The sequence below is a fragment of the Mesorhizobium sp. 131-2-1 genome (genome assembly GCF_016756535.1).
GTDB lineage: Bacteria > Pseudomonadota > Alphaproteobacteria > Rhizobiales > Rhizobiaceae > Mesorhizobium.
On record NZ_AP023247.1, the window covers coordinates 4,930,618 to 5,043,882 of the forward strand.

104 protein-coding genes (2 of these 104 cut by a window edge) are annotated in these 113,265 nt (G+C 63.7%); 49 read left to right on the forward strand and 55 right to left on the reverse strand.

Features of this window, described 5'->3' with window-relative positions:
• From JG743_RS24195 to JG743_RS24205, 3 genes are all read left to right on the forward strand, one after another.
• Positions 1-2,154 carry the 3' portion of a type I restriction endonuclease subunit R gene (locus JG743_RS24195; RefSeq protein WP_202293250.1) on the forward strand. It extends 954 nt beyond the left edge of the window, so only the last 2,154 of its 3,108 coding nucleotides appear in the window; its start codon lies off the left edge, out of view; the stop codon is at positions 2,152-2,154.
• Positions 2,155-2,422: 268 nt separating this feature from the next.
• Positions 2,423-2,896, forward strand: coding sequence for a hypothetical protein (locus tag JG743_RS24200; protein WP_202293252.1), 474 nt, complete (start codon positions 2,423-2,425; stop codon positions 2,894-2,896).
• Between the two features lie 262 nt (positions 2,897-3,158).
• Positions 3,159-3,524 carry a hypothetical protein gene (locus JG743_RS24205; protein WP_202293254.1) on the forward strand — a complete coding sequence of 122 codons (366 nt, stop codon included), beginning with the start codon at positions 3,159-3,161 and terminating at the stop codon, positions 3,522-3,524.
• 318 nt (positions 3,525-3,842) lie between these two features.
• Here the strand turns inward: JG743_RS24205 and JG743_RS24210 are convergent, their stop codons facing one another.
• Genes JG743_RS24210 through JG743_RS24220 form a run of 3 tightly spaced genes read right to left on the reverse strand, consistent with a single transcriptional unit; the run spans position 3,843 to position 9,324 of the window.
• Complete coding sequence (locus JG743_RS24210; RefSeq protein WP_202293256.1) at positions 3,843-6,383, reverse strand: Hsp70 family protein; 2,541 nt, start codon at positions 6,381-6,383, stop codon at positions 3,843-3,845.
• An 11-nt stretch (positions 6,384-6,394) separates the two neighbouring features.
• A complete protein-coding gene (locus tag JG743_RS24215; protein ID WP_202293258.1) occupies positions 6,395-6,748 on the reverse strand; it encodes a hypothetical protein in 354 nt (117 codons plus the stop codon).
• 2 nt (positions 6,749-6,750) lie between these two features.
• Positions 6,751-9,324 carry a peptidoglycan-binding domain-containing protein gene (locus JG743_RS24220; RefSeq protein WP_210388512.1) on the reverse strand — a complete coding sequence of 858 codons (2,574 nt, stop codon included), beginning with the start codon at positions 9,322-9,324 and terminating at the stop codon, positions 6,751-6,753.
• Between the two features lie 888 nt (positions 9,325-10,212).
• Here JG743_RS24220 and JG743_RS24225 point away from each other — a divergent pair.
• The 4 genes from JG743_RS24225 (at position 10,213) to JG743_RS24240 (ending at position 13,382) form a co-directional block, all read left to right on the forward strand.
• Positions 10,213-10,365, forward strand: coding sequence for a hypothetical protein (locus JG743_RS24225; protein WP_202293262.1), 153 nt, complete (start codon positions 10,213-10,215; stop codon positions 10,363-10,365).
• A gap of 32 nt (positions 10,366-10,397) precedes the next feature.
• Entirely contained in the window at positions 10,398-10,592 is a 195-nt protein-coding gene (locus JG743_RS24230) for a hypothetical protein (RefSeq protein WP_202293264.1), read from the forward strand.
• Positions 10,593-10,771: 179 nt separating this feature from the next.
• Positions 10,772-12,232 carry an AMP nucleosidase gene (locus tag JG743_RS24235; RefSeq protein ID WP_244672897.1) on the forward strand — a complete coding sequence of 487 codons (1,461 nt, stop codon included), beginning with the start codon at positions 10,772-10,774 and terminating at the stop codon, positions 12,230-12,232.
• A gap of 139 nt (positions 12,233-12,371) precedes the next feature.
• Positions 12,372-13,382, forward strand: coding sequence for an endonuclease/exonuclease/phosphatase family protein (locus JG743_RS24240; protein WP_202302923.1), 1,011 nt, complete (start codon positions 12,372-12,374; stop codon positions 13,380-13,382).
• Positions 13,383-13,401: 19 nt separating this feature from the next.
• Here JG743_RS24240 and JG743_RS24245 read toward each other — a convergent pair whose 3' ends face one another.
• A complete protein-coding gene (locus tag JG743_RS24245) occupies positions 13,402-14,001 on the reverse strand; it encodes a DUF922 domain-containing protein (protein ID WP_202293268.1) in 600 nt (199 codons plus the stop codon).
• Positions 14,002-14,143: 142 nt separating this feature from the next.
• Positions 14,144-15,823, reverse strand: coding sequence for an electron transfer flavoprotein-ubiquinone oxidoreductase (locus tag JG743_RS24250; RefSeq protein WP_202293270.1), 1,680 nt, complete (start codon positions 15,821-15,823; stop codon positions 14,144-14,146).
• A 197-nt stretch (positions 15,824-16,020) separates the two neighbouring features.
• Between JG743_RS24250 and JG743_RS24255 the strand changes: the two genes are divergently transcribed.
• The 3 genes from JG743_RS24255 (at position 16,021) to JG743_RS24265 (ending at position 18,538) form a co-directional block, all read left to right on the forward strand.
• Complete coding sequence (locus tag JG743_RS24255; protein WP_202293272.1) at positions 16,021-16,662, forward strand: hypothetical protein; 642 nt, start codon at positions 16,021-16,023, stop codon at positions 16,660-16,662.
• Between the two features lie 51 nt (positions 16,663-16,713).
• Positions 16,714-17,631 carry a uracil-DNA glycosylase gene (locus tag JG743_RS24260; RefSeq protein ID WP_202293274.1) on the forward strand — a complete coding sequence of 306 codons (918 nt, stop codon included), beginning with the start codon at positions 16,714-16,716 and terminating at the stop codon, positions 17,629-17,631.
• A 94-nt stretch (positions 17,632-17,725) separates the two neighbouring features.
• Positions 17,726-18,538, forward strand: a complete 813-nt coding sequence (locus JG743_RS24265) for a helix-turn-helix domain-containing protein (RefSeq protein WP_202293276.1) — start codon at positions 17,726-17,728, stop codon at positions 18,536-18,538.
• On the opposite strand, the gene JG743_RS24270 is transcribed toward JG743_RS24265, so the two are convergent.
• Complete coding sequence (locus JG743_RS24270; protein ID WP_446720916.1) at positions 18,539-19,504, reverse strand: DMT family transporter; 966 nt, start codon at positions 19,502-19,504, stop codon at positions 18,539-18,541. It abuts the gene before it with no gap.
• Between the two features lie 240 nt (positions 19,505-19,744).
• On the opposite strand from JG743_RS24270, the gene pepN reads away from it, so the two are divergent.
• Positions 19,745-22,390, forward strand: coding sequence for an aminopeptidase N (gene pepN, locus JG743_RS24275; RefSeq protein WP_202293280.1), 2,646 nt, complete (start codon positions 19,745-19,747; stop codon positions 22,388-22,390).
• 159 nt (positions 22,391-22,549) lie between these two features.
• Here the strand turns inward: pepN and JG743_RS24280 are convergent, their stop codons facing one another.
• Positions 22,550-23,506 (reverse strand): IS5 family transposase, encoded by a 957-nt coding sequence (locus JG743_RS24280; protein WP_202293282.1) that lies wholly within the window; start codon positions 23,504-23,506, stop codon positions 22,550-22,552.
• Between the two features lie 348 nt (positions 23,507-23,854).
• Here JG743_RS24280 and JG743_RS24285 point away from each other — a divergent pair, with 348 nt between their 5' ends.
• Entirely contained in the window at positions 23,855-26,176 is a 2,322-nt protein-coding gene (locus JG743_RS24285; RefSeq protein WP_202293284.1) for a PAS domain-containing sensor histidine kinase, read from the forward strand.
• Positions 26,177-26,230: 54 nt separating this feature from the next.
• Here JG743_RS24285 and JG743_RS24290 read toward each other — a convergent pair whose 3' ends face one another.
• The 13 genes from JG743_RS24290 to JG743_RS24350 form a co-directional block, all read right to left on the reverse strand.
• Complete coding sequence (locus JG743_RS24290) at positions 26,231-26,710, reverse strand: hypothetical protein (RefSeq protein ID WP_202293286.1); 480 nt, start codon at positions 26,708-26,710, stop codon at positions 26,231-26,233.
• A 142-nt stretch (positions 26,711-26,852) separates the two neighbouring features.
• Positions 26,853-29,813 (reverse strand): bifunctional [glutamine synthetase] adenylyltransferase/[glutamine synthetase]-adenylyl-L-tyrosine phosphorylase, encoded by a 2,961-nt coding sequence (locus tag JG743_RS24295; RefSeq protein WP_446720917.1) that lies wholly within the window; start codon positions 29,811-29,813, stop codon positions 26,853-26,855.
• Positions 29,814-29,818: 5 nt separating this feature from the next.
• A complete protein-coding gene (locus JG743_RS24300; protein ID WP_202293290.1) occupies positions 29,819-31,294 on the reverse strand; it encodes a sensor histidine kinase in 1,476 nt (491 codons plus the stop codon).
• 8 nt (positions 31,295-31,302) lie between these two features.
• On the reverse strand, positions 31,303-31,977 hold the full coding sequence (locus tag JG743_RS24305; protein ID WP_126055758.1) for a response regulator transcription factor: 675 nt from the start codon (positions 31,975-31,977) through the stop codon (positions 31,303-31,305).
• 206 nt (positions 31,978-32,183) lie between these two features.
• Positions 32,184-33,734 carry a Do family serine endopeptidase gene (locus JG743_RS24310; RefSeq protein ID WP_202293292.1) on the reverse strand — a complete coding sequence of 517 codons (1,551 nt, stop codon included), beginning with the start codon at positions 33,732-33,734 and terminating at the stop codon, positions 32,184-32,186.
• A 120-nt stretch (positions 33,735-33,854) separates the two neighbouring features.
• Positions 33,855-34,316 (reverse strand): cytochrome c-type biogenesis protein, encoded by a 462-nt coding sequence (locus JG743_RS24315; protein ID WP_202293294.1) that lies wholly within the window; start codon positions 34,314-34,316, stop codon positions 33,855-33,857.
• Positions 34,313-36,304 carry a heme lyase CcmF/NrfE family subunit gene (locus tag JG743_RS24320; protein WP_202293296.1) on the reverse strand — a complete coding sequence of 664 codons (1,992 nt, stop codon included), beginning with the start codon at positions 36,302-36,304 and terminating at the stop codon, positions 34,313-34,315. Before JG743_RS24320 ends, JG743_RS24315 begins: the two co-directional genes overlap by 4 nt.
• The gene (gene ccmE, locus JG743_RS24325) at positions 36,304-36,747 is read right to left on the reverse strand and encodes a cytochrome c maturation protein CcmE (RefSeq protein ID WP_202293298.1); all 444 of its coding nucleotides are present in this window, start codon (positions 36,745-36,747) and stop codon (positions 36,304-36,306) included. Before ccmE ends, JG743_RS24320 begins: the two co-directional genes overlap by 1 nt.
• 3 nt (positions 36,748-36,750) lie before the next feature.
• On the reverse strand, positions 36,751-37,884 hold the full coding sequence (gene ccmI / locus JG743_RS24330) for a c-type cytochrome biogenesis protein CcmI (RefSeq protein ID WP_202293300.1): 1,134 nt from the start codon (positions 37,882-37,884) through the stop codon (positions 36,751-36,753).
• Positions 37,885-38,051: 167 nt separating this feature from the next.
• Positions 38,052-38,489, reverse strand: coding sequence for an RT0821/Lpp0805 family surface protein (locus JG743_RS24335; protein WP_202293302.1), 438 nt, complete (start codon positions 38,487-38,489; stop codon positions 38,052-38,054).
• 175 nt (positions 38,490-38,664) lie between these two features.
• A complete protein-coding gene (locus JG743_RS24340; RefSeq protein ID WP_202293304.1) occupies positions 38,665-40,101 on the reverse strand; it encodes an ATP-binding protein in 1,437 nt (478 codons plus the stop codon).
• Positions 40,085-40,750 (reverse strand): response regulator transcription factor, encoded by a 666-nt coding sequence (locus JG743_RS24345; RefSeq protein ID WP_126055766.1) that lies wholly within the window; start codon positions 40,748-40,750, stop codon positions 40,085-40,087. The genes JG743_RS24340 and JG743_RS24345 overlap by 17 nt, the downstream gene beginning before the upstream one ends.
• Positions 40,751-40,820: 70 nt before the next feature.
• Positions 40,821-41,120, reverse strand: a complete 300-nt coding sequence (locus JG743_RS24350) for a hypothetical protein (protein WP_202293306.1) — start codon at positions 41,118-41,120, stop codon at positions 40,821-40,823.
• Between the two features lie 241 nt (positions 41,121-41,361).
• Here JG743_RS24350 and JG743_RS24355 point away from each other — a divergent pair, with 241 nt between their 5' ends.
• Positions 41,362-41,748 carry an ester cyclase gene (locus JG743_RS24355; RefSeq protein WP_202293308.1) on the forward strand — a complete coding sequence of 129 codons (387 nt, stop codon included), beginning with the start codon at positions 41,362-41,364 and terminating at the stop codon, positions 41,746-41,748.
• 2 nt (positions 41,749-41,750) lie between these two features.
• On the opposite strand, the gene JG743_RS24360 is transcribed toward JG743_RS24355, so the two are convergent.
• Positions 41,751-42,158 (reverse strand): DUF3168 domain-containing protein, encoded by a 408-nt coding sequence (locus tag JG743_RS24360; RefSeq protein WP_202293310.1) that lies wholly within the window; start codon positions 42,156-42,158, stop codon positions 41,751-41,753.
• Positions 42,159-42,399: 241 nt separating this feature from the next.
• On the opposite strand from JG743_RS24360, the gene JG743_RS24365 reads away from it, so the two are divergent.
• Positions 42,400-42,615, forward strand: a complete 216-nt coding sequence (locus JG743_RS24365) for a hypothetical protein (RefSeq protein ID WP_202293312.1) — start codon at positions 42,400-42,402, stop codon at positions 42,613-42,615.
• Positions 42,616-42,740: 125 nt separating this feature from the next.
• On the opposite strand, the gene JG743_RS24370 is transcribed toward JG743_RS24365, so the two are convergent.
• The gene (locus JG743_RS24370) at positions 42,741-43,007 is read right to left on the reverse strand and encodes a DUF1488 family protein (protein WP_202293314.1); all 267 of its coding nucleotides are present in this window, start codon (positions 43,005-43,007) and stop codon (positions 42,741-42,743) included.
• A complete protein-coding gene (locus tag JG743_RS24375; protein WP_202293316.1) occupies positions 43,004-43,267 on the reverse strand; it encodes a hypothetical protein in 264 nt (87 codons plus the stop codon). The genes JG743_RS24370 and JG743_RS24375 overlap by 4 nt, the downstream gene beginning before the upstream one ends.
• 248 nt (positions 43,268-43,515) lie before the next feature.
• Here JG743_RS24375 and JG743_RS24380 point away from each other — a divergent pair, with 248 nt between their 5' ends.
• From JG743_RS24380 to JG743_RS24395, 4 genes are all read left to right on the forward strand, one after another.
• Positions 43,516-43,878 (forward strand): co-chaperone GroES, encoded by a 363-nt coding sequence (locus JG743_RS24380; protein ID WP_202293318.1) that lies wholly within the window; start codon positions 43,516-43,518, stop codon positions 43,876-43,878.
• Positions 43,879-43,920: 42 nt separating this feature from the next.
• A complete protein-coding gene (groL, locus tag JG743_RS24385) occupies positions 43,921-45,546 on the forward strand; it encodes a chaperonin GroEL (protein ID WP_202293320.1) in 1,626 nt (541 codons plus the stop codon).
• An 89-nt stretch (positions 45,547-45,635) separates the two neighbouring features.
• Positions 45,636-46,025, forward strand: coding sequence for a hypothetical protein (locus JG743_RS24390; RefSeq protein ID WP_202293322.1), 390 nt, complete (start codon positions 45,636-45,638; stop codon positions 46,023-46,025).
• A 103-nt stretch (positions 46,026-46,128) separates the two neighbouring features.
• Positions 46,129-46,293 (forward strand): hypothetical protein, encoded by a 165-nt coding sequence (locus JG743_RS24395; RefSeq protein ID WP_202293324.1) that lies wholly within the window; start codon positions 46,129-46,131, stop codon positions 46,291-46,293.
• 48 nt (positions 46,294-46,341) lie between these two features.
• Here JG743_RS24395 and JG743_RS24400 read toward each other — a convergent pair whose 3' ends face one another.
• Positions 46,342-47,235 (reverse strand): LysR family transcriptional regulator, encoded by an 894-nt coding sequence (locus JG743_RS24400; protein WP_202293326.1) that lies wholly within the window; start codon positions 47,233-47,235, stop codon positions 46,342-46,344.
• Positions 47,236-47,360: 125 nt separating this feature from the next.
• On the opposite strand from JG743_RS24400, the gene JG743_RS24405 reads away from it, so the two are divergent.
• Both JG743_RS24405 and JG743_RS24410 read left to right on the forward strand, forming a co-directional pair.
• Positions 47,361-48,254: an SAM-dependent methyltransferase gene (locus JG743_RS24405; RefSeq protein ID WP_202293328.1), complete on the forward strand. Its 894-nt coding sequence runs from the start codon at positions 47,361-47,363 to the stop codon at positions 48,252-48,254.
• Positions 48,255-48,285: 31 nt separating this feature from the next.
• Positions 48,286-48,918 carry an NAD(P)-dependent oxidoreductase gene (locus JG743_RS24410; protein ID WP_202293330.1) on the forward strand — a complete coding sequence of 211 codons (633 nt, stop codon included), beginning with the start codon at positions 48,286-48,288 and terminating at the stop codon, positions 48,916-48,918.
• 3 nt (positions 48,919-48,921) lie between these two features.
• Here the strand turns inward: JG743_RS24410 and JG743_RS24415 are convergent, their stop codons facing one another.
• Entirely contained in the window at positions 48,922-50,472 is a 1,551-nt protein-coding gene (locus tag JG743_RS24415) for a trimethylamine methyltransferase family protein (RefSeq protein WP_202293332.1), read from the reverse strand.
• A 12-nt stretch (positions 50,473-50,484) separates the two neighbouring features.
• Positions 50,485-52,896 (reverse strand): GcvT family protein, encoded by a 2,412-nt coding sequence (locus JG743_RS24420; RefSeq protein WP_202293334.1) that lies wholly within the window; start codon positions 52,894-52,896, stop codon positions 50,485-50,487.
• A 111-nt stretch (positions 52,897-53,007) separates the two neighbouring features.
• On the opposite strand from JG743_RS24420, the gene JG743_RS24425 reads away from it, so the two are divergent.
• Both JG743_RS24425 and JG743_RS24430 read left to right on the forward strand, forming a co-directional pair.
• Complete coding sequence (locus tag JG743_RS24425) at positions 53,008-53,646, forward strand: TetR/AcrR family transcriptional regulator (RefSeq protein ID WP_202293336.1); 639 nt, start codon at positions 53,008-53,010, stop codon at positions 53,644-53,646.
• Positions 53,647-53,808: 162 nt separating this feature from the next.
• Positions 53,809-55,965, forward strand: coding sequence for a transglycosylase domain-containing protein (locus tag JG743_RS24430; protein ID WP_202293338.1), 2,157 nt, complete (start codon positions 53,809-53,811; stop codon positions 55,963-55,965).
• Positions 55,966-56,023: 58 nt separating this feature from the next.
• On the opposite strand, the gene JG743_RS24435 is transcribed toward JG743_RS24430, so the two are convergent.
• The gene (locus JG743_RS24435; protein WP_202302925.1) at positions 56,024-57,220 is read right to left on the reverse strand and encodes a DUF930 domain-containing protein; all 1,197 of its coding nucleotides are present in this window, start codon (positions 57,218-57,220) and stop codon (positions 56,024-56,026) included.
• A gap of 178 nt (positions 57,221-57,398) precedes the next feature.
• On the opposite strand from JG743_RS24435, the gene JG743_RS24440 reads away from it, so the two are divergent.
• Together JG743_RS24440 and JG743_RS24445 are read left to right on the forward strand one after the other, a co-directional pair.
• On the forward strand, positions 57,399-57,983 hold the full coding sequence (locus tag JG743_RS24440; RefSeq protein WP_202293340.1) for a DUF1214 domain-containing protein: 585 nt from the start codon (positions 57,399-57,401) through the stop codon (positions 57,981-57,983).
• Entirely contained in the window at positions 57,976-58,524 is a 549-nt protein-coding gene (locus tag JG743_RS24445; protein ID WP_202293342.1) for a DUF1254 domain-containing protein, read from the forward strand. Before JG743_RS24440 ends, JG743_RS24445 begins: the two co-directional genes overlap by 8 nt.
• Before the next feature lie 52 nt (positions 58,525-58,576).
• On the opposite strand, the gene JG743_RS24450 is transcribed toward JG743_RS24445, so the two are convergent.
• Complete coding sequence (locus JG743_RS24450; RefSeq protein WP_244672898.1) at positions 58,577-58,759, reverse strand: hypothetical protein; 183 nt, start codon at positions 58,757-58,759, stop codon at positions 58,577-58,579.
• Positions 58,760-59,124: 365 nt separating this feature from the next.
• Between JG743_RS24450 and JG743_RS24455 the strand changes: the two genes are divergently transcribed.
• The gene (locus JG743_RS24455) at positions 59,125-60,180 is read left to right on the forward strand and encodes a DUF2336 domain-containing protein (RefSeq protein ID WP_202293344.1); all 1,056 of its coding nucleotides are present in this window, start codon (positions 59,125-59,127) and stop codon (positions 60,178-60,180) included.
• Here JG743_RS24455 and JG743_RS24460 read toward each other — a convergent pair.
• The 3 genes from JG743_RS24460 to JG743_RS24470 all read right to left on the reverse strand — a co-directional run bounded on the left by JG743_RS24460 (position 60,175) and on the right by JG743_RS24470 (position 63,102).
• Positions 60,175-60,525: a DUF1491 family protein gene (locus tag JG743_RS24460; RefSeq protein WP_202293346.1), complete on the reverse strand. Its 351-nt coding sequence runs from the start codon at positions 60,523-60,525 to the stop codon at positions 60,175-60,177. The two genes, JG743_RS24455 and JG743_RS24460, sit on opposite strands and share 6 nt — an antisense overlap.
• A gap of 83 nt (positions 60,526-60,608) precedes the next feature.
• Complete coding sequence (locus JG743_RS24465) at positions 60,609-61,388, reverse strand: peptidoglycan-binding domain-containing protein (protein WP_202293348.1); 780 nt, start codon at positions 61,386-61,388, stop codon at positions 60,609-60,611.
• Complete coding sequence (locus JG743_RS24470) at positions 61,363-63,102, reverse strand: ATP-binding protein (protein WP_202293350.1); 1,740 nt, start codon at positions 63,100-63,102, stop codon at positions 61,363-61,365. The genes JG743_RS24465 and JG743_RS24470 overlap by 26 nt, the downstream gene beginning before the upstream one ends.
• A 532-nt stretch (positions 63,103-63,634) precedes the next feature.
• Between JG743_RS24470 and JG743_RS24475 the strand changes: the two genes are divergently transcribed.
• Both JG743_RS24475 and JG743_RS24480 read left to right on the forward strand, forming a co-directional pair.
• Complete coding sequence (locus JG743_RS24475) at positions 63,635-64,021, forward strand: DUF5330 domain-containing protein (RefSeq protein WP_202293352.1); 387 nt, start codon at positions 63,635-63,637, stop codon at positions 64,019-64,021.
• Positions 64,022-64,131: 110 nt separating this feature from the next.
• Positions 64,132-64,560: a SufE family protein gene (locus tag JG743_RS24480; protein WP_202302929.1), complete on the forward strand. Its 429-nt coding sequence runs from the start codon at positions 64,132-64,134 to the stop codon at positions 64,558-64,560.
• Between the two features lie 120 nt (positions 64,561-64,680).
• On the opposite strand, the gene JG743_RS24485 is transcribed toward JG743_RS24480, so the two are convergent.
• Both JG743_RS24485 and JG743_RS24490 read right to left on the reverse strand, forming a co-directional pair.
• Positions 64,681-65,106 carry a MucR family transcriptional regulator gene (locus tag JG743_RS24485; protein WP_126055781.1) on the reverse strand — a complete coding sequence of 142 codons (426 nt, stop codon included), beginning with the start codon at positions 65,104-65,106 and terminating at the stop codon, positions 64,681-64,683.
• A gap of 415 nt (positions 65,107-65,521) precedes the next feature.
• A complete protein-coding gene (locus JG743_RS24490; protein WP_342215670.1) occupies positions 65,522-65,797 on the reverse strand; it encodes a hypothetical protein in 276 nt (91 codons plus the stop codon).
• A gap of 209 nt (positions 65,798-66,006) precedes the next feature.
• On the opposite strand from JG743_RS24490, the gene JG743_RS24495 reads away from it, so the two are divergent.
• From JG743_RS24495 to JG743_RS24505, 3 genes are all read left to right on the forward strand, one after another.
• Positions 66,007-68,133 carry a S9 family peptidase gene (locus JG743_RS24495; RefSeq protein WP_202293354.1) on the forward strand — a complete coding sequence of 709 codons (2,127 nt, stop codon included), beginning with the start codon at positions 66,007-66,009 and terminating at the stop codon, positions 68,131-68,133.
• A gap of 64 nt (positions 68,134-68,197) precedes the next feature.
• The gene (locus tag JG743_RS24500) at positions 68,198-68,824 is read left to right on the forward strand and encodes a LysE family translocator (RefSeq protein WP_202293356.1); all 627 of its coding nucleotides are present in this window, start codon (positions 68,198-68,200) and stop codon (positions 68,822-68,824) included.
• A gap of 233 nt (positions 68,825-69,057) precedes the next feature.
• Complete coding sequence (locus tag JG743_RS24505; RefSeq protein ID WP_202302931.1) at positions 69,058-69,447, forward strand: SET domain-containing protein; 390 nt, start codon at positions 69,058-69,060, stop codon at positions 69,445-69,447.
• An 18-nt stretch (positions 69,448-69,465) separates the two neighbouring features.
• Here the strand turns inward: JG743_RS24505 and JG743_RS24510 are convergent, their stop codons facing one another.
• The 4 genes from JG743_RS24510 to JG743_RS24525 all read right to left on the reverse strand — a co-directional run bounded on the left by JG743_RS24510 (position 69,466) and on the right by JG743_RS24525 (position 72,678).
• Complete coding sequence (locus JG743_RS24510; RefSeq protein ID WP_202293358.1) at positions 69,466-70,416, reverse strand: cytochrome c; 951 nt, start codon at positions 70,414-70,416, stop codon at positions 69,466-69,468.
• Between the two features lie 9 nt (positions 70,417-70,425).
• Entirely contained in the window at positions 70,426-70,863 is a 438-nt protein-coding gene (locus JG743_RS24515; protein WP_202293360.1) for a c-type cytochrome, read from the reverse strand.
• A 159-nt stretch (positions 70,864-71,022) separates the two neighbouring features.
• On the reverse strand, positions 71,023-71,625 hold the full coding sequence (locus JG743_RS24520) for a superoxide dismutase (protein WP_202293362.1): 603 nt from the start codon (positions 71,623-71,625) through the stop codon (positions 71,023-71,025).
• Between the two features lie 174 nt (positions 71,626-71,799).
• Positions 71,800-72,678, reverse strand: coding sequence for a branched-chain amino acid aminotransferase (locus JG743_RS24525; protein WP_202293364.1), 879 nt, complete (start codon positions 72,676-72,678; stop codon positions 71,800-71,802).
• 208 nt (positions 72,679-72,886) lie between these two features.
• Here JG743_RS24525 and JG743_RS24530 point away from each other — a divergent pair, with 208 nt between their 5' ends.
• Both JG743_RS24530 and JG743_RS24535 read left to right on the forward strand, forming a co-directional pair.
• A complete protein-coding gene (locus JG743_RS24530; RefSeq protein ID WP_202293366.1) occupies positions 72,887-73,549 on the forward strand; it encodes a haloacid dehalogenase type II in 663 nt (220 codons plus the stop codon).
• A 171-nt stretch (positions 73,550-73,720) separates the two neighbouring features.
• Positions 73,721-74,542 carry a L,D-transpeptidase gene (locus tag JG743_RS24535; protein ID WP_202293368.1) on the forward strand — a complete coding sequence of 274 codons (822 nt, stop codon included), beginning with the start codon at positions 73,721-73,723 and terminating at the stop codon, positions 74,540-74,542.
• A gap of 12 nt (positions 74,543-74,554) precedes the next feature.
• Here JG743_RS24535 and pdxR read toward each other — a convergent pair whose 3' ends face one another.
• Positions 74,555-76,060 (reverse strand): MocR-like pyridoxine biosynthesis transcription factor PdxR, encoded by a 1,506-nt coding sequence (pdxR, locus tag JG743_RS24540; protein WP_244672899.1) that lies wholly within the window; start codon positions 76,058-76,060, stop codon positions 74,555-74,557.
• Here pdxR and JG743_RS24545 point away from each other — a divergent pair.
• The gene (locus JG743_RS24545) at positions 76,059-76,682 is read left to right on the forward strand and encodes an FMN-binding negative transcriptional regulator (RefSeq protein WP_202293369.1); all 624 of its coding nucleotides are present in this window, start codon (positions 76,059-76,061) and stop codon (positions 76,680-76,682) included. The genes pdxR and JG743_RS24545 overlap by 2 nt on opposite strands.
• Before the next feature lie 146 nt (positions 76,683-76,828).
• Here JG743_RS24545 and JG743_RS24550 read toward each other — a convergent pair whose 3' ends face one another.
• The 8 genes from JG743_RS24550 to JG743_RS24585 all read right to left on the reverse strand — a co-directional run bounded on the left by JG743_RS24550 (position 76,829) and on the right by JG743_RS24585 (position 85,122).
• Complete coding sequence (locus JG743_RS24550) at positions 76,829-78,577, reverse strand: adenylate/guanylate cyclase domain-containing protein (protein ID WP_202293371.1); 1,749 nt, start codon at positions 78,575-78,577, stop codon at positions 76,829-76,831.
• A gap of 359 nt (positions 78,578-78,936) precedes the next feature.
• Positions 78,937-79,749 (reverse strand): 3-methyl-2-oxobutanoate hydroxymethyltransferase, encoded by an 813-nt coding sequence (locus JG743_RS24555; protein WP_202293373.1) that lies wholly within the window; start codon positions 79,747-79,749, stop codon positions 78,937-78,939.
• 10 nt (positions 79,750-79,759) lie between these two features.
• Positions 79,760-80,542 carry a hydroxypyruvate isomerase family protein gene (locus tag JG743_RS24560; protein ID WP_202293375.1) on the reverse strand — a complete coding sequence of 261 codons (783 nt, stop codon included), beginning with the start codon at positions 80,540-80,542 and terminating at the stop codon, positions 79,760-79,762.
• Position 80,543: 1 nt separating this feature from the next.
• Complete coding sequence (locus JG743_RS24565; protein ID WP_202293377.1) at positions 80,544-80,855, reverse strand: MocE family 2Fe-2S type ferredoxin; 312 nt, start codon at positions 80,853-80,855, stop codon at positions 80,544-80,546.
• A gap of 111 nt (positions 80,856-80,966) precedes the next feature.
• On the reverse strand, positions 80,967-81,770 hold the full coding sequence (locus JG743_RS24570; RefSeq protein ID WP_202293379.1) for an ATP-binding cassette domain-containing protein: 804 nt from the start codon (positions 81,768-81,770) through the stop codon (positions 80,967-80,969).
• Positions 81,770-82,771, reverse strand: coding sequence for an ABC transporter permease (locus tag JG743_RS24575; protein ID WP_202302935.1), 1,002 nt, complete (start codon positions 82,769-82,771; stop codon positions 81,770-81,772). The genes JG743_RS24570 and JG743_RS24575 overlap by 1 nt, the downstream gene beginning before the upstream one ends.
• Before the next feature lie 250 nt (positions 82,772-83,021).
• A complete protein-coding gene (locus tag JG743_RS24580; RefSeq protein ID WP_202293381.1) occupies positions 83,022-84,008 on the reverse strand; it encodes a sugar ABC transporter substrate-binding protein in 987 nt (328 codons plus the stop codon).
• 106 nt (positions 84,009-84,114) lie between these two features.
• Entirely contained in the window at positions 84,115-85,122 is a 1,008-nt protein-coding gene (locus JG743_RS24585; protein ID WP_202293383.1) for a sterol desaturase family protein, read from the reverse strand.
• Positions 85,123-85,386: 264 nt separating this feature from the next.
• Between JG743_RS24585 and JG743_RS24590 the strand changes: the two genes are divergently transcribed.
• A complete protein-coding gene (locus JG743_RS24590; RefSeq protein WP_202293384.1) occupies positions 85,387-86,424 on the forward strand; it encodes a LacI family DNA-binding transcriptional regulator in 1,038 nt (345 codons plus the stop codon).
• A 40-nt stretch (positions 86,425-86,464) separates the two neighbouring features.
• Here JG743_RS24590 and JG743_RS24595 read toward each other — a convergent pair whose 3' ends face one another.
• A complete protein-coding gene (locus tag JG743_RS24595) occupies positions 86,465-88,009 on the reverse strand; it encodes a helicase HerA-like C-terminal domain-containing protein (RefSeq protein WP_202293386.1) in 1,545 nt (514 codons plus the stop codon).
• A gap of 372 nt (positions 88,010-88,381) precedes the next feature.
• Here JG743_RS24595 and JG743_RS24600 point away from each other — a divergent pair, with 372 nt between their 5' ends.
• From JG743_RS24600 to JG743_RS24615, 4 genes are all read left to right on the forward strand, one after another.
• The gene (locus tag JG743_RS24600; RefSeq protein ID WP_202293388.1) at positions 88,382-89,824 is read left to right on the forward strand and encodes a methylmalonyl-CoA mutase subunit beta; all 1,443 of its coding nucleotides are present in this window, start codon (positions 88,382-88,384) and stop codon (positions 89,822-89,824) included.
• Positions 89,821-91,944, forward strand: coding sequence for a methylmalonyl-CoA mutase (scpA, locus tag JG743_RS24605; protein WP_202293390.1), 2,124 nt, complete (start codon positions 89,821-89,823; stop codon positions 91,942-91,944). Before JG743_RS24600 ends, scpA begins: the two co-directional genes overlap by 4 nt.
• 72 nt (positions 91,945-92,016) lie before the next feature.
• On the forward strand, positions 92,017-92,238 hold the full coding sequence (locus JG743_RS24610; protein ID WP_202293392.1) for an AbrB/MazE/SpoVT family DNA-binding domain-containing protein: 222 nt from the start codon (positions 92,017-92,019) through the stop codon (positions 92,236-92,238).
• On the forward strand, positions 92,235-92,624 hold the full coding sequence (locus JG743_RS24615) for a type II toxin-antitoxin system death-on-curing family toxin (RefSeq protein ID WP_202293394.1): 390 nt from the start codon (positions 92,235-92,237) through the stop codon (positions 92,622-92,624). Before JG743_RS24610 ends, JG743_RS24615 begins: the two co-directional genes overlap by 4 nt.
• Here JG743_RS24615 and greA read toward each other — a convergent pair.
• Positions 92,621-93,094: a transcription elongation factor GreA gene (greA, locus tag JG743_RS24620; RefSeq protein ID WP_202293396.1), complete on the reverse strand. Its 474-nt coding sequence runs from the start codon at positions 93,092-93,094 to the stop codon at positions 92,621-92,623. The genes JG743_RS24615 and greA overlap by 4 nt on opposite strands.
• Positions 93,095-93,197: 103 nt before the next feature.
• Here greA and JG743_RS24625 point away from each other — a divergent pair, with 103 nt between their 5' ends.
• Entirely contained in the window at positions 93,198-94,574 is a 1,377-nt protein-coding gene (locus JG743_RS24625; RefSeq protein ID WP_202293398.1) for a TIGR03808 family TAT-translocated repetitive protein, read from the forward strand.
• A gap of 145 nt (positions 94,575-94,719) precedes the next feature.
• Here JG743_RS24625 and choX read toward each other — a convergent pair whose 3' ends face one another.
• Entirely contained in the window at positions 94,720-95,652 is a 933-nt protein-coding gene (choX, locus tag JG743_RS24630) for a choline ABC transporter substrate-binding protein (protein WP_202293401.1), read from the reverse strand.
• Between the two features lie 175 nt (positions 95,653-95,827).
• The gene (locus JG743_RS24635) at positions 95,828-96,859 is read right to left on the reverse strand and encodes an alcohol dehydrogenase catalytic domain-containing protein (RefSeq protein WP_202293403.1); all 1,032 of its coding nucleotides are present in this window, start codon (positions 96,857-96,859) and stop codon (positions 95,828-95,830) included.
• A 117-nt stretch (positions 96,860-96,976) separates the two neighbouring features.
• Here JG743_RS24635 and betI (JG743_RS24640) point away from each other — a divergent pair, with 117 nt between their 5' ends.
• Together betI (JG743_RS24640) and JG743_RS24645 are read left to right on the forward strand one after the other, a co-directional pair.
• On the forward strand, positions 96,977-97,672 hold the full coding sequence (gene betI, locus JG743_RS24640; protein WP_202293405.1) for a transcriptional regulator BetI: 696 nt from the start codon (positions 96,977-96,979) through the stop codon (positions 97,670-97,672).
• Between the two features lie 88 nt (positions 97,673-97,760).
• Positions 97,761-98,813, forward strand: coding sequence for a flavin reductase family protein (locus JG743_RS24645; protein ID WP_202293407.1), 1,053 nt, complete (start codon positions 97,761-97,763; stop codon positions 98,811-98,813).
• Positions 98,814-98,834: 21 nt separating this feature from the next.
• Here the strand turns inward: JG743_RS24645 and JG743_RS24650 are convergent, their stop codons facing one another.
• Complete coding sequence (locus tag JG743_RS24650; RefSeq protein ID WP_202293409.1) at positions 98,835-99,680, reverse strand: LysR family transcriptional regulator; 846 nt, start codon at positions 99,678-99,680, stop codon at positions 98,835-98,837.
• Positions 99,681-99,849: 169 nt separating this feature from the next.
• Here JG743_RS24650 and JG743_RS24655 point away from each other — a divergent pair, with 169 nt between their 5' ends.
• Genes JG743_RS24655 through JG743_RS24665 form a run of 3 tightly spaced genes read left to right on the forward strand, consistent with a single transcriptional unit; the run spans position 99,850 to position 101,963 of the window.
• Positions 99,850-100,935 (forward strand): amidohydrolase family protein, encoded by a 1,086-nt coding sequence (locus JG743_RS24655; RefSeq protein ID WP_202293411.1) that lies wholly within the window; start codon positions 99,850-99,852, stop codon positions 100,933-100,935.
• Entirely contained in the window at positions 100,935-101,312 is a 378-nt protein-coding gene (locus tag JG743_RS24660) for a Rieske (2Fe-2S) protein (RefSeq protein ID WP_202293413.1), read from the forward strand. The genes JG743_RS24655 and JG743_RS24660 overlap by 1 nt, the downstream gene beginning before the upstream one ends.
• A 27-nt stretch (positions 101,313-101,339) precedes the next feature.
• Complete coding sequence (locus JG743_RS24665) at positions 101,340-101,963, forward strand: HD domain-containing protein (protein WP_202293415.1); 624 nt, start codon at positions 101,340-101,342, stop codon at positions 101,961-101,963.
• 6 nt (positions 101,964-101,969) lie between these two features.
• On the opposite strand, the gene JG743_RS24670 is transcribed toward JG743_RS24665, so the two are convergent.
• Complete coding sequence (locus JG743_RS24670; RefSeq protein WP_202293417.1) at positions 101,970-102,974, reverse strand: asparaginase; 1,005 nt, start codon at positions 102,972-102,974, stop codon at positions 101,970-101,972.
• Positions 102,975-103,028: 54 nt separating this feature from the next.
• Positions 103,029-104,195 (reverse strand): acetyl-CoA acetyltransferase, encoded by a 1,167-nt coding sequence (locus JG743_RS24675; RefSeq protein ID WP_202293419.1) that lies wholly within the window; start codon positions 104,193-104,195, stop codon positions 103,029-103,031.
• A gap of 330 nt (positions 104,196-104,525) precedes the next feature.
• Between JG743_RS24675 and betI (JG743_RS24680) the strand changes: the two genes are divergently transcribed.
• Genes betI (JG743_RS24680) through betB form a run of 5 tightly spaced genes read left to right on the forward strand, consistent with a single transcriptional unit; the run spans position 104,526 to position 110,802 of the window.
• On the forward strand, positions 104,526-105,116 hold the full coding sequence (gene betI, locus JG743_RS24680; RefSeq protein ID WP_202293421.1) for a transcriptional regulator BetI: 591 nt from the start codon (positions 104,526-104,528) through the stop codon (positions 105,114-105,116).
• On the forward strand, positions 105,113-106,642 hold the full coding sequence (gene betC, locus JG743_RS24685; RefSeq protein ID WP_202293423.1) for a choline-sulfatase: 1,530 nt from the start codon (positions 105,113-105,115) through the stop codon (positions 106,640-106,642). The genes betI (JG743_RS24680) and betC overlap by 4 nt, the downstream gene beginning before the upstream one ends.
• Positions 106,639-107,640 carry a threonine/serine dehydratase gene (locus JG743_RS24690; RefSeq protein ID WP_202293425.1) on the forward strand — a complete coding sequence of 334 codons (1,002 nt, stop codon included), beginning with the start codon at positions 106,639-106,641 and terminating at the stop codon, positions 107,638-107,640. Before betC ends, JG743_RS24690 begins: the two co-directional genes overlap by 4 nt.
• Entirely contained in the window at positions 107,633-109,285 is a 1,653-nt protein-coding gene (gene betA, locus JG743_RS24695) for a choline dehydrogenase (RefSeq protein WP_202293427.1), read from the forward strand. The genes JG743_RS24690 and betA overlap by 8 nt, the downstream gene beginning before the upstream one ends.
• A gap of 53 nt (positions 109,286-109,338) precedes the next feature.
• Positions 109,339-110,802 carry a betaine-aldehyde dehydrogenase gene (gene betB, locus JG743_RS24700; RefSeq protein WP_202293429.1) on the forward strand — a complete coding sequence of 488 codons (1,464 nt, stop codon included), beginning with the start codon at positions 109,339-109,341 and terminating at the stop codon, positions 110,800-110,802.
• Between the two features lie 9 nt (positions 110,803-110,811).
• Here betB and JG743_RS24705 read toward each other — a convergent pair whose 3' ends face one another.
• Both JG743_RS24705 and JG743_RS24710 read right to left on the reverse strand, forming a co-directional pair.
• Positions 110,812-113,052, reverse strand: a complete 2,241-nt coding sequence (locus JG743_RS24705) for an AGE family epimerase/isomerase (RefSeq protein WP_202293431.1) — start codon at positions 113,050-113,052, stop codon at positions 110,812-110,814.
• 45 nt (positions 113,053-113,097) lie between these two features.
• Positions 113,098-113,265 carry the end of a LysR family transcriptional regulator gene (locus JG743_RS24710; RefSeq protein WP_202293433.1) on the reverse strand. Its footprint extends 732 nt past the window's final position, so the window shows 168 of its 900 coding nt (coding positions 733-900); its start codon lies beyond the right edge, outside the window — the gene reads right to left on this strand; it ends in the stop codon at positions 113,098-113,100.

A 113,265-nucleotide genomic window follows, 5' to 3' on the forward strand; every position in this document is an offset into this window, starting at 1 on the left:
GCGCACTTCCTCGCCGACCTTCACGACGACCAGCACAAGAAGGTTTTCGACACAGTTCTGGTTGTGTCCGACCGCAACGTCATCGACACCCAGCTGCAGGAAGCGATCTTCAATTTCGAGCGCACCACCGGCGTGGTCGCGACCATCAAGAGCGAGGGCGGGGCCAAGAGCGGCCAGCTCGCGGAGGCGCTGGCGGGCGGCAAGAAGATCGTCGTCTGCACCATCCAGACCTTCCCCTTCGCCCTTCAGGCCGTGCGGGAGCTTGCGGCATCGCAGGGCAAACGCTTCGCGGTGATCGCCGACGAGGCGCATTCGAGCCAGACCGGCGAGGCCGCTGCCAAGCTCAAGGCCGTTCTTTCGCCCGAGGAGCTTGCCGATCTCGGCGACGGCGGCGAGGTCAGCTCCGAGGACATCCTAGCGGCCCAGATGGCGGCACGCGCCAGCGACAAGGGCATCACCTACGTTGCCTTCACCGCGACACCCAAGGGCAAGACGCTGGAGCTGTTCGGTCGTCGCCCGCATCCCGATCAGCCAGCCAGCGAAACGAACCTGCCAGCCGCCTTCCATGTCTATTCGATGCGGCAGGCCATCGAGGAGGGTTTCATCCTCGACGTGCTGCAAAACTACACGCCCTACAGCCTCGCCTTCAAACTCGCCCATGAGGGCAAGGAGATGGACGACACCGAGGTCGAGCGCAGCGCGGCGGTCAAGTCCCTCATGCGCTGGGTGCGCCTGCACGACTACAACATCAGCCAGAAGGTGCAGATCGTCGTCGAGCATTACCGCTCGCTGGTGCAGCCGCTGCTCGACGGCAAGGCCAAGGCGATGGTGGTGGTGGGCAGCCGCGTCGAGGCCGTGCGCTGGCAACTCGCCATCAACAAGTACATCAGGGACAAGGGCTACCAGCTCGGGACGCTTGTCGCCTTCTCAGGCGAGGTCAACGACCCGGCGAGCGGACCCGACCCCTTCAGCGAGACCAGCCGGGAACTGAACCCCGGCCTGAACGGACGCGACATCCGCGAGGCCTTCAAGTTGCCCGAGTACCACATCCTGCTGGTGGCCAACAAATTCCAGACCGGCTTCGACCAGCCGCTGCTATGCGGCATGTATGTCGACCGGCGGCTGGCTGGCATACAGGCCGTGCAGACGCTGTCGCGGCTCAACCGCGCCCATCCCGGCAAGGACACCACCTACGTCCTCGACTTCGTCAACTCCGGCGACGACATCCTCAAGGCCTTCCAGACCTACTACCAGACCGCCTCGCTTGAGAACGTCACCGACCCGAACCTCGTGTTCGACCTCAGGGCCAAGCTGGACGCCTTGGGGCACTACGACGACTTCGAGGTCGAGCGCGTGGTGAAGGTCGAGCTGGACCCGGCGTCGAAACAAGGCGACCTCGTCGCCGCCATCACGCCCGTCGCCGACCGGCTCCTGAGAGCCTACAGAGACGCTCAGGAGCGACTGCGCATCGCCCGGTCCAGGGATGACGCCAAGGTAGCAAAAGACGCGCAGGAGACGATGGACGCGCTCGTGCTGTTCCGGGCCGACATGGGCGCTTTCGTGCGCCTCTACGCCTTCTTGTCGCAGATTTTCGACTACGGCAACACCGCCATCGAAGGCCGCCACATATTCTACCGCCGCCTCATCCCGCTGCTGGAGTTCGGGCGCGAGCGGCAGGAGATCGACGTGTCGGGGCTGGTGCTGACCCACCACAAGCTGGCCGACAAGGGCAAGCGGACCTTGGCTCTTGGCGGCTTCAGCGAGCCGTTGCAGCCGATCTATGACGCAGGCTCCGGATCGGTTCAGGAGAAGCAGAAGGCTCTGCTGGCCGAGATCGTCGCCAAGCTGAACGACCTGTTTCAGGGCGTGGATGATGAAGACCAGGTTCGCTACGTCATGGGCGATCTCAAGGGCCAGATGCTGAAGTCGGATACCTTAATCGAGCAGGCTGCCAACAACACCAAGGAGCAGTTCGCCAACTCTACCGACATCCTCAAATGCATCGTGAACGCGATCATGGATGCCGATGAAACCCATTCAAACCTGGGCAAACAGGCGCTGGGCTCGGCGAAGATACGAGAGGGCCTCAAAGAGATCCTATTGGGACCTGGGCGGCTCTGGGAGGACTTAAGAAGCAAGGAACCGACAACCTGAACAAAGGGGAGGATGCGTGGCTAAAGGTGGGTACATCGGGGGAAGCTCAATCGTCGGACCGTCCGGCTGGTTCTCGCGAGACCGCCCGTCACTAACAACGCGCCTATTGCCAAACGGAAAGGGCTCGGTTCAGCGCTCGAAGAAGCTGTGGAATTAGTCCGCAACACCCGCGCGAAGATCAAGAAACTGGACCTGGAAATCGCCGACATGCACTCCGTTAAGAATTGGGCCGTTGTAGTTTTTTAATAGCAGAACCTGGGGGATTTTGATGATCAGCGACTACTACGGCGCAATTGCAACCTTGGCCGTTGGTATTTTGGCAGGCGTCCAATGGTACTTTTCGAATAGAGCTGCGGCACGGCAGCGGGACAGTGATCTAACACGTTGGGGGGGCGACGTGATCGATCTCATGGCAGAACTCGAGACAGCCTGCTCTCCACTGGTTACCGAAGGTCGCCCTACCCGCGCCGAGATCGAGCGAATCGGCCATAGGGCCAGTGCGCTTGTCGACAAAGGGCGCCTGTTCTTCCCTAATGTGAAAAATCGGCGGCGCTCTGCAAAGGATGATGAAGGCACGCGCATCAAATTATTAGATGAGGTCCTCCGAGCCTGTTATGTGGCGAGGCACCTCGCATCTGTTGGTGCGGCTGACGAGGAATCGCTAAGACAGCAGATTTGGCAATCGCGAGGTAACTTCATACGATTGCTGCAGAAGGAAATGACCGCACCCTCAGAGCTGTGAAGGATGATGACAAAGGCGATTCAATCCCAATTGACCCAAGTCTGTGGCCCGATGCGCACCGAACCCTGAAGTTACCACCGAGAACGCCTGCAACGAAAAGATAGCGACAGCTAAGGCGTCCCCGCTCGAATGCCGACTCCTCAGATGATGAGAATGACGAATGGCTGCCAGCTTCGAAAGCGGGACCTAAAGGAAGAGCGTTGGCAAGCCCCACTCGCTGATCCACTCCCTGCTTGCGGTCGGTGAATAGCCGAGCGATACTGTGGATGTTGGTTATGTCGAACCAATGCGCGACGACCGTCATCGGTTCGAAGTCGCGACGTTCCTCCCCGACGGCGGCGGGTTGGCCTCCAGTTCGCGGATGCGTTCAGCAGGGAACAGCCCCATGACACCATCTATGTCTAAGATGAATGATGCCCTTTCCGATCTCCGCGTTGCCTTGGCTGCTGGCCAGGAGCGGGGGACGGCCATAGCTGAGATCGCCGAAGAATACGGCTTGAAGCCCGCCCTGCTCGCTCACTTCGCCGAGACGATGGCCGCCAAGCCGCTCCCGACAGCGAAGGAAGCAGATTTAGAACGAGACAAGCGCGATGTGCAGGACTTGAAACGCCTATTTATGGAGGATTAAGTGCCAATCCTAACTCCATATCGGGCACGTCGCCCCTAACAAAGAGCGTAGTCGGCTCGCGGTATTTGCGAAGTGCCGGTTGGCTTCACGCAACCATGCAATGACACCGGCATGTCCCCCGCCAAGCCTTTCGCGGTCCTTATCGCTCGCTGTTCGGCTGGCCCATAGGATTAGCTCGAGATCCCCCGCTCTCATCCAGGTTGCAATGGCCTAATCAGCAGCAGGCTCCCAGTGGTGTGGGGATCGACTTGCTTTGGCTTCGCAAAACATCGCCTCTACCCGCCGCTATGGACAAGCATCTTTTTGTTGCGTTGAGCATCAAAACTTCATCAACCCGGAGAGAGCGCTAGTCCTTCCGCTATCAGCTTCCAAAATCAGGTTGTCACGCATCTGATGGATCGTCTCTCTCAGGCGGTCGATGTCGCCATCGTTGATCGCCACTTCCCCCTGTTTGACTAGTCGGTCGTGCTGGCTCTTATCGATCGACAAATGCCGCTCCTCCGCGCAATCTTCAAAAACCGAAACCCAGAACTGTGGCAAAGCAGCCAACTTTTCCATAACTAGGGCGCGGGCCTCCTTCAAGGATTTCCGCCCATCATCTATGCCACTAGAAAGCCCTTGCGAAACCCTGTCGCGCGCCATTTCCGCCTGGCGCTTCACCTTCGCCCTCGTATCCTCGTCCATAATGTCAGACAGAGAGTCTGAAAAACTGCTGAGAAACCCATCAATCTCCGCCCGAAGTATCTTACCTTCAAACTCGGGCTTCATCCGAAGCTTTGCTATCTCCTGCCGCAGCAGTCGCGCCTTCTCTGCTATTGATCGGTTCGTATCAGCGTCAAACGACAACCTTACGTCATCATCCAACTGATCCAATCGTCTCCTGAAATCCATCACCTGCTTTGTAATGTTTACACCAAGAGCTTTCTCGATTTCGAAGACATCATTTCGCGCTTTACCTATCACCGCGGCCGCATTCGCCTTACCGATCTCACCATCATACATTCTATGGCTCGCCTCGGGCACGTACATCTTACCAGTTTTATAACTTACTCCCTGTTCCTCAAAAGATATTTCACAGTCTAATAGGCCGTTCGAATCTACCTCCCATTTGATATGAACCGCGTCCCCACGCCTAACGACTTCACCAGCGTTCAGGCTGCTAGAGTGATATTGAAAAAGCCCTATCGGCAAATTGAGATCCGGGTCGCTCAAATCCTCAACCATCTCAAAGATTTCAAAATCCAAGGACGACCCGTCGTTCGCCCTCATATCTCTAGCGGCGCTCAGCCGGGTTGCGCCAATCGTAGGCGTGGGGGTGCCCTTGAAGATCAGCGGCATAAGTGTGTTTCTTTCCTCACCCACCGCTCCAGTCACCACCTTTATGGCAACCGTATGCATCAGGGGCATCCCTCCAGATGACGCCCCAATCCTCGTGATTGTTAACTCTCGCTCATCCTCGGTTCTAACGTTCCCAGCTGAGCTGATGATCTTAACGTGAATCTTATTTGCACCCATCTTTTCCAAAGGGATATCTTTGATATCTACTTTGTCGGTCAGAGGGACTTGCCCGGTACTCCAACCCCCCTGGGTGTCAACGATTACCCGAAGCCCTTCGATTCCGGCACTATCTACAACCTCGAGCCGGACACTCGCCTTATTGTTGGGGGTGCGCTCAGGATAATTGTATCGTACGTTCACCTTTCCGCTGGACGTAGCTGAAGCACGCGTCCGTTTTGGTTTAGCAGATTTTAGGTCGCCCCAGTCCGTTCCTTCAGCGTAGATGGCGGCACCCATTGCGACCGCCGTCATAGGATCAGTATCAATATCAATGGGAATCCCAAGAACGCTTGCTACCTGTTGTCGAATGTAAGGAGTTCTGCTCGGACCGCCTATCATGACGACCCTATCCATATCGCTGGGCGAATAGCCGCTCTGGGAAAGTAAGCTCTCGCAAAGCTCCAATGTGCCGCCGACATTTTTCTCTATCAGGCCGTTCAGGTGCTCTCGCGTGATCTCAACATCAAGATATATTTCCTTCCCACTCCGATCTTTGGCTGCAATTTGGTTTTCGTCGGCGAAAATATGGTCGCTGACCTGTGTCGACAGCGCGATTTTTGATAACTCGGCCTTGTAGAGCGCAACCCTCAAAAGCCGATCATAGGTTTTGTCTGCCTGGAAATCTTCCGGAAGATCGAAGTTTGAAAGGAGCCATTCCCTGACCAACGTGTTTAGGATGGTCAGATCGAAATCGCGACCTCCAAGCATGTTGATCCCTGCATGTGCGATCACTGTGGCGGATCCAGACACGCTCTGGACTATCGCCGCATCGAAAGTTCCACCACCAAGATCGTAGACCAGGAAATTCGCCGTTCGTTTTTCGCTATTTCCGATTGAAGCCATGGCCGCCGCAATTGGCTCTTGGAGGAGTACCACTCTCTCAAGGCCAGCCACTCCCGCAGCACGCATGGTCGCTTCAGATTGCATCTGATTGAACGCGGCAGGCACCGTCACCGCTGCGCCCGCAATTTCGAAGTCCCCTACGGCCATGCGCGCCTGAGCGACTAAGGTTTTCAGAACCTCGCTGCTCGCTTCTTCTGGCGTCATCTGTCGCTTAGTCGATTCAAACTTGATAACGCTACCGGTGCCTAGAAGGCGCTTGAACCCCTGCGCCACATCTCCTGGGGAAAATGCAGCTTGATCATAAGCTCGCTTACCGATCAGATAGTTTCCACGCCGGTCGATCATAACCGCACTCGGCAAGACATCCGTTCCTTCGGTCGTCTTGAATAGCCGTGCCTGACCTGACGTTATTCCCACAACAGCAGAGTTTGACGTTCCTAAGTCGATTCCAAGATACACGGCTTTCTCTCCTACCCCTTAGTCAGGTACACTTTTCCGGTGCGAATGACCCTACGTCCCAACATTATCGTCGGCTCTATCGTGTCCTGAATTATCAAATTAGCATCACCAACAAACTCATCAGCATTAATGGCAACCACAGGCAAATAGCTGTCAAACATTTCACCGCGATAAACTATCAAATTCATATCAACTTGAGAAAGAATCGCATTAAGCCTATTAGTCGAATACCTAACCTGAGCCTCAACTCTGCTGCGAGACTCTGGTCCAAGGGTTTCGACTATCTTTGAAAACGACCTTATCAATTTCCAATATTCAGATGCGATTTCTGCCGTTGTCGCTTCCGTTTGTGCCGATTGATCCATGTTCACCCCCCGAACAGCGCCTGCTCGTGAGCGGCGGTCCATATCCCCCTATCATCCAACCCCCTCAATCTGGAAAACTTGACCAGGGCCTCTCGCGACTTTCCGCTCCATAACCTCTCGTTCTTCCCGTCATAGAAGCCTAATTCTCGCAATTTGCGATTAATAATCGCCGCGTCCTCTGTATTGAGAGGATTCAATTTTCCTCCGTCTATAGCCGGATATCTCGACGCTGATTTATAAGGAGATGATAGGGATCGACTGGGGTCGTTACGACTCCCTGTTCCGCCAAACAAAACCTTGATAGTGGCATTGTCGAGGACATCATCGGAAGCAAGCCCGTTGCTGACCTTGAAACGGTATAGGGCGCTACGAGAGCTGGGACCCCAAGTTCCGTCACCTGGGCCTGGGAGATATCCCAGATCGATCAAAATGTCTTGCACGACTTGGGCGGCTTGCGGGTCGAGCAGGTCTAACTGAGTTTCCTTTTGGGTGTTTTCGTCTGTCGGCACATCTTTGTCGGCCGACACATCAGGTTTTGGGCTCTGAACCGGGGCCGCAGTTGGAGCTGACGGCGCAGCCTCAGGGTACGAGGTGACCGGTGGCGGAGTAACCTGCCGTTCCCAGACCTTGATCCGCGCCTGAGCTTCCACTTGCAGGAAAGTGCGCCTACCTTCCAATTGAGAGTTCACAATGATCATATCATAGTCCCGATACCTGTAAGAACCACATCGAGAATTATAATCGTTTACTTCCGTGTTGAATCTATCAACCAGCTCATCGGATATCCTCGTGCGGATATAGGAGAGCCTTTCGCTTTCAAACTTGCAATATCGGATACCTTCCACACTTAACACCAGGTTTGAACCCTTGTCTGGCGCCTGTTCAGCCCACTCGTTTACGGCGACAGGATTCACCGTGATTGGGGGCGGAGATGGGTATGTGGAGGGAGATGGGGACGGGCGAAAGACTTCACGACTGGATGTCCTCGGCTGGTTATTTGACACAGCAATCCATATGAAAAAGGCAGCGCCAGCGGCTAACCAAACCCAGTTTAGTTTCCGTTTCGCTACCTTTTTTTCAAGAACAGATCGCGTTCCTGCAAATGTCATCCGCTCTTCAGGCGTATCTGCTAATTCTTCAAGATTCCGCAAAGCAGTAATTGCGGCAGCGTTGTCATTTTCTTTCGCGCCCTTAAGAATCTGCTCTTGTAGCGAATTCCTTTGCGCAAGGCGCTTGTCCTCAGTTAATTGTCGCTGCATCTCTTGACTAGCCGCCGGGAAGTGAGGCGACGAAATAAGCCCGTCGATTAACACGAATGCGATTTTCGGATTGTCAAATTCGTTGTTTATATCGATTGCGATACTACGTATAATCGCAAAGGGCATGTCTGAAGAAGGTTTGCCTTTCGTTGCGGCTACGGCGGTCAAAAAAGCTTGGTATAGTGTCTTGGCTGAACCCACACTGCCACTTCCAAATTTGCCTCTGGACAATGACTCCGATAGCTCTTGGTAATGATCCCTCCACTTATCACCGAACTCTATAAGGGTTGACGCATGAAAAATTACCAAATTTTCTTCTAAAGTGACTCTGTCTTCAGTCAATCTCTCGCTGGCGCGGGGCAATTCTTGGAAAACGGAAATAGCAGTTTCATTTATTTCAAAAGCGATATCGAATCTTTTCGATTCGTTTGCGATGGTTATTAAGGATGAGCGAACCTTTTCAAATACCTCGCGTGATCCGGGCTCATCTCGGCCCTTGTAATTCTCCATCAACTGAAGAGGCTGACTCAGCTCATCCCATGATAACAATTTCGACTTAAATTCTGAAACATTGGTGCTATTGGACGGATTCTTGATAAGCATTTCCAGCGTATCAAATAGGGTGCTTTTTCTGTATTGGATACTCTTACTTATTTGGCTACTATACCCTGACAACAAGGTGTCCGCGGCTTCGATGCGATTTGAATCCGGGCTCATCAGAATGACGGAGACAACTTTCTTCATTGTCGCCGCTGCTTGATCAGGTTGTTCAACGAAACTCATCGTCGCGCGGTCGGCTTGGCTTCTCCTCAGTTCGTGAACAAGGTCTGCTACCATTTTTTCGGTAGGCGCAGGAAACGCGGCCGCTTTGTGTACCCGCGTCAGCGACTTGAGTATCTCGCGCGTGTCAAAGGCGGCCCAGGCATCGATCAAAGCTACAAGGAGGGCATCGTTGAACTGTGCAGATGTCTCGGCGACATGGGTTAGTAGGTTTGATCTTGAAATCGGGGCAAGAGGGAGTGCCGTACGAATGAGCGCGTCTGCAGACGAGTCGGCGCTCCTAACTTGGCGCATGATAGCTCGCGCCGCGCTTTTTGGTGTATCGAGAAGCGAATTCAACTCAGCGACAAGCCGGGACTTTGGTCTTACCAGTGCATCTTTCGCGGCGATCAACTGGTGCTCGTTGGCCGGGTCGCGTCCTAGCCCGTCTTCAAGCGCGTCAGAAATAGATTCCACTGTGGCATCCGGAGAAAGGCCCAGAATCTCAAACGCATTAAACAGGAACGGTGAGTTTTTGCTGTCCATGACGTTTTTCATCCGCCGTGGTATCCCCTAAGCTCGTTTGGGAACTCAAGATTCAATCGAACGGTTGTCAAGGGGAACGACCAAACTGGCAAGAACTTAAACCTCTAGGGTCATCGGCCAGCGACGCACGCCCTTGACTTAGCCTAGTTTCGTTTCGCGAAGCTAATAGGGCCGACATTCGGAGCTTTTTGGCGAATAATCTGTCTTGGCATTTCATATAAACGTCGCGTGATATCCTCCCCTCGGGGGCTTAACAGTAAGGCATGAACAGCAGGAACCCTTAATGCCGATGCCCGTTCATTCGACCCTATCAGATAGAGACCCTGCGTTTCGGCCATGCGTTTTCGGCATTCGTAGAATAGATGCATTGATCTGTCATATTCACTTGAAAACGGTGCAACCTCTTGTAGCGGCGCTTGTTCGCGAGGACTGGTGTCCCATTCGGACATTTTCTGCAAAAAATTTGCATCGATATTTACATACAGACAACTAGCCACCGTCCCCCTGGGGGTACCTTAACGGTACTAGGAATAGCACGAACGGTACAAGGCGACCTGCACAAAACCCCAACATTTATTCGACGCCGATGCCCTTCAACCGCACCCTAAATCTCCCCACGACGCCGCCACGGGTACAAAGCGAGCGGGGACCAACGCCGCAAGAGAGCTATGCGTCCTTCGCATTCCGTAAAATAAAAGCCAAGTCTGGCACAAGCTCTGATCGGCGCCTTCGCCGCACTCACCTGAAACGGGGCCTTCGCGGCCCCGTTTCCTTTTTCGGCGACAGGCGCGCCGCCAAAATCCCATCAACGAACTTGAACCGCAGATGAATGCCGGCATCAGAGCCGGTTCAGCGGCGCTCGGGCATTCTCCTTGGCATTGAAGGAGAGGACCAACACCAATGCTCGCCCGCCGCTTCGCCATCGTCTGCCTGCTGATGAGCCTGTTCGGCATGTTCTTCGCCATCCTGGTGGCCGAGGCCGGCCGCCCGGCCCGCGCCTGGGATAGCGCCAATGCCTGCCGGCTGGGCTGCATGAACCATTTGAACCGCTGAACCGACCAACCCTCAACCGAGAAGCAACGACCATGAACCGCATCGCCACCAGCGCCCTGAAGACCCTCCGGCTCCTGCCGCGGGCGGCGCTCATCCTGATGCTGCTCGCCGCCCCGGTGCTGGCTGTGCCGATGATGCGCGCCGACAACGGCTCGACGATCGAGGCCCCGTCGCCGCGGAAGTCGGGCGTCGGCTTCGTGCTGCTGGTCTCCCTGCAGCGCGGCTGAGGCGCTTCGATAATCAGGTGAGGCCGGGGCTGACCTGATCTCACCCCATCGCAAGACGCGGACAAAAATCGGCACTTTGGCAGCCTTCACGCCCGCCTCCCCCTCCCAACCGCTCTTCCAACTCTCTATATTGAGCCATGGAAAAGCGAATCTACCCCCAAGCCATCGAATCAGTCGTCATGCCTGAGCCTTTCGGCAGGCAGAGTTTCAGCGACGCCAAGAAGGCGGTCGCGGCCTTGCAGGTGCTTTACGACCGCAACACCAAGTTCCTGCGCGATTCCTTCGCGGCACTGGCAGCCGGCGGCGACAACAACAAGCGCTACCGGGCCTTCTATCCCGAGATCGGCGTCACCACGACCTCCTTCAGCCAGGTCGACTCGCGCCAGGCCTATGGCCACATGCCGACGCCCGGACATTTCTCGACCACCATCACCCAGCCGGCGCTGTTCGAAAACTACCTCGTCGAGCAGCTTCGGCTGATCATGCGCAACCATGGCGTCCAGGTCACGGTGTCGGAATCGACCACGCCTATTCCGCTGCATTTCGCCTTCCTGGAGGGCACCTATGTCGACGGCAGCGCCGCCGAGCGCATCAAGCGGCCGATCCGCGACCTGTTCGACGTGCCGGACCTCGACGGCACCGACGACCAGATCGCCAACGGCACGTTCGAGGTAGCCTTCGGGGAACCGCGGCCGCTGGCACCGTTCACCGCGCAGCGCATCGACTATTCGCTGCACCGCATGACACACTACACCGCGACCAGCCCGCAGCATTTCCAGAACTTCGTGCTGTTCACCAACTACCAGTTCTACATCGACGAATTCGTCGCCCGCGCGCGCGATCTGATGGAAAGCGGCGGCGGCGGATATGCCGAATTCGTCGAGCCCGGCAACGTCATCACCCATGCCGGGTCGAGTGTGCCCGCCGAAGGCACGCCGCCACAACGCCTGCCGCAGATGCCGGCCTATCATCTCAAGAAGCCCGGCCATGGCGGCATCACCATGGTCAATATCGGCGTCGGCCCCTCCAACGCCAAGACGATCACCGACCATATCGCGGTGCTGAGGCCGCATGCCTGGGTGATGCTCGGCCACTGCGCCGGCCTGCGCAACACGCAGGCGCTTGGCGACTATGTGCTGGCGCATGCCTATGTGCGCGAGGACCATGTACTGGACGACGACCTGCCGGTCTGGGTGCCGATCCCGCCGCTGGCCGAGATCCAGGTGGCGCTGCAGGAGGCGGTCGCCGAGGTCACCGGGCTTTCCGGCTACGACCTCAAACGCATCATGCGCACCGGCACCGTCGCCACCATCGACAACCGCAACTGGGAGCTGCGCGACCAGCGCGGACCGGTGCAGCGGCTGTCGCAGTCGCGCGCCATCGCGCTCGACATGGAATCGGCGACCATCGCCGCCAACGGCTTCCGCTTCCGCGTTCCCTACGGCACGCTGCTGTGCGTTTCCGACAAGCCGCTGCATGGCGAGCTCAAGCTTCCCGGCATGGCGACCGAGTTCTACAAAAGGCAGGTGGCGCAGCATCTCACCATCGGCATCAAGGCGATGGAAAAGCTGGCCGGAATGCCGATGGAGCGGCTGCACTCGCGCAAGCTCAGGAGCTTTTCCGAGACGGCCTTCCAATAGCTGGCCACCGGCTGCAAAGGATGGCGAGGCAATTCGTCGTCTTGATCGGGCCGCAATTTGGCGGATAAGCAAGCCGAACAGGGTTGCCAGCGGCACTGAGCAGTCAGGCAAGATGAGACCAGGCGGATCGCGCTCGAACATGATGGCTGGGGTGACATTCCTGGCAATGATGGCGGTCGCGGCCGCCCTGATTGCCGGGTTTTTCGGCACGCTGCATCCGGCCTTCGATTCCTTCTCGCATTTCCGCGTTCATCTCGCCGTGCTGATCGCGCTGCTGGCGTTGCCGCTGCTTGCCACCTCGTTTCGCCTGCAGGCGGCCGCGGCACTGCTCTTCGCCATCGCAAGCTTCGCCACGACGCTGAGCGCGCTGCCCAGGCTGTGGCCGGTGCAGGCTGACGCCAAACCCGCCGACCAGATCGTCTACAGCCTGCTGCAGATGAATCTGCGCTTCGACAATCCGACGCCGAAGAAGGTGCTGTCGCTGATCGGCCGGACCAATCCCGACGTGATCACCCTCGATGAGGTGTCGGAGATGTGGACGACCGAGCTTGGCTATATCACCAGCGCCTATCCATACCGGATCCTTTGTCCCTACCCGAACGGCGTGTTCGGTGTCGCGCTGCTCTCCAGACGTCCGTTCGTCGCCGGGACCGAGCCGCACTGCGAGCGGCGCGGCGCGATGGCGATCGCGACTGTCGACTTCGGCGGCATCGGCGTCGAAGTTGCCGCCATCCATCTCAGCTGGCCGTGGCCGCGCGAGCAACACTGGCAGATCGGCGAACTGTCGGACCAGATCGCCTCGCTCGGCGAAACTGCGATCATGGCCGGCGACTGCAACGCCGTGCCGTGGAGCGCGGCGGTGCGGCGCGTCGCGGCGCTCGGCAAGCTCGCCGTCATGCCGTCGGCCGGGCCGACATGGATGTACATCAAGCTGCCGGATGTCCTGCGGCGCTTCGCCGGTCTGCCGATCGACCAGGTGTTCAGCAAGGGCGGGCTGATGATCCACTCGTCGACGCGGCTCGAAGAAACCGGCTCCGATCATCTTCCGGTGCTGGTGGAGTTTTCGCTGCGTCCGCAAGAGAAAAAGCCCGACGACGACCATGAGACGGCGCTGGCGGCTGTCCAGCAACCGGGCAAGACGCTGCGCTAGCGCTGCGTTCCTTCGACCCTCAAGGCTTGATCAAGGCATCCACCAGATGCTCGACATGACCGCCATTGCGGTGCTCGCGGGCGTCGAAGGCCTTTTGCTTCGCCTCGTATTCGACATAGACGGCGTTGATGCGCCGTCTCGCCTCCTGGCGGGTGCCGGTGCAGAACCAGTTGTCGGCGCGTTTGAGCCCCCGGATCGACCTCTCGGTGGCTTTCATCATGCTCCTGGCGATGCGGCCATGCGTCTCTTCATGCCCACGAACGCCGGCGAAGAACCGCTGCCAGCGGCGCTCGAGCCGGGCATTGGCCGGCTGCGCCAGGCGCGGATAGGTGTAGGTGAGATCGAGGACGCCATCGGCCTGCCGCAAGTGGCAGACTCCATCGGTCCGGTTCATGGCGAGGTCCCAATTCACCGTATAGGCGGTGTCCGCGATGGCGCGGGTCATGAAGCCGTGCTTGGGGCCGTTGCGGTCCATCGCCTCGACCAGGGCGGCGCCCGTCGTGCCTGATATCTCGTAGGTCCGCGTCTTGACCAGCAGCTTGGTGCCTGCCGAAGCCGCCGGGCTGAAGCAGCACAGGGCGCCAATCGTCGCAAGGCATGCCAGAACCGGGACGCGCATGGCCTTCCTCCACTCACCAGGGAAGGGAAACACAAGCGCGCCGCGGTTTCAACTGGTCCGTTACATGCCCTGGTAGGCCGGGCCTTCGCCGGCTTTTCGTTCGGGCGGCGGTCGAGACGGCCCGGTCAGGCACCTGCCTGTCTCACATGCCCTGGTAGACCGGGCCTTCGCCGCCTTGTGGCGGCACCCAGTTGATGTTCTGGTTGGGGTCCTTGATGTCGCAGGTCTTGCAGTGGACGCAGTTCTGCGCGTTGATGACGAAGCGCACGTCCTTGGCCGACGGGTCGGCCGCCGCATTGCCATCCTTGTCGACCCATTCGTAGACGCCGGCCGGGCAATAGCGCGTAGACGGTCCGGCAAAGACATCGTGCTCGGAGCGCTGCTGCAGCGCGGCGTCACCGACGATGAGGTGGACCGGCTCGTTCTCCTCGTGGTTGGTGTTGGACAGAAACACCGAGGAGAGCCGGTCGAAGGTGAGTACGCCATCCGGTTTCGGATAGGCGATCTTCTGATGCTTGGACGCCGGCTCAAGCGTCGCGTAATCGGCTTTGCCATGCTTCAGCGTGCCGAAGGGCGAGAAGCCGAACAGCGTATTCAGCCACATGTCGAGACCGCCGATGGCGACGCCGGCGATGGTGCCGAAGCGCGACCACAGCGGCTTGACGTTGCGCACCTTCTTCAAATCCTTGCCGATGTCGGTGGCGCGCCAGGCGGCCTCGTAGGACGCAAGCTCGTCATTGGCGCGGCCGGCGGCGATCGCTTCCGCGACATGCTCGGCCGCCAGCATTCCCGACAGCACCGCATTGTGCGAGCCCTTGATGCGCGGCACGTTGACGAAGCCGGCCGCGCAGCCCATCAGCACACCGCCGGGGAAGGACAGTTTCGGCACCGACTGCCAGCCGCCTTCGGTGATGGCGCGCGCGCCATAGCCGATCCGCTTGGCGCCCTCGAAGGTACCTTTGATCGCCGGATGCGTCTTGAAGCGCTGGAATTCCTCGAAGGGCGAGAGGTACGGGTTCTTGTAGTTGAGGTGGACGACGAAGCCGACCGCCACCTGGTTGTCCTCGAGATGGTAGAGGAAGGAACCGCCGCCGGTTTTCATGTCGAGCGGCCAGCCGAACGAATGCTGCACCAGCCCAGGCTTGTGGTGCTCCGGCTTGACCTGCCAGAGCTCCTTCAGGCCGATGCCGAACTTGGCCGGCTCGCGGCCATCGGCAAGCTTGTATTTGGCGATCAGCTGCTTGGCGAGCGAGCCGCGCGCGCCCTCGCCGATCAGCACATATTTGCCCATCAGCGCCATGCCGGGCGCGAAGGACGGGCCATGCGTGCCGTCTTTCTCGACACCCATGTCGCCGGTCACCACACCGGTGACGGCGCCGGCATCGTCGTAGAGCAGGCCCGCGGCGGCGAAGCCGGGGTAGATCTCGACGCCGAGCGCCTCGGCCTTGGTGGCCAGCCAGCGGCAGACATTGCCCAGCGAGACGATGTAGTTGCCGTGATTGTTCATCAGCGGCGGCATCAGGATGTTGGGCAGGCGGAACGAGCCGGCCGGACCAAGCACCAGGAAATGATCGTCCGTCACCGGCGTCTTGAAAGGATGCCCCTCTTCCTCGCGCCAGCCCGGCAGCAGGCGATCGATGCCGATCGGATCGACGACGGCGCCGGACAGGATGTGAGCGCCGACTTCGCCGCCCTTTTCCAGCACAACGACGGAAAGCTCGGGATTGACCTGCTTCAGACGGATCGCGGCGGCGAGGCCGGCCGGACCGGCGCCGACGATGACCACGTCGAATTCCATGCTCTCGCGTTCGATATCGCTCATCGACCCCTCACTGGCTTGCCGCGCTTTCCCGCATTGTGCTGGCTCATGCGCTGCATAGCGCATCAATTCGCGACGGGAAACCGGCGCTTAACGGACAAAGCCGATTTCGACAAAAAGTCGCGCCCGGCCGTGAAGAACCATTTCCCTTGGCGTTTTTCAATTGTTCGACGGCTTGCTTATCGGCAATACTTCGCGCCATGCGCACGCCTGAGCCATCCGGCTTCTCATTGACGCGCTTTTTCTCGACGCCCGGCCGGCTTTGCCGCGCGGTTCTTCCGCTCCTTCCGCTGCTGGCCCCAGCTGCCCATGCCGATCCGCAAAAGGTCTGGGCAACCGGCGCCTATTCCTTTTCCGACGAGCTCGGCGGCTTTCACATCACTGGCGCCTCCGGCATCGGCACCAAGGAGGATCCGATCGTCATCACCGAAGAGCTGAATTCGGCGACACCGGTGACGCTGACCATCCGCACCACCAAGCCGATCGAGGCGTTCGGCAAGGCCGGCGACGTCGCCAACGGCATCATGTACATGCGCATCGAGGCGCTCAACAACAGCGGCCAGGCCTGGGTGGAATTCCAGTTCGAGCTGCAGGAGATCCTCGACCAGCCGAGCGTGTTCGGCGATGGCCTGTCCTTCGACCAGCGCAACAAGTCGCCCGACAACATCGTGTCGAGCAACTTCGCCGAGTTCGACCGCGACTTCGAACCCTATGACCGGCTGCTGTTCAAGGACGGCAAGATCGACCCGCTGAAGACCGGCAGCTTCGAATTCCTGATCACCGACTACACGCCGCGCTGGACGTTCTATCTGGTGCAGGATCCGCGGATTCCTACCGGTTGATAAACTCACCGAGGTTGCAAATTGGCGCCGCGCGGACGAAGGTGGCGCGCCATGACTGTCGCCTCCCCCAGCACCCCTGCCGAGATCGCCGAGCTGCTCGCCTTCTATGCCAGCGCCGGTGTCGATGATGCACTTGAGGACGCGCCCATCAACCGCTTCGCCGACGTCCAGCCGAAGCAAGCCGAGCGCGCGCCGGCACCGGCCGCGCGCGAAAGCCGGTCCCAGGAACGGCCGGCATCGGAGCCGGGCCGCGACGCGAACAGAGCGCCAGAGCGACCGGCGGCAGCATCCGGGCTGGACGCAAGCAAGCTGCCGGATGCGCCGGCGCGCACCGCGCCCGCCACCGCGGCAGTGCCCGACGAGGCGCAGGCGCTGCTCGCGCGGCAGATGGCGGCGAGCGCCTCCACGCTTGACGAGCTGCGTCAGCACATGGCGGCCTTCGACGGCTGCAATCTCAAATTCACCGCCAAGAACCTGGTCTTCGCCGACGGCAATCCCGAAGCCGACCTGATGCTGGTCGGCGAGGCGCCCGGCCGCGACGAGGACCTCGAAGGCCTGCCCTTCGTCGGCCGCTCGGGCCGGCTGCTCGACCGCATGCTGGCGGCTATCGGCCTCGACCGCACATCGGCCTATATCGCCAATGTCATCCCCTGGCGGCCGCCGGGCAACCGCACGCCGACGCCGCACGAGACCGAAATCTGCCGCCCGTTCATCGAAAGGCAGATCGAGCTGGTCAACCCCAAGGTGCTGGTCAATCTCGGCGGCCCCTCGGCCAAGACCTTGCTCAACACCACCGAGGGTATCCTGCGATTGCGCGGCAACTGGCGCACGCATACGACCGCGTCCGGCACCATCATTCCCGCCATGCCGACGCTGCATCCGGCCTATCTGTTGAGGACGCCGGCGCACAAGAAGCTGGCCTGGCGGGATTTTCTGGAGGTGAAGGCGAAGCTGAGAGGGTTGGAGTGAAACATCTCCCTTCCTCCCCCTGGGGGAGAAGGAGATGGCGCCATAACCTCCCGGGTAATTGAATTGCTCCCCTCGCCGCCTTAGTCCTTCCCGCATGACCACATCCGAAACCTCCGCCGGCAGCCTGATCCGCGAATGGCGCACGCGCCGGCGCATGAGCCAGCTCGACCTCGCCATGGAGGCCGAGATCTCGCAGCGCCATCTCTCCTTCGTCGAGAGCGGCCGCGCCCAGCCCTCGCGCGAGATGGTGCTGCACCTGGCCGAGCAGCTTTCAATCCCGCTGCGGCAGCGCAACCGGCTGCTGCTCGCGGCGGGTTTCGCGCCGAGCTTCAGCGAGAAGCCGCTTTCCGATGCGTCGCTGGCGCCGGCCATGGCGGCGGTCGAGACGGTGCTTCGAGGGCATGAGCCCTTCCCGGCGCTGGCCGTGGACCGGCACTGGAACCTTGTTTCAGCCAACGCCGCGATCGGCCCGTTCCTCGCCGACGTTTCCGAGCCGTCGCTGCTCCAGCCCCCGGTCAATGTGCTGCGGCTCAGCCTGCATCCCGGCGGTGTTGCGCCGCGCATCGTCAACCTCGCCGAATGGCGCGCGCACCTGCTGGAACGGCTGCAGCACCAGAACGACGCCACCGGCGACCCCGTGCTCGTCGCGCTCGAGCAAGAGCTGCGCGCCTATCCATCGGGCCTGAAGAGCGGACGCCCGGCACCGGTCGAGCCGAGCGGCATCGTCCATCCGCTGCGACTCGCGCATGGCGATGCCGTGCTCTCATTCATCAGCACGACCACCGTCTTCGGCACGCCGCTCGACGTCACGCTGTCGGAACTGGCGATCGAATCCTTCTTCCCGGCCGACGAGCAGACGCGGTCGGCGCTGGTGCGATTGGCCAAGGAGCGGGCCGAACGGTCGTGATCAGCCCTGCGGCGGCGTCGCTCTCCTGATGCGAGTGCGCTCCAGCCCCAATTGCCGCTCGCGCCAGATGATGAAGATGCCGGCCGCGACCACGATCACGCCGCCGACCAGCGTGTTGAGCGCCGCTACGTCGCCGAACACCAGATAGCCGACGACGACGCCGAGGAGCATCGATGTGTATTCGAACGGCGCCACGACGGAAGCCTCGGCGTGGCGGTAGGCGGCCGTCATCAGAATCTGGCCGAGCCCGCCGCAAAAGCCGGCGACGACCAGAAGCGCGGCCTGCATCGGCGTCAGCGACTGCCAGCCGAAAGGCAATGTCAGCAGGGAGAGAACGCTCGCCGTCGACGAGAACCAGAGCACGATGGTCGCGGTCTTCTCGGTCTGGACGAGGTTGCGGACCAAGAGCATGGCGACGGCCGAGATCGCCGCCGCGGCGAAGGCGGCGATGACGCCCAACACCTCCTGGTCACCGAGCGCCGCGCCCGAGCGCAGCAGCGTCAGCTCCGGCCAGGAGATGATCAGCACACCGACAAGACCGACGGCAACAGCGCTCCAGCGATAGATACGGATCGTTTCGCCGAGGAAGATCGAGGAGAACACCACCACCAGCAGCGGCTGGGCATAGTTCAGCGTGATCGCCTCCGGCAGCGGCAGCCGGGTGAGCGCGAAGAAGCCCAGCCCCATGGCGCCGACGCCGACGATGCCGCGCGCAACGTGGTTGAACGGCCGTTTCGTCGCAAATGCCGTGGCCAGCTGTCGCTTGAACGCCAGGAAGGCGATGATCGGGAAGATGGCGAAGAAGGAGCGGAAGAAGACAATCTGCCCGGCGGGCACGTCGCCGGCCGCCTTGATACAGGTCTGCATGCCGACAAAGACCGCCACCGAGACGATCTTCAACGCAATGCCCCGCAGCGTGCCGTGGTGACCGGCGTGTCCGCCGTCGCCGTCTGGCTCCGCACCCACCTCGGCGCTCACCTTGGCGCGGCGTCCCGGATCGCCGCCCAGACGCGCGCCGGCGTGGCGAATTTCGGTGCGACCACGCTCATGAATGCCTCGCGGTGATATGGTGGGGAATGGATGCCTGAATAGGCATTGGCGCAGTTTTGTCGAGTGAGCGTTTCGTGTAAAGAGCGCGGACTTCGATTTTTTTGGACCAGCGGGCCCCGTTTGCCGCGCCGGCAATGGACAGGAAAACCCTTGGGAATGCGCACCGACACCGGCCAGGTCTTCAAGCTCGAAGACTATCGCCCCAGCGACTATCTCATCCCGGAGACCAGCCTCGTTTTCCGCCTTTCGCCAGGGGCAACGCGTGTCACCGCCACGCTCATTGTGGAGCGGCGCGTTGGCGTTGCCGCGTCAGCGCCGCTGGTGCTCGACGGTGACGGGCTGACGCTGATCGGCATCGCCATTGATGGCCGCGAGCTTCAGCCGGCGGACTACGCGGCAACGCCCGACGAACTCGCCATCCTGAAGCCGCCGGCCACTTCCCGCTTCGAGCTCGTCCTGGAGACCGAGATCGTGCCGGCGCGCAACGAGGCGCTGATGGGGCTCTACCGCTCCAGCAACGTCTATTGCACGCAGTGCGAGGCCGAGGGTTTCCGGCGCATCACCTATTTCCTCGACCGGCCGGATATCCTCTCGGTCTATACGGTGCGCATCGAGGCGAGGCGCGAAGAGGCACCGCTACTGCTTTCCAACGGCAACCCCGTGGAAAGCGGCGCGCTTGCCGATGGCTGGCACTATGCGGTCTGGCACGATCCCTTCCCCAAGCCGTCCTATCTGTTCGCGCTGGTGGCGGGCAATCTCGGCAAAGTGGCCGACAGCTTCACCACGCTGTCCGGCCGCAAGGTCGAGCTCGGCATCTATGTCGAGCCTGGCAAGGAGCCGATGGCGGGCTATGCGATGGATGCGCTGAAGCGCTCGATGAAATGGGACGAGGACACCTTCGGCCGCGAATACGATCTCGACGTCTTCAACATCGTCGCCGTCTCAGACTTCAACATGGGCGCGATGGAGAACAAGGGCCTCAACATCTTCAACGACAAATATGTGCTGGCCGACGAGGAGACCGCGACCGATTCCGATTTCGCCAATATCGAGGCGATCATCGCGCATGAGTATTTCCACAATTGGACAGGCAACAGAATCACTTGCCGCGACTGGTTCCAGCTCTGCCTGAAGGAAGGGCTGACCGTTTACCGCGACCATGAATTCTCCGCCGACCAGCGCTCGCGGGCGGTCAAGCGCATCGCCGAGGTGCGCACGCTGCGCGCCCACCAGTTCCCCGAGGACCAGGGCCCGCTGGCGCATCCGGTCAGGCCGCGCCGCTACCGCGAGATCAACAATTTCTACACGGCGACGGTCTACGAGAAGGGTTCGGAAGTGGTGCGCATGATCCGCACCATCCTCGGCGCCGACGCGTTCCGCGCCGGAATGGACCTCTATTTCGAGCGCCACGACGGAGAGGCGGCGACGATCGAGGACTTCGTCAAAGTGTTCGAGGACGCGTCGGGACGCGACCTGTCGCAATTCGCCCTCTGGTATCATCAGGCGGGAACGCCGAACCTGACCATAAGCTCGTCGCACAATGCGGGGACAAAGGAATTCACGCTGGAGATCGAGCAGTCCGTGCCGCCGACACCGTCGGAGAGCCGCAAGCGGCTGATGCACATTCCGCTGGCCTTCGGCCTGGTCGGCGCCGGAGGCAAGCCGGTCGCCTATGACGCCGTCGAGGGGGCGACGGTCGAGGACGGCGTCATCCATATCCGCAAGCGCCGCCATCTGGTGCGTTTCACCGGCGTCGCCGAGCGCCCGGCGGTGTCGCTCAACCGCGGCTTCTCGGCACCGGTCACGCTCTCGGTCGAACAGAAGGCCGACGACCAGTTCTTCCTTGCCGGCCATGACAGCGACAGCTTCGCGCGCTGGCAGGCCTTCAACACGCTGCTGACCGACGCGCTGATAGCGGCCTTCCGCCAGGTGCTCGGCGGCAACGAGCCGGCCTTCACCGCGCGACTCGCCGAGCTTGCCGGCAAGATCGCCGGCGACGAGACGCTGGAGCCGGCCTACCGGGCTCTGGCGCTGTCGCTGCCTGGCGAGGCGGACATTGCCCGCGACATCGGCAAGGGCATCGACCCCGACGCCATCTTCGCAGCGCGCGAGGCGCTGGCGCTGGCGATTGCCAGGGCGAATGGACCAAACTTCACCAGCCTCTATCAGCGGCTTGCCGACAAGGGGCCGTTCAGCCCGGATGCGGCGAGCGCCGGACGGCGCGCGCTGCGCAACATCCTGCTCGACTATCTGGCACTGCTGCCGGAAGGTGTCGCGCTTGTGGCCGCTCACTTCCGCTCCGCCAGCAACATGACCGACCGCGCGGCCGCGCTCTCCGTGCTGGCGCACCGGCATGCCGGCTCGCGCCAGGCAGCCGAGGCGCTGGCCGCCTTCGAGGCGAAATACGGCGGCGACGCGCTGGTCATGGACAAATGGTTCCAGATCCAGGCCGGCGTACCCGGCCCGCGGACCGTCGAGGCGGTGCGCGCGCTGACCGGTCACCCTGCCTTCTCGATGGCCAATCCCAACCGGGTGCGCGCGCTGGTCGGCACCTTCTCCAGCGCCAACCAGACCGGCTTCCACCGCGCCGACGGCGAGGGCTACCGCTTCTTCGCCGAGACCGTGCTCGAGGTCGAGAAGCGCAACCCTCAGCTGGCGGCAAGGCTGGCGACGGCGCTGCGCTCCTGGCGCTCGCTGGAGCCAGGGCGCCAGGCCAAGGCCAGGGAGGCGCTGCTTACCATCGCCGGCACGGAGAAGCTGTCGGCGGACCTGAGGGACATCGCCGAGCGGACGCTGGCGTGAGCGCCCTTACCTTCTCCCCTTGTGGGCCTGTTGCGTAGTTATCGGGGAGAGGCTTGCGGAGCGATTTCGCCGTTGGCTTTCGCTTTGCTTCTGGGATTGGGCTTCTGGTTTGGGGTTTAAGGGTGGTGGTCCGGCCCTTTGGCCGGTCGCTAGGCGCACCTATCCCGTGATGGCGGCCCATCGGCGCATGTTGAAGGCGATCGCCGCCATCGTCACCTGACCAGCAGCCTTGGCCAGTCCGACATAACGGATCGTGGTCAGCCTCATGCGGTTTTTGAGCGTGGCGAAGGTGGTCTCCACCGCCGCTCGCCGTCTGGCGATCAGACGATTGTAATGCTTGAGCCGCGCCGGCAGCGCATGATGCTTGTTGGGGCGGCGCGCAATGCGCACCTTCTTGCCCTCAGCCTTGAGCCGGGCACGGCGGGCATGGGTGTCATAGGCGGCATCCGCCCACACCGTCTTCTCGTCGCCGCAGATCAAGCGATCGGCCGGCACTGTGTCGTTGACGTTGGCCGGTGTAGTGATCACCGTGCGGATCAGGCCCGATCCCTCATCCACCCCGACATGAGCCTTGTAGCCGAAGGTGAGGCCGCCCTTGCCCTTGCGTGCGGTTATGCGAGCGTCTGCGTCCTTCGACACCCGCTCCGGCGTCGGCGGCGCCGAGACGGCATCGATCAGCGTGGCATCCAGCATCGTGCCACGCTTCAGGATCACACCGGCTTTCTCCAGCTGTCGGTCCAGTTCGCCAAACAGCTTCTCCATCAACCCTTCGCCGACAAGCAGATTGCGAAAGCGTGACAGCACCGTGTGATCGGGGATGCTCTCCTCAAGACCAAGCCCGACAAAGCGGCGGAACGACAACCGGTCGCCCAGCGCTTCCTCCAGTTCGCGATCCGACAGCCCATAGAGCGATTGCAGCAGCAGCGCCTTGAACAGCACCAGCGGCGGCCAGGCCGCGCGTCCCGGCCCGCCATCGCGCAGCGCGACAAGCAGCTTCTCGAGGCGATACCACTTCACCAGACCAGACAGCCGATCGAGTGGCGAAGCGCCACCTGGAAGCTTGCTGCCAAGAAACGCCTCCGCCAAGCTCAACTGACCTGTCTGCTTCACCGCCATTGCGACTCTCCACGGCTTCCGCCCTCAGAGAATCACAACCAGCCAATTACGCAACAGGCCCCTTGTGGGAGAAGGTGGATCGGCGCGCAGCGCCGAGACGGTTGAGGGGTGGGTGACGGATCGCTACCATTGCCAAGCTGGAGCACCCCTCATCCGTCGCCTTCGGCGACACCTTCTCCCACAAGGGGAGAAGGAAAAGCGCGCAGTTTCGACGAATTTCAATCAACTTTTAATCTTTTTTGGCCGCGCCTCTGGACAAGGCGAATCACCTTTGATTCTTTACTGACGATTCGGGGCGTGCGGCGTAGCCGGATCATCAAGCATACGGAATTCGGGGAGTAGCCATTTATGGCCAAGGCGGACGCGTGGGGCGCGCCCGGAGGGAAGGCTTTTGAGCGTCGCAAGGCGCGGGGCGACGGGCTTGCCGGCAACACCCGGCTGATCGCCGAACCCGCCTACAGGCGGCTGCTGGCGGCCGAGCCGTGGCTGCGCCGCTCGATCCCTGCCCTCATCATCATCTTCCTGATCGTCATCGCGGCGCTGCGCGTCCTGTCGCTGATGAACGAGCGCGACGAGGTCGAGCGCGACGCCAAGGCTATCCTTTCGCTGGCGGTGGCCCAGATGGCGAGCGCGATCACCGCCGACCCGAACGCAGCCACCGTCAGCGCGTCGGACCTGATGGAGAGCACCGGCCGCCAGGGAGCCATGGGCCGCAGCCACGTGCTTGCCATCACCGACGGCAGTTTCAAGATCATCGCCGTGTCGCCGCTGTCGAGCGGCTGGCAGGGGCGCTCGCTGGACAGCCTGGTCCAGGGCGGCCAGCCGCTGTTCATGTTCGGCGAGCGGGCCGGCGTCATGGATATCAGCATCGACGGAAAGGACTGGTATGGGGCGGTGAGCCTGACCGGCGACCGCAAGAATGCCGCCGCCGTGCTGGTGCCGCAGGATGCCGTCTTCGACAGCTGGCGCAAGACCGTCTCGCTCAACGTCACCCTGTTCGTGCTGACGGCCGGGGTGCTGATCATCATCCTCTACGCCTATTTCGGCCAGGCGGCGCGCGCCCAGGCCGCCGACCGCATCTACCTCGAGGCGCATCAGCGCATCGACATGGCGCTGGTGCGCGGCCGCTGCGGCCTGTGGGACTGGGACATGGTGCGCGGCAAGATGTACTGGTCGCGCTCGATGTACGACATGCTGGGCTATGAGCCCTGCGACACGATGCTGTCCTTCGGCGAGGTCGACGAGATCATCCACCCGGAGGACGGCGACCTGTTCGAGCTCGCCAACCGCATTGTCGAACGCGAGATCGACCACATCGACCAGGTGTTCCGCATGCGGCATGCCGACGGGCAATGGGTGTGGATGCGCGCGAGAGCGCAGGTGATCGACCCGGAGGCGCCGGAAATCCAGCTGATCGGCATCGCCGTCGACGTCACCGAGCAGCGGCACCTGGCGCTGCGCTCGGAGGCGGCGGACCTGCGCTTGCGGACCGCGATCGAGAACATCAACGAATCCTTCGTGCTTTGGGACGCCGCCGAGCGGCTGATCATGTGCAATTCGAAGTTCCAGAAGGACAATGGCCTGTCGGACCGCGACGTGATGCCGGGCGCGGCGCGCGCCGTGCTCGAGGAGCGCATGCTGGCCTTCGCCTCGGAGCGCAGGCTGGCCAACGCCAATGGCCCACAGGGCGGCTCGACCTTCGAACGCCAGCTTGCCGACGGTCGCTGGCTGCAGGTCAACGAGCTGAGGACAAGGGACGGCGGCACCGTCTCGGTCGGCTCCGACATTACCCAGATCAAGCTGCACCAGGAAAAGCTGGTCGACAGCGAGCGGCGGCTGATGGCGACCATCCACGACCTCAGCCTGGCCCGCCGGGCGGAAGAAGAACGCGCCAAGGAGCTGGTCGAGCTCAACCGCAAATACATGAAGGAAACCGAGCGCGCCGAAGCGGCCAACCGGGCCAAGTCCGAATTCCTGGCCAACATGTCGCACGAGCTGCGCACGCCGCTCAATGCCATCATCGGCTTCTCCGAGCTGATGGAACAGGGCCTGTTCGGACCGCTCGGCTCGCCGCGCTACGAAGAATATGCCACCGACATCAACGGCAGCGGCAAATACCTGCTCGGCGTCATCAACGACATACTCGACATGTCGAAGATCGAGGCCGGCCAGTTCTCGATGGACCGCGAGGAGATCGACCTCTGCCCGCTGATCAAGGAGACGGTACGCGTCATCTCGCTGCAGGCGGCGGAGAAATCGATCACTGTGGAGACCCGCATCGCCGATTCGATGCGGCTTTTCGCCGATCGCCGCGCGATCAAGCAGATCGCCATCAACCTTCTCTCCAACGCGGTGAAGTTCACCGGCCAGGGCGGCCACATCTCGGTGCGGGCGCGCAGCGCTTCAGGAGCCCTGGTGCTGACCATCGAGGACAATGGCTGCGGCATCCCCAAGGCGGCGCTGAGCAAGCTCGGCCGGCCCTTCGAGCAGGTGCAAAACCAGTTCTCGAAGAACCATGCCGGCTCGGGCCTCGGTCTGGCCATCTCGCGCTCGCTGGCCGAGCTGCAGGGCGGCGCGCTGAAGATCCGCTCGACCGAAGGCGTCGGCACGATCGTGTCGGTGCGAATCCCCCTGAAGAAGGTGACGCCCACGGCGAAGGCCGCGGCCTGATTGAGACCTTTCGAGAGTCCGGCGGCTTAGCCGCCGGACTCAGGTCCACCAACCTCACTGCACGCCATCGTCACCGTCGCCACCACCCCACTGGCGAAGCTGCCCGGCGCGGGCGCCCTTTGGCAGTTCGCCTTGCTCGATCTTGCCGTCATTGTTCTTGTCCAGCAGGGCGAAGACCTTCTTCTGACGGCTGGTAATGTCGTCGGCGGTCAACGTGCCGTCGCCCCTGGTGTCGTAGCGGGCGATGATGCGCCTGGCCATGCGCTCGAAGCGCGCCTTTTCCAGTGCGTCAGCGAGCTGGGCGACGGTCAGCTTGCCGCCATTGTCGGCGACCAACTTCTTCAGCCGTGCATTCATGGCGTCGGAGAACTGGTCGAAGGTGATGGTGCCGTCCGAATCCTTCATCGCCTTGTTGAGGCGCATCATCATGCCTTCACGCATTTTGGCGCTGGCATTGTTTTCGGCATAGGCCGTGGTGCCGACGGCTCCAGCAAGTGCTGCGAAGGCAAGGGCAAGTGTGATTGACTTTCTCATGGTCTTCTCCTGTTGCATCGTCACCCCCGATGCCAGAGCGGCAACCTCTCAATCAGATTCAGGTCGCCACCCTATCTCCTTGTTCGAGCATCGGATTTCTCCGCATCGGCTCCGACGCTCCGCCTTGACGTTCATTCGCCCATCATGACTTTTTCGCACGCAGCAAAAGGTCGAAATCCTGCCTGACCTTTTGCGACGTCTCCTTGAGATATGCTTCGAGAACGGCGAAATCCGGCAGGTCAGTCACCGCCAGAAGCAAATCCGAAAGGCCCGGCGGAACGTCGTGCCGCTGGAACTCGCCGGTGAGGCAAAGCCTGATCATCTGGGTCAGCGCCAGATAGAGCGCATAGGCATCGCACAGGGCCTGCCTGACATCGGCGCCGGCCAAGTCGGGCGAAAGCCTCGCCAGGATGTCGGCGGTCGCGGTCGCCCTGCGGCCAGCCTCGACATGGCCGGTGAGCACCGCAACCTGAGCGATGAACTCGAGGTCGATCAGGCCGCCGGGGATCAGCTTGATGTCCCAGAGATCGCGCGGCGGCTTTTCCTTCTCGATCATGGCGCGCATCTCGGATGCCTCGGCCATCACCTTGGCGGCGTCGCGCGGCAGGGCCAAGATCGCGGCCACTTCCGTCTCGACCTCGGCGCACAGTGCCGCATCGCCGCCGATAGTGCGGGCCCTCGCCAGCGCCATGTGCTCCCAGGTCCACGCATCTTGGCGCTGGTACTTCTTGAAAGCGTCGACATGAGTGGCGACCGGGCCCTTGTTCCCCGAAGGACGGAGGCGCAGGTCGAGCTCATAGAGCACGCCTTCGGCCGTGGGGGCGGAGACGGCGGCGATCAGCCGCTGCGTCATGCGGGTATAGTAGTGCGAAGGCGCCAGCGGCTTCTCGCCGTCGGATTCCTCCGCATCCGCGTCGTGGTCGTAGAGCAGGATGAGGTCGACGTCGGAGCCCGCAGTGAGCTCGCGGCTGCCGAGTTTGCCCATGCCGAGCAACGCCACCCTCCCCCCTGCGATCCGGCCGTGGCGCTGTGCGAACTCGGCAATGACTGCTTGCAGAGCCGCATCGATGGTGAGGTCAGCGAGGTCGGAAAAGGCGCGGCCGGCACGGGTCGGATCGATCGAGCCGGCAAGCAGCCGGACACCGATCAGGAATTTCTGCTCCGAAGCAAAGATGCGCAAGCGGTCGAGCACGTCCTCATAGGCGCGGTCGCCTTCGATGAAGGCGGCAAGCCGTGCCGACAGATAGGCGCGGTTGGGCAGTTCGCTCAGCAGCGCCGGATCGAGCAGGCCGTCGAAGACATGCGGCCGGCGCGTGATGATGGCGGAGAGCCTGGGAGCGGCGCCCATGATCGTCGCCATCAATTTCAGCAGTGCCGGGTTGGACTGCAGCAGCGAAAACAGCTGGATGCCGGCGGGCAGGCCGGCAACGAACTCGTCGAAGCGCATCACCGCCTCGTCGGCGCGGCGCGTCTGGCCGAAGGCCTTGAGCAGCGCCGGCGTCAGCTCCGTCAGCCGCTCGCGCGCTTCCGCCGACTGGGTGACACGGTAGCGGCCGAAATGCCAGCCGCGGATGACGCGGCAGATGTCGCTCGGCCGCTGGAAGCCGAGGCGATGCAAGGTCTGCAGCGTGTCGGGATCGTCGACGTCGCCGGTGAAGACCAAATTGCCGACGCCAGCCGAGAGCTCCGGCGCGGTCTCGAACAGCGCCGCGTAATGACGCTCGACCTGCTGCAGCGAGGCCCGGAAGGCCTCGGCGAACTCCGCCTCTTCGGCAAAGCCGAGCATCAAGGCGATGCGCAGCAGCCCCTCATCGCTGTCGGGCAGGATATGCGTCTGCTCGTCCGCGACCATCTGGATGGCGTGCTCGACGCGGCGCAGGAACCAGTATTGCCGGGCGAGTGCATCACGCGCGTCGGCGGTGATCCAGCCGCGCGCGGCAAGCTGGCCGAGCATCGGCACCGTCTCACGGCCGCGCAGTTCCGCGAAGCGGCCGCCGGCGATCAGCTGCTGCGTCTGGACGAAGAACTCGATCTCGCGGATGCCGCCGCGGCCGAGCTTGACGTTGTGGCCCTTGACCGCGATCTCGCCATGGCCCTTGTGGGCATGGATCTGGCGCTTGATCGAATGAACGTCGGCGATCGCCGCATAGTCCATGTATTTGCGCCAGACATAGGGCTGCAACTCTTTAAGGAAGGCGGCGCCCGCAGCAAGGTCGCCGGCCACGGGGCGCGCCTTGATCATGGCGGCGCGTTCCCAGTTCTGGCCACGCCCCTCGTAGTAGTGAAGCGCCGCGTCGACTGGAATCGCCAGCGGCGTCGAGCCGGGATCGGGCCGCAGCCTCAGATCGGTTCGGAAGACATAGCCGTGCTCTGTGCGGTCCTGCAGGATCCGCACCAGCCGGCGGGTGAGGCGCGCGAACAGCTCCGTCGCGTCGAGCGGATCGACGATCGCCGGCGCGGCCGGGTCAAAAAAGACGACGAGGTCGATGTCGGAGGAGAAATTCAGCTCATGCGCGCCGAGCTTGCCCATGCCGAGCAGGATCCAGCCCGACTGGCGCGCCGGCTCTTCGGGATCCGGCAGCCTGAGCTTGCCCTGCCCGTGCGCGTCGCGCAGCAGGAAGTCGACGGCGGCGCGGGTGCAGGCGTCGGCGAGGTCGCTGAGGCGGCGCACCGTCAGCGATGTCTCGGCCTCGCCGGCGAGATCGGCGAGCGCGATCAGGAAGTGCGCCTCGGCCTTCAACAGCCTGAGATCCATCATAAGACCGGTTTCGGTGACCGCTTCGGCGCGCCCGGCAAGGCCGATCGCCTCGCCTATGGCGCGCAGCCTGGCCTCGATGGTCTGTTCGAACAGCGCGTCAAGAATGGCCGGCCGCCGGCGCGCCGTATCGCGCAGGAACGGCGACAGGTCGAAGATGGCGGCGAGCAGGTCCTGCTGCTGCCCCCTGCCGGAGAGGAATTCGACCAGCCTCGACAGATCTTCTTCCCCGGCCGCGGCGGCGACCTCCGACAACTCCCGCCTGGCACGCCCCTTGTCCAGGGGGAGAAGCGCCAGCTTCGGCCGCAACTGCAATTCGGTTTCCGCTGCCTTGCTGGCCATCTTCATCGCCATCAGTGGTCCTCCCGTGTGGGAAAACTCATGATAACGGACAATCCGGGATCGGCGGGCAGAAGATCAAGCCTGCCCTTGTGGAAAGTCATGATCGCCTTGGCGAGGCTGAGGCCCAGGCCCGACCCAGGCTGCGAGCGGCTCTTCTCCAGGCGTACGAAGCGCTCGGTCACCCTGGCGCGGTCGGCATCGTCGGGGATGCCCTGGCCATTGTCGGAGACTGAGAGCCGGATTTCGTGGCCGACCCGTTCCAGCGCCACACGCACCGTGGGCTGACCGCTCGAGTCGGCCGAATATTTGATCGCATTATCGACGATGTTGGACAGCGCCTGGCCGATCAATTCGCGGTTGCCGTCAACGGCAAAGGCCTGCGTCGCCGAGGTTTCGAGGATGACGCCAGCCTCTTCGGCCACCGGCTCGTAGAGCTCGACGACATCGCGGACGGCTGCCGCGAGATCGACCCGACTGGTGGTCTCCGAGGAATAGCCGGCCTCCAGCCTGGAGATCATCAGGATGGCGTTGAAGGTCTTTATCAGCTGATCGGACTCGGCGATCGTGCTTTCCAGCGCCTGGCGATAGTCGGGGGTCTTCTGGCGGCCAGCCAGCGTCGCCTCGGCGCGGTTGCGCAGCCTGGTCAGCGGCGTCTTCAGATCATGCGCGATGTTGTCGGAAACCTGCTTCAGCCCCTCGTTGAGCTTGGCGATCCTGGCCAGCATCGTGTTGAGATTCTCGGACAAGCGGTCGAATTCGTCTCCGGCGCCGGTTACCGGGAGCCGGCCGGACAGGTCGCCGCCCATGATGCGGCGGCTGGCCTCCGAGACGCTATCGATGCGCTTCAGCGCCGCCCGCCCGACAAAGAACCAGATCAGGAGGCCGCCAAGCCCCATCATGCCCAGCGCAAGCATCAGGGCGCGGCGGATGACGGCGCGGAAGCGCTCGGGCTCGCCGAGATCGCGTCCGACCAGCATGATCATCTGGTTGGGGAGCCTCAGCACCAGCGCGATCGCGTTGTGGCCCTTCTCGCCCTCGACCTGCATCTCGTTCTCGCCGGACGGGGGCGCGGCCTGGTCCGATGCCCCGCTGCGAAGCCGGTCGAGCTCGCCCTCGCCGAAGCGCTGATAGGAAAAAGGCTCGGTCGTCCAGCCCTCCGTCTCGATGACCCCCGGCTCCAGGCTCTGCACGTTGCCGGTCAGGATCTGACCGTTGGCGTCGGCGATGAGATAGAGGTTGGCCCCGGGCTGGCGGGAACGTGCCTCGACCACGCGGACCAGGACTGGCAGGCCGCCGCGCCGATAGGCACGATCCAGACCGGCCACTTCATCGTTGATGGTGTCCTGCGTCTGCGCGGTCAGCATGCGCGCCGACAGCGAGGTCATGTAGAAGACGAGCAGCACGGCGCACAGCGCGAAAAGCAGGAAATAGAGCGCCGAGAGCCGCGCTGCCGTCGTCCTCATGATGGCCGGCAGGGAAAGAGCCATGATCGGCCTTATCCGCCTTTGAGCATGTAGCCGGCACCGCGGACCGTATGCAGGATCGGCTTGTCGAAGCCTTTCTCGATCTTGCCGCGCAGCCGCGAGACGTGGACGTCGATGACATTGGTCTGCGGGTCGAAATGATAGTCCCAGACATTCTCGAGCAGCATGGTGCGGGTCACGACCTGGCCGGCATGGCGCATCAGATATTCGAGCAGGCGGAACTCGCGCGGCTGCAGCGTGATCTCGCGCGCGGCGCGCTTGACCGAATGCGAAAGCCGGTCGAGCTCGAGGTCGCCGACGCGGTAGACGGTTTCAGCTTCCCGCGCGCTGGCGCGGCGGTTCAGCACCTCGACGCGGGCGAGCAATTCGGAGAATGCGTAGGGCTTGGTCAGGTAATCGTCGCCGCCGGCGCGCAGGCCGGTGACGCGGTCGTCGACCTCGCCCAGCGCCGACAGGATCAGCACCGGCGTCGTGTTGCCCCTGGAGCGCAGGCCGGCGATGACCGACAGGCCGTCGCGGCGCGGCATCATGCGGTCGACGACCATGACGTCATAATCGCCGGCGTCGGCAAGCGCGAATCCGGTCTCGCCGTCGCCGGCGACATGGGCGGTATGCCCGGCTTCGGCAAAGGCCTTCTGCAGGTAATCGGCGGCCTCGCGATCGTCTTCTATGACGAGAATCTTCATAGAGCCGTTATACGCGATTTCGCTCTGAGGATGAGAGGCCGGCATGAGCGTCGGGGGCTTTATGGTTGGGAGCGGCAGCGGGCGATGGGAAGCCCGCTGCCGCCGGGGTCGGAACACGGTGACTGACTAACGTATTCGGGCCCCGTGCTTTCCCCCACGGCGGCTCGGGGGTGTTGAAACCGCCGCGTCGGGAAAAGTTACGAACGTCAGCCCTTGGCGACAGGCAGCGCGACGAAGCGGTTGGAGTCGTCGCGGGTGATCTGCATCAGCACCGCCTTGCGGCCGGCCTTGACGGCACCGGCCATCGCCTTGTCGACATCCGCCGTGCCGTTCACCTCCATCGCGTTGACCGAGGTGATGACATCGCCGGGCTGAATGCCGCGGTCGGCCGCATCGCTGTCGGGATCGACATCGGTCACCACCAGGCCCTTGCCGTTATCCGACTTGGTGACGGTGAGACCGAGATCGGCCAGCGTGTCAGCCTTCGGTGCCGCCGGCTGCTTGCTGTCATCGTTCGAGGCCTGCTTGTCGCTGGCGGGCAGCTTGCCGAGGTCGACCTTGATCGTCTCGCTCTTGCCGTCGCGCCACACGGTGACATCGACGGACTTGCCCGGCGCAAAGGCGCCGATCAGGCGGGCAAGCTCCTTCGGCGAGGCGACATCCTTGCCGTCGACCTGGGTGATGACGTCGCCGGCGGCGATGCCGGCCTTCTTGCCGGGACCGTCGTCCTGGGCGCTCGACACCAGCGCGCCTTTCTCGGACTTCAGCGCCAGCGACTCGGCGATGTCGGAGGTGACCGGCTGGATCTCGACGCCCAGCCAGCCGCGCTGGACGGAGCCGCTCTTCATCAGATCCTGCACCACTTCCTTGGCGGTCGAGGCCGGGATGTCGAAGGCGATGCCGACACTGCCGCCCGAGGGCGAGAAGATCGCGGTGTTGATGCCGACGACCTGGCCGTTGAGGTTGAAGGTCGGGCCACCGGAATTGCCGCGGTTCACCGAGGCGTCGATCTGCAGGAAGTCGTCATAGGGGCCGGCGCCGATGTCGCGGCCGCGGGCCGAGACGATACCGGCGGTGACGGTGCCGCCGAGGCCGAACGGGTTGCCGACAGCCACCACCCAGTCGCCGACTCGAACCTTGGAATCGTCGGCGAAGTCGACATAGGTGAACTTGCCGTCGCCTTCGACCTTGAGCACCGCGAGGTCGGTGCGCGGATCGGTGCCGATCAGCTTGGCGTCGAGCTCCTTGCCGTCGTTCATCACCACGGTGAAGGCGGAGCCCTCCTCGACGACATGGTTGTTGGTGACGAGGTAGCCGTCATCGGAGATGAAGAAGCCGGAGCCCTGAGCGACCGGCCGCGGCTGGCCATCGTTGTGGCCACGGTGATTGAAACGGCGCATGCCGAACTGGCCGCCCTGATCGCCGAAGCCGCGAAATTCCTTGAAGAAGCGGCGCAGCTGCGGATTGTCGGGCAGGTTGTTCATGCCGTCCTGGTCGTCGGACTGGTCGGAACCATCATCGGCCGCCGGCTCGATCTTGGCCTTGACCTTGACGCTGACGACCGCCGGCGAGACGCGCTCGACGACATCGGCGAAACTCGGCACCTGCGGCGCCTCGACACGCACTGCGTCGGCCAGAACGGGGGCGGTTCCGGTGGCGAGCATGCCAGCGCCGACAGCACCGACGACAGCCAGCGAAGCGACGGTCGCAGTCAGGCGCTTGCGGGTGCCGAAATATGAATTGGGGGCAATATTCATGGGTCTCGTATCCTCTTTTACAAGGGATGCGCTCAGGCGGAGCATCCTCGGGCAAGAGGAATAGAGAGGCGCACATTACGGCGCCATTTCCGGTACATGAAAGTTTTGTAATGTTGGCGCTCAGTCGCGCAGCATCTTGTCCAGCGCGGCCTGCTCCTCGGCTGTGAGCGTGCTTGCGGGAGCCGCACGGCGCGAGCGGGCGCCGAGCACGATGAACAGCCCGCCTGCCAGCAGAAGAACGACCGGCGTGCCCCACAAAAGCGCGTTGCGCATGCTGAAGCGCGGCTTCAAGAGCACGAACTCGCCGTAGCGAGAGACGATGTAGTCCATAACCTGCTGGTCGCTGTCGCCGGCGACCAGACGCTGGCGCACCAGGATGCGCAGGTCGCGGGCAAGGTCGGCGTCGGATTCGTCGATCGACTGGTTCTGGCAGACCATGCAGCGCAGGCCTTCGGAGAGCGCTCGCGCCCTCGCCTCCAGCGCCGGATCGGCGAGCACCTCGTCGGGCTTCACCGCGAAGGCGGTTCCTGCGAAGAGCAGACCCAGCAGCAATGCCAGCGAGGCAAGCGAAACCCTCGTCATGGCGCGCTCGCGGCAGGCGTGGCGCCGGCCGGCTTGCGGCGGCGCGACGGCGCGCCGACGCGCAGGCGGCGGTCCATCAGCGACATCGCCGCGCCCGCCATCATGACAAGGCCGCCGCCCCAGATCAGCGTCACCAGCGGCTTCCACCACAGCCTGACGACGACCGAGCCGTCATTGCCCTCGTCGCCGAGTGACAGATAGAGCTGGCTGAACCAACGCGTCCTGATGCCGGATTCGGTCGTCGTCATCTGTCGCACCGGATAGAAGCGCTTGGCCGAGCTGATCTCGCCTCTGGCGTTGCCGTCAGTGCCGATGACGAGGAAGCGGCCACGGTCCTCGCTGTAGTTCGGACCTTGCGCCGGATAGAGGCCCTCGAAGCGCAGCGTCTGGCCGGAGAGTTCGACCGTCTCGCCGGCGCGCATGGTGAGGATCTTCTCGGTGCCGAATGAGACCGTGCCGACGATGCCGAGCAGGGTCAGGCCGAGGCCGAGATGGGCGAGCGCGGTGCCGAACACCGAACGCGGCAGGCCAGCGAAGCGGCCGAGCGCAACCACCGGCGAAACATTACCGAGTCCGGACTTCACCGCGAGATCGGTGAGCGCGCCGCAAATCAGCCAGACGGCGAGGCCGACGCCAAGGGCGGCGAACACCGAGGCGCCGTCGATGAACAGCGCCGTCACCAGCACGGCGGCGAGCGCCACTGCAAAGGCCGTCATCAGGCGCTGCGCGACGGCGAAGACATCGCCGCGCTTCCAGGCAAGCAGCGGCCCGAACGGCACGATCGCCAGCAGCGGCAGCATCAGCGGGCCGAAGGTCAGGTCGAAGAACGGCGCGCCGACCGAGATCTTGCCGCCGGTCAGCGCTTCGAGCGCCAGCGGGTAGAGCGTGCCGACGAGCACGGTGGCGGTGGCGGTGGTGAGGAACAGGTTGTTGAGGACCAGGGCGCCCTCACGCGAGATCGGATGGAACAGGCCGCCGGCGGTCAACCTGGAGGCGCGCAGCGCGAACAGCGCCAGCGAACCACCGATGAACAGCGTCAGGATGCAGAGGATGAAGACGCCGCGCGCCGGATCGGTGGCGAAGGCGTGCACCGAGGTGAGCACACCGGAGCGCACCAGGAAGGTGCCGAGCAGCGACAGCGAGAAGGTGAGGATTGCTAGCAGCAGCGTCCAGATCTTCAGCGCCGAGCGCTTTTCCATGACGATCGCCGAATGGAGCAGCGCCGTGCCCGCCAGCCACGGCATGAAGGAGGCGTTCTCGACCGGATCCCAGAACCAGAAGCCGCCCCAGCCGAGCTCGTAGTAGGCCCAGTAGGAGCCCATGGAGATGCCGCCGGTGAGGAACATCCAGGCGACCAGCGTCCATGGCCGCACCCAGCGCGCCCAGGAGGCGTCGATGCGGCCTTCGATCAGGGCAGCGACCGAGAAGGAGAAGCAGATCGAGAAGCCGACATAGCCGAGGTAGAGCAGCGGCGGATGGATCGCCAAGCCGAGATCCTGCAGGATCGGATTGAGGTCGCGGCCCTCGATCGGTGCCGGGCTGAGCCGGATGAAGGGATTGGACGTCGCCAGGATGAACAGGAAGAAGGCGCAGCCGATCGTTCCCTGGACGGCGAGCACATTGGCCCTGAGCGTTGCCGGAAGGTTCGAGCCGAAAACGGCAACGAGAGCACCGAAGAAGGTCAGGATCAGCACCCAGAGCAGCATCGAGCCCTCATGGTTGCCCCAGGTTCCGGTGATCTTGTAGATCAGCGGCTGCAGCGAATGCGAATTCTCCCATACGCTCGCCACCGAGAAATCCGACCCCGCATAGGCGCTGGCCAGTGCCGTGAAAGAGAGCGCGGTGAGCGCGAAGCCGGTGACAGCCACGGGACCGGCGACCGCCATCATCTTCCGGTTTCCCACGCGCGCGCCATAGAGCGGCACCAGCATCTGCACCAGTGACAGCGCAAAGGCGAGGACGAGCGCGAAATGTCCGGTTTCGACCATTATTCGCTCTTGCTTTCTTGCCAGACGCCCTTGGCTTTCAGCCCATCGGCGACTTCCTTGGGCATATAGCGCTCGTCATGCTTGGCGAGCACGCTGTCGGCGATGAAGACGCCGTCCTGTCCGAAGCTGCCTTCGGTGATGACCCCCTGCTCTTCGCGGAACAGGTCGGGCAGGATGCCGGTATAGGTGACCTTGACCGATTTCTGCTTGTCGGTCACCGAGAACGCGACAGTCGTGCCCTCTCCGCGCACGATCGTGCCCTTCTCGACGAGCCCGCCCAGCCTGATGCGCTGGCCGGGCTGGACGCTTGCCGTCGCGAGATCGCCAGGCATGTAGAAATAGGAGGCCTTCTGGCCAAGCGCGTAAAAGGTGAGACCGGTGGCGGCGGCGAGGAACGCCAGCCCCGCCACGATCACCGACAGCCGCTTCTGCTTGCGCGTCATCGTCTACTCCGTCGCCGTCAGGCCGAGCGTGGCGGCAAAGGCGGTGAATTTCTTCGCTTCCTCACTGCCGGCGCCGAAAACGGCAACTGCGCGACCGAGCGCATCGCGCGCCTGGTCGGCCTTGCCCAGCACCGCATAGGAACGAATGAGCCGCATCCATCCTTCCACGTCGCGCGGGTTTTGTTTGAGCTTTTCATCGAGGCCGGCGACCATGGTCTCGATCATCGCCTGCCTGTCCTGCGGCGACATCTGCTGCGCGGCATCGACCGCTTGCGCGTCCGGGCCATTGGCGGGCGCGCCCCCTGCGAGGGATTTGCCCGCCGTGTCGGCCAGCGCCTGCTCGACCGCGCCGCGCCACGGAGAGTCCGGCGGCAGCGCACCGAGCATCTTTTGCCAGGCAGCCGTCGCCTCGCCGGCGCGGCCTTCCTGCGCGAGGCCCATCGCCAGGTAGAAGCTCGCCTTCGCATTGGCGGGGTCCTGCTTCAGCGCCGCCTCGAAGGCAGCTTGAGCTTCGGCCGAGACGATGCCGCCGGCAGCGTTGGCGATCGCTTCGCCCAGACCAGCCTGGCGCGCGGCGCTGTCGCCGTCGAGGCGGATGGCGTTGCGGTAGGCTCGCGCCGCGTCGGAATAGCGCTGCAGCCGCAGATAGACCGGCGCCAGCACGTCCCAGCCCCTGCCGTCGGACGGGTTGGCGGCAAGATGCGCCTCGGCGCGCGCCACCAGTTCGTCGACCGAGGAATCGGCGGGATTCTTGGCGAGCCGCTCGACCAGCAGCTGCGCGGGCAGATCAGGTGAGCCGAGCTTGATGTAGAGACCCCAGCTGACCAGCGGCACCGCCAGCACGGCGATCGTCGCGACCAGCCTGGTCGCCATGGAGGGTCGCCGGGCGACCGCGCCGGACTGTCCGGCGCCCAGGCGCAGGATGCGGCGGCTGATTTCGGCGCGCGCCTCCTCGGCCTCGGCCGGCTGGATCAGGCCGCGCGCCACGTCGCGGTCGAGTTCGGACAGCTGGTCGCGATAGACTTCAAGATCGTGATCGCCGGCGTTGGACTCGCCCTTGCCGGTGCCTGCCAACGGCAGCAGCACCGCCAGGCTGGCGCCCAGCGTGAGGATGGCGGCTATGACCCAGAACAGCATGGTACTTCCAATAACGGCAGAGCCCTGCCCTGCCAACACAGGCACACTGCGACGCTTTGGCGGCCAAGGCGCCACCTGTCATTGATCGACGTCAACCGGACAAGCTTCTAGCCGATTTCTTGTCGTTGTCCCAAAACCGCTTCGCACTTTTGGGCGACAAGCATAGATCAGGTCAGCGGCGTCCAGCTGCCGTCGCCGTTGCGGCAGGCGGTACCGCGCGCCGTGGCGCTGGTGGCGCCGGTGAAAACGGTGTGGGTGTATTGCCGGCAGTCCTGCGAGCCGACCCGGTAAGGCTGGGCGGCGACGACTTCGCCGGAATGGCCGGTGCTATCGCTCTTCCAGGTCACCTTCTGGCCGCTCGCCGTGTATTCGAGCGCCTTGTATTCGGCCTCCAGCGCCTTGCGCTTGTCGGTGTCGTCGAGGCCGGATCCGATCGATCCGCCGACAAGACCGCCGTTCATGGCCGAAATGATGGTGGTGGCCACCTTGCCGCCAGCCGGGGGCGTGGCGGCAAGCGACGGCTTCGTGTCGGGGCCACTTCGACCCAGCGTCGTGCAGCCGGAAACGGCCAGCAGTACGGAAACGAGCGCGACGCGAATCTTCATGCCAACAACCGGTTTTCTTGAGAAGGATGAGCTGGGGGCGGCGCCATCAGGAAATTCGGCGTGGCCATAGTGTTGATGTTTGTCGGAAATTTGGCCGCGGCCGGCGACCTTCGAAGCAATCGACCCGGCGCATACCATGCGACGCCTGTCGATGTCGACCGGGCCCGGCAAGGCATCACTGAAGGCTCCGCAATCGAACCACCGCCTTAAGCCCGCCCATGGCGGAGCGCTCCAGCGCCAGTGCACCGCCATATTCGTTGACGAGGTCGGCGACTATGGCGAGGCCGAGGCCAGTGCCCGGCTTCGTCTCGTCGAGCCGACGACCGCGCTTCAGTGCCTCGCGCGCCTTGTCCTCGGGAATGCCCGGGCCGTCATCCTCGATAGCGATCTCGAACATGTTGGCGCCGGCGCCGTCCTTGGCCGAAATCGGCGCCACCGAGACGGCGACGGCGCCTTTGGCCCATTTCAGGGCATTGTCGAGGAGGTTGCCCAAAAGCTCCTCCAGATCCTCGCGCTCGCCGCCGAAGATGATCTCGGCGGCCGGCAGCGACAGCGTGAGGCTGGTTTCGGGCTTGAGCTTCTGCAGCACGCGGACCATGCGCTGCACCAGCGGCGCCACCGGCGTGCGGTAGACGACGCTGTCGCGCTGGGCGGCGACGCGCGCCCGCTGCAGGTAGTGGTCGACCTGCTTCTGCATCGAGGCGGCCTGCTCGGCGATGAGCTGACCCTTGGCGCCGCCCAGCGCCCGGCCCTCGTTGAGGAGCACAGCGAGCGGCGTCTTCAGCGAATGGGCAAGGTTGCCGACCTGCGTGCGCGAGCGCTCGACGATGCGCTTGTTGTTCTCGATCAGCGCATTGGTCTCGTTGGCGAGCGGCTCGATCTCGGCCGGGAAGCGGCCGTCGAGCCGCTGCGCGGTGCCCTCGCGCACCATGGCCAGCGCGTTGCGCACCCGGCGCAAGGGCTGCAGGCCGATCAGGATGGCGATGGCGTTGATGGCGATCATGCCGACGCCGAACAGCGACAGATAGGTGAGCAGCCGGCGCTGGAAGCTGGCGATCTCCTGCTCCAGCTCGGTGTGGTTGCCCATGACGCGGAAGCGCGCGGCGCGGTTCTTGGCATCGAGCACGAATTCGCTCTCAAACACTTCGAGCTCCTCGCCCTCGATGCCTTCGGTCGCGTAGCTGCGCTGGAAGTTCGCGTTGAACGGAACCTCGGCGACGGGAGGCGACAGGACCGACGTCGTCATCGAGGAGGAATGGATCTCGCCATGGACGCCCTCGGAGGCCGGCTCCACCGACCAGTACCAGCCGGAGTTCGGCTCGGAAAAGCGCAGATCGCCAAGGTCCGGCGCGCCGGTGAGCGCCCCATTTTCGGAAATGCCGACCGAGCCGATCAGGTTGAACAGATGCGCCGACAGCAGGCTGTCGAAGCCGCGCTCGCTCGCCTGGCGGTACAGCGTGGTGATCAGGGTGAAGATGACGACCAGCGTCAGGATCGCCCAGATGGTCGAAAAAGCAATGACACGGAAAGCCAGCGAGCGCGGCCACAGCCGCGCCGAAAAAGGCTTCCTTGCGATTGTAGCGAGCGGTTCCGCCTTACGCCTCCGGCTCACGCATTCGGTAGCCCATGCCGCGCACGGTTTCGATCATGTCGATGCCCATCTTCTTGCGCAACCGGCCGACGAAGACCTCGATGGTGTTGGAATCGCGATCGAAATCCTGGTCGTAAAGATGCTCGACCAGTTCGGTGCGCGACACCACCTCGCCCATATGGTGCATGAGATAGGCAAGCAGGCGAAATTCGTGCGAGGTCAGCTTCAGCGGCACGCCGTCGACATCGGCCTTGGAGGCCTTGGTGTCGAGGCGCAGCGGCCCGCAGGTCAGTTCCGACGAGGCATGGCCGGCGGCGCGCCGGATCAGTGCCCTGACCCGCGCCAGCACTTCTTCGATGTGGAAGGGTTTGGTGACGTAGTCGTCGGCGCCGGCGTCGATGCCGGCCACCTTGTCGCTCCAGCGGTCGCGCGCGGTCAGGATCAGCACCGGCATCTTGCGGCCGCCGCGGCGCCAGCGCTCGACCACGCTGATGCCGTCCATCTGCGGCAGGCCGATGTCGAGGACGACGGCGTCGTAGGGCTCGGTGTCGCCGAGGAAATGCCCTTCCTCGCCGTCGAAGGCGCGGTCGACGACATAGCCGGCATCGATCAGCGCATCCGACACCTGCCGGTTGAGATCCTTGTCATCTTCGACGACGAGCACACGCATGCCGGAGTTCAAACCTCTTGACGTTCAGGGCAGATATACAGCGATTCCAACAGCTTGGGAAATTTCGATATCAATTCAGCGGAACGACGATCTCAGTGCGGCGCGGACGCTGCCCGTCCTTGCCGGGCACCAGCACGACGATAACGCAGACCGCCTGGCCGCCACGCGTGGCTTGCGAGGCCTTGGCCAGCGTGCCGCCATTCTGCGCCGCCACCTGCTGGCCGATCGCGTAACAGTCCGATGCGGCGACCACAAAGGGCTGCGTATCGTCAGGCGCGATGGCCGGAGCCGACATCGCCTGCGACGCGAAAAGACCGGCCGCAGCAAGCGCCAGTGTCGCGGTTCGGAAATGGGAGCGAAGCGTTTTCATGGTGAGCGTTGTAACGCATCGGTGCTGAACGTGAAATGAACGGTGAACGCTCGAAAAACCATGCCCGCAGACACCCCCTGAAATGCAATGCCGAACCGATTGCGATCTCGCCGTTCCCCCTCAGGCCCGACCCCGGACTAATAGCTGGAAAACCGCGGTCACGGCTAATTGTTTCGTGTGTGCAGAACTTTCGCGTTGCCCCGGGTAGGATGCGAAGACCCGATCAGGAGAGGAGCAGGCGATGCGACGTGGTGAACTTGCCGGGCTTTACCGCGGCTACATCGCCTGCCTCAACGCCCAGGACTGGGCCAATCTCGGCCAGTTCGTCGACGAGGAGGTGCGCTACAATGGCGAAACGATCGGACTGTCGGGCTATCGCCGCATGCTCGAAGGCGATTTCGAGGCCATTCCCGATCTCCGCTTCACCATCGGGCTCCTGGTCAGCCAGCCACCGCGCGTGGCTGCCCGCCTGCATTTCGATTGCAGGCCCAAGGGCACGCTGTTCGGGCTGAAGGTGAACGGCAAGCGGGTTCGCTTCGCCGAAAACGTCTTCTACGAATTCCGCGACGCGCGGATATGCGAGGTCTGGTCGGTCATCGACAAGGCCGAGATCGCTGCACAGCTCTAAAGTCAGGCATCTTGCCTCGTGATGGCGCGGAAGCGCAGCAGCCCATGATGCACCGCCAGGTCCTCGTCATAGCGGGCCTCGGCGAACTCCAGAGACAGGCGTGTTTGGCCGTGCGGACCGATGGACAGCGCCGCTCCGGCGAGACGCGCCTCGATGCGGTCCATGATGAGGCGGGTTTCGGTCTCGCCATGGGCTTTCGACCAGACATGCAGCGTGACAAGCTGGTCGGCGTCGTTGTCGGCGCCGGTGTCCAGATCGAAAGCGCTGGTATGACCGCACGTCACATAGGGGAAGGCAGCGTTACCGGTTGGCCGCTCAAGCAGGCCGGCGCCGCCCAGCAGCGCGGTCAGCTTCGTGTCGCTCTTCAAACGCTGGAACAAGGCCTGCAGCAAATCGTCGGGCGCCGTCATGGTCGTCTCCGCTCGCCTGTCATGACTTGACCAAACCTCTACGCCGTCGGCAGTTTCGCTTGCAGCGTAGCTACCTACAAGTACCTGCGCCAGATCACGAGGCCGTCAATGTAGCGGCCTTTCGCGCCAGGACACTTTTCAAGGATACCGACCAGCCAGTTAATTTACTTTGGCATGCGAGGCGTTTGAAAAACGGTGATATGAACGTGCCTCGTTTCTCTGGACATTCGAGGTCATTTTCGTGCGCGAGCCATCGCTGCTGCCTGTTTTTGGAAAGCTTGGGGTCAAGCCACCGGCCGTGATTGTGGCGGCGCCGATCACATCGAAAGTCATGCACAAGATGCCGAACCGCATACGGGAGGCTCTGTCCCAACACGGGGGCTTGGCCTTGAAGCTGTCCGTGCTGGTCTGGACTATCCTCGTCCTGGTGGCAGTGTTCTTCATATCGAAGGCTTGACGGCGGGGAACGCCAGACCGAAGAGATGCGCGACCAGCAGAACCGCCGCGACGTCGAGCGTCGAGCAAACGCGGACCGCAAATCCTGACGCCGGCACGGCCCGCTGGCCATTACGACAATCGCATTCAGCCGAAATCGGCGGCGGTCAGCACATACATGCTCCTGCGGGTGCGGGCATAGGCCTTGCTGGCGACGTCATGGATGGAACCGGAAGCCGTATCGAAGGCCGCCAGATACGCGGCTTCGGCGGTCGCCGTTCCTGGCGGCGCATTGGAAATGGCATTCGCGGCGACCGAGAAGGAAATCTGGAACATGCCGTCATGGCCGACGAAGCGAATTCGTCTGCCGGCCTCGTCATAGCTGCGGCTTCGGTTGGGGAATGTAAGGCTCATGACTTTACCTCCGTCGAAGCGGTCTTCTTCACCGCCCGCGGTGCCCGCTTCTTTTTCGGTGTGGGGTTCAGGGCTTCGGCAACACGGTCGGCCTCCTCCTTGGCCAGCCGCAACTCCCTCAGCCGTGCCGTCTTAATGATCCTGGCCTTCGCCTCGGACAGATACTCGGCCGTCGCCTTGTTTCGCTCCACCGTCTTCTTCTGCCTTTCCAGGAAGCGGGCCTCGGCCTTTTCCATGATGCTTTGACTGGCTTCGCCCATCGTCGAAATCTCCCTTTGCGGCTGCCGCCGTTAAAATGAATTCACTTGTTAAGATAGCTATCCATAATTGGAATTTCAATTTTTGAAATATTTGGAGCCGGTCGCGTTTTTAGAAATCCGGTGGGGAAATAATACTTTTCAATATTTGTGATGGCCGGGGAATAATTTTTGGCACTCCTATCTATCGAGTGCCAATCGGTCTATAAGAAGGACGTGGCCGCCTGTGCCGGCCCCAGAAAGAAGTTTCCATGAAATTCCGGCCACTCCACGACCGCGTCGTCATCCGGCGCGCCGAAAGCGACACCATATCCAAAGGTGGCATCATCATCCCCGACAATGCCAAGGAGAAGCCGCAGGAAGGCGAAGTGATCGCCGTTGGCCCAGGCGCGCGCGACGAAAGCGGCGCGCTGATCGCGCTCGACGTCAAGGCGGGCGACTTCATCCTGTTCGGCAGATGGTCGGGCACTGAGGTCAAGCTCGATGGCGAGGATCTTCTGATCATGAAGGAAGCCGACATCATGGGCATCATCGACAAGAGCGAGATGAGCATCATCGGCAAGAGCGAGATGGGCATCATCGACAAGACAAAGGCCGTCAAGAAGGCCGCCTGATCGGCGGCGCTGCTTGCCCCAACCAACCGAACTGGAAAAATCATGTCCGCCAAGGAAATCAAATTCTCCACCGATGCCCGCGACCGCATGCTGCGCGGCGTCGAGATCCTCAACAACGCTGTCAAGGTCACGCTCGGCCCCAAAGGCCGCAACGTCATCATCGACAAGGCCTACGGCGCGCCGCGCATCACCAAGGACGGCGTTACGGTCGCCAAGGAGATCGAGCTTGCCGACAAGTTCGAGAACATGGGCGCGCAGATGGTGCGCGAAGTGGCCTCGAAGACCAATGATCTTGCCGGCGACGGCACCACCACCGCCACGGTGCTGGCCGCATCTATCCTGCGCGAGGGCGCCAAGCTGGTCGCTGCCGGCATGAACCCGATGGACCTCAAGCGCGGCATCGACCAGGCGGTTGCCGCAGTGGTCAAGGAAATCCAGGCGCGAGCCAAGAAGGTCAAATCGTCGAGCGAGATCGCGCAGGTCGGCACCATCGCCGCCAATGGCGATGACACCGTCGGCGCCATGATCGCGAAGGCGATGGACAAGGTCGGCAATGACGGCGTCATCACCGTCGAGGAAGCCAAGACCGCCGACACCGAACTCGACGTCGTCGAGGGCATGCAGTTCGACCGCGGCTATCTCTCGCCCTATTTCGTCACCAACGCCGACAAGATGCGCGCCGAGCTGGAGGACCCCTACGTCCTCATCCATGAAAAGAAGCTCGGCAATCTGCAGGCGCTGTTGCCGATCCTCGAAGCCGTGGTGCAAAGCGGCAAGCCGCTGCTGATCATCTCAGAGGATGTCGAAGGCGAGGCTCTTGCCACGCTGGTCGTCAACAAGCTGCGCGGCGGCCTCAAGGTCGCGGCCGTCAAGGCGCCGGGCTTCGGCGACCGCCGCAAGGCGATGCTGGAAGACATCGCCGTGCTCACCGCCGGCCAGATGATATCGGAGGATCTCGGCATCAAGTTGGAAAACATCACCATCGACATGCTTGGCCGTGCCAAACGCGTGCTGATCGAAAAGGACACCACAACGATCATCGATGGCGCCGGCACCAAGGCCACCATCCAGGCGCGCATTCAGCAGATCAAGGGACAGATCGAGGAAACCACCTCCGACTACGACAAGGAAAAGCTGCAGGAGCGGCTGGCGAAACTCGCCGGCGGCGTTGCGGTCATCCGCGTCGGCGGTGCCACCGAGTCCGAGGTCAAGGAAAAGAAGGATCGCATCGACGATGCGCTGAACGCCACGCGCGCCGCGGTGGAGGAAGGCATCGTTGCAGGTGGCGGGGTGGCGCTGCTGCGCGCCAGGTCAGCGCTCAGCGGCCTGACCGGCGCCAATGCCGATGTGACGGCCGGTATTTCGATCGTGCTGAGGGCGCTGGAGGCGCCGATCCGCCAGATCGCCGAGAATTCCGGCGTCGAAGGCTCGATCGTCGTCGGCAAGCTAACCGGCAGCAAGGACCACAATCAGGGTTTCGACGCCCAGAAAGAAATCTATGTCGACATGATCAAGGCCGGTATCGTCGACCCAGCAAAGGTGGTGCGGACGGCACTTCAGGATGCCTGTTCGATCGCCGCCCTGTTGATCACCGCCGAAGCCATGATCACCGACATTCCGGCCAAGGACGCAGCGCCGTCCCCCAATGGCGGCGGCATGGGCTACTAACCAACTCCCCTGCCGGAAACAGATCTGCAATGCCCGGCGCCGGCACGTCGGGCGACTGATCCGAACACAAATCAAAAAGGAACTGTTCCGTGGCCACACAAAGCAGCAAGCCATCTCTCGCGCGTCGATGGGAAGACTACCAGCCGGGCAAATCCGCACTTTTCTGGGCGTGCGCGGCGACTGTCGTCGCCACGCTGATCGTCGGTTTCAACTGGGGCGGCTGGGTGACAGGCGGCACGTCGCGCTCGCTGGCGGCAACCGCCGGCGATGTTGCGCGCGGCGAACTGGCCTCGGCCATCTGCGTCGATCGCTTCAACGCTGCGCCCGACGCGGCGGCCAAGCGTGTCGAGCTCAAGGCCCTGACCGACAGCTACACGAAGCGCCAGTTCATCGAAAAAGGCGGCTGGGCAACCATGCCCGGGAAAACCTCTCCGGACAGGCTCGGTGCCGAAAGCTGCGCGGTTGCTGTCGCCGCCTGAAGTTATCGACCTATCCGAAGCGCAAGACCTCTTCACGAGAGCCTGAAAGGCATGGGCCGGGGGATCCTCCCCGGCACAGCCCGATGGCAGGGAGATCGCGACAATGATTACGTTCGTGCCGAAACCAAGTGCCATGCCGGCGAGCGAACCAGCCGAGGAAAGCCGCTTCGATCGTATTCGCCGACTTGCCGCTGAAAAGCACAAGAAATCTGACCCGGGCACGATACGCCGCGACCCGCCGAAGACAGGGGACAAGCGCCCCATGTGACGACTGCCGATCCTCGGCAGCCGCCATGCAATCGACGGCATCAATCGCTCATCGCGCCTCGCCGCTGATCAGCGCGGCATGGTCCTTGATGACGGCGGTGACAAAGCGGATGACGGCCCGCACCGGCGCTTCGGCGCCGATTTCGCGGCGGTAGACGAGCGAGACGGCATGGCTGCCGAGAATGTCGGGAGCGAGCCGCACCATGCGTGGTTCCGCTTCGGCCAGCATGCACGGCATCGCCGCGAGGCCGGCGCCGCTCAGGGCCGCCGCCAGCATCTCGGTCATTTCGGCGACGCGAAACACCGTTGTCGCGCCGGCGCCGTGCGCTTCGATCCATCGGGCGCCGGGCACCCTGGCCAGGTTCTCGTGGAAGCCGATGATCTCATGTCCGGCCAGCCGGCGAGGATCGATTGGCATCGGGTGGCGCTCGAGATAGGGACCGGACGCATAGAGCGACCAGCCCGCGTCACATAGCTTGCGCGCGATCAGCGTTTCGTCGGCGACGACGCCCATTCTGACCGCTAGATCGGCCTCGCCGTGCAGGAGATCGACCGGACGACTGCCGCTGGTCAATTCCAGGCTGATGTCGGGGCAGGCCTTGTGGAAAGCCGCCATGCGTTCGGCGAAGTACGGGCTTAGGCCGGTCGGCAGCGCCAGCCTGACACGGCGCGTGCCGGAACGCACCAGCGCGGTCATCGCTTCGATGGCGCGCTCCAGATCCTCGCCGAACGGCAGCAATCTCTTGCCGAGAGGCGTTACCTCGATGCCTTGCGGTCCGCGCATGACGAGCGAGGCGCCGAGCGCGCCCTCGAGGGCCGCCAGGCGCCGGCTGATGGTGGTGTGCCGCACGCCAAGCGCGCGCGCAGCACCCGAGAGCGTCCCCGCCCGCGCCGCGGCGAGAAAGTAGCGCAGATCGTTCCAGTCCGGTTCACCGGTTTTCATCGGGCACATTCTAGACCAGTTCGCTGCCGGATGCCTGTGCGGTTTTGCACAGGCTTGCGCGAAAATCGCGAATGGCCGGACCAAGCCGTCCGCGCGAGGATCGGCCCAGATTTCGGGAGCGAGCCATGGATATCGACAACCTGCGAATGACGGTGGCGCGACACGCCGCATCGGCAAATGCGCTGGCAGCGATCGGCCTGGCGTTGGATGCGCGTGTGCGCGGTACGGTGCTCGACGGCAATGCCGCCCGCCGCGCCGAAGCGGTACTCGGCAGTCTCGGCCTCTCGGGCATCGTGGCCAATGCCAGCGTGGCCGAACTGGCCCCGGTGCTGGCCGGCATCAAGGTCGACTTTTTGTCGGGCGGCAAGCTGGTGTCTGAGCCGTCCGCCAGCGCGGAGGCCAGGGAGGCCAGCCTGCGGCAGGCCATGGGCGACGTCTCGAGCGGCTTCCCGGCGCTGCTGAAGCGTTTGATCACGCCGCAGCTTGCAGGTTTGCCGGAGAGGCTCGAGGCGCCTGGCGCGGCCTTCCTCGATATTGGCGTCGGCGTCGCCGCGCTGTCTTTGTCGATGCTGCGGCAGTGGCCGGAGCTCAGGGCGGTTGGTGTCGATCGGTCTTCCGACGCCATCGCGCAGGCCCGTTGCAATGTCGAAGCGGCCGGCGTCGCGGACCGCATCGAGCTGCGCGTCGGCCTTGGCCAGGACATTGCGGACAAGGACATGTTCGACCTCGCCTTCGTGCCAAGCGCCTTCATTCCAGAAGCGCATGTCGGGGCGATCGTCGCGCGCTGCCGCGCGGCCCTCAGGCCCGGCGGCTGGCTGCTGTTGGCGATGATCAATCCCGGTCCGGACGCGCTGGCGCAGGCGGTTGCCCACTTCCGCACCACCATCTGGGGCGGCACGGTGTTCGAAAGAGGCGCCGCCGAGGCGCTGGTCGAACGAAGCGGCTATGCCGAGACGAAGCTTCTGCCCGGCCCGGCCGGGGCGCCGGTGGCTTTCGTCGCCGGGCGCAAGCCGGGTTGACAGCCGAGGAGACTGGCCAGGGAGGCTGGTGATGAAACTGCTGATCTTTGGCGCCTCGGGCGCGACGGGCCGTGCTCTTGTCTCGGCAGCGCTGGCCGAGGGGCATGCGGTGACCGCTTTCGTCCGCACGCCGGGCAAGCTTGCCATCAGCGATAAGAGGCTGAGTATGATCGTCGGCGACGTCGCCGACCGGCAAGCGGTGGAGCGCGCCATCGCCGGGCAAGACGCAGTCTTGAGCTGTCTCGGCGGCGGCGTGCTGCTGAGGCACGATGGGGCCGTCATCGCCGGCGTCGGCCACATCGTCGATGCCATGCGGCGGACCGGGCCGGCCCGGCTGATCTACCTGTCATTCCTTGGCGTGCGCGACAGCCGGCGGCAGTTGGGGCCACTGCTCGGCGGCATCATCGCGCCGCTCGTGCTGCGTCATGAAGTGGCGGATCACGAAACGAAGGAAGGCCTTATCGCGCAATCCGGCCTCGACTGGACGATCGTACGGCCGCCCAAGCTCACCAATGGCGCGGCGACCGGCAAGTTTCGCCACGGCAACGGCATCCGGGCGGCATCGCTGCTACCGACGCTGGCGCGCACCGACGTGGCGGCCTTCATGCTCGGCCAGATCAGCGACGCCACCTACTCGCGCAAGGCGGTTTCCCTATTGCACTGATCCTCAGGACACGGGCGGCGCACCGCCCTCTTCCGAGCGCCGGGCGATGAACTCGTCCAGCACGCCGGCGGTGGCGGCGGCCGAAGCCGGCGGCTGGAAGTCGGCGAGCAGCCGCTTCCAGATGCCGGTGGCGCGTTCGGTGGCGCTCTTGGAACCTGCCTGCGTCCAATTGCCGAAATTCGACCAGTCGGCGACCAGCGGCTCATAGAAGGCGGTGCGGTAGCGCGCCATCGTGTGACCGGCCGAGAAGAAATGCCCACCCGGCTGCACTTCGGCGATGGCCTCGAAGCCGATGGAATCCTCGTCGCCCGGTGTCCGGGCGCAAAGCTCGGCGACCGTCTGCAGCGCCTCGATGTCGGTGATCAGCTTCTCGAAGGAGACACTGAGGCCCCCTTCCAGCCAGCCGGCGGCGTGGATGCAGACGGTGGCGCCGGCAAGCACCGAACCCCATAGCGCGAACTGCGTCTCGTGCGCGGCCTGCGCGTCGGAGATGTTGGCCGCACTGCCGCCGCCGGAGCGCCACGGCAGGCCGGTGAAGCGGGCAAGCTGGCCGGCGCCGAGCGTGGCCTTGATGTGCTCCGGCGTGCCGAAGGCCGGCGCCCCGGACTTCATGTCGACATTGGATGAGAAGGAGCCGTAGACCACCGGCGCGCCTGGGCGAACGATCTGGGCGAGCGTCAGCCCGGCCAGCGCCTCGGCATGCTGCAGCGTCAGCGCGCCGGCGACCGTGATCGGCGCCATGGCGCCGGCCAGGCAGAAGGGTGTGATGACCAACACCTGGCCAGCCTTGGCGAAATCGATGATGCCTTGCGCCATCGGGATGTCGAGCTGGCGCGGCGAATTGGTGTTGATGATGGTGTAGCAATAAGCACCGGCGCGGAACTCGTCCTCGGAGAGGCCGCGCGCCAGACGCAACATCTCGAAGCCGTCCTCGACCTGCGGCGTGCCGCGGGCGAAGACGAACGGGAACTTGTCGGACAGCGTCAGTTGGGCGCGGTTGACGGCATAATGGCGGAAATGATTGTCGATGTCCTGCGGCTCGATGCAGGGGCCCAGCATGTGCAGCACGTCGAAATGCTGGATCAGCCGCGTGAGATCTTCGAAAGCGGCAAGCGTGCCCGGCCGCCGACCACGCTCGAGATCAGTGACGTTGGGCGCGCCGGCGCCGGCGAGGAAGGCCATCGAGCCCAGTTCGAGCATCAAATCGCGCTCGCGCGCGCCGCCATTGGCCCGGATCGAGCGCGGCGCCGAAGCAAGAGCCGCCTCGACCATGTCCCGGCCGATCTTCACCATCTGGCTGTCCTCGTCGACCAGCGCGCCGGCACCAGCGAAAACGCGCCGCGCCTGTGGCAGCAGCACCTTGATGCCAAGCTCCTCCAGCACGCGCAGCGCCGTGTCGTGGATCGCGGCGACCTGATCGTCCGAGAACACTGGCTGCGGCAGGAATGGGTTCTTCAGGGAGCGGTAGTCCGGCCTTCGGCTTGACTCGCTGCCGGCCTGGCCGGTGCGTCCGCGCCGGCGCTCGCGCCTGTCATGAGCGGCGTTGTCGACCATGTCCTGTCCTCCTCATTGCCGCATCGCCTTGCCCTCGGGGTCGTAGGGCGAGGCGGAGATGACGCGAGCCGGCCGTTCGACGCCGACAATGTGCACCGAAAGAGTGGTCCCCTCCCCGGTAAATTCGTCGTCCAGCAACGCCAGCGCGACGCTCTTGCCAACCGTGTAGCCATAGCCGCCGGAGGTGACGAAGCCGACGCGCCGGCCCTTGTGCCAGACCGGCTCGAAGCCGCTGGCGTCGGCGTCGACGGCATCGATCTCCAGCGTCGCGATCCTGCGCGAGACGCCGGCGTCGCGTTCCTTCAGCGCCGCGTCGCGGCCGATGAAGTCGCGTTTGGAGAAGGCGATGAAGCGGTCGAGGCCGGTCTGTCCGGGCGTATAGGCCTGGGTGAATTCGCGCGACCAGATGCCGAAGCTCTTCTCCAGCCTCAGCGCGTTGAGGGCATAGAAGCCGATCTCGGCGAGACCGAGATCCTCGCTGGCGGCAAGCAGCGTCTCGCGCATGGTGGAATGCAGGACGGCGGGGCAGTTGATCTCGAAGCCGAGCTCGCCGGCGATGGAGAGGCGCGCAACCCGGGCGCGCGCCATGCCGATGTCGAAGGCGCCGCAGGCCATGAACGGCAAGGCGCTGGCCGAGACATCCTGATGCGTGGTGCGCGCCACGATCTCGCGCGCATTCGGCCCGGTGACGAGGAAGCCCGACACGGTGTCGGAGATGTCGGTGACGGTCACGCCGTCGGCCCGATGCGCCTCGAACCAGCGCATGTGGAATTCGCGCAGATAGTAGGAGCCCATGATCCAGTACTCTCCGCCGCCCCAGTTGAGCACGGTGAGATCGCCCTTCAGGCGCCCGTCATGGCCGAGCATGGGCGCGAGCTTGGCGCTTCCCGGCTTCGGCAGGCTGCAGGCCAGCAGCCGGTCGAGCCAGGCCTCGGCGCCCGCGCCGGATATGGCATAGCGCGAGAAGGCCGATGTATCGGCCAGCCCCGCGGCGCGACGCACCTGGAGGGCCTCGTCGCCGACGATATCGAAGGCGTTGGAACGCTTCAGCGTCGTCTCCTCGCGGAACCCCATCGGCGCGAAATAGGCTGGGATCTCCAGGCCCCAGGACGAAGTCCATTCGCATCCGGCCGCCGTCATGCCGTCATAGGCGCCGGGCCGCTTCAGCGGCCGGCCGGCCGGCAGCCGCTCATTGGGGAAGGTCATGACGAAGCGGCGCGCGTAGAACTGGCCTGTCGTCTGCCTGAGATATTCGCGGTTGGCGGCGAAGGCGCCATAGCGGGCGATGTCCATGCCGAAGATGTCGGCCTCCGGCTCGCCATGGATCATCCATTCGGCCAACGACTTGCCGACGCCGCCGCCCTGGCTGAAGCCTGCCATGACGCCGCAGGCGACCCAGTAATTCTTCAAGCCGCGCACCGGGCCGACGAGCGGGTTGCCGTCGGGCGTGAAGGTGAAGGCGCCGTTGACCCATTTGCGGATGCCGGCCTTCGCCAGGCAAGGGAAGCGCTCATAGGCCTTCGACAGCTCCGGGCTGATGCGGTCGATATCCTCGGGGATCAGCTCGATGCCGTAATCCCAGGGCGCGCCGTCCATGTTCCAGTGCTTCGGGTTCTGCTCGTAGACGCCGAGCAGCACGCCCTTGCGCTCCTGCCTCAGATAGGAAAATCCGTCGAGATCGACGGCGAGGCCGAGTTCCTTGTCGAGAGCGGCCACTTCGGGAATGTCCTCGGTGACGAAATAATGGTGCTCCATCGGTGTCACCGGCAGCTCGACGCCTGCCATGCGGCCGACCTGCTTTGCCCAGAGACCGCCGGCATTGACGACATGCTCGGCGACGATCGTACCTTGCTCGGTGACGACATCCCAGCCGCCATCGGCACGCTGCCTGAGCTCGACGACGCGGTTGCGCAGGATGACATCGGCGCCGCGCTTCTTGGCCGCACCGGCATAGGCATGCGTCGTGCCATAGGGGTCGAGATGGCCTTCGTTGGAATCGTAGAGGCCGCCCAACACATCGCTGACATCGACGATCGGGCAGATCTCCTTGATCTCTTCAGGCGTCACCAGCCGCGCCGTTTCGATGCCGACCGACTGGAACACCGCCCAGACCGATTTCAGCCATTCCCAGCGCTGCGGGTCGCTCGCCATGTTGACGCCGCCGGTCATGTGCAGGCCGGCATTCTGGCCGGACTCGGCCTCGAGCTCGCGGTAGAGTTTTATCGTGTAGTCCTGCAACGCCGCCACGTTGGGATCGGCATTAAGCGCATGGAAGCCGGCCGCCGCGTGCCAGGTCGAGCCGGCCGTCAGTTCGGCGCGCTCGATCAGCGCCACATCGCTCCAGCCGAAGCGCGCCAGATGGTAAAGCACGGAGGCACCTACCACCCCACCCCCGATGACGACCGCGCGATAATGCGATTTCACGAGCCTCTCCCTCTCGTTGGAAGCCATGACCATATATGCACTGTACACATGTGTCTAGACACTTATGTCCAGAGCTTGCGCGCCGTGACCGGGCGTGCCACTTGTGTGTCCATGATCATGATTTCTCCGCAGGACGAGCCGGCGCCCGGCAACATCAAGGTGACGCGCTCGGACTGGATCAATCTGGCGCTGCAGACGCTGATCTCGGACGGCATAGAGAGCGTGCGGGTGCTGCCGCTCGGCCAGAAGCTCGGCGTGTCGCGCTCGAGCTTCTACTGGTATTTCGAAAGCCGCCAGGACCTGCTCGACCAGCTGCTGGCGCACTGGCACGACACCAACACCAAGGCCATTGTCGAGCGCGCAAGGCGCCCTTCCGAAACCATCATCATGGGCGTCATGAACGTCTTCGAATGCTGGGCCGACGAGCGGCTGTTCGATCCCAGGCTCGACTTCGCCGTCCGCGAATGGGCCAGGCGTTCAGACGATGTGCGCCGCGTGATCGACCAGGCGGACGACGAGCGCCTCATCGCCATCCGCGACATGTACCGCCGGCACGGCTATGACGCGGAGGACGCCTTCATCCGGGCGCGCGTGCTCTACTACATGCAGATCGGCTACTATGTGCTCGACCTCAAAGAACCGGTCGAGGCGCGCGTCAGCCATCTCGCGGCCTATCTGCGCGCCTTCACCGGCCAGGAGCCGAGCGATGCGGATGTGGCGCATTTCATGCGCTTCATCGCGGCGCGGTGATATCGCTCGAGTACCCGCTATCAACCTTAGCGATCAACAAAGCTTGTGTGTGGCTTCGCTGCCCTTGTGAGCGGTGATAAAATGGTCGAATAGTCAGTCAGGGAGCCACCCTCGAAACTGCCCATGCCGTTTTGGGGAAGTGCGCTGGGGCGGAATTCTGGAATGGCAAGTCCTTCGAGACCACGCAAGAGAAGAGGCCGCATCGCCTCGGCGCTGCTTGCCGTCGACGCGTGGCTCGATTCCTCGCTCTACGAAATCGGCTTCAAGGCCAGGGAATTCTGGGAAGCGGCGACGATCTTTTCGCGGCGCTTCCGCGTCAAGGGCTGGCGGCGCGGCATCATCGAGGTGCTCAGCGAAGGCGTCACCATGGGCGCCGGCGGCATCGTCGTGCTGCTTGCGCTGGCGATGCCCGCCTTCGAGATCACTGCCGGCGACTGGCGCGCGCAGGGCGACTTCGCCGTCACCTTCCTCGACCGCTACGGCAACGAGATCGGCCAGCGCGGCATCATCCAGCGCGACTCGGTGCCGGTCGACGAAATGCCCGACCATGTCATCAAGGCGGTGCTGGCGACCGAGGACCGGCGCTTCTTCGACCATTACGGCATAGACGTGCTCGGCCTGTCGCGCGCCATCTTCGAGAACGTGCGCGCCAACTCGGTCGTGCAGGGCGGCTCCAGCATCACCCAGCAATTGGCCAAGAACCTGTTCCTGACCAACGAGCGCACCTTCGAGCGCAAGATCAAGGAAGCTTTCCTGTCGTTGTGGCTGGAGGCGAACCTGTCGAAGAAGGAGATCCTGCAGCTCTATCTCGACCGCGCCTATATGGGTGGGGGCACGTTCGGCATCGAGGCGGCGGCGGATTTCTATTTCGGCAAGAGCGTCAAGGACCTCAACCTCGCCGAGGCGGCGATGCTGGCCGGGCTATTCAAGGCGCCGACTAAATACGCCCCGCACATCAACCTGCCGGCCGCCCGCGCGCGCGCCAATGTCGTGCTGTCCAACCTCGTCGATTCCGGCTTCATGACCGAGGGCCAGGTGCTGCAGGCGAGACTGCACCCGGCCGACGTCGTCGACCGCGGCGAGCAGAAGAGCCCGGACTATTTCCTCGACTGGGCCTTCGACGAGGTCAAGAAGATCGCCAAGCCCGGCCAGCATTCGCTGGTCGCGCACACCACTTTCGACGCCAACATCCAGAAGGCGGCCGAGGAGTCCGTCGAATTCCACCTGCGCCAGTTCGGCAAGGAATACAACGTCACCGAAGGCGCGGTGGTGGTGATCGAGACCAACGGCGCGGTGCGCGCCATCGTCGGCGGCCGTGACTACGGCGCCAGCCAGTTCAACCGCGCCACCAAGGCGCTGCGCCAGACCGGCTCCTCGTTCAAGCCCTATGTCTACGCCACCGCCATGGAACATGGCTTCACGCCGGATTCGGTAGTTTCCGGCGGCCCTATTAGCTGGGGCGGCTGGTCGCCGCACAACTACAATGGTGGCTCGGCCGGCAACGTGACGCTGATCACGGCGATCGCCAAGTCGATCAACACGGTGCCGGTGCGGCTCGCCAAGGACCATCTCGGCATCGGGCCGATCAAGGCAATGGCCGAGGCGATGGGCGTGGAGTCGCCGCTGGAAGGGCACAAGACCATGGTGCTCGGCACGTCGGGCATGACGGTGATGGACCAGGCGACGGGTTACAGCGTGTTCGCGCAGAACGGCTTCGTCGGCTCGAGGCACGGCATCACCCAGCTCGTCACCCGCACCGGCGAGGTGGTCTACGACTGGACCAAGGACGCCCCGCCGTCGCACCGGGTGCTGTCGGAACAGGCGCTGAAATACATGAACACCATGCTGGCGGCGGTGCCGGTGATCGGCACGGCGCGGCGCGCCCAGCTCCCCAACATCGTCGTCGCCGGCAAGACCGGCACGACGCAATCCTACCGCGATGCCTGGTTCGTCGGCTTCACCGGCAACTACACGGCCGCCGTCTGGCTCGGCAATGACGACTTCACGCCGACCAACAAGATGACCGGCGGCACGCTGCCGGCCATGGTCTGGCAGCGGCTGATGGTCTACGCGCACCAGAATATCGACCTGAAGCCGATCCCCGGCCTCGATCATCCGTTCGTCGATCCGGAAGTCGCGGCCAAGGCCGAGGAGGCCGCCCAGAAGAATGCCGAGGAGACCGCAGCGCAGGCCCAGGCCGAGCGGCCGCCGGTGCTGTCCAGCCAGACCACGCAGATGCTGCGCGAGATGACCAAGGCGTTCCAGACAGCCCCTGTGCTCGACGCGCCCAAGGCGCCGGAGACGCTGTCGGCGCTATAGGTTTGATTCTACGCACGTCTTTGTCTCGAAACCGGTTCTTGCTTTCGGGAGACATGCTTTAGTGGAGACTAGGCAATCTGAGACGGCCCCATTCGCCGGGCGGGATCTCAGCACCGACACGGAAGTTGAACGACAAGACCCTCGTCGCATCGGTGTCGACCTCGCACCGGAAGCTCAGGCGGTACCAAGTGGTTGCCGTGCTGAAGGCGGCCTGCGGAGGGCTAAGAACATTGCCCACCTTCAGCGGAATAGATGGCAGCCATTTGGGAGAATAGGAGGCGTCCCGCAATTCCTGGTTCAAAATGCTGCCGCAAAGGTTGGCAACCCGCTTATCGCGAGGCACATCGGTCATGGAGCTTGTGGCCAGCGCATCGCCGGTAGCGCCATGTGAGTAGAGCTTTCGAACACCCGGAAGTCCCGAATAGATCGGCGATGCAGCAACGCCGGCGTTGCTGGAACTTCGCGTCCCGGCGCTCATGCTCCGGGACTTCGAGACGTTTGCTGGCCTGAACTTCAGCACATTTGCGGGTTTGGTTTCTTGCTTTTCGGCCGCGGCCGGAAGCTCGACCTTACCGTCGCTCTCGGCACCCAGCGGCGTTGACGCCATAGCTGTTTGCCTTTTCACGGTTTGCGCTCCTGCCTCTTGTGCGTCTGCCTGAAGTTTATCCGTGTCCCGGGTTGCCTGCTTCTCCTCGCTCTGCGTGGGCTTGGCGTCCGTCGCGGCGGTTACCGGCTTCTCGTCAGCCTTGCTTGGATCTGCCTGCTGATCGGAGTCTGCTTGCGCGGCAGATTGGTCTGCTGCAGGCTTCGGCACGGCAGGCGGCTTCGAATCGTCATTCTTGGCTGGCGACGGCGCGTTGTCTCGATCGCCGGCTCCATCCAGGGATTTCCTCGGACCGGTATCCTTGTCGCCGTACTGAAAAACGGGCTTTAGCACCGCAATTGGCGGTGGCTTCGACGGCTGCCTTTCCTGCTGGGGCGGCTTTTCAACCTTTTGCTCGGGTGGTTTTTCAGCCTTCGGTTCCGGCGACCTTTCGGTCTCGGGTTCCTTTGGCTCCGGTGCGGGCGGAGGCTTCGGTTTTGGCTGCTCGGGCGGAGGCACAAGCGCGACATTGACCGGCTGTTCCCAATCCGGCTGCTGAGCCGGCCTCGGCAGGCTGTAGACCAGAAATGCTGCGATGAGCACATGCAGGATCAGCGATGCGGGCAAGGCCCACACCAAAGTCCAACGGCGCTCTTCTGTCTCGCCTTTCATCCCCATCGATGTGGAACGAAATGGCGGCGGCTTCAAGCACAGGCATCGGATCGGTGCGAACTGGCAGCATTTGCAGGCATCAGCCGAGTATCACCACGCCTTTACAGCAAGCCGGCTTGCCACGAGGCCCCGCGGCGCGATATCCCCGAGCGGCAAGTCCTTCATTCACCGGCTCTCCATGCTCAAGACCGCCCTCCTGACGCTGCTTTCGCTTGCCATTGCCGTCGGCGTCGGCGGCGGCAGCGTCTGGTATGCGCTGCAGGCGCAGGACGGCGTCGGTGCGATCAGGATCGGCCAGTGGACGGCCTTTCCCGAGATCGGCACGCAAGGCGCCGACCCCTATTCGAAGGCGCGCGTGGCGCGCGAGGGCGTGCTGGCGCTCGGCAAGGCCGAGGGTCTGTCCTTCATCGCCGAGCGCGACGCCGGCGGCGAACCGCTGAAGCGCGAATGCGCCTATACGATCGAAGGCGGATTCCCCACCGCCCGCTTCTGGACGCTTTATGCCGCCGACCAGTCGCTCGGCGTGGTCGACACGGGCAAGGCGAGGCTGGCCGCGCTCCAGTCCTACCAGGTGCTGCGCCAGCCCGACAATTCGGTGACCATCGCCGTCGGCAATCGCGCCGCCCCCGGCAACTGGCTGCTGACCGACGGCTTCGGCAAGATGTATTTCGTGCTCACCTTCTACGACACGCCGATCGCCAGCAGCACCGGCCTTTCCGACGTGACGCTGCCCAGCATCGTGAAAGTGGGCTGCAATGCGTAGGCTCTTCCACGCCGTGCTGCTGGGCCTTATCGGCGCCGGCATCGTCCACATCATCGTTTTGATGCTGGTGCCGGAATTCTCCGAGCGCGATGCCTGGTCGCGGCTGGCGATGGCTTCGGACCTCTACAGGATGACCAGGCTCGACGCCGAGGCCGGCGGCGCGCCGGTGGTGAAATCGGTCGATCCGCTCTTCTACGCGGCCGCCTGCCGCTTCGACCTCGCCGAAGGCATGGTGCGCATCAAGGCGCCGGGCCACGTGCCGTTCTGGTCGGTCTCGGTCTACGACCGCAACGGCCACAATTTCTATTCCTTCAACGACCACACCGCGACCGACGGCGTGCTCGACACGGTGGTGCTGACGCCGGCGCAGATGATCGATGTGCGCCGGGCGCTTCCGGAGGAGTTGCAGGGCGCGATCTTCGTCGAGGCGCCGATCGAGGAAGGCATCTTCGTCATCCGCGCCTTCGTGCCGGACGACAGCTGGAAACCGATCGTGTCGCGGTTCCTGGAGCAGAGCTCCTGCGAATTGCAGGACTATTGATCCGCCGGCGCACGAGGGATTCCAAGTGCTAGAGCGTCTTTTGCGCAGCGCTCTAGTGATGCGGAATAGGCGTCCGCGGCGGCTTGTCCGGACCCGCCGGCCGCGACTGGCCGTTCAGCGGCGGCTGTTCATAGCGGACGCCGGGGAAGATAATCACCGCCGCCGGCGTGCCGGTGTCCTGAACTGTTCGATTTACGGGTGCCGGTCGCGGCACGAAAGACAGTACCATGCCCATGGTTCGCGTATTCCTCTCGGTTGCCCCGGAGCACAACGCAACGCCTCCAAATATGATTAAGGCGGGCAGAGGGTTAACGGAGCGTAAATTAACGGGCTGTTTTTTCAGCTAAATTCGCTGAAACGCTCAAAACATTTGGCCCGAAACCTCAAACGCTCTTCCGGTCCGGTTAATCACGTATCAGCCGGACCTTTTCACGTCTGTGGCGCACTTCACCGATTTGGAGTTGCCTATGCGTTTGGGCCTTAGGTTAACGGGGCGCTAACGGATCGCCGCTAATTTGAACTTTGTTCTCTGGCGACGCGCAACCGGCACGGTTCGGTCGAGCGTCGCCGGGGTTGTGTCGAGTATCGGGCGTATCCTCCGTGTCATCTTCGGATTTCAGGCAAATCGCTGTTCGGACGGAGGCGGGAAAGGCCGAAAGGCTGTTCCGCGCCGCGGTTTCCGCCTTCTGCTCGCTCACCCGTCCCTCGCGCCGCGAGATCAGCCAGCTCGAGGACCTGACGCTGCCACTGTTCGACGACGTATCGGTCGAATCGCGCCGCTACGTCGCCGCCGCGCTGTCCGAATGCGAATATGCGCCCCCCGCCCTGGTGCGGCGGCTGGCGGAAGAGCCGGTCGAAACCGCGGCGCCGCTGCTCACCCGCTCGCGGGCGCTGAGCGACATAGACCTCATCGCGCTGATCGGCCGCCACGGCCTGCCGCATGCGCGCGCCATCGCCCGCCGCAAGGGGTTGAACCCGACCATCGCGGACCTGATCAAGGCGCTGGAAAAGCCGATGCTGGTCAGGGTGCGGCCGCCACAGCCCATCGTCCAGGCATTGCCCGCGACGGCCGAGCCGGCACCCGCAACGGCCGATGCGGCACCGACCATGGACGAGCCCGCGATTGCCGCCGGCGCGGACGTGCGCGAGGCGCCCGGCATCGCCGCCGAAAATGCCAGGCGCCGGCTGCGCGCGATGATGCGGCCCGAAGCTGGAACCGAGAGCGTCAATCCGTTTATCGCCCCGTCGACCTACAGCAAGCTGCGCGAGACGGCGCTGACCGGCAACGCCGCCTTCTTCCAGACGGCGCTGGCGGACGCGCTCGATATCGATTTCCAGACGGCGCGGGCGCTGACCGAACAGGCAAGCTATGCCGCGCTGCTTGCCGCCTTGCGCGCGCTCGACCTCAACGAGGACCGGGCCTTCCTGATCGCCGTCGCCGTATATCCCCGGGAGTTTCCGCACCCGCAGGCGATCCGCCTGTTCCTCGACCGCTACCGCCTGCTGCACCGCGAGGCCGCACTCGACAAGGTGCGCGCCTGGAAGGCCGAGACCCTGTCGCGGGCGATCCGCGGCAATGCAAGCGAGGTGGCGAATGCCGAGGAACGCAGGGCCTCGAACAGCGACGACGCGGTCGCAAACCTCAAGGCGTCATGAGTCCATCTTGACGGACAAAAGCTCCTCTACCGGAACGGCGCCGGCCTCGATCTCCACCACCCAGATGTCGGGATCGAATTTCTTCTCGCGCTCCAGCCTGGCGTCGAACGGCGCGGCATCGTCACCGGCACCAAGCAGGCTGAAGAAGCGCTCGTCGGGCTTGGCCGAATCGTAGCTGGTCTGCGGCGCCGGCCCGAACAGGGCGACCTCGCCCAGGCGGCCGCGCGACAGCACGAAGACCGCACCCGCCTCGGCCGCGCCGCGCTTGACCACCGCGGCAAAACCGCCGGCAGCGAACACCCGGCGCAAGAGGGCCGACACCCACAGATCGGTGGTCACGCGCATGGCAGGATTCCGGACGACATGCGCGGCTCCTTACAGCATCGGGCCGGAAACCAAAACAGATTGCCCCAGCTGTCGCCCGGCGCTCAGTTGGTGAGGCCGATCTCGCGCATCTTGACGTAGACGATCTCGTCGGGCTCGCCGGTCTCAGGTAAGCCGAACAACGACTGGAACTCCTTGATCGCCGCCTTGGTGCGGGCGCCGACGACGCCGTCGAGCTGCATGTCGTTATTGCCGAAGGCCTTCAACCCGGCCTGGATCTTGATGATGCGGGCGTCGGGCGTCTGCGCGGCAGCATCGGCCGGCGCGGAGACCGGAATTGGGACCGGCGCGGACGCCGCTGCCGGGGCCATGGCGCTGTCCACCGGCCTCGGAACAGGATGCGGGATGGCCGCCGTCGTCTGCTTGGCGCCGAGCTGGTCGAGCAGAACGGCGTCGATCTCGCCGGTGACCGGCAGGCCGACCTTCTGCTGATAGGCCTGGATGGCCTTGCGCGTGTTGGGGCCGGTGATGCCGTCGACGGTGCCGGAGTAGAAATCGAGATCCTTCAATATGCCCTGGACCTGTTCGACGGTGGGGTCGCTCTTGACCGCCGGCCGCACGATGTTGATGGTGGTCTCCGGCTCATCCGCGCCCGCCCGCGGAAAGTCCTCGATGCTCCTGGTGGCGAAGAAGGCGCCGGCATGCGGGAATGGCTGGTACCAGAGCGCGTTGGCCGAGACATAGAACAGCGTCACCAGGAAAGCGGTCGAACCGCCGACCAGCACCGGATTGCGCGAGATCATGCCGCCGAGTGCGATCGCGCCCTCCTCGAAGGCACTGCTCTGACGCTTGACCGCCCTAGGCTGTTTTGCGGAGCGAGCCATTCCTGTCCCCTTTCGCATGCCCCTTGGTCTTCACCGCGGGTATCGCCAACACCCCATCGCTCTTGTCTTTCGAACGACCTTTCGGCCCGTTCACCGGCAGGCTGATCGTCACCGTGGTGCCCTCGCCCGGCATGCTTTCGATCGACATCGTGCCGTCGTGCAGCGCCACAAGGCCCTTGACCAGCGAGAGGCCGAGCCCGGTCCCCTCGAAGCGGCGCGTATAGTCGTTCTGGATCTGCATGAACGGCTTGCCGAGATTGGCGAAATCCTCCTCGGCGATGCCGATGCCGGTATCGCTGACCCAGAAGTGCAGCCGCGAGCCGACCCGCTTGGCGCCGACCACGACATCACCACCGTCAGGCGTGAACTTGATGGCGTTGGAAACGAGGTTGATCAGGATCTGCTGCACGGCGCGGCGGTCGGCGTTGATCTCGCCCGCATCCGGCGCGATCTGCGTGGCGAGCCCGATGTGCTTGGCCTCGGCCTGCAACCGCATCATCGACCGGCACATGTCGACCGCTTCGGCGAAGCGGAACGGCTCCGGCTCCATCGCGTAGGCGCCGGCCTCGATCCGGGAAACGTCGAGGATTGAGGTCACGACGCTGAGGAGATGCTGGCCGGAATCCCTGACCAGGCCGACATATTCCTTCTGCCGCGGATCGCCGAAGGGCCCGAACATCTCATGCAGCAGCATATCGGAGAAGCCGATGATGGCGTTGAGCGGCGTGCGAAGCTCGTGGCTGACCACGGCGAGGAAGCGGCCCTTCGCCACTTCGGCCGCGGCGGCCGTTTCGTTGGCGGCGGCGAGCTCTTCGCGCAGCGCCGCGACATCGTCGTTTTCGCTGAGCAGCAGCGTAAAAGTGTCCTGCAGCTCGCCTCGCATCAGCTGAAGACGAAACGGCCGGAAATTGTCGGCGGCGCCTGAACCATCGCGCGGCAGCCGGATGCGCAGGTCGACCCGACGCATGGCGGCACCGTCGCGCATGTCTGCGAGCGCGGAGAGATAGTCGACACGGTCGGCGAGGTGGACGCGTTCGAACAGGCCGGTACCGAAGAGAAGCTCCGGCTGCAGCTTCAGGATGGCGCGCGCCTTGGCCGAAGCGTCCAATACCTCGCCCTGCCGGCCGAGGCGCATGACCACGGCATCGATGATATCCTCAAGCCGGTCGCCGGCAAGCGACGCAGGCTGGCTGTCCGCGTCACGGAGCGAATTCAGACGCGGGGCCAGCGTCGACGCCCAGGCCAGCGGCAAGAGCCAGTGCCAGGCGGCAATCCCAGCCGAGGCGTCTGGCAAAAGCGAGCCGGCGAAAGGCTGCAGCAGGACAGCGCCGAGCGCGGACAGTGCGCCGCAAAGGGCGGCGCGTCGCGAGCCGCCGATCCACCACGCTTCGAACGGCAGTGCAAGCGCAAGCAGCGCGATTGGCGAGGCAAGCCCGCCCGCGGAGAAGATCGCCCCGGCAAGGGCAAGGCCGCCAAGCACGAGCGCCGCACGGCCGGCAAGCGCCATCCGGCCCGATGCCGCGACCAGCAGCGCGGCGAACCAGCAAAGCCCGAAGGCGGTGAAGATCGCCGCCATCGTGACGGCGGCGCCAAGGCTCGATGTGACCAGGGTCACCGCGGCGCCGGCGGCAAGGAAGGGGGCCGCCAGCATGACGCCGATGAAGCGGCGCTGGCGCAGGCGCTCGCCCACGCCCGTTATGGTCGGATGGACCATACGTTCGCAGCCGGCAGCCATCGCGCCAGGCAATTCAGCGTATCTGGCCGTAATCGAACTCAACGCACTCGCACCCGGTCGTGAACTGCCCTGCTTTTTGCAGGTCGCTTTTGCTTGCTCTGAAACTCGCATCCAGCGTTTAAGGAATGGATAAGGCTGACCCGGTGGACGCCCGGCCCGCGGCAAATATTGGGACGCCGGCGCGGCAAAGCTGGGCGATCTCGCGCCATGGTAAACGGAGGGTTAGCCTCCGCAGGTGGATACGAGGCGCGCAAAACTTGACGCCGACCGCATCCTCTTTTCAAATTATCATTAAAAAACAAAAAGTTATATGGTTATTGTAAAGTTAACGCAATCGATGAGATTTAAGCGAAACTGATTGCAAAACCAATCGTTTCGAATTTGCCTAAAATTTGAGGAAAACTTTCTGTTTGCATGCAAGCCGTCCTTTGCGCGTCTGTGCCACGATCCAGTTCATAAAGAGGTCATGCCAACGGATGCATGATCCGGTCACGGACGAGAGGGCATCAAGATGGGCTTTCTTATTAGAATGGCTTTCTGGTTTTCGCTGGTGCTTCTGGCGCTGCCGCTGAATGTCGGCAGCGACGAGGCCGGCCATGAGAGCGTCGGGCCGATCCAGGCGCTGTTCGCGGCACGCGAGGCGGTCGGCGACATTGCCGGCATCTGCGAGCGCAAGCCCGATGTCTGCGAGACCGGCAAATCCGCCATGCATACGATCGGCGCCCGCGCCAGGGAGACCGCCAAGATCGCTGCCGCCATGATGGACGACACCCAGGCCGGCGACAAGGCAAGCGACGTGCAAGCGAATGGCCCCGATACGTCCGTCGCCACCGGCAGCGTGAACATCGTCCTGCCGGCAACCGTCAACATACCGGCAAAGGCGCCGACGAAGAATTGAGTTTTCAGCCGCTGATTGGCGACACCGCAGGCCCGTCCGACCTCTCGACGCCTGCGGTGTTTTCTTCTTTTTCCGTGACGCGGGGATGCCGGATGACTATATCCGGCGTAATGACGACGACGATCCAGACCATCCGCGATGACTTTTCCCTGCTCGACGAGTGGGAGGACCGCTATCGCTACGTGATCGAGCTCGGCGAGGCGCTGCCGCCGTTCCCCGACACCGAGCGCAGTCCCGCCAACAAAGTGCCGGGCTGCGTCAGCCAGGTGTGGCTCACCACCGAACAGGGATCGGGGACCGATCCCGTCATCACCTTCCAGGGCGATTCGGATGCCCATATCGTGCGGGGCCTGGTCGCCATCATGCTGGCGCTGTTTTCCGGGCGGCCGGCGAGCGAGATCCAGAAGACCGACGCGGAAGCGACACTCAAGGGGCTCGGCCTCGACGAGCATCTGTCGCCGCAACGCGCCAACGGCCTGCGCTCGATGGTCAAGCGCATCAAGCACGACGCCGAAACGGCGCTGAAGCAGACCGCCTGATCCGACAAATCGTATTTTTGGGACGATTGGCCGGCGTGGCAACGGGCTGAGCTGCCGGCACGGCCAAAGCAAAACGGCGCCCGAAGGCGCCGTCCGGCATCGAAACGGGAAAGACCCTGTTCAGCGGCCCTTGCGTTTGCGGCCGAGGCCCATCTTCTTGGCAAGCTGCGAGCGGGCAGCGGCATAGTTGGGAGCGACCATCGGGTAGCTTGCGTCGAGACCCCACTTCTCACGATATTCATCGGGCGTGAGGTTGTAGTGGGTCATCAGGTGGCGCTTCAGCGATTTGAACTTCTTGCCGTCCTCAAGACAGACGATGTAGTCGTCATGGACGGAGCGCTTCGGGTTGACCGCGGGTTTCTGCTTGTCGGCGGGCGGCGCCTCGGCGGTGCCACCCACGCGCCCCAGGGCGGCATGGACATCGGCGATCAGGTTCGGCAGTTCGCCGACGGGTACGGGATTGTTGCTGACATAAGCGGCGACCACATCGGCGGTCAGCTCGATCAGCGCGTCGCTGTTTCGGGAAGGTGTTTCGGCGATATCCATTGTGTTCAGGCCCCAACGAGAGTTGTTTCTAACTGCGCCCTTTTTTGATCGGGCATCGCGCGAATTTCATTCAGGAAAGCGTCTCTGCGATTCGCGTCGGATTATCTTAATGATCCTACTAGTCAAGTAAGTCAATTCGCATATCGCGCTATATTCAACGATATATATCAAATATTCCCTGTTCAGCTTCAAACTTTCGTGCATCGCGTAACTTAGCGAGATTTTTTGGTCAGACCAGCACCAGGTGACGCCACGTCAATCCGCCGTTACATCAGCAAAAGCAGCTAAAATCGGCTCGATGCTTCGGCTATGCTTGACCCGCGACAGGTCGCAAGGTTTCCCGATCCTAATGAAATCACGGGTTGCAAGACATTACTGGTGCGCGTGCGACCAGGCTGGAGCGGCGGAACCGCGATCAATAGGGCGCGATGTATTTGCCATAAACCCAGCCGGTGACGAAATGACCGTTCCGCGACGGGTCGTGCCAGATTTCGCACCAACGGTAACGGATCGTCTGCTGCTGCCTCCAGCGCGGCTGGCCCGCAATGTCGAGCAGGTTTATCCCGCCGGTGCAGCGCCCGGTCATCTGCAGCACGGTGCCGTTCGGGTAGGCGGCCTGCTTCTGCGAGATGCCCGAAGGATATTTACGCGCATTGAGCGGTCGCCGAAGGGCACGCCCGACACTTGCCAAGCGGCGAAGGCGGTTGCATGAGACTGGCCGGCGAAGGCCAGAACGGTTGAAGCGACGGCAAGAGCCGCGGCGGTGCGAGCATAGAATATCATCAACTTTCCTCTCCCCAGCCCAATATCAGAGCGACCATCAGGCTATGATCGGGCCCTTGAACCGGCGCTGATCGGCGTGTTCATTTGCCATTCAAGCAACTTCCACAGCGAGACGTAATGACCAGATCCCCCGCCTTTCCAACCGCCAGCCCGCCGCAGACCGAGAAGCGACCCGTCTTCGACACCCATCACGGCTTCACCCGCACCGACGACTATGCCTGGCTGCGGGCCGACAATTGGCAGGCGATGTTCAGGAACCCTTCCCTGCTCGACGGCCGGATCCGCGCCCATCTCGAAGCGGAGAATGCCTACCAGGCGGAGCTGATGGCCGATACGGCTGCGCTTCGGAAGCAGCTCTTTGCCGAGATGAAGGGGCGCATCAAGGAGGACGACTCCACCGTGCCGATGAAGGACGGCCCCTATGCCTATGGTTCGTCCTACCGGCTGGGGGGCGAGCAGCCACGCTACTTCCGCACGCCACGTGATGGCGGTGACGAGACGATCCTGCTTGACGGTGACGCGGAAGCGGAAGGCAAGCCCTATTTCCGGCTCGGCGGCGTCGACCATTCGGCCGACCACGGAAAGCTTCTGTGGGCATTCGACGACAAGGGATCCGAATTCTTCACGCTGCGCGTGCGCGACCTCGGCAACGGCCGGGAACTGGCCGACCAGATCCCCGACACCGGTGGCGGCGGCGTCTGGAATGCCGGCGATGACGGGTTCTTCTACACACGCCTCGACGACAATCACCGCCCCTCCAAGGTGCTGTTCCACGCGCTTGGCGCCGACGCCGAAAACGATCGGCTGATCTATGAGGAAACCGATCCGGGCTTCTTCATGGATGTCGGCGGCACGCGCTCCAACGAATGGATCATGATCGGGATCAACGATCACGAGACCTCGGAATACCGGCTGATGCGCGCCGACGACCCGCTTGCGGAGCCGAAGCTGGTCGCCGCGCGCGAAACCGGCCTGCAATACGATCTCGAGGAAGGCGGCGACATCTTCTTCATCCTCACCAATGCCGACGGCGCCAAGGATTTCAAGATCATGACGGCGCCGGCCAATGATCCGACGCGCGCCAACTGGCAGGACCTGGTGCCGCATGAGGCTGGCCGGCTGATCCTGTCGGTGATCGGCTTCAAGGATTATATGGTCCGCCTGGAGCGCAAGGAGGGCCTGCCGCGCATCGTCGTGCGCGACCGCGCAAGCGGCGAGGAGCACCTCATCTTCTTCGACGAGGAAGCGTTCTCGCTCGGCCTGTCGGGATCCTACGAATACGACACCGAAACCATGCGCTTCACCTATTCGTCGATGACGACGCCGGCGCAGGTCTTCGACTACAACATGCGCACCCGCGAGCGCGTGCTGCTGAAGACCCAGGAGGTCCCCTCGGGCCATGATCCGGATCATTATGTGACGCGCCGGCTGATGGCGCCCGCGGCCGACGGCGAACTGGTGCCGATCTCGCTCATCCATCACCGCGACACGCCGCTCGACGGCTCGGCACCTTGCCTGCTCTACGGCTACGGTTCCTACGGCATCGCCGTGCCGGCCTCCTTCAACACCAATTGCCTGTCGCTGGTCGACCGCGGCTTCGTCTATGCCATCGCCCATGTCCGCGGCGGCAAGGACAAGGGCTACGGCTGGTACGACGACGGCAAGCGGGCCCAGAAGATGAACACATTCACCGACTTCATCGCCTGCGCGCGCCATCTGGTGGCCGAGCGCTACACCGCGCATGACCGCATCGTCGCGCAGGGCGGCTCGGCCGGAGGCATGCTGATGGGGGCGATCGCCAACATGGCGCCGGAGTGCTTCGGCGGCATCGTCGCCGAAGTGCCGTTCGTCGACGTGCTCACCACCATGCTCGACGCCACCTTGCCGCTGACGCCGCCGGAATGGCCCGAATGGGGCAATCCGATCGCCTCGGCCGAAGATTACCGGACGATCGCGACTTATTCGCCCTACGACAATGTGGCTGCGCTCGACTATCCGCCGATCCTGGCGCAGGCCGGTCTCGCCGATCCGCGCGTGACTTACTGGGAGCCGGCCAAATGGGTGGCGCGGCTGCGCGAGCGCAAGCGCGGCGACAATCCGGTGCTGTTCAAGATCAACATGGAGTCCGGCCACGCCGGCGCTTCCGGGCGGTTCTCGAGGCTGGAAGAGATCGCCTACACCTACGCCTTCGCGCTGAAGGTGGCGGGCAAGGCCGATTCTGTTTCGGCGGCGGCGAGCGCGTGAGAAGGCCATTGCGTCGAGAGCCACGGCGTGGCTTTGATTGGCAAAAGTCGCGGAGGACCTTGGAATGATCGACCTGGCCACATTGGCGACCTATGTCGCGGTCGTGTTCGGCTTTGTGTTCATCCCCGGCCCCGCCACGCTGCTGACCGTCGCGCGGGCGACGAGTTCCGGAACGAAAGTCGGCATCGCCACCGGCGCCGGGATCGCGGCCGGCGATATATTCCATACCGTCATGGCGATGGTCGGCATCTCGGCGATCATCGCCACATCGGCGATGCTGTTCAGCATCGTCAAATATATCGGCGCGGCCTATCTCGTTTATCTCGGCATCCGCGCGATCATCGAGAAGACATCGACCGATCCAACCGCCGGTGCGCTTGCGATCCGGGCAGGCAAGGCTTTCCGCCAGGCGGTGCTCACCGAGATGCTCAACCCCAAGACCGCGCTGTTCTTCCTCGCCTTCCTGCCGCAATTCGTGCGGCCCGAAAATGGATCGGTCATGCTTCAACTGGCGGCATTGGGAATCATCTTCGTCCTGCTCGGCTTGGTCAGCACGGTCGTCTTCGCGGTGAGCGCGGGTGGGCTGGGCGCCTTCCTGCGCCGGAATCCCGCAGTGCTGAAATGGCAAGGCAAGGTCGTCGGCGCGATCTACTGCGCGCTTGGTGTGCGCCTTGCGCTGCAACAGCGCTGACCCCGTTCGAGAGCCGCTCCGCAGCCCGTCCACGGCGCGATTGCCCGGCCGATTGACCCTGCTCTCGGCAAACAACGAAGCTCATCAATTTTTGATTTGCGCATGATGCCTTGGGACGCTTCAGTTCGAGTGTGAAGCGCGTCGATTTTCTGCTCGCAATCGGCTCTGTCGCGCGCTACCCAGTGCACGGTTTTCTAGAAGCCGCGCCTGCCATCATCTCGCAAGGGTCCGCCATGCTGCTCGTCGACGTCTATCTCGACAAATCGCCCATCCAGGGCATCGGCGTCTTCGCCAAGAACCACATCCCACGGGGCACGCTGATCTGGAAACTCGACCCGAGGTTCGACCGGGTGATCGAGGTCGACACCTATGAGAGCGAGACCGGACCGGTGAAATCCTATCTCGACCGCTATTCCTATCCCGACCGCCGCGACCCGGCCTACATCGTCTTCGAGGCCGACGACGCGCGCTTTATGAACCACGACGACGATCCGAATTGCGATGTCTCCTCGCCGGAGGAGACGTATGCCTTGCGCGACATCGCGCCCGGCGAGGAAATGACCTGCAACTACAATCACTTCTTCGAAAACGGCTTCGATTTCCTCGGCGACCGCCACCCGTAAGGCGCGGCCGGAATCGGTTCAGGTCGCCGGTTTCTTGCGCGCCGGGTAGCCGTTGGCGTGCGCCGGCACGGCCTTGAGATAGGCGGCGATCGCGGCGCGATCGTCGGCGGTCAGTTCGGCCATGTTCCGCTGCACGTCGACCATGGCGCCGCCGACCGAGTCAAAATCCGGCGTGAAGCCGGTTTCGAGAAAGTTGGCGATGTCGGCCTCGGACCAGTCCTTGATGGCGCTGCCGCCCGGGGTGATGTTGGGCACGATGCCCTTGCCTTCGGCGGCGACGGCGCCCGCTAGCCACTCGGCCTTCTTCACGCCGCCGGCAAAATCGCGCGGCGTGTGGCATTCGCCGCAATGGCCCGGCCCCTCGACCAGGTAGCGGCCGGCAGCGACCTTGTCCGACGCGCCGTCGGCAAGAGCGATCACCGGCGCGGAGCTGAGGTAGAGCAGCTTCCACAGGCCGATGCCGCGGCGGATGTTGAAGGGAAAGCCGAGCTTGTGATCAGGCGCCTTGCCGGCGACCGCCGGCAGCGTCTTCATGAAGGCGTAAAGGTCGGCGACGTCGGACGGCTTCATGCGCGCGTAGGAGGCATAGGGAAAGGCGGGATAGAAATGCTCGCCGGAAGGCGAGACGCCCTTCAGCATGGCGTTGGCGAAGTCCTCCTCGCTCCAGGCGCCTAGGCCGTCCTTAGCGTCCTGCGAGATGTTTGGCGGCACGAAGGTGCCGAACGGCGTCTTCAGCTCGAGGCCGCCCGTGAGTTCAAGGCGAGCCTCGCCCTTCGCGCCGGGCTTGGCATGGCAGGAGGTGCAGCCGCCGGCATAGAAGATGCGCTTGCCCCTGGCGGCATCGCCGGGGCCGAGTTGCGCGACAGTCGCGGCATCAAGCCTGACCGGCGCCGACAGAAACCAGCCGGCGACCGCACCGGCGGCGCCCAGCGCGACGACGGCGCCGGAGAGCTTCTTCAGCCAGGCCATGGCCGGCGATCAGCCCTTCTTGATCCTGTAGCTCTGGTGGCAGGCGCCGCAATCACCGCCAAGCGTGTTGAGCTGCGCCTTCAGGCCATCGACGTCATCCGGCGGCGAGGCAACCGCAGCCTTGGTGTTCGCCAGGAACTTGTCCGCGGCGGCCTTGAAGCCGGGCATGTCTTCCCAGATCTTCGGCGCGGCCGTGGTGTCGCCCTTGTCGCTGCCGGCGGGGAACAGCTTCTCGGCATCGAACTTCTCGGCATTGGCCTGCAGCGCCTGCAGCGTCGTCAGCACGGCGGCGGCGTCGAAGTCTTCCTCGCCCTTGACGACCTTCGACAACTGGCCGGCGAGCTTGCCGCGCTCCTTCATCAGGGCCTGCCGGTCGAGGATTGGATCGGCAAGCGATGCCGAAGCGGCGAGAGCGAGCATAGAGATGGCGAGGACAAGCTTTCTCATTCGATGACTCCATGGTGAAGAGAGGTCGCGACTAGACGTTAACGGGCATCGCGGGAGAAATATTCCTTCAACGTCGCAACGATTTTTCCTGTCAGGATGAACCTGTTGCATCGGCATAAAAGAAAAGCCCCGGCATGCCGGGGCTTTTCTTCGGATGGCTCAGCCTTTCGCCTTTTCGTAAAGCTCGAGGACATAGTCCCAGTTGATGAGACTGTCGACGAAGGCCTCGAGATATTTCGGCCGGGCGTTGCGATAGTCGATGTAGTAGGAGTGCTCCCAGACGTCGACGCCGAGGATCGGCGAGGCGCCATGGACCAGCGGATTCTCGCCGTTCGGGGTCTTCGAGATCGCGACCTTGCCGTCCTTGACCGAAAGCCAGGCCCAGCCGGAGCCGAACTGGGTGGTGCCGGCGGCGATGAAGTCCGCCTTGAACTTGTCGTAGCCGCCGAGGTCGCTGTCGACCGCCTTCTGCAGCGCGCCCGGCAGCTTGGAGCCGCCGCCGCCCTTCTTCATCCACTTCCAGAAGTGGATGTGGTTGTAGTGCTGGGCGGCGTTGTTGAAGAGCCCGGCGTTCTTGCCGAAGGACTGCTTGACGACCTCCTCGACCGAAAGGTCACCCAGGCCGGCTTCCGCGGCGAGCTTGTTGCCGTTGTCGACATAGGCCTTGTGGTGCTTGTCGTGGTGATACTCCAGCGTCTCCTTGGACATATAAGGCTGAAGGGCCTCGTAGTCGTAGGGCAAAGCAGGCAGCTCGAAAGCCATGGATGGTACTCCCTCATGGAAAATCCGGTGTCACTACCGGACTAAGATAGGTCTGGAATGATTTGGGACAACTCCGGAATGAAGCGCCGGTTCCCTTTCTAGAGAGGTTCCTGAAAAGTGTCACACGGTTTTGCGGCAGGCGGCTGCGTCAAAAACGAAAAGCCTGTCCGCGGATCAGGCGGCGGATGTGGAATGCGCCCAGTCCCAATAGAGCTCGCGCGCCTTCTTGGCGACGGGGCCAGGCTGGAGGTTGCGCTCCTCGATGCGGGTGATCGGCACGATTTTGGAATGGTTGCCGGTGGAGAAGATCTCATCCGCTTCAAGGAAATCGCGCACCGACAGCGTCTTTTCGGTGGTCTTGAAGCCGTAGTCGCCGAGCAGGCCTATGGTGCGTGAACGGGTGATGCCGGACAGGAAAGTGCCGTTCGCCGCCGGCGTCAGCACATGGCCGTCCTTGACCAGGAAGATGTTCGAGGTTCCGGTCTCGGCGACATTGCCCAGCATGTCGAGCACCAGCGCATTGTCGAAGCCGCGCATCTTGGCTTCGAGGATGGCGCGGCCGTTGTTGGGATAGAGGCAGCCGGCCTTGGCATTGGTCGGCATGGTCTCGATGGTCGGCCGCCTGAACGGTGAGACGCTGATCGAAAAACCCGCCGGCGAGATCATCGGCGATTCGTAAAGGCAGAGGCAGAAGCGGGTCGAGGCCGGATCGGCCGGCACGCCCATATAGCCGCCATGCTCGGCCCAGTACATCGGCCTGATATAGACGGCCGTCTTGCCGTCGAACTTCTTCAGCCCGTCCCAGGTCAGCCCGACGATCTTCTCGGTGGTCATGGAGGGTTTCAGCCCGAGCGCGATGGCCGAGGCGTTCACCCGCGCGGCATGACGATCGAGGTCGGGCGCCACGCCCTCGAACCAGCGGGCGCCGTCGAAGACGCTGGTGCCCAGCCACATGGCGTGGCTGCGGGGTCCGAGGATGGCGACGTTGCCCTCGTACCAGTCGCCGTCGACGAAGGTCCATGTCGCGGATTGCGCCGCTGCCGCCAGTGTCATTGCTTGGGTCCGTCCAGGTGTTTTGCGAAGCGGGCATAGGAAAATGCTTTGGCGGCCGCCGTCAACCGGTATCGCGGAGATTTGTTGAGGCCAGCCGCCCCCCGCCGATCCATGTCGGCCCCGGCCTGGTCGCGATCCGCAGCCATCGACTGGTGCTGGCTGCAATCAACGCTTGCGCTCCGCTTCCCCTCGCCTCACTACTGTCGCCATGCATCACGCGGCTTATGTTTTCGACGCCTATGGCACGTTGTTCGACGTGCATGCCGCCGTGCGCCGCCATGCCGGCGAGATCGGCCCGGACGGCCAGCTGCTCTCCGAGATCTGGCGCGCCAAGCAGCTCGAATACTCCTGGGTCAGGACGCTGATGGGCGCCTATGTCGATTTCTGGCAGTTGACCGAGCAGGCGCTCGATTTCGCCTTGCGCAAGGTACCCTCCGCCGACAGGGGCCTGCGAGCCAAGCTGCTGGAGGCCTACTGGCGGCTCGACTGCTATCCGGAGGTGCCGGCCGTGCTCAAGGCGCTCAAGGCATCGGGAGCGAGGCTTGCGATCCTCTCCAACGGTTCGCCCGAAATGCTGGAGGCGGCGGTCAAGTCTGCCGCACTCGACCAGGTGCTGGACGATGTCTTTTCCGTCGATGCGGTGCGGCGTTTCAAGACCGATCCCTCCGTCTACGACATGGTGGCCACAAGCTGGCGCCTCTATCCGGGGGCGGTATCGTTCCAGTCCTCCAATCGCTGGGACGTCGCGGGCGCCGCCAAATTCGGTTTCCGCACGGTGTGGATCAACCGCGCCAACCAGCCCGACGAATACCGGGACTTCCCGCCAGGCCTGATCCTGCCTTCGCTCGAGGGCCTTCTAGCAGGCGCCTGACCGCGCTGTTGCTGCAGTGCAACAGGGGCAAATCGGTCACAGCTTCGCCTTTGTTTGTCCACCCTCAGGCCAGATTTGGAACCGCCTATCACCGCCGACTGTTATTGGAGCTGCCGGCAGCCGCCTGCGGATTCATGCTTTCTTGCAAATTAAGACCTAGAAAAGGCAACCATGTCAGACGCTTCCTTCCGCATCAGCCGTCGTGGCTTCCTCAACTTCACAGCCCTTGGCGCTGCGTCGGCCGCGGTTTCCGCCTGCACGACCACCGGTCCGGCTCCCGAGCCAGTGCAACCGCCACCGCCCGCCTATGTCGAGCCGCCGCTCGGTGACTACGAGACGATGTATGGGGCGATGTCCGACAACGGCTTCGACCTGCCGGCCATCCCGGTCAACAAGATCGATCATCAATTCCTGCGCCAGATCGTTCCCGACCCGACCGGCCAGCGGCCGGGCACCATCGTCGTCGATACCACCAACCACTTCCTCTACCTCGTGCGCGAGGGCGGCCAGGCGATCCGCTACGGCGTCGGCCTCGGCCGCGCCGGATTCGAGTGGTCGGGCGATGCCAAGGTGCAGTGGAAGCAGAAATGGCCGAAATGGACGCCCCCGGACGAGATGGTCGCCCGCCAGCCGGAACTGACGCAATACAGCGCCAAGAACGGCGGCATGCCCGGCGGCTTGAAGAACCCGCTCGGCGCCCGCGCGCTCTACCTCTTCCAGGGCGATCAAGACACGCTCTACCGGCTGCACGGCTCGCCGGAATGGTGGTCGATCGGCAAGTCCGTGTCGTCGGGCTGCGTGCGGCTGATCAACCAGGACATCGTCGACCTCTACGACCGCGTGCCAAGCAAGACCCCGGTCATCGTGACGGCCGATATCGGCGCGCCGATGACCGACATGCCGGATCGCAGGGCCATCCCGATCGATGCCGGCGTGCCGACCGGCTCGATCCTGCTCGGCCCGGTGAAGCGGCTCACGAACGAGATCTTCTGAGCTTCGGGTTCGTCACCGGTGCTCGGCCAGTATCCTCGCCAGCACCGTGACGCCCCGCCGCAGCGCTTCCGCGTCAAGCCCGGCATAACCCATGATGAAGCCAGCCGCTTCCGGCCGAGGCCCGGTCGGGTCGTAGAGCGGCGATACCGGGTAGAGACCGATCCCGGCAGCTCGCGCGGCCGCGATGATCGCCGGTTCGCGCCCGGCGGCGAAGCCATGCATCCAAGCCACGACATGCAGTCCCGTATCGGCTCCCGCAATGGTGACCCTCGAGCCCAGATGGTCGGTCAAGGCCTGTAGCAGCACCTGCCTGCGTTCGGCATTCTTTCTGCGGATGCTGCGAACGTGCCGCTCGTAGGCGCCGCTCGCCAGCAACTCGCCCAGCACGTCCTGCTCCAACATCGGCGCATGCCGGTCGGTCAGGCGCTTCGCCTCGCTGAACGCCCGGCACAGGCCGGTTGGGACGACAAGATAGCCAAGCCTCAAGGTGGGCGAGAGCGTCTTGGAGAACGTCCCGACATAGATGACTGACTCCGCGTCGAGGGTCTGCAGGGGCGGGATGGGGACGATGTCGTGGCGGTACTCGCCGTCATAGTCATCTTCGACGATGTAGGCGCCTGTCGCCGTGGCCCATGCAAGGAGGGAACGCCGCCGCGTCGCCGAAAGCACGCTGCCGAGCGGGAACTGGTGCGACGGCGTCACGCAGGCCAGGCGGGCTGGCGGGAGCGCATCCGTCCTCAGCCCGTCCGCGTCGACGGCAACGGGCACAGCGACGCCGCCTGCCGCGGCGAAGACATTGCGAGCCAGCGGATATCCCGGGTTTTCGATCACGAAGGGGTCGCCGGGGTCGAGCAGAAGCCGGGCGCAGAGGTCGAGCCCCTGCTGGGAGCCGTTGACGATGACGATCTGGTCCGGCGCGCAGCTGATGCCGCGAGCGCGCCAGAGATAGCCCTGAAGCGCACCGCGGAGAGCGGAAGACCCTTGCGGATCGCCGTAGCGCAGCCGCGGTCCGCGTCGCAGGATGGCATTGTTGGACGCTCGTCGCCAGGCCAGCACCGGGAAGTCCGCCCCGGACAGATCGCCATAGCGGAAATCCGCGACCTTGCCCGGCTGCTGTTCCGGTGGCGGAGGCAGAACCAGCAGCCGGCGCGCGAATGCCGAGAGGTTCCGAGGCGAGGCGGTCGAGACGGTCGCCTCCCCTGTCGCCCTCTCCAGCCCTGCAGCAACGACGGCGCGCGCCCCATGACGGGTGATCAGATAGCCTTCAGCGTGAAGCTGGTTGTAGGCCGCCGTCACCGTGGTTCGCGAGGCGCCCCATTCGGCGGCGAAACCCCGGGTCGACGGCAGGCGGTCGCCGGGCCGGTAGGCGCCGCTGTGTATCTGTTCCTTTATCGCCGCGATGATCCGGCGTGCGACACCATCCTGCTCCAACTGGACCACCGAAAACCTGCAAAACTGGATATTCCAAGCAAGCCAGACATCAGGCATCTTCAGTCGCGACGCAAGGAGTTTCGCCATGTACATACCGCCCGCCTTCCGGGATGACGACAAGGAGAGCCTGAGAGCAACGATCCGCGCGGCGCGGCTGGCGACCCTGGTCACCGCCACGGCGGAAGGCCTGCTGGCGACGCCATTGCCGCTTTTGCTCGACGAGAGCGAGGGCGAGCACGGGACGATCTACGGCCATGTGGCGAAGGCAAATCCGCAGTGGCGCGCACCCGTGCTGGGCGATTGCATGGCCATCTTCATGGGGCCGGACGCCTACGTGACGCCGGCGTGGTATCAAACCAAGCAGGAAACCGGCAAGGTCGTGCCGACCTGGAACTATGTCGCCATCCACGCCTATGGGCCGGTCCAATTCTTCGAAGACGCCGACAGGCTGCTCGAGGTGGTGACGCGTCTCACCAATCTGCATGAAGGCGGGCGCGCCTCACCCTGGTCCGTGTCGGATGCGCCGCCAGATTTCATTCAATCGCAACTCAAGGGGATTGTCGGCCTACGCATGCCGGTCGCGAGGCTGGAAGGCAAGCGCAAGATGAGCCAGAACCGCAACGCGACCGATCGCGCCGGTGTCGCGTCCGGCCTTGCGGCGAGCGACCGGCCCTCGGACCGCGAGGTCGCGCCTCTCATCCTGGTGTGAAGTCCCGGCCCCGTACACTTTCCTGCTAGGCCGTGAAACCCATAAATCAGCCGGGCGGACGACTTGCCGGCGTCCGCTATGCACCGAAAGCGACCAACGTTTGCAGCGCAGCTAAAAGAAGCAATGGGCCACAAGCAGAAGTTAACTCAACTTGCTCGTAAGGGGCGCACATACTGCTCCGGCAGCCCCGCCTTCCGCAGGGCATCAATCAAGTGTTGCTGAGCTTCAGGGCGTGCGTAGTGCAGTACCTGGATCACATTCCGAAGCGACAAATCCGGTTTCACCAGCTTCACCTTGGCGATCACCTCACTTGCACCAGTTAAGTCGCCTAATTGCGCGCGCGCGGCGGCTAGGTACAAGGAGCCACTGGAGCGTGGTACAGGGACACTCTCGAGCGCTTCGACTGCGTCAGCATATCGAGCGAGGTCAAAGAGCGTCAGGCCGCGAACCGCTGCAAACCAATCGGGCACGAAGGGACCCAAGCCTATGGCGGCATCGATTGTGGCCAACGCATCGGCCGGCCTGCCACTGGCGCGCTGCCAGTTCGCGTAGTCGCCCTTAATCTGTATATCGGCCGGATTGAGTGTCAGCGCCCTGTCAAAATGGAAGCGTGAACGGTCATGGTCGCCTGTCCAAAGGTAGTAGAGCGCCCTTGCCCAATGAGACGTGGCGTCGTTGGCATCTAGTTCCAGCGCTTGTTTCGAAGCGCTCTCAGCCTTGGCCATCTGATCGTCATCGAGCAGAATGACATTGCTCATGGTAAGAGCTATCGCCAGCCAGGCATGAGCAAGTGCAAAATGCGGATCGACGGCAATTGCGCGCTCAAGTAGGGGTACGGCTTCGGCATCACGCTGATGGTCACATAGGTCGCGGCCTTGTAACAGACAGTCATAAGCCGACCAGCTAGTAGTTGGTTTTGCACGGGCTTTTGCTGCTTCTGCAGCGTACATACGGCCCTCCAGACTTGTTACGATTGCGGCCACAACAAGGTCCTGGATAGCGAAGATATCCTGCGCATCGCGATCGTACCGGTCGGCCCAGACGTGATTGCCGGTTCTGGCGTCGACCAATTGGGCTGTGATGCGTATTCGGTCGCCCAATCTGCGTAGACTACCCTCAACTACATAGGCAACGCCCAGTTCCCGCGCTACTTCGATATGACTTTTTCCTCTGTTGGCAAAGTGAAACGACGCGTGGCGAGATACTACGGATAGGCCGCGAAAGCGGGCGAGTTCGGTAATGATATCCTCGGTGATCCCATCGGAAATGTACTGTTGCCCGGGATCACCACTCATGTCGGTAAATGGCAGTACTGCTATGGACGGTTTGATTCGTTCTACCGCTGTCGGTCGCACCGATGTTCCTGAGGGAGCTCCCAGACGATAGACCCGGACCGGCTGGGCGATATTCTTGAGTTGCTGCTCACCCATGTCTTCAAACGAGAGATCAAGGCGACTTCCTACGTTGTCATGAACCATGCCGGTGACTGCAATGCCGCCCGCCGGGGCAAGTCCCTCGATCCGCGCAGCGACGTTCACGCCTTCACCGAAAACATCGCCATCCTCAGCAATCACATCCCCCAAGTTGACGCCAATGCGGAGTTGGATGGCGCGGTCCTCTGGCAGCTCTGCGTTCCGAGCTGCCATATCCTTCTGTAATGCAACTGCGCAGGCCACGGCCTTCACGACGCTGGGGAATTCCGCGAGAAAGCCATCCCCCATAGACTTAAACAGCCGACCTTGGTGCTCGGCGATCCTAGTTTCGATCACTTCGGCGCGGAGGTTCCGCACGACCGTCAGAGTGCCGTCCTCGTCCACGCCCATCAGCCGACTGTAACCGACTACATCGGCTGCAAGGATGGCAGCCAGACGGCGCTGAACAGAGTTCTCCACCACTCGATAGTGCCCCAGTTGGTCACCTGGGCTCCCTTGCAGAGTCTGGTTGATGACACGATAGCACTGCCGCGCCTGGCCGTAACCAGTGGTCCCAGAGCGAAGTCAGGCAGCTACGCGTCTGCTAGGGGTCATTCGCGACCGGGTCGAGCCAGTGGCAAGTTCGGCCAAGTCCGCTATGCCGCCGAAAGCGTAAGTAAATCAAAGTATTATCGGCAAGGCTATAAGTCTTGGCGGGTTGATGGCGCTCTCCAAAACCGGAGCTTCGAGTCATGCGCTACGAACTCAGCGATTGCGAATGGACCGCCATCAGACCGTTGCTGCCGAATAAGCCGCGCGGCGTTCGGCGCGTAAACGTTCCTTCAGAGCCCCACAGACGCCTTGAAAGCTGCAAGCTCTTGGTCGGCGATCGAGACCACATGCTGCGGCTCCGGGTAGGCTCCGGTCTGCACATCCGAGATGAACTCGCGGTAGGCGGCAATGCGCTCGCGCTGCAGCCGCTCGTATTCGGCGGCGAAGTTGCGATATGTCTTTGCATGGCGGGGCTTGTGACCGGTCGTGTGGCCGAGCACGTCCTCGCTGAAAAGATACTGCGCATCGGCGTGCGGCCCGGCACCCATGCCAAGCATGATCATCGATGTGTTCCTGGTGATCAGCTCGCCGATCCGGTCGGGCACCACCTCCAGCTCCGCGCCAAAGCAGCCGATTGCTTCCAGGCGCTTCACATGGTCCCACACGACCCGCGCGCCCTCGGCGGTCCTGCCGACGGCCTTGAAGCCACCGGTCCAGGTGCATTGCGAGGGGATCAGGCCGACATGGGCGATGATCGGCACCGCATTGTCGCAGAGCGCTTTCTGGATATCGAGCGAGGCGGCGCAGTAGAAGCAGTCGCCGCCAATGCGCATGAAGTGATAGGCGGCCTTGAGATAATCTTCGGCCGTGATCAGGTCGCCGAAGGGGCCATAGGGCAGCCCGACCTGCACGAAGCAGCGACCGGCCGCGTCGCGCATTTCAGGCGAGAAGAAGCGGCCCTCGATCGACAGCATGTCGACGCCAGCCGCGTCCGCCGCCGCGGCCTCTTCGAGCGAGGTGACGTAGAGCATGGAGATCTTCTGCCCGCGACCCTTCATGGCGCGGATGTCGGCGACCGTCGGCCGGTTGGTTTTGGTGACCATTTTTCTTCCCTCAGACGGTGAAAGCGTCGCGGAAGGCGTGGAGCGCCGCCTCGGGATCGCCGGAGGCAAACGCCTCCATGCCGACCGGTCCGCGGTAGCCCATGTCCTTCAGCGCGCGGGCGATGCCGCGATAGTTGATCTCTCCGGTGCCGGGCTCCATCCGACCCGGCACGTCGGCCACCTGGACCTCGCCGATCCATGGCAGGCAGGCGCGGCAGAGCTCGATCAGATTCCCCTCGCCGATCTGCGCGTGGTAGAGATCGAGGTTGAGGCGCAGGCCGGGCCGGTTCACGCTCTTGACCAGCGCCAGCGTGTCCTCGGCGCGCGCGAACGGCACGCCGGGATGATCGACCGGCAGGTTGAGATTCTCCAGCGTGAAGGTCACGCCCTCCGCCTCGGCGAGGTCGGCGATGCGGTTCAGCGTGTCGCGCGCCTTGAGCCACATCGCGCCGCTGACTGTCTCGCAAGGCGTGACCGGCAGGCCGCCCTCGCCCAGCCCCGTGCCATGCAGGTTGAGCCGCGCGACGCCGAGGCGCTTGCCGACCGCTGCCGTCTCCTTGGCCGTCTTCAAGAGTTCGGCTGCCCCCTCGTCGTCGGCAAGCCGGCCGCGCAGATAGCCGTTCATGATCGAGAATGTCGCGCCGGAACTTTCCAGCATCGAGAGGTCATGGTCGGGCCAGTTCCAGAGCCCGACCTGGAAACCCAATTCAGTGAGGCGCCGTATGCGGAACTCCATCGGCCGGTCGCGCCAGAGCATCTCGGCGCAGGCCGCAAGGGTGAAGGTGTCGGACATGTCAGACCTCTATGTGCACGCGGCCGTTCTCGACCTTGGTCTTATAGGTTTTGAGGTTCACGCAAACCGGCGCGCGCAGCGCTTCGCCGGTGCGATAGTCGAACACCCCATTATGCTTCGGGCATTCGATCTTGTATTCCATGACCAGGCCGTCGCTCAGATGCACTTTTTCGTGCGTGCACAGGCCATCGGTGCAGAAGTAGTCGTCGTCGGGACCGCGGTAGATGGCGAATGTCCGGCCGCCATGGTCGAAGCGGATCAGATCCTCTTCGTCGATATCGTCCGTGCCACACGCCTCAATCCACATTGCCATTTAGCTGCCTGCCGTCTGTCTTCGGTTTCGTCAGAGAGGCGGCCGACGGACCACGCGATCCGCCGGCCGCAAGCGAAGATGCCCGTGGAGGATATGGGCGTCTTCGACGGTCTATGCCTGCTCGCCATGTGCCGTTGCGAAGCCCTCGATCTCGGCTTCCAGTTCCGCCATCTGCTCGCCGCCGGCCATCAGGTCGGTGACGGCTTCGCGGCTTTTCTCGCCCTTGCGGAAATCGGCAGCCTTGGCGCCACGGATGAGGACGGCGAAGTGATCGCCGACCGTCAGCGCGTGGACGACATTGTGGGTGATGAAGATGACGGCGATACCCTTGCGGCGCGCCTGCAGCACGATGCGCAGCACGTGCGCGGCTTCCTTGACGCCAAGGGCTGCGGTCGGCTCGTCGAGGATCAGCACGCTGGCGCCGAAATGGACGGCCCGCGCGATCGCAAGCGCCTGGCGCTCGCCGCCCGACAGGCCACCGACGAGGCGGTCGCCATCGTCGATGCGGGTGATGCCGAGCTGGCGCATCTCGGTGACGGCGATCTCGTTGGCCCGCTTGCGGTCGTAAACAGTAAGCGGTCCCCAACGCCGTGTCGGTTCCGCTCCGACAAAGAAGGAGCGGCCGATGCTCATCAGCGGAAACGTGCCGCCGAACTGGTGGACGGTCGCGATGCCATGGTCGCTGGCATCTCGCGGGCTGTCGAACGCCACCGGTTTGCCATCCATCTCCATCGTGCCCGAGGTGGGCTTGTGGACGCCGGAGAGGATCTTGATCAGCGTCGACTTGCCGGCGCCATTGTCGCCGAGCAGGCACAGCACCTCGCCCTTGTGAACATCGAGCGAGATGTCGTGCAGGACGTCGATCGGGCCGAACGACTTGTTGATCTCGGTCAGCCTGAGCAGGGGTGTCGTCATCAGCGTGTCCTCGCCTTGTTGCGAGGCGCGTAGGTCAGCGCCATGGTGCGGAAGGTGTTGTTCATGAGCACGGCAGCGAGCAGCAGGACGCCGATGATCAGGCTTGCCCAGTTGGCGTCGAAGCCGGTGTAGAAGATGCCCTGGTTGACGATGGCGAAGGTGAGCGTGCCAAGCACGATGCCGACGACCGAACCATAGCCGCCGGTGAGCAGCACGCCGCCGATGACCACCGCGATGATCGAGTTGAAGATGAAGGACTGCCCGGCCGCCACCTGCGCGCTGTTGTAGAGGATCGCCTGCGACATGCCGACGAACGCGGCGCACAGGCCGCTGCTCATGAACAGTGCGATGGTCAGCCGGTCGGTCGGGATGCCGGCGTTGCGGGCGCTGACGGCGTCGCCGCCCATGGCCAGGATCCAGTTGCCGAAGCGCGAGAAATTCAGGATGAAGCCAACGATAAGGATGACGGCCAGCCACCAGAACAGCGTCACCTGGAATTTGCCGCCGAGATAGTCGCCAAGCAGCAGCTTGGCGGTAGGCCCGCTCTTCAGCGCGACACTGGTGCTGCCCGACAGGATCACCGACAGGCCGAGTGTCAGGCCGGCCAGCGCGAACAGAGTCGCCAGCGTTACGACGAAGGACGGCACCTTTGTCCGGATCACCAGGACGCCGTTAATGAAGCCGACGGCAAGGCCAAGGCCGAGCGACGCCAGGATGCCGACGATGATCGGCAGATCGTAGTGGCCCGACAGGATGGCAATCGTCATCGAACTGGCAGGAACCATCGATCCGACCGAAAGGTCGAGATGCCCGGCAATCATCAGCAGCCCCACCGGGAGCGCGATGATGCCGAGTTCCGAGGCGACGTTGAGCCAGCTCGCTGCGCCGCCCGCCGACAGGAAGTTGGCGCCGCCGAAGATCGAGAAGAAGCCGAGCACGGCGATCATGCCGATCAGCGAGCCGACTTCGGGGCGTCGCACAAGGCTGCCGATAGAAGGCATCGAGGAATGCGGTGGCGCAGTCGCTGGCGAGGCAGCTTGGTCAAGGGCTTGGGATTTCATCGAAGTGTCCCTGGCGTTGTGACGTGAGCACGACTCCCTTCTCTCCTTGCGGGAGAAGGTGTCGCCGAAGGCGACGGATGAGGGGTGCTCCAGCTTGGCGGCGACGGCGATCCGTCACGCACCCCTCAACCGTCTCGGCGCTGAGCGCCGATCCACCTTCTCCCATAAGGGAAGAAGGCAGAGCTGAGCGTTACCGGGCGCCGGCGGTGGCACCCGCCAACGTCGCATCGACATTGGCGGCGTCCACGATGCCCGGTCCGGTCAGCACCGGCTTCGTTGGCAGGTCGAGCCCATAGTTGACGAAGCCGTTGAGCAGCGACACCGCCAAATAACCTTGGAGGTAAGGCTGCTGGTCGATGGAGAACATCTGCTTGCCGTCCTTGATACGCTGCAGGCCGGTTTCGTCCATGTCGAAGGAAGCGAGCTTGACCTTGTCGCCGACATTGGCCTGGCCGATCGCGTTGGCGGCGCTGTTGGCATCGCCGGCGCTGATGGTGATGACGCCGTCGATGCTGGCGTCCTTCAACACAGCGGCCTTGATCGCCTCGGCGACCGCGGTCGGGTTGCCGAAGCTCGACGAGGGCAGCGGCAGCTGGCTCGACTTGCCGCCGCTCTTGGCGATGGCGTCGGCAATGCCCTTGCAGCGATCCTCGGTGTTGGTGGCGCCCGGAAGCGTGTTGACGCAAAGCACGTTCTTGGCGCCATGGCTGCCATAGTACGCGCCGCCACCGAGACCGGCCGTGTACTCCTCGTTGCCGACATAGTTCATGGCGCCGAGCCGCTTGGCCGCGTCCATGCCGCCGGAATTGTAGATGATGAGCGGCACGCCCGCGGCAACGACCTCCTTGAAGGCGTCGTCCATCGCCTCCGGCACCCAGTCCGGGCCGACGATGGCGCTCGGGTTCTGGCTGAGCGCGGTGCGGATGAGCTTGGCGGCGTCAGGCCCGAGATTGTCGTAATTCTGCGGTCCGAGCCAGGTGACCGAGCCGCCTGTCAATTCGGCGACCTTGCCGGCGTCGTCGGCGCCCTTCTTGACCTTCGACCAGAACGGATCGTCGGCCTTGCCGCCGATGACGAATATCTTTGCGCCCTTGGATTCGGCCATTGCCGATGTCGCCGACGCGCCGGCCACGCCGGCGAGCAGGATAGCCGCCAAAAGTCTGGTGATACGCTTCATGTCTTTCCTCCCAGTTGCCGTCTTCAGACGGGTTTTTGAAAATTGCTGCCTCTCCTCCACGCGCGTCCCCTCCGGCCGCGTGTGACGTGTTCAAGGGTTCCTGGGCTCACGCCCTGGCGTTCACGCGCTCCCGCTTTTTCTGGAACCGGGCGTCCATCAGGGCATCGCCCTGCTTGGTGCCGTCGTGCCAGGTGCCGAACCACCTATCGAGCGGGATCAGCCCGTCGCCGCCGTAGTTCACCTCGAAGTATTTGTGGTGCAGGTAATGCGCATAGGCGTGGCTCGAAACGGCCGTGTCCTCGGTCAGCTCCAGTTTCTCGAAGCCGAGATGGCCGTTGACGGCGCCAAAGCCCGCGACATGCAGCTGGAACAGCGCGACGATCGGGTTGGACGGGATCACGAGGTGCCAGAAGACAACCGCATGATAGAGGAACCCTTCCACCGGATGCATCGACAGCGACGACCATGGCGACGGGTTGATCGAGTTGTGGTGGACCGAATGGATCCAGCGATAGAGCGGTCCCCAATGGATCAGGCGGTGGATGAAGAAGAAGTGCACCTCGTGGATCGCCGGCGCGATCAAAACCAGTGCCGCGAGATAGACAGGATGGTCTGCCCAGCCGAGCCACGGCACATATCCCTTTGCGAAGCACCACAGGAAGACGACCTCGACCACGGTCCAAAGCGGGATGGTGATGAAGAACGAGCGCAGGAAATTGTCGAGGTTCTGGCTCTGGAACCAGAAGACGTCGGACGGCGTATCGCTCGGGAATTTGTGATTGTACTTGAACCGGGTCGCCTGAGCGCGCTGGATGAAATAGCGCAGCTCGAAGATGCCGTAGAAGACGAAGATCGCGGCGGCGTTGACGGCATAGAGCCACAGCACCCAGCCCCAGCTGATCGTCTTCATCGTCTCGACGCCAGGGACAATGTAGAACCAGTAAAGCAGCGCGGTCGCCATGTGGAAGGCATTCCACGGCCAGATATAGCCGGGCAGCCAAGCCAGGATTTTCGGCAGCCTCAGTGGCCAGGTCCAGAACGGCACGACCTCGAGGGCGGCGTTCGGCTTCCAGTCGCCGCGTTTGTCGCGCTTGCCGTATTCGAGATCGTCCATGCCGGGCCTCCACTCAGCGATGCCGCAAGGATGGCCCGCACGCGACGGCGCTTCCGCCTCGGGTCAGGCGGCCGCAATGCGCTCGTGCTGTTGCTATCCCGCGGCCGGCGACGTTCTTGCCGCGCTCGCTTGTCCAGTGATAAACATCTTGATCCAAAATGAATCAAGAATAGAATGTTTATTCCAAAATGATTGTGTCATTCGTGTCAAAATCGCCCGCTGGATGATATTTTCGTATCATCGATAGGGCGCGAGTGAGATGAAATGGATCAGCGCAAGCGACCGACCATCAAGGATGTTGCCGCCGAGGCGAAAGTCTCGGTCGCCACCGTCAACCGAGTGCTCGGCGGTTCGGACGCCGTGCGCCAGGGGACGCGAGAGCGCGTCATGCTGGCGGCGGAGCAGATCGGTTTTTATGGCACCGGCGCGCTGAGGAGCCGTGTCGCGGCAGCGCGGCCGCGTTACAAGTTCGGCTTCCTGCTGCACCAGCCCGGCCGCGTCTTCTATCGCAACACCGCCGAAGCGCTGCGCGCGGCGGCCCAGGGCGTTGTCGACGCCGAAATAGACGTGCGAACGGAGTTCCTGGACGATCTATCGCCGCAGAACATTGCATCGCGGATGCTGGCACTGGGCGCCGAATGCGACGCGATCGGGGTGGTGGCGGCGGTGCACCCGCTCGTCATCCAGGCGGTCGACGCGCTACATGCCCGCAATGTGCCGGTCTTCGCGCTGATTTCGCAGATATCGGCGACCGGCCAGGTCCACTATGTCGGCCTGGACAATTGGAAAGTTGGGCGCACCGCCGCCTGGGTGTTCGAACATGTTTGCCAGGCGCCGGGCAAACTCGGAATCCTCGTCGGCAATCACCGCTATCGTTGCCAGGAAATGAACGAAAGCGGCTTCCGCTCCTATTTCCGCGAGCACGCGCCGGGCTTCACTCTGCTCGAGCCGCTGCCGACTTTCGAGTCGAGCGCCATCGCGCAGGAGATGACGGAGAAGCTGCTCACCGACAACCCGGATCTGTCGGGCCTCTATGTCGCCGGTGGCGGCATCACAGGCGCCATTGCAGCGCTGCGCGCCAGCGGACGGGCCGGCAGCCTCGTCGTCGTCGGTTATGAGATGATGGATGTGACCCGCGAAGCACTGCTCGATGGCACACTGACCTTCGTCATCGCGCATCCGCTTTCCCGCCTGGCCAATGAGGTGATGGCCGGCATGGTCCGCGCCGTCTCCGCACCGAATGAAGGCGGCAACGTCACGACCATCCTGCCCTTCGACATCTACACGCGCGAGAACATCTAGGCGGGTGGTTCGCCCATTGATGCTTGCTGCGGTATGCCTGTCACCGCCCCCTGGCCAGGCTGCCCAGAATCCCGCGCACGATCGCGCGGCCGACGGACGAGCCGACCGAGCGCACCACCGACTTGATCGCCGCTTCAGCCACCGTCTGGCGATTGGAGGGGCGCGGCGCCGGCGCCCGGCGGCCGCCGGACTGCGGGGCGGGATCGTCGCCGAAACCGGGAATGGTCCAGCGCGAGCGGCCGCTATCGGCCTGTTGCGCCTGCTGCTCGGCCTCCTGCGCCTCCCTGGCCTTCTTCTGCAACATCTCGAAGGCCGATTCGCGGTCGATGGTCTGGTCGTACTGGCCGGAGACCGGGCTTTCCGCGACCAGCTGGCGGCGCTCGTCCGGCGTGATCGGGCCAAGCCGCGACGACGGCGGCCGGATCAGCGTGCGCTGGACCATGGACGGCACGCCCTTGGCCTCCAGCGTCGAAACCAGCGCCTCGCCGGTGGCGAGCTGGGTGATCGCGGTCATGCAGTCGAAATCGGGGTTGGGGCGGAACGTCTCGGCCGCCGTCCGCACGGCCTGCTGCTCGCGCGGTGTATAGGCGCGCAGCGCGTGCTGGACGCGGTTGCCGAGCTGGGCCAGGACCTTTTCGGGAATATCCAGCGGGTTCTGGGTGACGAAATAGACGCCGACGCCCTTGGAGCGGATCAGCCGCACCACCTGCTCGACGCGGTCGATCAGCACCTTCGGCGCGTCCTCGAACAACAGATGCGCCTCGTCGAAGAAGAAGACCAGCTTCGGCCTTTCGGGATCGCCGACCTCGGGCATTTCCTCGAACAGTTCCGACATCAGCCAGAGCAGGAAGGTGGCGTAGAGGCGCGGGTTCATCATCAGCTTGTCGGCGGCGAGCACGCTGATCGCGCCACGGCCGTCGCGGGTGGTGCGCATGATGTCGGCGATGCGCAGCGCCGGCTCGCCGAAGAAGTTCGCCGCGCCCTGTTGCTCCAGCACCAGGAGGGTGCGCTGGATGGCGCCGACGGACGGCTTCGTCACATTGCCGTAGCGGGCGCTGAGCTCGTCAGCGCGCTCGGCGACGTTGGCGAGCAGCGCCTGCAGGTCCTTGAGGTCTAGCAAAAGCAGGCCTTCCTCGTCGGCGATGCGGAAGGCGATGTTCATGATGCCTTCCTGCGCCTCGGTGAGGTTCATCAGGCGCGAGAGCAGCAGCGGCCCCATCTCCGAGATGGTGGCGCGGATCGGATGGCCCTGTTCGCCGAACAGGTCCCAGAAGATGACCGGGAATTCCTGGAAGTCGTAGGGATCGAGCTTCACCTGCTCGGCGCGCTTGACCAGGAAATCCTTGGCCTCGCCCATCATGGCGATGCCGGAAAGATCGCCCTTGATGTCGGCACAGAACACCGGCACGCCGGCGTTGGAAAAGCCTTCGGCGAGGATCTGCAGGCTGACCGTCTTGCCGGTGCCGGTGGCGCCGGTGATCAGGCCGTGGCGGTTGCCATATTGCAGCAGAAGCTGTTCGGGGCGCTGGTAGCTGTCGTCGGGCTTGCGGCTGGCGCCGATGAAAATGCTCTCGTCGTCAGCCATGTGTCCGGTCTCCGCGAACCTGATGAAGTTAAAAGCAAAAGGCCTCGCCTGAGGTATAGTGACGCGTCGCAGCAGCGACAATGCTCCTATCGCAATTTGGGGTTCAATCGCAATTTGGCTTCAGTCGGATTTGACACTCAGGCCAAAGCTGGGCCTTGCCGGACTTCCTGCACCTTGCGAATTCCGCGCATGTTTGGCATCGGTTGGTGATCCACCCGGCCGCCTGCGTGGCGCATTGTGATATCGGCCGTGGAACCTTAGACTGACGGTTCGATTGATGCGGCAGACGGCGCATGACCACGAAAGGATCACGCGCTGAATCAAAGGTGCTACAGCGTACGCTGCGCGCGGCGCTGTAAGGGAGGAGAACGGATGGGCGCCGGCGCCTTGACCAGGGAAGTCGACCTTCAGAACGCTGACCGCCAGCGCTGGCTGACGCTTGCCGAAAAGGCGCTGGCCGGAGGCTCCTTCGAGGAGCGGCTCGTTTCCCACAGCGACGACGGCATCCGCATCGAGCCGCTCTATGAGCGTTCGGTCACCGCCGAACCGCTGGTCAGGGCAAATCCCGGAGCGTCATGGATCGTCAGCCAGCGTGTCGACGATCCGGATGTCGCCCGCGCCAAGGCGCAGGCGCTGGAGGATGTCGCGCAGGGCGCCACCGGCCTGTCGCTGGTCTTCGAGGGCGCGCCGAACGCTTTCGGCTACGGCCTGCCACGGACGGCCGAGGCGCTGGAGACGGTGCTCGACGGCGTGCCGCTCAATCGCGTCCAGGTCCGCATAGACGCCCATCCCTGGAGCCGCGCGGTGGCCGACTGGCTGGTGGCGTTCCTCGGCAAGCGCCGCTCCGATCCGACCAAGCTCAACCTCTCGTTCGGCATCGATCCGGCGGCGATCTTCGCCGGCACCGGCCGGCTGCGCATGTCGATCGAAGCGCTGCAGGAATCGATGCCGCAATCGATGGCGCATTTCTTCTCAATGGGCGTGCCGGGCGTGCTGCTCGAGGCCGACGGGCGCGTCTTCCACAATGCCGGCGCCACCGAGGCGCAGGAGCTCGGCACGATGCTCGCCTCCGCGGTCTCCTATCTCAGGATGTTCGAGAAGGCGCGGCAGCCGCTGGTCTATGCCGCGCCCCATATCGGCTTCGCGCTCAGCGTCGACCAGGACCAGTTGCTGTCGATGGCCAAGGTGCGGGCGCTGCGCCGGCTGTGGGCCCGCATCCAGGAAGTCTGCTCGATCCCGGCCTCGACCGCCAGCATCCATGCCGAGACATCCTATCGCATGATGACGACGGCGGACCCGGAAACCAACATATTGCGCACGGCGATCGCCTGTTTCGCGGCCGCCGCCGGCGGGGCCGATTCGATCTCCATCCTGCCGCACACCATCGCGCACGGGCTGCCGGCCGGCTTTGCCCGCCGCGTCGCCCGCAACGCCCAGCTGATCATGGCGCATGAAAGCCATGTCGATCATGTCGCCGATCCCGCCAGCGGCTCGGGCGCGGTCGAGGCGCTGACCAATGATCTCTGCGCGACAGCGTGGGAGGAACTCCAGCGCATCGAGGCCGAGGGCGGCGTGCTGGCGAGCCTGCAGCAAGGATATATCCAGAACCGCGTGCAGACGGCCGCGGCGAAGCGCAATGCCGAGTACCGGACAGGCTCGCGCGCGATCATCGGCACCACGCTGTTCCGCGCCGGCAGCGAGCGCCAGGTCGAGACCCTGCCGGCGGAGCGGCGGCCGGCGCTGACGGAGGGCGTCGCTGTGTGTGAGCCGCTGTTTCCGGTGCGCATCGACCAGTCGATCGGAGCCGGCGCATGATCCCCGATTTCAGCCAGATCGGCTGGTCCGCGCCTCGGCGTGCGCCGGTCGAGCTCAAGGGCCAGCGGATGACGCCGGAAGGCATCGCCGTCAAACATCTCTATACGCAGGGCGATCTCAAAGGGCTGGCGAACCTCGATACCTATCCGGGCCTGCCGCCTTTCGTGCGCGGCCCCTACCCGACAATGTATGTCCAGCAGCCATGGACGATCCGGCAATATGCGGGGTTTTCGACGGCGGAGGAATCCAACGCCTTCTACCGGCGCAACCTCGCCGCCGGGCAGAAGGGCCTGTCGGTCGCCTTCGACCTTGCCACCCATCGCGGCTATGACAGCGACCATCCGCGCGTCGCCGGCGATGTCGGCATGGCGGGCGTGGCGATCGACTCCATCCTCGACATGCGCCAGCTGTTTGACGGCATCCCGCTCGGCGAAATGACGGTGTCGATGACGATGAACGGCGCGGTGCTGCCGGTCATGGCGCTCTACATCGTCGCGGCCGAAGAACAGGGCGTTGCCGAGAAGGATCTCGCTGGAACCATCCAGAACGACATCCTGAAGGAGTTCATGGTCCGCAACACCTACATCTATCCGCCGAAACCCTCGATGCGGATCGTGTCGGACATTTTCGCCTACACCTCGCGGCACATGCCGAAGTTCAATTCGATCTCGATCTCCGGCTACCACATGCAGGAGGCGGGCGCGACGGCCGACCTGGAGCTCGCCTACACCATCGCCGACGGCATCGAGTATGCCCGCGCCGGTGTCGCCGCCGGGCTCGATATCGACCGCTTCGCGCCGCGGCTGTCCTTCTTCTGGGCGGTCGGCATGGACTTCTTCATGGAGGTCGCCAAGCTGCGGGCCGCACGCCTGCTGTGGTCGAGCCTGATGGCGAAGAACTTTTCGCCGAAGGACGAGCGCTCGCTGTCGCTGCGCACCCATTGCCAGACGTCCGGATGGTCGCTGACAGCGCAGGATCCGTACAACAACATCACCCGCACGATGATCGAGGCGATGGCGGCGACGCAAGGCCACACGCAGTCGCTGCACACCAATTCCTTCGACGAGGCGATGGCGCTGCCGACCGACCATTCGGCCCGCGTCGCCCGCAACACGCAGCTTATCCTGCAGAAGGAATCCGGCACCACGCGCATCGTCGATCCCTGGGGCGGCTCGGCCTTCGTCGAGCGCCTGACGCATGATCTCGCGGCGCGCGCGCTCGCCCATATCGAGGAGGTCGAGAGCCTTGGCGGCATGGCCGCGGCGATCGAGCAAGGCATTCCCAAGCTGCGCATCGAGGAAGCGGCCGCCCGCACCCAGGCGCGCATCGATTCCGGCGAGCAGGTGCTGGTCGGCGTCAACGCGCACCGGCCTCAGACCGACATCGCGGTCGACGTGCTCAAGATCGACAATGCCGAGGTCAAGGCCCGGCAACTGGCGAAGCTGCAGCGGCTGAAAGGCACGCGCGACGTCGGCGCGGTCGAAAGCGCGCTTGCCGCGCTGACCCGCGCGGCCGAGAGCGACGGGAACCTGCTTGAATTCGCCATCCGCGCGGCGCGCGCCAACGCGACCGTCGGCGAGATTTCGCTGGCGCTGGAAAAGGTCTTCGGGCGCCATGTCGCCTCGGTGCAGACGATCTCCGGCGTCTACCGCGATGCGCTCGGCGACAATCCGGCGCTCGAAAAGCTGCAGGACAAGATCGAGGCGTTCGAGAAGACGTCCGGCGGCAAGCCGCGCATCCTGGTCGCCAAGATGGGACAGGACGGCCACGACCGCGGCCAGAAGGTGATCGCCACCGCCTTTGCCGATCTCGGCTTCGACGTCACCGTCGGTCCGATGTTCCAGACGCCGGAGGAGATCGCGAAACTGGCGGTCCAGCATGACGTCCACATCATCGGCGCCTCCTCGCTGGCGGCGGGACACCTGACGCTCATTCCGGAGCTCAGGGAGGCGCTGAAGAAGCTCGGCCATGGCGACATGCTGATCGTCGCCGGCGGTGTCATTCCGCCTCAGGATTATGACGCCGTGCTCAAAGCTGGAGCGGCGGAAATCTTCCCGCCGGGCACTGTCATTCCGGAGGCGGCGGACAGGCTTATGGACCGACTGCTGGCTGCAGCATAAGGGCGTTATAATTGCCGTTGCAACAATCGGCGCCTCGCGTTATAATCGGCGTTGCAACAGGGATGATCCGTTATGAACACCACCATTCGCAAGATCGGCAATTCCGAAGGCGTTATCCTGCCTAAAGAGCTTCTCGACCGCTTGAACATGAAGGCGGGCGACCAGCTTCAGATCGTCGAGACGGACAAAGGCATTGCCCTTGAACCGGTGGACGACAGCTTCGAGCGGCAGATGGAAGCTGCCCGCAGGGTCATGGATAAGTACAAGGTTGCGCTTCAGAAGCTCGCCGAATGAGCTGGGAGTTTCTGTCGCGTCGCGCCGTCGAAGCGATGCATGCGGAGCAGTTGCGCCGCCATGGCGGCGCCCAAGGTTTGAGAGACGAGAATGCTCTCGAATCCGCGCTCGCCCGTGCCGAGAACAAGGCCAACTATGGAGATCCGTCGGTCGAGGATTTAGCGGCGGCCTATTTCTTCGGCATTGCCAGGAACCATGCTTTCGTCGATGGCAACAAGCGTACGGCCATGGTCGCCGCGGGCGCTTTCCTGATCATCAACGGCTACAGCCTTACGGCAGACAACGGAACGGTCTACGAATTCGTGATGGGCGTTGCCGCAGGCGAGATCGACGAGGCGGGCGCGGCAGCCTTCTTCCGCGACCACGTCGTCAAGCTCGAGGATTAGCCGTCCGAAAGCTTGGTGATCTCCCATTCCTTGCCGTTGACCGCAGCCACGTCGCCGACCTTCTTGCCGAACAGCGCCACGGCCATCGGCGAGACATGGGAAATGCTACCCTTTGACGGATCGGCCTCGTCCTCGCCGACGATGCGCCAGTGCACCTTCTTGCCGTCGTCGCCTTCCAGCGTGACGCCCATGCCGAAGCGGACCACGTCGCTGCCCGGCTCCGGCGCGGAAAGCTCGGCGTTCTCGCGCCGCGCGGTCCAGTAGCGCAGGTCGCGCGACACGACGGCAATCCGTTCGCGGTCGCCCTTCCTTTCGGCCTTCGCCAGAATGTCGCGCAATTCAGCGAGATTGTCCTCGATCATCGCTAGGCCGCGCTCCGTCACCAGATTGCGGTGCGTGCTGATCGGCCGCTCGCCGACGCCGGCGATGGCATTCTCGCTGTCTTCTTCGCGGGTGAAAGCTCTGCTCATCCAATGAACTTAGGCCCGGTGTGGCCTGGGCACAAGTCGTAGTGCGACGGCTGGCCTGGCACGATTCCTGCGACGCAGATGGCAAACGCCAGGACCTGTGCCGATGTTGGACAGACGAACGCTGCTTGCCCAGACCGCCGGCTTTGCCGTGGCCGGCCTTTGCCTCGGCAAGGCCTCGGCGAAGGTGCTGCCGGGAATCGAGAAGGCCTCGATGCGCGGCTCGATCAACGCTGCCGAGCTTGGCGTGCAGCCGGGCGCGCTCGACGACCAGAGCAAAGCCTTCGCCAAGCTTCTCAACGATGCCAGCGAGCGCGACGCGCCTGTGTTCTTGCCGCAGGGCACCTATGTCGTCTCCAATCTCAAGCTGCCGGCGCGACTGCGCCTGTCCGGCGTGCCGGGCGCCACGCGCATCGTCTATGGCGGCAACGGCCACTTGATGATGGCCGAGCAGGCCGAGCATATCGAGCTCAGCGGGCTGGTGCTCGACGGCTCGAACCGCTGGCTGGCCGATTACACGCAAGGACTGCTCGACTTGCGCCGCGTCGCCCACCTCGTCGTCGACAATTGCCAGGTCACTGGCAGCGGCAAGAACGGACTGGCGCTGCAGCATGTTTCGGGCCGGGTCGAGCGCTCCGACATTTCCGGCGCGGCCGATGCCGGCATCTATTCGGTCGAGGCCGGCGGGCTGGAGATCTCCGGCAATACGGTCTCCGACTGCGCCAATGGCGGCATCCTCGTGCATCGCTGGCAGCAAGCGGAGGACGGCACGATCGTCAGCGGCAACCGCGTGGAGCGCATCGGCGCGAGGAGCGGCGGCACCGGCCAGAACGGCAACGGCATCAACGCCTTCCGCGCCGGCAATGTCGTCATATCGGGCAACATCGTCTCGGACTGCGCCTTCTCGGCGATCCGCGCCAACAGCTCCAGCAATCTGCAGGTCACCGGCAACACCTGCTCGCGCTCGGGCGAGACGGCGCTCTATTCCGAATTCTCCTTCGAGGGCGTCATCATCGGCAACAACATCATAGACGGTGCGGCCAACGGTATTTCGATCGTCAATTTCAACGAAGGCGGCCGCATGGGCGTGTGCTCGAACAACATCGTGCGCAATCTCTCGACCGTCGGCCCCTACCCCGCCGACGCGCCCGGCTTCGGCGTCGGCATCAGCGTCGAGGCCGACACCACGGTGTCCGCCAATGTCGTCGAGAACGCGCCGCTCTACGGCATGCAGATCGGCTGGGGGCCGTATCTGCGCAATGTCGTGGCCACCGGCAACATCATCCGCAAGGCCGGAACCGGCATTGCCGTCTCGGTGGTCGAAGGCGCGGGAACGGCGATCATCTCCGACAATGTCATCGACGGCGCGCTGAACGGCGCCATCATCGGCCAGCGCTGGGCGGAGCCGGCAACCGGCGACCTCGCCCAGTCAACTAGCACGGGGCACGGCCATCTGGCCGTCGAGCGCAATCACGTCAGCTAGACCCAGGATCGCCTGAACGCTTTTGGCGATCAAGGAGACGCGAGGACGACATCGCCTGATCGGCACTTGCACGCGCGCGTCCAAGTCGCCGATCCCCACCTCGCCGCTCTGTCCGGCTCGCGACCCTCCTCACAAGGGGACGGACCTATTGCAGCGCGGTCTTCACCGCGGCGGCCGCATCGCCACCGTCGAAGGTCGTGACGCCGGCAAGCCATGGAGTGACAGCGTCCGGGTTGGCCTTCAGCCAGTCGGTCGCCGCAGTGTTGGCTTCGGCACCCTTCAGGATAGCATCCATCATCACGCCTTCCATACCCAGGTTGAATTTCAGATTGGAGACGAACTTGCCTGCATTCGGACATTCGGTCAGATAGCCGGCGCGCACGAGGGTGTGGACGATGGCGGCGCCGAAACCGGAATCGCCCATGCCGTCGAGATAGGTGAGCTTCATCTCGCCCATCACCGGGTGCGGCGTCCAGCCAAGGAAGACGATCCACTCGTTGTTCTTCATCGACTGCTCAGCCTGGGTCAGCATACCGGCTTCCGACGACTCCACCAGTTCGAAGCCTTCCAGATTGTCCTTCGGGTTCTTGATCATGTCGAGGATGATGCGGTTGCCGTCATTGCCAGCCTCGATGCCGTAGATCTTGGCGCCGAACCTGTCCTTGAACTTGCCGAGGTCGGTAAGCGTCTTGACACCGGCATCAGCTACATAAGTCGGCACGACGATGCCGTAACCGGCGCCTTCGAGGTTCGTGCTGACCGACTCGATCGTCTTTTCGTCGAGATAGGGCTTCACTTCGTTGGTCATCGACGGCATCCAGTTACCGAGGAAGACGTCGACGTCCTTGTTCTTCAGCGAGGCCAAGGTCACCGGCACGGAGAGCTGGGTCGATTCGGGCTCGTAGCCGAGCGCGGTCAGGAGGACGGAGGCGATGCCCGTGGTCGCCTGGATGTCCGTCCAGCCGACGTCTGACAGGCGCACCTTTTTGCAACTCGCCGGGTCGGCGGCGAAGGCCACGCCCGTGGACAGGAAAGCCACCAGGCCAAAGCCGGCGGCGAAAATGGTTCTACGCGACATCGAGGATTCTCCCATTGTGAATCGGTTTGTAGGGCGGTTACTTTCTTCGCCCGTTGCGGCCGCAGCAGCATGGTTGCGTCCGTTTTTCTTGGACTTCCAACTTCACCTGAAATCAGCACTTTCCCGCGCCACGCCCGCAGCTGCGAGAATGGTTTGTTGAACCGCTGCGTTGCTCTCAGAACCTGATTACGAAACGACCTTTTGACTGCCCTTTTTCAAGCGCGATCAGTGCGTCGGTCACCTCCTCAAGAGTTATGGTCTCGACCATGGTTTCCAGGGGTCGTTCCGCGTGCATAGCGATCAGTTCGCGCATCTCCTGTCGCGTGCCAACGCTGGTTCCGGTGACGACGACGCCGGTCGCCGTCAGCCATTCCTGGATGAGCGGCACTGGCTCGAACACCATGGCAGCGGCAATGATTCTTCCACGTGGACGAATACCCGCGACCATTGCGTCCCACGTCGCGGTTGTCGGCGCGAAATTGATGCAGGCATGATACTTCGTGCCCTTCGCTGCCAGCCTCGACGGCAAGCTGACATCGGCGATCTCGGTTTCTGTCGCGCCATAACGGCGCGCGATTTCCAGCTTCGCCGGGTCGCGATCGACCGCCAGCACGTTGACGCCGAGCCGGCTGGCGATCTGCACCGCATAGAGGCCAAGCCCACCGCAGCCGAAGACGATGGCGCTCTCGCCCGCCTTCAGCGCGGCCCGCCTCACCGCGCCGTAAGCGGTAATGCCGGCGCACATCACCGGGGCCGTGCTCACAGGGTCGATCGTCTCGGGCAGCGCAACGGCAAACCTGGCATCGCAGACGACGTATTCGGCAAAGGCGCCAGGCACGTTTAATCCATGCGCCCGATGGTGCTGGCAGAACGACTCATAGCCATCCAGGCATTCGTCGCAATGGCAGCAGGTGTCGTGGATCCAGGGGACGCCCACCCTCTCACCGGGCGTCCAGCCGCTCACGCCTGCTCCGAGCGCCTCGACGCGGCCGATGCCCTCATGGCCCATGACAAAGGGCGAAGGCGCATGCGGCGGAACACTCTCGCCGCGCCAGATGTGCACATCGGTGTGGCAGACCCCGCAGACCTGCAGCCGCACCAGGATCTGGCCTGGCCCGGCGATGGGGCGTGGCACGCTGGTGACGTCAAGCGGCTCGCCGTATTTGGACAAGACCGCAGCCCGCATAGTGGATGTGTTCAACGTCATCGATACTCCGTTGGGCCTCCGCCTCGCACACGTCGCCTCGTTCCGGCGATGCCGGCGCAGTTGCGGTCGAGGCATTGCATTTGTCTTGTCCTGGCAGCCTAGGCTCGCGAAAATTATATGACAAGAGAAAAATTTGTTAGAGCGTACAAAAAATCGGTCAGTTATAAGAATCGCATGGCAACCAAAGCGAAAAAGCAGAAGACCCGGATCGAAGATATCCGGCGGATCGAGCTGATCGAGGCAGCGCATCGCATCTTTCTGCGTGATGGGCTGAAGGGCCTGACGACGACCCGGATATGCCATGAGGCTGGCATGTCGCAGGGTATTTTGACCTATTATTTCAAGGACAAGGACCAGGTCCTCTTTGAAATGGTGCGGTTCGCCAATCGCCTTCTGATGGATGCGGTTGTGGTCAATCTCCGTCAGGCAGAGACCCGATGGGATCGTTTGATGGCGATTGTCGACGGCAATTTTCCGGAAGAGAAATTCGAACGCAACACGGCGAACGCCTGGATCTCCTTCTACGCGGAAGCGGCGCACAACCCCCGCTACGCACGTCTGCAGCAGCTGTTCTACAAGCGGCTGCGGTCGAACATAGGCTCGGCGCTTTCGCCATTTTGTGCGAAGGGCGAGATCGACCATTTCGTGCGTGGCTTTGCCGCCATGCTCGACGGCCTTTGGCTGAGGCGGGGGCACTCCGACGACGATATCTCACGTTTGGAGGCGAGGACGCTGCTCATCGAATATTCGGAAAAGACGCTTGGCGCTGACATGACAACGAAGCTGAAGACGCTTCAGTTGGAAGCGGCCTGAACGCTTTTGGCGATCAACGAGACGCGAGGACGAGATCGCCTGATCTGCTAGGACGGTCGATATTCCGTTCCTTCCAGGTCATGGCCGCATGGACGCCAATATCGCTCTCATCGACACAGGATCGCCATCACGCGGCATGCATCCTTGCCTGTGCACGGGCCGCATCCAAGAAACCGGTGACGTCGTCACCCTGGTGTTCAAGAGGGCCGATGGCCGGGCCTTCGATTTCCTAGCTGGGCAGTTCGTCACCATCCGTTTCTCCTCGGGTGGCCAGACGTACTCACGGGTGTTCACCATTGCCTCACCGCCAACCCGGGCGGACCGCATCGCCTTGACGATCAAGGCGGCTGCAGACGGCAGGGCGACGCGCATCCTGCACGACCACTTCGGCGAAGGCAGCGCTGTCGAGATCAGCGACGCCGGCGGCGACTTCACGCTGGAGGGCCGCGCCGTAGAGAAGGCCCTGTTCCTCTGCGCCGGAAGCGGCATCACGCCACTGATGTCGATGGTGCGTGACCTGCACGACAACGGCGAGGATCTGGACGTCGCGTTCATCCAATGCGCCCGCACGCCGGACGACATCCTTTTCGGCCATGAACTCCGGATGCTCTCCGAGAGCATGCCGAAGCTGCGCGTCGAAACGGTGTGCAGCCAGGCATCGGGCTCCCCCGATCCGCGTGTCATCGGCCGGCTGGATATGGCGCGGCTGGCGCGGCTTGTTCCGGACGCGACGGCACGCGCGGTCTTCCTGTGCGGACCTGCAGGCTTCATGCAGACGATGCGCCGTCACATGGTCGAACTCGGGGTTCCGGCCGGACGGATTTTCGAGGAAGCCTTTGGCGCCGTGCTGGCGACCGCGAAGAGGATGTCTCCGACGGCGAAGGCTATTGTCGCCTTCGAGCGTTCCGGTGTCCGCTGTGAGGCCGGCGACAACGCCACGATCCTGGAACTGGCTGAAGCCGAGGGTGTCTACATCGACACATCGTGCCGGATGGGCGTGTGCGGCACCTGCAAGGTCAAGCTGCTCGAAGGCGAGGTTGACTTGAACGATATGGGCGGCCTGTCGGATATGGAGCGTCAGGACGGCTTCATCCTCGCCTGCTGCAGCACGCCAAGGGGCGACATTGCCATCGACCTTTAGAGCCCGTCGTCGCTCTGGTTCTCACGACGTCATCAATTTGAGCGCCTTGAGCAGGCGAACATGGGTGTGGGAATGGTGGTGCCTGACATGCACGGCTGAATAGATGGGATGTGAGATCTTCGGCGCATCGGCAACGAGCTGCACCACGCCCTCCTGCCGCAATTTCGTCGCCACCGTCTCGGTGACGAAGGCGGTGCCACCCCGGCTGCGCAGGAGATAGGCAACGGCGCCGCCGTTTCCGGTCGAGACCGGGCTGTTTTCCAGCTCCGGCAGCATCTGCTTGTGGGCACGGTTGAAGAAGGCCGAGTAATTGGCACGGATGTAGTCCGCCGCCGTAATCTCGCCGAAGGCAAGGCCGCGCGTCGAAACCATGACGAAGTTCTCCTCGGCGATCTGTTCGTAGTGCATGTCCGGCAGGTGCTGCGGTGAATAGAGCACCGCCAAATCGAGGCTGCCGGTGGTGAGGTCGAGGATCATCTGGTTCGAGTAGTCGATCTCGACATAGATCGCGAGCTTCGGCATCGTTGCCCGCACCCATTCCAGCCACCCTTCCAGCACGCGCTCGTATAGCTCGAACTGGATGCCGATGCGGATCAGGCGATCGAACTTGCCGACCGATTGGATTTCGCGGCGGGCGTCGAGCCAGCGCAGCCTGACCGCACGCGCATGTTCCTCGAACCTCAGGCCTGCGACCGTCGGCTCGGTGCCGCTCTTGCCGCGGATGAAAAGCTGCTTGTCCAGCAGCGCTTCCAGCGTGCGGATGCGGCTCGAAACGGTTGACTGGGTGATGCCCAGCCGCTCCGCCGTCCTGTTGAAGTTGCGGGTTTCGATCAAGTCAAGGAACGTATCCAGGAGTTCGATCTGCATTTCGGCCATCCAACGGAAAAATCCCGCAACGGCTATCGCTTTTTCACCGCGCTCCGCAACGGGTAATCGGATTCTTCGATTAATACCCTGTCCCTGGTTGCGTTGCCGGTTCGGCCGCCGAAGCGCACGGTCGCTTCATCCATCCCACCCCATGGCAGGCGAAGCATCCATGTTCATCGTCGACACCGACGTTCACAATTACTGGTCCAGCGCCGAGGTGCTGCTCCCCTATCTCGAACCCTATTGGCGCGATTTCCTGGTGCGCGGCGAAAAACCCGGCCCAACGGGAAGCTTTCCGCATGGCCACCGCCCCTGGCTGCATCCGGAGGGCTTTTCGCGGCACGATATCCGCCCTCAGACCGAGGAAGACAACTACCTGATCATGAAGGAGAAGCACCTCGATCTCTACGGTATCGACGTGGCGATCCTCACCGCTGACGAGCCTCTGGAAGCCTCGACGCTGGCCAACTACCACTATGCCAACGCGCTGGTGAAAGCCTACAATGATTACATGATCGACTGGTGGCTGCCGAAAGACAGCCGCTTCAAGGGATCGATCATCATTTCGCCGACCGACCCGCATGGCGCGGCAGCAGAGATCCGGCGGCTCGGCGGCCACAAGGACATCGTCCAAGTCCTGGCAAGCCACGGCTCTCAGCGCCCCTATGGCGATCCTTTCTACCATCCGATCTACGAGGCCTGCGCAGAGGTCGGCCTGCCCTTCGCCATCCATTTCGGCGGCCAGGGCGGTGTCAACCACAACGCGGTCGCCAGCGGCCCGACCGCCTACTACTGGGAAACGCACGCCCTCCTCAGCCAGCCGGCGATGACCCATGTGGTCAGCATGATTTCCAACGGCGTCTTCGAGAAATATCCCGACCTCTATTTCGTCGTCATCGAGTGCGGCGTGTCGTGGGTGCCGTCGCTGATGTGGCGGCTCGACGCCAACTTCAAGGCGCTGCGCAAGGAGACGCCGTGGCTGAAGATGCTGCCGTCGGAATATTGCCGCCGCAACATCCGCTTCAGCACCCAGCCGCTCGAGCAGCCGCAGAACGTCAAGCACCTCTGGGAGACGCTGGAGCACATGGACGGGCAGAACACGCTGCTTTTCGCCTCCGACTATCCGCACTGGGACTTCGACGCGCCGACCAATCTGCACATCCCGCCGGCATGGCGCGAGAAGGTCATGGGGCTGAATGCGCTGGAGGTCTACAAGCGCATCGAGGCTCCGGCCGCCACAGCGAGGGTCGCCTGATGAGCGCCGCCGCGACCGCTCCCGCACTCACCTTCGCCTGCAAGACTGCCGACGTCGCGGTGGGCAAGCCGAGGATCGTTCCTTACGGCCGCCTCAGCGTCGGCATCTTCCAGCTCGAGGATGGCTACGCCGCCCTGCTCAACGTCTGCCCGCATCGGGCGGGCCAGCTTTGCGAAGGGCCGATATCCGGCACCACCAGGCAAACGGACAAGACCGAGTTCGTCTACGAGCGCGCCGGCGAGATCATCCGCTGCGCCTGGCATGGATGGGAGTTCGACATCCGGTCCGGCAAATGCCTGGTCGACGACAAGCTGAAGGCGCGCACTTTTCCAGTGCATGTCGACGGCGACGACATCTATCTCGAAATGGGCCGCTGACGGCAACCAGCAATTGGAGTTTCGACAATGGAAACCGTGAAGTTCACCCAGATGAAGGACGGCGACCGCGAGGATTATGCCTTCCTGACCGAACACGAAATCGAATTTGCGGCCGGCACGGCAGATCGGCTTCTGGCGGCGATGGTCGAACTCGACAAATCGCTGTCAGGCTACAAGGTGACGCGGCTCGGTCATTCGCTGCAGGCCGCCACGCGCGCCTGGAACGCTGGCGCCGACATCGACTGGGTGGTGTCTGCACTGCTGCACGACATCGGCGACATCTACGCTCCCTACAACCACGACGAATACGCTGCCGCGATCCTGCGCCCCTTCGTGCGCGAGCAATGTGCATGGGTTGTCGAGAAGCACGGCGACTTTCAGCTGGTCTATTATGGCGAGCACGTCGGCGCGAACCCGCACAAGCGGGATGCCTTTAGGGACAGCGAGTATTTCGACGACTGCGCGGAGTTCTGCGAAAAATGGGACCAGTCGAGCTTCGACCCGGACTACCCGACCCGGCCGCTGGATCTCTTCGCCCCAATGGTGCGCGAGGTCTTCGCCCGCAAGAGCTATGATCCGGCAGTGGTCCGCACCGGCCTACGGGAAGCCCTGTCGAATGCCGCGCTCGCCGCGGCGCGTTCGGCGATCTAGAGCTCGCTAGCCAAATGCAGCTGTCGGCCTTAGCGAACCCACCTTGGCGCCGATGCGGCTTTGGACCGGCGGATTGGCCTGTTCGATGAGCCTTGCCGCCAGCGCCTGGTCGTCGCTGAGCAGCTTGGCCAGCACAGCGGCGATCATCACCTCGGCGGCGCGGCCGGCGCCGTCATCGCATTTCAGTGCAATGCCGAGGCCAAGCTCGGGAACGGCGGCGCAATAGACGCCCTCGGCGCCGGTCTTGACAAAGATGCGGCCGGGAGCCGCCTGCATCAGCGCGACATCGGCCTTGCCGGTTCCGGCGACAAGGAACGGCTCGGCCATGCAGGCAGACAAAAGCCGCTTTGCCGCTTTGGCGCGCAGCGGCGAAAAGCCCCTGCCCGTCGCCATGCGGGCAAAGCCCAGCGCGAAGCTTTTCAGCGGCACGGCATAGGTCGGGATGGAGCAGCCATCGGTCGCGCAATGGGAGACGTCATGGGCGGCGCCGGTGACCGACTGCATGGCGTCGCGGACCATCTCCTGCTGCGCATGGCCGGCTTTGACGTAGCCGCGATGGGCGATGCCGGCGTGCACGCAGGTGCAGAGGAAACCTGAATGCTTGCCGGAGCAGTTGTTGTGCAGCGCATTCGGCACGCTGCCGGTACGGGCGAGAGCAATCTCCGCTTCATGGCTCGACGGCCAATGCGCACCGCATTCCAGCGCGGTTCTGTCGAGACCGGCTTTCGCCAGCATGGCTTGCGCCAGTTCGACATGCGCCGGCTCGCCGGAATGCGAGGCGCATGCGAGCGCCAGTTCACGGTCGCCAAAGCCATAGGCGTCGGCCGTGCCGCTTTCGACCAACGGCAGCGCCTGGATCGCCTTCACCGCCGAGCGCGGAAACACCGGACGCGCCGTGTCGCCAATCTCCAGCAACGGCTTGCCGTCGGCGTCGAAGACAGCGACCGCGCCACGATGGGCACTCTCGACCACCGCGCCGCGCAGAACCTCGACCAGAACCGGATTTGCCATGCTGCCTCCCGCACGCGCACGCCCAGAGGGCGCCGCTTTAAATGCGGGCCGCTTCTACCTGATCCGGTCGAGAATGGAAACGTAGTTGGCGACGGCGGCGCCGCCCATGTTGAAGATGCCGCCAAGTTTGGCTCCCGGCACCTGGATGCCACCGGCCTCGCCGGTCAACTGCATGGCGGTCAGCACGTGCATCGAGACGCCGGTGGCGCCGATCGGGTGGCCCTTGGCCTTCAGCCCGCCGGAGGGATTGACCGGCAAGCGACCGTCCTTCGCCGTCGTGCCGTCCAGCGCCAGTTTGGCGCCCTCGCCGGGCTTGGCCAGGCCCATCGCCTCATACTCGATCAGTTCGGCGATGGTGAAGCAGTCATGCGTCTCGACGAAGGAGAGATCGTCGAGCGTCACGCCGGCCTTCTTCAGCGCCTGGTTCCAGGCCTGCTCGCAGCCCTCGAAGGCAAGGATGTCGCGCTTCGACATCGGCAGGAAATCCTGGACGTGCTCGTTGGCGCGGAATGTGACGGCGCGGCGCATCCTCAGCGCCGTCGCGGTGTCGGTCAGCACGAGTGCGGCGGCGCCATCAGAGACCAGCGAACAGTCGGTGCGCTTCAAGGGACCGGCGACGAAGGGGTTCTTCTCGCTCTCCTGGCGGCAGAATTCGAAGCCGAAATCCTTGCGCATCTGCGCATAGGGATTGTCGACGCCGTTCTTGTGGTTCTTGGCGGCGATCATGGCGAGTGCATCCGACTGGTCGCCATAGCGCTGGAAATAGGCCTGCGCGATCTTGCCGAAAACGCCGGCAAAGCCGGCCGGAGTGTCGCCATCCTCAGGCAGATAGGAGGCCTTGAGCAGGTTCTTGCCGATCTCGGGGCCAGGCGTCGTGGTCATCTGCTCGGCGCCGACCACCAGAACGATGCGGGCGGCGTTGGCGTCGATGGCGCGGATGCCTTGACGGACCGCGGCGGAGCCGGTGGCGCAGGCGTTCTCGACGCGGGTCGCCGGCTTGAAGCGCAACCGGTCATCGGCTTGCAGCACCAGGCTCGCGGTGAAATCCTGCGGCGAGAAGCCGGCATTGAAATGGCCGAGCACAATCTCGTCGACATCGTCCGGGCCGATGCCGGCGTGGTCCAACGCCTCGACGGCGACCTTGGTTATCAGGCCCTCTAGTGTCTCGCCTTCGAGCTTGCCGAAGCGCGAATGCGCCCAGCCGACGATGCATGCGGTCATAACAGCCTCCATTTGCCGCGCGGCCCCGCGTGTATTGATCTTCAGGTGATGCCAGCCTGCGAATGGTGATTTCCTGCGCTTCCGGTGCTCACGTACTTAAGTACGCTCCGCTCCGGTTCTCGAAAATCGCCATTCTCGGCGCGGCCTGACCTGAACCTCAACACACGCTAGCACGTCCTGTCGCGGGATGAGATCCAATATTGTTCAACAGTGAACTTTTTTCCAGCCAATGGGATGGGCCAGAGCCGCACGATCGGTTGATCCCAGCTCGATTTTTTGTTGATTGATCCGTCAATAAAAAATAATCTCGCAGCGAGCCCGGATCCCAAAATGCCGAAAATCGGAATGGAACCCTTGCGCCGCAAGGCGCTCATCGACGCGACGATCTCTGCGATCGGCGAGCGCGGCTCGCTGGACGTGACGATGTCGGAGATCGCCGGCCGCGCCGGCGTGTCGTCAGCGCTTGCGCACCACTATTTCGGCGCCAAGGACGAGCTGTTGTTCGCGACGATGCGGCACATACTGGCGGAGCTCAACACCGACACCCGGCGCGCCCTTCGCGCCACCGGCACGGCGCGCCAGCGTGTCTCGGCCGTGGTCGCGGTCAGCTTCTCCGACGACCAGTTCCAGCCCGAGACCATCGCCGCATGGCTTGCCTTCTATGTCGAGGCGCAGAAGTCCTCGGCTTTGCGACGCCTGCTCAAGGTCTATGCCAGGCGGCTGCATTCGAACCTGATGAGCGGGCTGACCGGGATCCTGTCCAGGCGTGAAGCGGATCGCGTCGCGGAAGCGACGGCGGCGCTGATCGACGGGCTCTACATCCGGCGCGCGCTGAAGGACGGCGTGCCGGGCGCGGCGACGGCCATCGCGCTCGTCGAAGACTATCTCGAAACCAAGCTCAGCGGACGGAGCCTGCCTTGACGACCGGACGGCCAAATTTCCTGATCGTCATGGTCGATCAGCTCAACGGCACGCTGTTCCCCGACGGGCCGGCGGAGTTCCTGCACGTGCCGCATCTGAAGGCGCTCGCCCAGCGCTCGGCGCGCTTCGCCAACAACTACACCGCCTCGCCGCTCTGCGCGCCGGGCCGCGCCTCCTTCATGAGCGGGCAACTGCCGTCGCGCACCGGTGTCTATGACAATGCGGCCGAATTCACCTCCTCGATCCCGACTTTCGCGCATCACCTGCGCGCCGCCGGCTACTACACCTGCCTGTCGGGAAAGATGCATTTCGTCGGGCCGGACCAGTTGCACGGCTTCGAGGAGCGGCTGACCACCGACATTTATCCCGCCGATTTCGGCTGGACGCCGGACTATCGCAAGCCCGGCGAGCGCATCGACTGGTGGTACCACAATCTGGGCTCGGTGACCGGCGCCGGTGTCGCCGAGACCACCAACCAGATGGAGTATGACGACGAGGTCGTCTTCCTGGCGACGCAAAAGCTCTACCAGCTGTCGCGGGAGCAGGACGATGCGGATCGACGGCCGTGGTGCCTCACCGTTTCGCTGTCGCATCCGCACGACCCCTACGTCGCGCGCAAGCAGTATTGGGATCTCTACGAGAATTGCCAGGCGCTCGATCCGGAGACCGGGTTCATCGCCCATGACGAGCAGGATGCGCACTCGCAGCGGCTCTACCGCGCCAGCGACTATGCTGCTTTCGAGATCACCCGCGAGCAGGTGCGCCGTTCGCGGCGCGGCTATTTCGCCAACATCTCCTATGTCGACGACAAGCTCGGCGAGCTTCTCGACGTTCTCAAGCGCACCCGCATGCTCGACGACACCGTCATCCTGTTCTGCTCGGATCATGGCGACATGCTCGGCGAGCGTGGCCTGTGGTTCAAGATGAGCTTCTTCGAAGGCTCGGCGCGGGTGCCGCTGATGATCGCCGGCAAGGGCGTCCCGGCCGGGCTGATCGAGACGCCGGTCTCCAATCTCGACGTGACGCCGACGCTGTGCGACCTCGCCGGCATCGACATGAGCGCGATCGCGCCATGGACCGACGGCCAGTCGCTGCTGCCGCTTGCCAATGGCAGGCAGCGCAGTGCGCCGGTGTTGATCGAGTATGCGGCCGAGGGCTCCTACGCGCCGCTGGTGGCGATCCGCGACGGCAAATACAAGTTCGTCCATTGCGAGCTCGACCCGCCGCAGCTGTTCGATCTCGAGGCCGATCCGCTCGAGCGCGAAAATCTCGCCGACGATCCGGCGAACGCGGCCCTGGTGGCGGCGTTCATGGACAAGGTCCGGGCGCGCTGGGACATGGCCGGCTTCGACGCCGCCGTGCGTGAGAGCCAGGCGCGCCGCTGGGTCGTCTATCGGGCGCTGCGCAACGGCGCCTATTACCCGTGGGATTTCCAGCCGCTGCAGAAGGCCTCGGAGCGCTACATGCGCAACCACATGAACCTCGACAATCTCGAAGAGAGCAAACGGTATCCGCGAGGCGAATGATGACCACCCTTGTCCCCTCCCTCGATCACCTAAAGCAGGCCTATGCCGTCACCTCGACGGCAACGCAGGTGACGCCGCTGCTGGAATCGACAGCGCTCGCCCGCGAAACCGGTGCGGCCCGCGCCTTCGTCAAGCCGGAATCGCTGCAATGGGCCGGCTCCTTCAAGGTGCGCGGCGCCTATTGGCGGCTGAAACAGCTTTCGCCTGATGCAGCGAAGAAGGGCGTCGTCGCATACTCGTCGGGCAATTTCGCGCAAGGGCTGGCGGCGGCCGGCCAGGCGCTCGGCATTCCCGTCACCATCGTCATGCCGATCGACGCGCCGGCCGCCAAGCGTGACGCCACCGCTGGCTATAGCGCGCGCGTCGTGCTGACCGACCATGGCGATCGTGCACGCGAGGAAGTTGCGGCCGCCAAGGCGCGCGAGATTGCCGAAACCGAGGGCCTCACCCTGCTGCATCCCTTCGACGATCCCGAAATCGTCGCTGGCCAGGCCGGCGCCGGGCTGGAGGCGCTCGACCAGTTGGCGGCAAAGAATACTCACGCAGACCTGGTGTTCTGCTCGGTCGGCGGCGGCGGGCTGATCGGCGGCGTGTCGCTCGCCTTCCACTATCGGTCGCCGAAGACCGAGATCATCGCCGTCGAGCCTGAAGGCTTCAACGGCATGGGCTCGTCGCTGGCGCATGGCGCCATCGAGACGATGCCGATCGGGCCGAAATCGATCTGCGACGGGCTGATGGCGAGGAAGCCCGGCGAAGCGCCCTTCGCGGCGGTGAGCGCGGCCGGCGTGCGCGGCGTCACCGTCGACGACGCTTCGGTGCGGCGGGCGATGAAGATCGCCTTCGAGCGGATGAAGCTGGTGCTCGAGCCGTCGGGCGCGGCGTCGCTCGCGGCGCTGCTTGGGGGCAAGGTGAACGTGGCGGGAAAAACCGTCCTTGTTGTGGCTACCGGCGGCAATGTCTCGCTCGCCGATTTCATGGCGCATATGAACAATGCTTGAAGCGGATTTCGTCATCATCGGCTCCGGCTCCGCCGGCTCGGCCATGGCCTACAGGCTGTCGGAGGACGGCAAGCACTCGGTGATCGTCATCGAGTTCGGCGGCACCGATATCGGGCCGCTGATCCAGATGCCGTCGGCGCTGTCGATCCCGCTCAACATGAGCCTCTACGACTGGGGCTTCGCCAGCGAGCCGGAACCGCATCTCGGCGGCCGGGTGCTCGCCACCCCGCGCGGCAAGGTGATCGGCGGCTCGTCCTCGATCAACGGCATGGTCTATGTGCGCGGCCATGCGCGCGACTTCGACCACTGGGCCGAGCAGGGCGCGACCGGCTGGGGCTTCGCCGACGTGCTTCCCTACTTCAAGCGCATGGAGGATTCCGACGGCGGCGAGGATGGTTGGCGCGGCAAAAGCGGCCCGCTGCATGTGCAGCGCGGCACGCGCAAGAACCCGCTCTACGGCGCCTTCGTCGAGGCCGGCCGCCAGGCCGGCTTCGAACTGACCGACGACTACAACGGATCGAAGCAGGAAGGCTTCGGCCCGATGGAGCAGACCATTTTGGGCGGCCGCCGCTGGTCGGCCGCTAACGCCTATCTGAAGCCGGCTCTCAAGCGCAAAAACGTCACTCTGGTCAAAGGCTTCGCCCGCCGCGTGGTCATCGAGAATCAACGCGCCACCGGCGTCGAGATCGAAGCTAACAAACAGATTCAGGTCGTTAAGGCGCGACGTGAGGTGATCGTGGCGGCCTCGTCGATCAATTCGCCGAAGATCCTGATGCTGTCCGGCATCGGCCCGGGCGCGCATCTGCAGGAGAACGGCATCCAGGTCGTCGCCGACCGGCCGGGTGTCGGCCGCAATCTGCAGGACCATATGGAGCTCTACATTCAGCAGGAATCGACCAAGCCGATCACGCTGAATTCAGTGCTCAACCCGTTCTCCAAGGCGTTGATCGGCGCGCAGTGGCTGTTCTTCCGGACCGGTCTCGGCGCCACCAACCATTTCGAGGCGGCCGCCTTCGTGCGCTCGCAGGCCGGCGTAGACTATCCTGATATCCAGTACCACTTCATCCCGGCGGCGGTGCGCTACGACGGCAAGGCGGCGGCGAAGTCGCATGGCTTCCAGGCGCATGTCGGGCCGATGCGCTCGAAGTCGCGCGGCTCGGTGACGCTGCGCTCGCCAGATGCCCGCGCCAAGCCGGTGATCCGCTTCAACTACATGTCGCATCCGGACGACTGGACGGAGTTCCGCCACTGCATCCGGCTGACCCGCGATATCTTCGGCCAAAAGGCTTTCGACAGTTTCCGTGGCAAGGAGATTTCGCCGGGCAGCCATGTGCAGTCGGACGAAGATCTCGACGCCTTCATCAGGGACCATGCCGAAAGCGCCTACCACCCTTGCGGCACCTGCAAGATGGGACGCGCCGATGACCTCATGAGCGTCGTCGATCCGGAATGCCGGGTGATCGGCGTCGAGGGGCTGCGGGTCGCCGATTCCTCGATCTTCCCGCGGGTGACCAACGGCAATCTCAACGCGCCTTCGATCATGACCGGCGAAAAGGCCTCCGATCACATCCTCGGCCGCACGCCGCTGGCGCCGTCCAACCAGGAGCCCTGGATCAATCCACGCTGGCAGGTGGCGGACAGATAGAGCATTGTCAGCCGGGCACCCTCCCCGCCTGGCGACCATCAATGGAGAACCCCATGCGCGCCCAGCCCACGGCATCGCACTATGTCAACGGCCGCTATATCGAGGACGAGGGCGGCGCGCCGCTGCCGGTGATCTATCCGGCGACGGGCGAGACCATCGCCACGCTGCATTCGGCAACGCCGAACGTGCTGGAGCTGGCGATCGAGGCCGCGCGCGCCGCGCAGCCGGCCTGGGCGCGGCTGAAGCCCGTCGAGCGCGGGCGCATCCTGCGTCGCGCCGCCGACATTCTTCGCGCACGCAATGCGGATCTAGCGCGCATCGAGACGCTGGACACCGGCAAGGCAATCCAGGAAACGCTGGTGGCAGATGCCCCCTCGGCGGCGGATTGCCTAGAGTATTTCGGCGGCGCTGTCGCCGCCTTCAACGGCGAGGCGGTCGATCTCGGCGGGCCGTTTGCCTATACAAGGCGCGAGGCGCTCGGTGTGTGCGTCGGCATCGGCGCCTGGAACTATCCGATCCAGATCGCCGGCTGGAAATCGGCGCCGGCGCTCGCCATGGGCAACGCCATGGTGTTCAAGCCGTCGGAGAACACGCCGCTGTCGGCGCTGGCGCTGGCCGAGATCTACAGCGAGGCCGGCCTGCCCGACGGGCTGTTCAACGTCGTGCAGGGCTATGGCGATGTCGGCGCCGGCCTCGTCGGCCATGATGTCGTGGCCAAGGTTTCGGTGACCGGCTCGGTGCCGACAGGGCGCAAGGTGCTGTCGCTCGCCGGCTCGAAGATGAAGCACGCGACGATGGAGCTCGGCGGCAAGTCGCCGCTGATCGTGTTCGACGACGCCGATCTCGAAAACGCCATCGGCGGCGCCATGCTCGGCAATTTCTACTCCACCGGCCAGATCTGCTCCAACGGCACGCGCGTCTTCGTGCAGAAGGGCATCCATGACCGTTTCGTCGACCGGCTGGTCGAGCGCACCAAGAAGATCCGCATCGGCGATCCGCTCGATCCGGAAACGCAGATGGGTCCGCTGGTCAACAAGGCGCAGCAAGAGAAGGTGGTCGGCTACATCGCCGCCGGCAGGCAGGATGGGGCGACGCTCGCCTGCGGCGGCAACGTACCGTCGCTGCAGGGTTTCGACGGCGGCTTCTTCGTCGAGCCGACGGTGTTCACCGGCGTCACCGACGGGATGCGCATCGCCCGCGAAGAGATCTTCGGGCCGGTGATGAGCGTGCTCAAGTTCGACAGCGAGGACGAGGTCATCGAGCGCGCCAATGACACCGAATTCGGCCTGGCAGCCGGAGTGTTCACGCGCGACCTGCCGCGTGCCCACCGCGTCATCGCCGAGTTGCAGGCCGGCACCTGCTGGATCAACGCCTACAATCTGACGCCAGTGGAAATCCCCTTCGGCGGCGTCAAGCAGTCGGGCATCGGGCGCGAGAACTCGCTTGCCGCGCTGGCGCTCTATTCGCAGTTGAAGGCGATCTATGTCGAGACCGGGGACGTGGCGAGCCCGTACTAAGTCGTTCGACTACGCGGCTTTCCCGGCCGTTCCATCCAGGTACTGCGTCAGCGCGCAGACGAGATGATAAAAAATGCTGGCCGGCACATCGGTCGCCAGCGAACGGCCTCGCTCGTCGATGCGGTCGATCCAGAGGCCGAGCGGGGCCGGATCGATGTGCCAGCGGAACAGGCGACCGACGCGCGCCTCGATCTCCGGCTTGAGGTCCGGCCCGCCGGTGCCATCCAGCGCGACCGCCGCCTTGACCGCCTCGGCCTGCGGCCAGCTGCGCGACACCAGGTCGAGCGGCAGCCCTTGCCTGGAGACGGCGCCGTAGGAGAGGCCGGTGGCGCGGTTGAGGCCATTGGCGACGGCGGAGGCGTAGAGCTTGCGGGCAAAGGCGGTAAGTTCGGTCTGGCCGCTGCGGCCGGCGAAATCGGTAAGCAGCGAGGCCCATTCGAAATGATGGCCGGGCTCGGTCCAGCTGCCCTTCTCGCCGGCCGCCGGCTTCCAGCCGTCGTCGAAATATTCGCCGAGCGTCCAGCTGTCCGGATCGAAGAAATGACTGCGGAAGAGATCGATGATGCGCGCCGCGCGGCGCAGATAGGCGCGCTCGCCGGTCGCCTGATGCCAGGCGAGGAAGGCTTCGAGCAGATGCATATGCGGGTTGGTGCGTCGCTCTCCCGCGCCATCGGATGTTTCGAGGAAGCCGGTCATGCGGCTGTCCTCGAGATGGGCGTCGAGGAAGGCGAAGGTCTCCTCGCCGAGCCGGAGCGCATGTGGATGACCCGATATATGGGCGTGCGCCAGCGCCAGAAGCACGCAGGAATGGTCGTAGGCGTCCTCGACCGCGTCGGCGACCGAGCCGTCTATGTTGAGCGTTCGCACCCAACCGCCCCTTGCGGTGCGGCCCTTGCCGGCCATGAAATCGATGCCATGGGCGATCAGCCGGTCGGCCGGGCCGGTCCAGCCGCGCTCCTTGGCCACCGCGAAGGCATAGACCTGGCGGGCCTGGGTGCGCATGCGCTTCGGCTTCATCAGCGGCGAGCCGTCGAAGCCGAGCGCCTCGTGGAAGCCGCCGTGACGCTCGTCGACGCCCGACGTCGACCACAGCGGCAGCGTCTCGTCGAACAGCCAATGATGCACACGCTGCCGCCAGGCGCCGCTTTCGATGACCCGGTCATGCGCCGGCGTGAACCTCGTTTCCAACCGGCCCGACTTCTCCAGTTGCTCGACGATCTTCTTGACGTGCTGGCTGTGGCTGACAGGTGCGACGAAGGTGGCGTCGGCGGTCGAGACGATGGCGACGTCCTTCATGCCGATGGCCGAAAGCAGCCGGCCGTCGCCGCGGATGTAGGAGTTCTCGCAGTCGATGGCGACAACGTCGCCGACGATCACATTGCCATCCTTGTCGGAAGGGCCGACATCGAGCAGCGACTGCCAGGAGCCGAGATCGTTCCAGCGGAAGCCGGCCGGCACCATGGCGATGCCCTTGGCCCGCTCCATGATGGCGTAGTCGATCGAGGTCGAGGGAATGGCGGAATAGAGCTCGATCGGCATATAGAGGCCGGAAAGGTCCGATGTCGCTGCCTTGTAGGCGGCTTCGGTGGCCTGCCAGATGTCGGGCTGGAGAGCCGCGAAGGCGTCGCGCATGGCGCCGGCGCGAAACAGGAAGATGCCGGTATTCCAGTAGAATGTTCCGGCTTCGACATAGGCTTGCGCGGTGGCAAGGTCGGGCTTCTCGACGAAGCGCGAGACATCGAATATGCCGTCCGTGTCGGCGGCGACCTCGATATAGCCGTAGCCGGACTCGGGCTGGGTCGGCTTGATGCCGAACACCACCAGACGACCGGCGCTCGCCGCCTCCGCTCCGGCCTCGACGCTCCGCCAGAACTGTTTCGCGGTCGAGATCTCGTGATCCGACGGCACCACCAGCATCAGGCTGTCGCCGAATTCGGCAAGCGTGCGCAGCGTTGCCAGCGCCACGGCGGCGGCGGTGTTGCGGCCGGCCGGCTCGAACAGCGGGCCACCGCCGGCGAGATCGAGCCCGGCGAGGTCGGCGTGGACGCGCTCGGCATGGCGCTCGGCGGCGATCAGGAAGATCGGCGTTTCGCCGGCGGGCCTCGCCGCCAACCGGCGCAAGGTCTTGGCCAGCATCGAGCCGTCGCCGGAAAAATCGTGGAATTGCTTGGGATTGTCCTCGCGCGACAACGGCCAGAGCCGCGAGCCGACGCCGCCGCTCATGACGAAACTGACGATGCGCTGGCTCATTTAAGTCTCGCACTCAGAAGTTGTTGGGCCGGGCGACATACAGCTTTAAGCACTGTTCACCCGATTCGAAATGCGCTCGGTCGCCAGATCGACGAAGGCCTTGACCAGAGGCGAAAGGTGGCGGCTGCTCGGATAGAGGACGTAGAGACCGCCGGCCGGGGTGGTATGCTCCTTGAGCACGCGGCGTAACCGGTCCTCGCCGATCAGTGCTTC

What these genes read in the sequence shown, in the direction of transcription:
- JG743_RS24200 (WP_202293252.1), top strand. Translation starts at nt 2,423, where the DNA reads ATGATCAGCGACTACTACGGCGCAATTGCAACCTTGGCCGTTGGTATT.
- JG743_RS24215 (WP_202293258.1), bottom strand. Translation starts at nt 6,748, where the DNA reads ATGGATCAATCGGCACAAACGGAAGCGACAACGGCAGAAATCGCATCT.
- JG743_RS24220 (WP_210388512.1), bottom strand. Translation starts at nt 9,324, where the DNA reads ATGAAAAACGTCATGGACAGCAAAAACTCACCGTTCCTGTTTAATGCG.
- JG743_RS24225 (WP_202293262.1), top strand. Translation starts at nt 10,213, where the DNA reads ATGCTCGCCCGCCGCTTCGCCATCGTCTGCCTGCTGATGAGCCTGTTC.
- JG743_RS24230 (WP_202293264.1), top strand. Translation starts at nt 10,398, where the DNA reads ATGAACCGCATCGCCACCAGCGCCCTGAAGACCCTCCGGCTCCTGCCG.
- JG743_RS24235 (WP_244672897.1), top strand. Translation starts at nt 10,772, where the DNA reads ATGCCTGAGCCTTTCGGCAGGCAGAGTTTCAGCGACGCCAAGAAGGCG.
- JG743_RS24240 (WP_202302923.1), top strand. Translation starts at nt 12,372, where the DNA reads ATGATGGCTGGGGTGACATTCCTGGCAATGATGGCGGTCGCGGCCGCC.
- JG743_RS24245 (WP_202293268.1), bottom strand. Translation starts at nt 14,001, where the DNA reads ATGCGCGTCCCGGTTCTGGCATGCCTTGCGACGATTGGCGCCCTGTGC.
- JG743_RS24250 (WP_202293270.1), bottom strand. Translation starts at nt 15,823, where the DNA reads ATGAGCGATATCGAACGCGAGAGCATGGAATTCGACGTGGTCATCGTC.
- JG743_RS24255 (WP_202293272.1), top strand. Translation starts at nt 16,021, where the DNA reads ATGCGCACGCCTGAGCCATCCGGCTTCTCATTGACGCGCTTTTTCTCG.
- JG743_RS24260 (WP_202293274.1), top strand. Translation starts at nt 16,714, where the DNA reads ATGACTGTCGCCTCCCCCAGCACCCCTGCCGAGATCGCCGAGCTGCTC.
- JG743_RS24265 (WP_202293276.1), top strand. Translation starts at nt 17,726, where the DNA reads ATGACCACATCCGAAACCTCCGCCGGCAGCCTGATCCGCGAATGGCGC.
- pepN (WP_202293280.1), top strand. Translation starts at nt 19,745, where the DNA reads ATGCGCACCGACACCGGCCAGGTCTTCAAGCTCGAAGACTATCGCCCC.
- JG743_RS24280 (WP_202293282.1), bottom strand. Translation starts at nt 23,506, where the DNA reads ATGGCGGTGAAGCAGACAGGTCAGTTGAGCTTGGCGGAGGCGTTTCTT.
- JG743_RS24285 (WP_202293284.1), top strand. Translation starts at nt 23,855, where the DNA reads ATGGCCAAGGCGGACGCGTGGGGCGCGCCCGGAGGGAAGGCTTTTGAG.
- JG743_RS24290 (WP_202293286.1), bottom strand. Translation starts at nt 26,710, where the DNA reads ATGAGAAAGTCAATCACACTTGCCCTTGCCTTCGCAGCACTTGCTGGA.
- JG743_RS24295 (WP_446720917.1), bottom strand. Translation starts at nt 29,813, where the DNA reads ATGAAGATGGCCAGCAAGGCAGCGGAAACCGAATTGCAGTTGCGGCCG.
- JG743_RS24300 (WP_202293290.1), bottom strand. Translation starts at nt 31,294, where the DNA reads ATGGCTCTTTCCCTGCCGGCCATCATGAGGACGACGGCAGCGCGGCTC.
- JG743_RS24305 (WP_126055758.1), bottom strand. Translation starts at nt 31,977, where the DNA reads ATGAAGATTCTCGTCATAGAAGACGATCGCGAGGCCGCCGATTACCTG.
- JG743_RS24310 (WP_202293292.1), bottom strand. Translation starts at nt 33,734, where the DNA reads ATGAATATTGCCCCCAATTCATATTTCGGCACCCGCAAGCGCCTGACT.
- JG743_RS24315 (WP_202293294.1), bottom strand. Translation starts at nt 34,316, where the DNA reads ATGACGAGGGTTTCGCTTGCCTCGCTGGCATTGCTGCTGGGTCTGCTC.
- JG743_RS24320 (WP_202293296.1), bottom strand. Translation starts at nt 36,304, where the DNA reads ATGGTCGAAACCGGACATTTCGCGCTCGTCCTCGCCTTTGCGCTGTCA.
- ccmE (WP_202293298.1), bottom strand. Translation starts at nt 36,747, where the DNA reads ATGACGCGCAAGCAGAAGCGGCTGTCGGTGATCGTGGCGGGGCTGGCG.
- ccmI (WP_202293300.1), bottom strand. Translation starts at nt 37,884, where the DNA reads ATGCTGTTCTGGGTCATAGCCGCCATCCTCACGCTGGGCGCCAGCCTG.
- JG743_RS24335 (WP_202293302.1), bottom strand. Translation starts at nt 38,489, where the DNA reads ATGAAGATTCGCGTCGCGCTCGTTTCCGTACTGCTGGCCGTTTCCGGC.
- JG743_RS24345 (WP_126055766.1), bottom strand. Translation starts at nt 40,750, where the DNA reads ATGCGTGTGCTCGTCGTCGAAGATGACAAGGATCTCAACCGGCAGGTG.
- JG743_RS24350 (WP_202293306.1), bottom strand. Translation starts at nt 41,120, where the DNA reads ATGAAAACGCTTCGCTCCCATTTCCGAACCGCGACACTGGCGCTTGCT.
- JG743_RS24355 (WP_202293308.1), top strand. Translation starts at nt 41,362, where the DNA reads ATGCGACGTGGTGAACTTGCCGGGCTTTACCGCGGCTACATCGCCTGC.
- JG743_RS24360 (WP_202293310.1), bottom strand. Translation starts at nt 42,158, where the DNA reads ATGACGGCGCCCGACGATTTGCTGCAGGCCTTGTTCCAGCGTTTGAAG.
- JG743_RS24370 (WP_202293314.1), bottom strand. Translation starts at nt 43,007, where the DNA reads ATGAGCCTTACATTCCCCAACCGAAGCCGCAGCTATGACGAGGCCGGC.
- JG743_RS24375 (WP_202293316.1), bottom strand. Translation starts at nt 43,267, where the DNA reads ATGGGCGAAGCCAGTCAAAGCATCATGGAAAAGGCCGAGGCCCGCTTC.
- JG743_RS24380 (WP_202293318.1), top strand. Translation starts at nt 43,516, where the DNA reads ATGAAATTCCGGCCACTCCACGACCGCGTCGTCATCCGGCGCGCCGAA.
- groL (WP_202293320.1), top strand. Translation starts at nt 43,921, where the DNA reads ATGTCCGCCAAGGAAATCAAATTCTCCACCGATGCCCGCGACCGCATG.
- JG743_RS24395 (WP_202293324.1), top strand. Translation starts at nt 46,129, where the DNA reads ATGATTACGTTCGTGCCGAAACCAAGTGCCATGCCGGCGAGCGAACCA.
- JG743_RS24400 (WP_202293326.1), bottom strand. Translation starts at nt 47,235, where the DNA reads ATGAAAACCGGTGAACCGGACTGGAACGATCTGCGCTACTTTCTCGCC.
- JG743_RS24405 (WP_202293328.1), top strand. Translation starts at nt 47,361, where the DNA reads ATGGATATCGACAACCTGCGAATGACGGTGGCGCGACACGCCGCATCG.
- JG743_RS24410 (WP_202293330.1), top strand. Translation starts at nt 48,286, where the DNA reads ATGAAACTGCTGATCTTTGGCGCCTCGGGCGCGACGGGCCGTGCTCTT.
- JG743_RS24415 (WP_202293332.1), bottom strand. Translation starts at nt 50,472, where the DNA reads ATGGTCGACAACGCCGCTCATGACAGGCGCGAGCGCCGGCGCGGACGC.
- JG743_RS24425 (WP_202293336.1), top strand. Translation starts at nt 53,008, where the DNA reads ATGATCATGATTTCTCCGCAGGACGAGCCGGCGCCCGGCAACATCAAG.
- JG743_RS24430 (WP_202293338.1), top strand. Translation starts at nt 53,809, where the DNA reads ATGGCAAGTCCTTCGAGACCACGCAAGAGAAGAGGCCGCATCGCCTCG.
- JG743_RS24435 (WP_202302925.1), bottom strand. Translation starts at nt 57,220, where the DNA reads ATGAAAGGCGAGACAGAAGAGCGCCGTTGGACTTTGGTGTGGGCCTTG.
- JG743_RS24440 (WP_202293340.1), top strand. Translation starts at nt 57,399, where the DNA reads ATGCTCAAGACCGCCCTCCTGACGCTGCTTTCGCTTGCCATTGCCGTC.
- JG743_RS24445 (WP_202293342.1), top strand. Translation starts at nt 57,976, where the DNA reads ATGCGTAGGCTCTTCCACGCCGTGCTGCTGGGCCTTATCGGCGCCGGC.
- JG743_RS24450 (WP_244672898.1), bottom strand. Translation starts at nt 58,759, where the DNA reads ATGGGCATGGTACTGTCTTTCGTGCCGCGACCGGCACCCGTAAATCGA.
- JG743_RS24460 (WP_202293346.1), bottom strand. Translation starts at nt 60,525, where the DNA reads ATGCGCGTGACCACCGATCTGTGGGTGTCGGCCCTCTTGCGCCGGGTG.
- JG743_RS24465 (WP_202293348.1), bottom strand. Translation starts at nt 61,388, where the DNA reads ATGGCTCGCTCCGCAAAACAGCCTAGGGCGGTCAAGCGTCAGAGCAGT.
- JG743_RS24470 (WP_202293350.1), bottom strand. Translation starts at nt 63,102, where the DNA reads ATGGTCCATCCGACCATAACGGGCGTGGGCGAGCGCCTGCGCCAGCGC.
- JG743_RS24475 (WP_202293352.1), top strand. Translation starts at nt 63,635, where the DNA reads ATGGGCTTTCTTATTAGAATGGCTTTCTGGTTTTCGCTGGTGCTTCTG.
- JG743_RS24480 (WP_202302929.1), top strand. Translation starts at nt 64,132, where the DNA reads ATGACGACGACGATCCAGACCATCCGCGATGACTTTTCCCTGCTCGAC.
- JG743_RS24485 (WP_126055781.1), bottom strand. Translation starts at nt 65,106, where the DNA reads ATGGATATCGCCGAAACACCTTCCCGAAACAGCGACGCGCTGATCGAG.
- JG743_RS24495 (WP_202293354.1), top strand. Translation starts at nt 66,007, where the DNA reads ATGACCAGATCCCCCGCCTTTCCAACCGCCAGCCCGCCGCAGACCGAG.
- JG743_RS24500 (WP_202293356.1), top strand. Translation starts at nt 68,198, where the DNA reads ATGATCGACCTGGCCACATTGGCGACCTATGTCGCGGTCGTGTTCGGC.
- JG743_RS24505 (WP_202302931.1), top strand. Translation starts at nt 69,058, where the DNA reads ATGCTGCTCGTCGACGTCTATCTCGACAAATCGCCCATCCAGGGCATC.
- JG743_RS24510 (WP_202293358.1), bottom strand. Translation starts at nt 70,416, where the DNA reads ATGGCCTGGCTGAAGAAGCTCTCCGGCGCCGTCGTCGCGCTGGGCGCC.
- JG743_RS24515 (WP_202293360.1), bottom strand. Translation starts at nt 70,863, where the DNA reads ATGAGAAAGCTTGTCCTCGCCATCTCTATGCTCGCTCTCGCCGCTTCG.
- JG743_RS24520 (WP_202293362.1), bottom strand. Translation starts at nt 71,625, where the DNA reads ATGGCTTTCGAGCTGCCTGCTTTGCCCTACGACTACGAGGCCCTTCAG.
- JG743_RS24525 (WP_202293364.1), bottom strand. Translation starts at nt 72,678, where the DNA reads ATGACACTGGCGGCAGCGGCGCAATCCGCGACATGGACCTTCGTCGAC.
- JG743_RS24530 (WP_202293366.1), top strand. Translation starts at nt 72,887, where the DNA reads ATGCATCACGCGGCTTATGTTTTCGACGCCTATGGCACGTTGTTCGAC.
- JG743_RS24535 (WP_202293368.1), top strand. Translation starts at nt 73,721, where the DNA reads ATGTCAGACGCTTCCTTCCGCATCAGCCGTCGTGGCTTCCTCAACTTC.
- JG743_RS24545 (WP_202293369.1), top strand. Translation starts at nt 76,059, where the DNA reads ATGTACATACCGCCCGCCTTCCGGGATGACGACAAGGAGAGCCTGAGA.
- pdxR (WP_244672899.1), bottom strand. Translation starts at nt 76,060, where the DNA reads ATGGCGAAACTCCTTGCGTCGCGACTGAAGATGCCTGATGTCTGGCTT.
- JG743_RS24555 (WP_202293373.1), bottom strand. Translation starts at nt 79,749, where the DNA reads ATGGTCACCAAAACCAACCGGCCGACGGTCGCCGACATCCGCGCCATG.
- JG743_RS24560 (WP_202293375.1), bottom strand. Translation starts at nt 80,542, where the DNA reads ATGTCCGACACCTTCACCCTTGCGGCCTGCGCCGAGATGCTCTGGCGC.
- JG743_RS24565 (WP_202293377.1), bottom strand. Translation starts at nt 80,855, where the DNA reads ATGGCAATGTGGATTGAGGCGTGTGGCACGGACGATATCGACGAAGAG.
- JG743_RS24570 (WP_202293379.1), bottom strand. Translation starts at nt 81,770, where the DNA reads ATGACGACACCCCTGCTCAGGCTGACCGAGATCAACAAGTCGTTCGGC.
- JG743_RS24575 (WP_202302935.1), bottom strand. Translation starts at nt 82,771, where the DNA reads ATGCCTTCTATCGGCAGCCTTGTGCGACGCCCCGAAGTCGGCTCGCTG.
- JG743_RS24580 (WP_202293381.1), bottom strand. Translation starts at nt 84,008, where the DNA reads ATGAAGCGTATCACCAGACTTTTGGCGGCTATCCTGCTCGCCGGCGTG.
- JG743_RS24585 (WP_202293383.1), bottom strand. Translation starts at nt 85,122, where the DNA reads ATGGACGATCTCGAATACGGCAAGCGCGACAAACGCGGCGACTGGAAG.
- JG743_RS24590 (WP_202293384.1), top strand. Translation starts at nt 85,387, where the DNA reads ATGGATCAGCGCAAGCGACCGACCATCAAGGATGTTGCCGCCGAGGCG.
- JG743_RS24595 (WP_202293386.1), bottom strand. Translation starts at nt 88,009, where the DNA reads ATGGCTGACGACGAGAGCATTTTCATCGGCGCCAGCCGCAAGCCCGAC.
- JG743_RS24600 (WP_202293388.1), top strand. Translation starts at nt 88,382, where the DNA reads ATGGGCGCCGGCGCCTTGACCAGGGAAGTCGACCTTCAGAACGCTGAC.
- scpA (WP_202293390.1), top strand. Translation starts at nt 89,821, where the DNA reads ATGATCCCCGATTTCAGCCAGATCGGCTGGTCCGCGCCTCGGCGTGCG.
- JG743_RS24610 (WP_202293392.1), top strand. Translation starts at nt 92,017, where the DNA reads ATGAACACCACCATTCGCAAGATCGGCAATTCCGAAGGCGTTATCCTG.
- JG743_RS24615 (WP_202293394.1), top strand. Translation starts at nt 92,235, where the DNA reads ATGAGCTGGGAGTTTCTGTCGCGTCGCGCCGTCGAAGCGATGCATGCG.
- greA (WP_202293396.1), bottom strand. Translation starts at nt 93,094, where the DNA reads ATGAGCAGAGCTTTCACCCGCGAAGAAGACAGCGAGAATGCCATCGCC.
- JG743_RS24625 (WP_202293398.1), top strand. Translation starts at nt 93,198, where the DNA reads ATGTTGGACAGACGAACGCTGCTTGCCCAGACCGCCGGCTTTGCCGTG.
- choX (WP_202293401.1), bottom strand. Translation starts at nt 95,652, where the DNA reads ATGTCGCGTAGAACCATTTTCGCCGCCGGCTTTGGCCTGGTGGCTTTC.
- JG743_RS24635 (WP_202293403.1), bottom strand. Translation starts at nt 96,859, where the DNA reads ATGACGTTGAACACATCCACTATGCGGGCTGCGGTCTTGTCCAAATAC.
- betI (WP_202293405.1), top strand. Translation starts at nt 96,977, where the DNA reads ATGACAAGAGAAAAATTTGTTAGAGCGTACAAAAAATCGGTCAGTTAT.
- JG743_RS24645 (WP_202293407.1), top strand. Translation starts at nt 97,761, where the DNA reads ATGGACGCCAATATCGCTCTCATCGACACAGGATCGCCATCACGCGGC.
- JG743_RS24650 (WP_202293409.1), bottom strand. Translation starts at nt 99,680, where the DNA reads ATGCAGATCGAACTCCTGGATACGTTCCTTGACTTGATCGAAACCCGC.
- JG743_RS24655 (WP_202293411.1), top strand. Translation starts at nt 99,850, where the DNA reads ATGTTCATCGTCGACACCGACGTTCACAATTACTGGTCCAGCGCCGAG.
- JG743_RS24660 (WP_202293413.1), top strand. Translation starts at nt 100,935, where the DNA reads ATGAGCGCCGCCGCGACCGCTCCCGCACTCACCTTCGCCTGCAAGACT.
- JG743_RS24665 (WP_202293415.1), top strand. Translation starts at nt 101,340, where the DNA reads ATGGAAACCGTGAAGTTCACCCAGATGAAGGACGGCGACCGCGAGGAT.
- JG743_RS24670 (WP_202293417.1), bottom strand. Translation starts at nt 102,974, where the DNA reads ATGGCAAATCCGGTTCTGGTCGAGGTTCTGCGCGGCGCGGTGGTCGAG.
- JG743_RS24675 (WP_202293419.1), bottom strand. Translation starts at nt 104,195, where the DNA reads ATGACCGCATGCATCGTCGGCTGGGCGCATTCGCGCTTCGGCAAGCTC.
- betI (WP_202293421.1), top strand. Translation starts at nt 104,526, where the DNA reads ATGCCGAAAATCGGAATGGAACCCTTGCGCCGCAAGGCGCTCATCGAC.
- JG743_RS24690 (WP_202293425.1), top strand. Translation starts at nt 106,639, where the DNA reads ATGATGACCACCCTTGTCCCCTCCCTCGATCACCTAAAGCAGGCCTAT.
- betA (WP_202293427.1), top strand. Translation starts at nt 107,633, where the DNA reads ATGCTTGAAGCGGATTTCGTCATCATCGGCTCCGGCTCCGCCGGCTCG.
- betB (WP_202293429.1), top strand. Translation starts at nt 109,339, where the DNA reads ATGCGCGCCCAGCCCACGGCATCGCACTATGTCAACGGCCGCTATATC.
- JG743_RS24705 (WP_202293431.1), bottom strand. Translation starts at nt 113,052, where the DNA reads ATGAGCCAGCGCATCGTCAGTTTCGTCATGAGCGGCGGCGTCGGCTCG.